Origin of the sequence: Streptomyces sp. NBC_00249, assembly GCF_026342355.1 — a bacterium.
Taxonomy (GTDB): Bacteria; Actinomycetota; Actinomycetes; order Streptomycetales; family Streptomycetaceae; genus Streptomyces.
Window position 1 is genome coordinate 111,930 of record NZ_JAPEMV010000006.1, and the last position, 109,589, is coordinate 221,518.

127 protein-coding genes and 1 pseudogene (2 of these 128 cut by a window edge) are annotated in these 109,589 nt (G+C 72.6%); 90 read left to right on the top strand and 38 right to left on the bottom strand.

Annotated elements, in window-relative coordinates; genetic code table 11:
• The 4 genes from OOK31_RS25230 to OOK31_RS25245 all read right to left on the bottom strand — a co-directional run.
• Positions 1-955, bottom strand: the 5' portion of a protein-coding gene (locus OOK31_RS25230) for an electron transfer flavoprotein subunit alpha/FixB family protein (protein WP_267089624.1). Its footprint begins 8 nt before the window's first position; only the first 955 of its 963 coding nucleotides appear in the window; the start codon lies at positions 953-955; its stop codon lies beyond the left edge, outside the window.
• A gap of 59 nt (positions 956-1,014) precedes the next feature.
• Positions 1,015-1,800 carry an electron transfer flavoprotein subunit beta/FixA family protein gene (locus OOK31_RS25235; protein ID WP_267089625.1) on the bottom strand — a complete coding sequence of 262 codons (786 nt, stop codon included), beginning with the start codon at positions 1,798-1,800 and terminating at the stop codon, positions 1,015-1,017.
• 202 nt (positions 1,801-2,002) lie between these two features.
• A complete protein-coding gene (locus OOK31_RS25240; protein ID WP_267090010.1) occupies positions 2,003-2,521 on the bottom strand; it encodes a flavin reductase family protein in 519 nt (172 codons plus the stop codon).
• A gap of 276 nt (positions 2,522-2,797) precedes the next feature.
• Positions 2,798-3,097: a thioredoxin family protein gene (locus tag OOK31_RS25245; protein WP_267090011.1), complete on the bottom strand. Its 300-nt coding sequence runs from the start codon at positions 3,095-3,097 to the stop codon at positions 2,798-2,800.
• A gap of 362 nt (positions 3,098-3,459) precedes the next feature.
• Here OOK31_RS25245 and OOK31_RS25250 point away from each other — a divergent pair, with 362 nt between their 5' ends.
• Positions 3,460-4,182 carry a 1-acyl-sn-glycerol-3-phosphate acyltransferase gene (locus OOK31_RS25250; RefSeq protein WP_267089626.1) on the top strand — a complete coding sequence of 241 codons (723 nt, stop codon included), beginning with the start codon at positions 3,460-3,462 and terminating at the stop codon, positions 4,180-4,182.
• Between the two features lie 82 nt (positions 4,183-4,264).
• Here the strand turns inward: OOK31_RS25250 and OOK31_RS25255 are convergent, their stop codons facing one another.
• Positions 4,265-5,488, bottom strand: a complete 1,224-nt coding sequence (locus OOK31_RS25255) for an alginate lyase family protein (protein WP_267089627.1) — start codon at positions 5,486-5,488, stop codon at positions 4,265-4,267.
• A 132-nt stretch (positions 5,489-5,620) separates the two neighbouring features.
• Positions 5,621-6,211 (bottom strand): CGNR zinc finger domain-containing protein, encoded by a 591-nt coding sequence (locus OOK31_RS25260; RefSeq protein WP_267089628.1) that lies wholly within the window; start codon positions 6,209-6,211, stop codon positions 5,621-5,623.
• Positions 6,212-6,295: 84 nt separating this feature from the next.
• Here OOK31_RS25260 and OOK31_RS25265 point away from each other — a divergent pair, with 84 nt between their 5' ends.
• Positions 6,296-7,576, top strand: coding sequence for an MFS transporter (locus tag OOK31_RS25265; RefSeq protein WP_267089629.1), 1,281 nt, complete (start codon positions 6,296-6,298; stop codon positions 7,574-7,576).
• On the opposite strand, the gene OOK31_RS25270 is transcribed toward OOK31_RS25265, so the two are convergent.
• From OOK31_RS25270 to OOK31_RS25295, 6 genes are all read right to left on the bottom strand, one after another.
• The gene (locus tag OOK31_RS25270) at positions 7,512-8,111 is read right to left on the bottom strand and encodes a transglutaminase family protein (RefSeq protein ID WP_267090012.1); all 600 of its coding nucleotides are present in this window, start codon (positions 8,109-8,111) and stop codon (positions 7,512-7,514) included. The two genes, OOK31_RS25265 and OOK31_RS25270, sit on opposite strands and share 65 nt — an antisense overlap.
• 98 nt (positions 8,112-8,209) lie before the next feature.
• On the bottom strand, positions 8,210-9,286 hold the full coding sequence (locus OOK31_RS25275) for a low specificity L-threonine aldolase (RefSeq protein ID WP_267089630.1): 1,077 nt from the start codon (positions 9,284-9,286) through the stop codon (positions 8,210-8,212).
• The gene (locus OOK31_RS25280) at positions 9,283-10,044 is read right to left on the bottom strand and encodes an SDR family NAD(P)-dependent oxidoreductase (protein WP_267089631.1); all 762 of its coding nucleotides are present in this window, start codon (positions 10,042-10,044) and stop codon (positions 9,283-9,285) included. The genes OOK31_RS25275 and OOK31_RS25280 overlap by 4 nt, the downstream gene beginning before the upstream one ends.
• A 26-nt stretch (positions 10,045-10,070) precedes the next feature.
• Positions 10,071-11,477 (bottom strand): DUF6421 family protein, encoded by a 1,407-nt coding sequence (locus OOK31_RS25285; protein ID WP_267089632.1) that lies wholly within the window; start codon positions 11,475-11,477, stop codon positions 10,071-10,073.
• Between the two features lie 81 nt (positions 11,478-11,558).
• Positions 11,559-12,617, bottom strand: a complete 1,059-nt coding sequence (locus tag OOK31_RS25290; protein WP_267089633.1) for an alpha/beta hydrolase — start codon at positions 12,615-12,617, stop codon at positions 11,559-11,561.
• 1 nt (position 12,618) lies between these two features.
• Complete coding sequence (locus OOK31_RS25295) at positions 12,619-13,647, bottom strand: LLM class flavin-dependent oxidoreductase (protein ID WP_267089634.1); 1,029 nt, start codon at positions 13,645-13,647, stop codon at positions 12,619-12,621.
• Between OOK31_RS25295 and OOK31_RS25300 the strand changes: the two genes are divergently transcribed.
• On the top strand, positions 13,646-15,202 hold the full coding sequence (locus OOK31_RS25300; RefSeq protein ID WP_267089635.1) for a recombinase family protein: 1,557 nt from the start codon (positions 13,646-13,648) through the stop codon (positions 15,200-15,202). The genes OOK31_RS25295 and OOK31_RS25300 overlap by 2 nt on opposite strands.
• Here the strand turns inward: OOK31_RS25300 and OOK31_RS25305 are convergent.
• Together OOK31_RS25305 and OOK31_RS25310 are read right to left on the bottom strand one after the other, a co-directional pair.
• The gene (locus tag OOK31_RS25305) at positions 15,132-15,665 is read right to left on the bottom strand and encodes a hypothetical protein (RefSeq protein WP_267089636.1); all 534 of its coding nucleotides are present in this window, start codon (positions 15,663-15,665) and stop codon (positions 15,132-15,134) included. The genes OOK31_RS25300 and OOK31_RS25305 overlap by 71 nt on opposite strands.
• Before the next feature lie 71 nt (positions 15,666-15,736).
• Positions 15,737-16,189 carry a helix-turn-helix domain-containing protein gene (locus tag OOK31_RS25310; protein ID WP_267089637.1) on the bottom strand — a complete coding sequence of 151 codons (453 nt, stop codon included), beginning with the start codon at positions 16,187-16,189 and terminating at the stop codon, positions 15,737-15,739.
• Positions 16,190-16,425: 236 nt separating this feature from the next.
• On the opposite strand from OOK31_RS25310, the gene OOK31_RS25315 reads away from it, so the two are divergent.
• The 26 genes from OOK31_RS25315 (at position 16,426) to OOK31_RS25440 (ending at position 28,973) form a co-directional block, all read left to right on the top strand.
• Positions 16,426-16,638, top strand: coding sequence for a helix-turn-helix transcriptional regulator (locus OOK31_RS25315; RefSeq protein WP_267089638.1), 213 nt, complete (start codon positions 16,426-16,428; stop codon positions 16,636-16,638).
• Entirely contained in the window at positions 16,635-16,811 is a 177-nt protein-coding gene (locus tag OOK31_RS25320) for a hypothetical protein (protein ID WP_267089639.1), read from the top strand. Before OOK31_RS25315 ends, OOK31_RS25320 begins: the two co-directional genes overlap by 4 nt.
• Before the next feature lie 79 nt (positions 16,812-16,890).
• Positions 16,891-17,142, top strand: a complete 252-nt coding sequence (locus OOK31_RS25325) for a hypothetical protein (RefSeq protein WP_267089640.1) — start codon at positions 16,891-16,893, stop codon at positions 17,140-17,142.
• A complete protein-coding gene (locus OOK31_RS25330; RefSeq protein WP_267089641.1) occupies positions 17,139-17,708 on the top strand; it encodes a hypothetical protein in 570 nt (189 codons plus the stop codon). The genes OOK31_RS25325 and OOK31_RS25330 overlap by 4 nt, the downstream gene beginning before the upstream one ends.
• The gene (locus tag OOK31_RS25335; protein ID WP_267089642.1) at positions 17,701-17,907 is read left to right on the top strand and encodes a hypothetical protein; all 207 of its coding nucleotides are present in this window, start codon (positions 17,701-17,703) and stop codon (positions 17,905-17,907) included. Before OOK31_RS25330 ends, OOK31_RS25335 begins: the two co-directional genes overlap by 8 nt.
• Positions 17,904-18,308, top strand: a complete 405-nt coding sequence (locus OOK31_RS25340; protein ID WP_267089643.1) for a hypothetical protein — start codon at positions 17,904-17,906, stop codon at positions 18,306-18,308. The genes OOK31_RS25335 and OOK31_RS25340 overlap by 4 nt, the downstream gene beginning before the upstream one ends.
• Entirely contained in the window at positions 18,305-18,871 is a 567-nt protein-coding gene (locus OOK31_RS25345; RefSeq protein WP_267089644.1) for a hypothetical protein, read from the top strand. The genes OOK31_RS25340 and OOK31_RS25345 overlap by 4 nt, the downstream gene beginning before the upstream one ends.
• Entirely contained in the window at positions 18,871-19,917 is a 1,047-nt protein-coding gene (locus OOK31_RS25350) for a YqaJ viral recombinase family protein (protein ID WP_267089645.1), read from the top strand. Before OOK31_RS25345 ends, OOK31_RS25350 begins: the two co-directional genes overlap by 1 nt.
• Positions 19,914-20,696 carry an ERF family protein gene (locus tag OOK31_RS25355; RefSeq protein ID WP_267089646.1) on the top strand — a complete coding sequence of 261 codons (783 nt, stop codon included), beginning with the start codon at positions 19,914-19,916 and terminating at the stop codon, positions 20,694-20,696. Before OOK31_RS25350 ends, OOK31_RS25355 begins: the two co-directional genes overlap by 4 nt.
• Positions 20,693-21,394, top strand: a complete 702-nt coding sequence (locus tag OOK31_RS25360) for a 3'-5' exonuclease (protein WP_267089647.1) — start codon at positions 20,693-20,695, stop codon at positions 21,392-21,394. Before OOK31_RS25355 ends, OOK31_RS25360 begins: the two co-directional genes overlap by 4 nt.
• Positions 21,394-21,693 (top strand): hypothetical protein, encoded by a 300-nt coding sequence (locus OOK31_RS25365; RefSeq protein ID WP_267089648.1) that lies wholly within the window; start codon positions 21,394-21,396, stop codon positions 21,691-21,693. Before OOK31_RS25360 ends, OOK31_RS25365 begins: the two co-directional genes overlap by 1 nt.
• Positions 21,690-22,277 carry a hypothetical protein gene (locus OOK31_RS25370; protein WP_267089649.1) on the top strand — a complete coding sequence of 196 codons (588 nt, stop codon included), beginning with the start codon at positions 21,690-21,692 and terminating at the stop codon, positions 22,275-22,277. The genes OOK31_RS25365 and OOK31_RS25370 overlap by 4 nt, the downstream gene beginning before the upstream one ends.
• Positions 22,274-22,708 (top strand): hypothetical protein, encoded by a 435-nt coding sequence (locus OOK31_RS25375; RefSeq protein ID WP_267089650.1) that lies wholly within the window; start codon positions 22,274-22,276, stop codon positions 22,706-22,708. Before OOK31_RS25370 ends, OOK31_RS25375 begins: the two co-directional genes overlap by 4 nt.
• A complete protein-coding gene (locus OOK31_RS25380) occupies positions 22,705-23,013 on the top strand; it encodes a WhiB family transcriptional regulator (protein WP_267089651.1) in 309 nt (102 codons plus the stop codon). The genes OOK31_RS25375 and OOK31_RS25380 overlap by 4 nt, the downstream gene beginning before the upstream one ends.
• A 307-nt stretch (positions 23,014-23,320) precedes the next feature.
• Positions 23,321-23,569, top strand: coding sequence for a hypothetical protein (locus OOK31_RS25385; RefSeq protein ID WP_267089652.1), 249 nt, complete (start codon positions 23,321-23,323; stop codon positions 23,567-23,569).
• A complete protein-coding gene (locus tag OOK31_RS25390; protein WP_267089653.1) occupies positions 23,566-23,883 on the top strand; it encodes a hypothetical protein in 318 nt (105 codons plus the stop codon). Before OOK31_RS25385 ends, OOK31_RS25390 begins: the two co-directional genes overlap by 4 nt.
• A 95-nt stretch (positions 23,884-23,978) precedes the next feature.
• Positions 23,979-24,176: a hypothetical protein gene (locus OOK31_RS25395; protein ID WP_267089654.1), complete on the top strand. Its 198-nt coding sequence runs from the start codon at positions 23,979-23,981 to the stop codon at positions 24,174-24,176.
• 12 nt (positions 24,177-24,188) lie between these two features.
• Complete coding sequence (locus OOK31_RS25400; protein ID WP_267089655.1) at positions 24,189-25,925, top strand: AAA family ATPase; 1,737 nt, start codon at positions 24,189-24,191, stop codon at positions 25,923-25,925.
• A 9-nt stretch (positions 25,926-25,934) separates the two neighbouring features.
• Positions 25,935-26,150 carry a hypothetical protein gene (locus OOK31_RS25405; RefSeq protein ID WP_267089656.1) on the top strand — a complete coding sequence of 72 codons (216 nt, stop codon included), beginning with the start codon at positions 25,935-25,937 and terminating at the stop codon, positions 26,148-26,150.
• A 45-nt stretch (positions 26,151-26,195) separates the two neighbouring features.
• Positions 26,196-26,507 carry a hypothetical protein gene (locus OOK31_RS25410; protein ID WP_267089657.1) on the top strand — a complete coding sequence of 104 codons (312 nt, stop codon included), beginning with the start codon at positions 26,196-26,198 and terminating at the stop codon, positions 26,505-26,507.
• Positions 26,508-26,581: 74 nt separating this feature from the next.
• On the top strand, positions 26,582-27,070 hold the full coding sequence (locus OOK31_RS25415) for a hypothetical protein (protein ID WP_267089658.1): 489 nt from the start codon (positions 26,582-26,584) through the stop codon (positions 27,068-27,070).
• Positions 27,067-27,189 (top strand): hypothetical protein, encoded by a 123-nt coding sequence (locus OOK31_RS25420; protein WP_267089659.1) that lies wholly within the window; start codon positions 27,067-27,069, stop codon positions 27,187-27,189. The genes OOK31_RS25415 and OOK31_RS25420 overlap by 4 nt, the downstream gene beginning before the upstream one ends.
• Positions 27,186-27,410, top strand: coding sequence for a hypothetical protein (locus tag OOK31_RS25425; protein WP_267089660.1), 225 nt, complete (start codon positions 27,186-27,188; stop codon positions 27,408-27,410). The genes OOK31_RS25420 and OOK31_RS25425 overlap by 4 nt, the downstream gene beginning before the upstream one ends.
• Positions 27,407-27,742: a hypothetical protein gene (locus OOK31_RS25430; RefSeq protein WP_267089661.1), complete on the top strand. Its 336-nt coding sequence runs from the start codon at positions 27,407-27,409 to the stop codon at positions 27,740-27,742. Before OOK31_RS25425 ends, OOK31_RS25430 begins: the two co-directional genes overlap by 4 nt.
• Before the next feature lie 89 nt (positions 27,743-27,831).
• A complete protein-coding gene (locus tag OOK31_RS25435) occupies positions 27,832-28,551 on the top strand; it encodes a hypothetical protein (protein WP_267089662.1) in 720 nt (239 codons plus the stop codon).
• Between the two features lie 113 nt (positions 28,552-28,664).
• Positions 28,665-28,973 (top strand): hypothetical protein, encoded by a 309-nt coding sequence (locus tag OOK31_RS25440; protein WP_267089663.1) that lies wholly within the window; start codon positions 28,665-28,667, stop codon positions 28,971-28,973.
• A 169-nt stretch (positions 28,974-29,142) separates the two neighbouring features.
• Here the strand turns inward: OOK31_RS25440 and OOK31_RS25445 are convergent, their stop codons facing one another.
• Together OOK31_RS25445 and OOK31_RS25450 are read right to left on the bottom strand one after the other, a co-directional pair.
• Positions 29,143-29,391: a hypothetical protein gene (locus tag OOK31_RS25445; RefSeq protein ID WP_267089664.1), complete on the bottom strand. Its 249-nt coding sequence runs from the start codon at positions 29,389-29,391 to the stop codon at positions 29,143-29,145.
• Between the two features lie 9 nt (positions 29,392-29,400).
• Positions 29,401-29,649, bottom strand: coding sequence for a hypothetical protein (locus tag OOK31_RS25450; protein WP_267089665.1), 249 nt, complete (start codon positions 29,647-29,649; stop codon positions 29,401-29,403).
• Between the two features lie 115 nt (positions 29,650-29,764).
• Between OOK31_RS25450 and OOK31_RS25455 the strand changes: the two genes are divergently transcribed.
• Complete coding sequence (locus OOK31_RS25455; protein WP_267089666.1) at positions 29,765-30,040, top strand: hypothetical protein; 276 nt, start codon at positions 29,765-29,767, stop codon at positions 30,038-30,040.
• 58 nt (positions 30,041-30,098) lie between these two features.
• Here the strand turns inward: OOK31_RS25455 and OOK31_RS25460 are convergent, their stop codons facing one another.
• Complete coding sequence (locus OOK31_RS25460) at positions 30,099-30,317, bottom strand: hypothetical protein (RefSeq protein ID WP_267089667.1); 219 nt, start codon at positions 30,315-30,317, stop codon at positions 30,099-30,101.
• Positions 30,318-30,484: 167 nt separating this feature from the next.
• Between OOK31_RS25460 and OOK31_RS25465 the strand changes: the two genes are divergently transcribed.
• From OOK31_RS25465 to OOK31_RS25635, 35 genes are all read left to right on the top strand, one after another.
• Entirely contained in the window at positions 30,485-30,799 is a 315-nt protein-coding gene (locus tag OOK31_RS25465; RefSeq protein ID WP_267089668.1) for a hypothetical protein, read from the top strand.
• 60 nt (positions 30,800-30,859) lie between these two features.
• On the top strand, positions 30,860-31,669 hold the full coding sequence (locus tag OOK31_RS25470; RefSeq protein ID WP_267089669.1) for an excisionase family DNA-binding protein: 810 nt from the start codon (positions 30,860-30,862) through the stop codon (positions 31,667-31,669).
• Positions 31,666-32,175, top strand: coding sequence for a hypothetical protein (locus tag OOK31_RS25475; protein ID WP_267089670.1), 510 nt, complete (start codon positions 31,666-31,668; stop codon positions 32,173-32,175). Before OOK31_RS25470 ends, OOK31_RS25475 begins: the two co-directional genes overlap by 4 nt.
• Positions 32,172-32,726, top strand: a complete 555-nt coding sequence (locus OOK31_RS25480) for a hypothetical protein (RefSeq protein WP_267089671.1) — start codon at positions 32,172-32,174, stop codon at positions 32,724-32,726. Before OOK31_RS25475 ends, OOK31_RS25480 begins: the two co-directional genes overlap by 4 nt.
• The gene (locus OOK31_RS25485; RefSeq protein ID WP_267089672.1) at positions 32,723-33,490 is read left to right on the top strand and encodes a hypothetical protein; all 768 of its coding nucleotides are present in this window, start codon (positions 32,723-32,725) and stop codon (positions 33,488-33,490) included. The genes OOK31_RS25480 and OOK31_RS25485 overlap by 4 nt, the downstream gene beginning before the upstream one ends.
• Positions 33,491-33,634: 144 nt before the next feature.
• Positions 33,635-33,826, top strand: coding sequence for a hypothetical protein (locus OOK31_RS25490; protein WP_267089673.1), 192 nt, complete (start codon positions 33,635-33,637; stop codon positions 33,824-33,826).
• A gap of 79 nt (positions 33,827-33,905) precedes the next feature.
• Positions 33,906-34,028 carry a hypothetical protein gene (locus OOK31_RS25495; protein WP_267089674.1) on the top strand — a complete coding sequence of 41 codons (123 nt, stop codon included), beginning with the start codon at positions 33,906-33,908 and terminating at the stop codon, positions 34,026-34,028.
• Positions 34,029-34,328: 300 nt separating this feature from the next.
• Entirely contained in the window at positions 34,329-34,805 is a 477-nt protein-coding gene (locus tag OOK31_RS25500; RefSeq protein WP_267089675.1) for a hypothetical protein, read from the top strand.
• Positions 34,806-34,817: 12 nt separating this feature from the next.
• Positions 34,818-35,360 carry a hypothetical protein gene (locus OOK31_RS25505; RefSeq protein ID WP_267089676.1) on the top strand — a complete coding sequence of 181 codons (543 nt, stop codon included), beginning with the start codon at positions 34,818-34,820 and terminating at the stop codon, positions 35,358-35,360.
• The gene (locus OOK31_RS25510) at positions 35,347-36,621 is read left to right on the top strand and encodes a PBSX family phage terminase large subunit (RefSeq protein WP_267089677.1); all 1,275 of its coding nucleotides are present in this window, start codon (positions 35,347-35,349) and stop codon (positions 36,619-36,621) included. Before OOK31_RS25505 ends, OOK31_RS25510 begins: the two co-directional genes overlap by 14 nt.
• Positions 36,621-36,770 carry a hypothetical protein gene (locus tag OOK31_RS25515; RefSeq protein ID WP_267089678.1) on the top strand — a complete coding sequence of 50 codons (150 nt, stop codon included), beginning with the start codon at positions 36,621-36,623 and terminating at the stop codon, positions 36,768-36,770. The genes OOK31_RS25510 and OOK31_RS25515 overlap by 1 nt, the downstream gene beginning before the upstream one ends.
• The gene (locus OOK31_RS25520) at positions 36,770-38,362 is read left to right on the top strand and encodes a phage portal protein (protein ID WP_267089679.1); all 1,593 of its coding nucleotides are present in this window, start codon (positions 36,770-36,772) and stop codon (positions 38,360-38,362) included. The genes OOK31_RS25515 and OOK31_RS25520 overlap by 1 nt, the downstream gene beginning before the upstream one ends.
• Complete coding sequence (locus tag OOK31_RS25525) at positions 38,313-39,431, top strand: phage minor capsid protein (protein WP_267089680.1); 1,119 nt, start codon at positions 38,313-38,315, stop codon at positions 39,429-39,431. Before OOK31_RS25520 ends, OOK31_RS25525 begins: the two co-directional genes overlap by 50 nt.
• Before the next feature lie 324 nt (positions 39,432-39,755).
• A complete protein-coding gene (locus tag OOK31_RS25530) occupies positions 39,756-40,448 on the top strand; it encodes a hypothetical protein (protein ID WP_267089681.1) in 693 nt (230 codons plus the stop codon).
• A 20-nt stretch (positions 40,449-40,468) separates the two neighbouring features.
• The gene (locus OOK31_RS25535) at positions 40,469-41,668 is read left to right on the top strand and encodes a DUF5309 family protein (protein WP_267089682.1); all 1,200 of its coding nucleotides are present in this window, start codon (positions 40,469-40,471) and stop codon (positions 41,666-41,668) included.
• A 2-nt stretch (positions 41,669-41,670) separates the two neighbouring features.
• Entirely contained in the window at positions 41,671-41,844 is a 174-nt protein-coding gene (locus tag OOK31_RS25540) for a hypothetical protein (RefSeq protein ID WP_267089683.1), read from the top strand.
• Positions 41,844-42,350, top strand: coding sequence for a hypothetical protein (locus tag OOK31_RS25545; RefSeq protein WP_267089684.1), 507 nt, complete (start codon positions 41,844-41,846; stop codon positions 42,348-42,350). The genes OOK31_RS25540 and OOK31_RS25545 overlap by 1 nt, the downstream gene beginning before the upstream one ends.
• A gap of 10 nt (positions 42,351-42,360) precedes the next feature.
• Positions 42,361-42,777, top strand: coding sequence for a hypothetical protein (locus tag OOK31_RS25550; RefSeq protein WP_267089685.1), 417 nt, complete (start codon positions 42,361-42,363; stop codon positions 42,775-42,777).
• Positions 42,774-43,091: a hypothetical protein gene (locus tag OOK31_RS25555; protein WP_267089686.1), complete on the top strand. Its 318-nt coding sequence runs from the start codon at positions 42,774-42,776 to the stop codon at positions 43,089-43,091. The genes OOK31_RS25550 and OOK31_RS25555 overlap by 4 nt, the downstream gene beginning before the upstream one ends.
• Positions 43,088-43,441, top strand: coding sequence for a minor capsid protein (locus tag OOK31_RS25560; RefSeq protein WP_267089687.1), 354 nt, complete (start codon positions 43,088-43,090; stop codon positions 43,439-43,441). The genes OOK31_RS25555 and OOK31_RS25560 overlap by 4 nt, the downstream gene beginning before the upstream one ends.
• Positions 43,434-43,856, top strand: coding sequence for a minor capsid protein (locus tag OOK31_RS25565; RefSeq protein WP_267089688.1), 423 nt, complete (start codon positions 43,434-43,436; stop codon positions 43,854-43,856). The genes OOK31_RS25560 and OOK31_RS25565 overlap by 8 nt, the downstream gene beginning before the upstream one ends.
• A gap of 69 nt (positions 43,857-43,925) precedes the next feature.
• Positions 43,926-44,384: a phage tail tube protein gene (locus tag OOK31_RS25570; RefSeq protein ID WP_267089689.1), complete on the top strand. Its 459-nt coding sequence runs from the start codon at positions 43,926-43,928 to the stop codon at positions 44,382-44,384.
• Positions 44,381-44,851 (top strand): hypothetical protein, encoded by a 471-nt coding sequence (locus OOK31_RS25575; protein WP_267089690.1) that lies wholly within the window; start codon positions 44,381-44,383, stop codon positions 44,849-44,851. Before OOK31_RS25570 ends, OOK31_RS25575 begins: the two co-directional genes overlap by 4 nt.
• Positions 44,852-44,991: 140 nt before the next feature.
• Positions 44,992-47,610 carry a hypothetical protein gene (locus OOK31_RS25580; RefSeq protein WP_267089691.1) on the top strand — a complete coding sequence of 873 codons (2,619 nt, stop codon included), beginning with the start codon at positions 44,992-44,994 and terminating at the stop codon, positions 47,608-47,610.
• 9 nt (positions 47,611-47,619) lie between these two features.
• Positions 47,620-50,322, top strand: coding sequence for a hypothetical protein (locus OOK31_RS25585; protein WP_267089692.1), 2,703 nt, complete (start codon positions 47,620-47,622; stop codon positions 50,320-50,322).
• Positions 50,323-50,337: 15 nt separating this feature from the next.
• A complete protein-coding gene (locus OOK31_RS25590; RefSeq protein WP_267089693.1) occupies positions 50,338-50,817 on the top strand; it encodes a hypothetical protein in 480 nt (159 codons plus the stop codon).
• Entirely contained in the window at positions 50,817-51,080 is a 264-nt protein-coding gene (locus tag OOK31_RS25595) for a hypothetical protein (RefSeq protein ID WP_267089694.1), read from the top strand. Before OOK31_RS25590 ends, OOK31_RS25595 begins: the two co-directional genes overlap by 1 nt.
• A gap of 68 nt (positions 51,081-51,148) precedes the next feature.
• A complete protein-coding gene (locus OOK31_RS25600; protein ID WP_267089695.1) occupies positions 51,149-52,042 on the top strand; it encodes a peptidoglycan-binding protein LysM in 894 nt (297 codons plus the stop codon).
• Between the two features lie 16 nt (positions 52,043-52,058).
• A complete protein-coding gene (locus tag OOK31_RS25605) occupies positions 52,059-52,289 on the top strand; it encodes a holin (RefSeq protein WP_267089696.1) in 231 nt (76 codons plus the stop codon).
• Positions 52,290-52,309: 20 nt separating this feature from the next.
• Positions 52,310-52,531, top strand: a complete 222-nt coding sequence (locus OOK31_RS25610; protein ID WP_267089697.1) for a hypothetical protein — start codon at positions 52,310-52,312, stop codon at positions 52,529-52,531.
• Between the two features lie 9 nt (positions 52,532-52,540).
• Positions 52,541-53,506 carry a hypothetical protein gene (locus tag OOK31_RS25615; protein ID WP_267089698.1) on the top strand — a complete coding sequence of 322 codons (966 nt, stop codon included), beginning with the start codon at positions 52,541-52,543 and terminating at the stop codon, positions 53,504-53,506.
• Between the two features lie 99 nt (positions 53,507-53,605).
• Positions 53,606-54,790, top strand: a complete 1,185-nt coding sequence (locus OOK31_RS25620) for a helix-turn-helix domain-containing protein (protein ID WP_267089699.1) — start codon at positions 53,606-53,608, stop codon at positions 54,788-54,790.
• 108 nt (positions 54,791-54,898) lie between these two features.
• A complete protein-coding gene (locus tag OOK31_RS25625; RefSeq protein WP_267089700.1) occupies positions 54,899-55,126 on the top strand; it encodes a hypothetical protein in 228 nt (75 codons plus the stop codon).
• Positions 55,127-55,566: 440 nt separating this feature from the next.
• Positions 55,567-56,472, top strand: coding sequence for a radical SAM protein (locus tag OOK31_RS25630; protein ID WP_267089701.1), 906 nt, complete (start codon positions 55,567-55,569; stop codon positions 56,470-56,472).
• Positions 56,473-56,492: 20 nt separating this feature from the next.
• Entirely contained in the window at positions 56,493-56,813 is a 321-nt protein-coding gene (locus tag OOK31_RS25635; protein WP_267089702.1) for a hypothetical protein, read from the top strand.
• A 158-nt stretch (positions 56,814-56,971) separates the two neighbouring features.
• On the opposite strand, the gene OOK31_RS25640 is transcribed toward OOK31_RS25635, so the two are convergent.
• Positions 56,972-57,208 (bottom strand): helix-turn-helix transcriptional regulator, encoded by a 237-nt coding sequence (locus tag OOK31_RS25640; protein ID WP_267089703.1) that lies wholly within the window; start codon positions 57,206-57,208, stop codon positions 56,972-56,974.
• Positions 57,209-57,383: 175 nt separating this feature from the next.
• Here OOK31_RS25640 and OOK31_RS25645 point away from each other — a divergent pair, with 175 nt between their 5' ends.
• Positions 57,384-57,578, top strand: coding sequence for a hypothetical protein (locus tag OOK31_RS25645; protein ID WP_267089704.1), 195 nt, complete (start codon positions 57,384-57,386; stop codon positions 57,576-57,578).
• A 356-nt stretch (positions 57,579-57,934) separates the two neighbouring features.
• Here the strand turns inward: OOK31_RS25645 and OOK31_RS25650 are convergent.
• Positions 57,935-58,117: pseudogene (locus tag OOK31_RS25650) on the bottom strand (LLM class flavin-dependent oxidoreductase); the annotation flags it as partial.
• A gap of 50 nt (positions 58,118-58,167) precedes the next feature.
• Between OOK31_RS25650 and OOK31_RS25655 the strand changes: the two are divergent.
• Both OOK31_RS25655 and OOK31_RS25660 read left to right on the top strand, forming a co-directional pair.
• Complete coding sequence (locus tag OOK31_RS25655) at positions 58,168-58,836, top strand: PadR family transcriptional regulator (protein ID WP_267089705.1); 669 nt, start codon at positions 58,168-58,170, stop codon at positions 58,834-58,836.
• 188 nt (positions 58,837-59,024) lie between these two features.
• Positions 59,025-59,708, top strand: a complete 684-nt coding sequence (locus OOK31_RS25660; RefSeq protein ID WP_267089706.1) for a glycerophosphodiester phosphodiesterase family protein — start codon at positions 59,025-59,027, stop codon at positions 59,706-59,708.
• 31 nt (positions 59,709-59,739) lie between these two features.
• Here OOK31_RS25660 and OOK31_RS25665 read toward each other — a convergent pair whose 3' ends face one another.
• Positions 59,740-60,279: a GNAT family N-acetyltransferase gene (locus OOK31_RS25665; RefSeq protein ID WP_267089707.1), complete on the bottom strand. Its 540-nt coding sequence runs from the start codon at positions 60,277-60,279 to the stop codon at positions 59,740-59,742.
• A 142-nt stretch (positions 60,280-60,421) separates the two neighbouring features.
• On the opposite strand from OOK31_RS25665, the gene OOK31_RS25670 reads away from it, so the two are divergent.
• The 4 genes from OOK31_RS25670 (at position 60,422) to OOK31_RS25685 (ending at position 63,425) form a co-directional block, all read left to right on the top strand.
• The gene (locus tag OOK31_RS25670; protein WP_267089708.1) at positions 60,422-61,009 is read left to right on the top strand and encodes a DUF5134 domain-containing protein; all 588 of its coding nucleotides are present in this window, start codon (positions 60,422-60,424) and stop codon (positions 61,007-61,009) included.
• Positions 61,010-61,100: 91 nt separating this feature from the next.
• Positions 61,101-62,039 carry a M56 family metallopeptidase gene (locus OOK31_RS25675; protein WP_267089709.1) on the top strand — a complete coding sequence of 313 codons (939 nt, stop codon included), beginning with the start codon at positions 61,101-61,103 and terminating at the stop codon, positions 62,037-62,039.
• A gap of 59 nt (positions 62,040-62,098) precedes the next feature.
• A complete protein-coding gene (locus tag OOK31_RS25680; RefSeq protein ID WP_267089710.1) occupies positions 62,099-62,764 on the top strand; it encodes a phosphatase PAP2 family protein in 666 nt (221 codons plus the stop codon).
• A gap of 37 nt (positions 62,765-62,801) precedes the next feature.
• Positions 62,802-63,425 (top strand): TetR/AcrR family transcriptional regulator, encoded by a 624-nt coding sequence (locus OOK31_RS25685; protein ID WP_267089711.1) that lies wholly within the window; start codon positions 62,802-62,804, stop codon positions 63,423-63,425.
• 3 nt (positions 63,426-63,428) lie between these two features.
• On the opposite strand, the gene OOK31_RS25690 is transcribed toward OOK31_RS25685, so the two are convergent.
• Positions 63,429-64,916, bottom strand: coding sequence for an LVIVD repeat-containing protein (locus OOK31_RS25690; protein WP_267089712.1), 1,488 nt, complete (start codon positions 64,914-64,916; stop codon positions 63,429-63,431).
• A gap of 76 nt (positions 64,917-64,992) precedes the next feature.
• Between OOK31_RS25690 and OOK31_RS25695 the strand changes: the two genes are divergently transcribed.
• A complete protein-coding gene (locus OOK31_RS25695) occupies positions 64,993-65,649 on the top strand; it encodes a DUF305 domain-containing protein (RefSeq protein WP_267089713.1) in 657 nt (218 codons plus the stop codon).
• A 51-nt stretch (positions 65,650-65,700) separates the two neighbouring features.
• Positions 65,701-67,071 carry an FAD-dependent oxidoreductase gene (locus tag OOK31_RS25700; RefSeq protein ID WP_267089714.1) on the top strand — a complete coding sequence of 457 codons (1,371 nt, stop codon included), beginning with the start codon at positions 65,701-65,703 and terminating at the stop codon, positions 67,069-67,071.
• A gap of 40 nt (positions 67,072-67,111) precedes the next feature.
• Here OOK31_RS25700 and OOK31_RS25705 read toward each other — a convergent pair whose 3' ends face one another.
• The 4 genes from OOK31_RS25705 to OOK31_RS25720 all read right to left on the bottom strand — a co-directional run bounded on the left by OOK31_RS25705 (position 67,112) and on the right by OOK31_RS25720 (position 72,598).
• Positions 67,112-67,663 carry a hypothetical protein gene (locus OOK31_RS25705; protein WP_267089715.1) on the bottom strand — a complete coding sequence of 184 codons (552 nt, stop codon included), beginning with the start codon at positions 67,661-67,663 and terminating at the stop codon, positions 67,112-67,114.
• Between the two features lie 87 nt (positions 67,664-67,750).
• Positions 67,751-70,924, bottom strand: a complete 3,174-nt coding sequence (locus tag OOK31_RS25710) for an amidohydrolase family protein (RefSeq protein WP_267089716.1) — start codon at positions 70,922-70,924, stop codon at positions 67,751-67,753.
• 87 nt (positions 70,925-71,011) lie between these two features.
• Positions 71,012-71,374: a helix-turn-helix transcriptional regulator gene (locus OOK31_RS25715; RefSeq protein ID WP_267089717.1), complete on the bottom strand. Its 363-nt coding sequence runs from the start codon at positions 71,372-71,374 to the stop codon at positions 71,012-71,014.
• Between the two features lie 123 nt (positions 71,375-71,497).
• Positions 71,498-72,598 (bottom strand): NADH:flavin oxidoreductase/NADH oxidase, encoded by a 1,101-nt coding sequence (locus tag OOK31_RS25720; RefSeq protein ID WP_267089718.1) that lies wholly within the window; start codon positions 72,596-72,598, stop codon positions 71,498-71,500.
• 217 nt (positions 72,599-72,815) lie between these two features.
• Between OOK31_RS25720 and OOK31_RS25725 the strand changes: the two genes are divergently transcribed.
• The 3 genes from OOK31_RS25725 to OOK31_RS25735 all read left to right on the top strand — a co-directional run bounded on the left by OOK31_RS25725 (position 72,816) and on the right by OOK31_RS25735 (position 75,682).
• Positions 72,816-73,904, top strand: coding sequence for a sialidase family protein (locus OOK31_RS25725; RefSeq protein WP_267089719.1), 1,089 nt, complete (start codon positions 72,816-72,818; stop codon positions 73,902-73,904).
• Between the two features lie 41 nt (positions 73,905-73,945).
• Entirely contained in the window at positions 73,946-74,632 is a 687-nt protein-coding gene (locus OOK31_RS25730; RefSeq protein WP_267089720.1) for a uracil-DNA glycosylase, read from the top strand.
• 120 nt (positions 74,633-74,752) lie between these two features.
• On the top strand, positions 74,753-75,682 hold the full coding sequence (locus OOK31_RS25735; protein WP_267089721.1) for a hypothetical protein: 930 nt from the start codon (positions 74,753-74,755) through the stop codon (positions 75,680-75,682).
• Between the two features lie 80 nt (positions 75,683-75,762).
• On the opposite strand, the gene OOK31_RS25740 is transcribed toward OOK31_RS25735, so the two are convergent.
• From OOK31_RS25740 to OOK31_RS25750, 3 genes are all read right to left on the bottom strand, one after another.
• Positions 75,763-76,830 (bottom strand): lactonase family protein, encoded by a 1,068-nt coding sequence (locus OOK31_RS25740; protein ID WP_267089722.1) that lies wholly within the window; start codon positions 76,828-76,830, stop codon positions 75,763-75,765.
• Between the two features lie 55 nt (positions 76,831-76,885).
• Entirely contained in the window at positions 76,886-78,025 is a 1,140-nt protein-coding gene (locus OOK31_RS25745) for a nitric oxide synthase oxygenase (RefSeq protein ID WP_267089723.1), read from the bottom strand.
• A 208-nt stretch (positions 78,026-78,233) separates the two neighbouring features.
• Positions 78,234-79,736: an FUSC family protein gene (locus tag OOK31_RS25750; protein WP_267090013.1), complete on the bottom strand. Its 1,503-nt coding sequence runs from the start codon at positions 79,734-79,736 to the stop codon at positions 78,234-78,236.
• 316 nt (positions 79,737-80,052) lie between these two features.
• On the opposite strand from OOK31_RS25750, the gene OOK31_RS25755 reads away from it, so the two are divergent.
• Complete coding sequence (locus OOK31_RS25755; RefSeq protein ID WP_267089724.1) at positions 80,053-80,190, top strand: aldehyde dehydrogenase family protein; 138 nt, start codon at positions 80,053-80,055, stop codon at positions 80,188-80,190.
• Between the two features lie 106 nt (positions 80,191-80,296).
• Here the strand turns inward: OOK31_RS25755 and OOK31_RS25760 are convergent, their stop codons facing one another.
• Complete coding sequence (locus OOK31_RS25760) at positions 80,297-83,776, bottom strand: M28 family peptidase (RefSeq protein WP_267090014.1); 3,480 nt, start codon at positions 83,774-83,776, stop codon at positions 80,297-80,299.
• 175 nt (positions 83,777-83,951) lie between these two features.
• Here OOK31_RS25760 and OOK31_RS25765 point away from each other — a divergent pair, with 175 nt between their 5' ends.
• The 3 genes from OOK31_RS25765 to OOK31_RS25775 all read left to right on the top strand — a co-directional run bounded on the left by OOK31_RS25765 (position 83,952) and on the right by OOK31_RS25775 (position 87,484).
• On the top strand, positions 83,952-84,911 hold the full coding sequence (locus tag OOK31_RS25765; RefSeq protein WP_267089725.1) for a LysR family transcriptional regulator: 960 nt from the start codon (positions 83,952-83,954) through the stop codon (positions 84,909-84,911).
• 64 nt (positions 84,912-84,975) lie between these two features.
• On the top strand, positions 84,976-86,625 hold the full coding sequence (locus OOK31_RS25770; protein ID WP_267089726.1) for an FAD-dependent monooxygenase: 1,650 nt from the start codon (positions 84,976-84,978) through the stop codon (positions 86,623-86,625).
• 73 nt (positions 86,626-86,698) lie between these two features.
• Positions 86,699-87,484 carry a hypothetical protein gene (locus OOK31_RS25775; RefSeq protein ID WP_267089727.1) on the top strand — a complete coding sequence of 262 codons (786 nt, stop codon included), beginning with the start codon at positions 86,699-86,701 and terminating at the stop codon, positions 87,482-87,484.
• Here OOK31_RS25775 and OOK31_RS25780 read toward each other — a convergent pair.
• The 7 genes from OOK31_RS25780 to OOK31_RS25810 form a co-directional block, all read right to left on the bottom strand.
• Positions 87,481-88,896: an MFS transporter gene (locus OOK31_RS25780; protein ID WP_267089728.1), complete on the bottom strand. Its 1,416-nt coding sequence runs from the start codon at positions 88,894-88,896 to the stop codon at positions 87,481-87,483. The two genes, OOK31_RS25775 and OOK31_RS25780, sit on opposite strands and share 4 nt — an antisense overlap.
• A 4-nt stretch (positions 88,897-88,900) precedes the next feature.
• Positions 88,901-89,323 carry a universal stress protein gene (locus OOK31_RS25785; RefSeq protein WP_267089729.1) on the bottom strand — a complete coding sequence of 141 codons (423 nt, stop codon included), beginning with the start codon at positions 89,321-89,323 and terminating at the stop codon, positions 88,901-88,903.
• Between the two features lie 10 nt (positions 89,324-89,333).
• Positions 89,334-90,872, bottom strand: coding sequence for an APC family permease (locus OOK31_RS25790; protein ID WP_267089730.1), 1,539 nt, complete (start codon positions 90,870-90,872; stop codon positions 89,334-89,336).
• A gap of 115 nt (positions 90,873-90,987) precedes the next feature.
• Positions 90,988-92,517, bottom strand: a complete 1,530-nt coding sequence (locus OOK31_RS25795) for an FAD-binding oxidoreductase (protein ID WP_267089731.1) — start codon at positions 92,515-92,517, stop codon at positions 90,988-90,990.
• 79 nt (positions 92,518-92,596) lie between these two features.
• The gene (locus OOK31_RS25800) at positions 92,597-93,811 is read right to left on the bottom strand and encodes an NAD(P)/FAD-dependent oxidoreductase (RefSeq protein WP_267089732.1); all 1,215 of its coding nucleotides are present in this window, start codon (positions 93,809-93,811) and stop codon (positions 92,597-92,599) included.
• Positions 93,812-93,816: 5 nt separating this feature from the next.
• On the bottom strand, positions 93,817-94,284 hold the full coding sequence (locus tag OOK31_RS25805; RefSeq protein ID WP_267089733.1) for a hypothetical protein: 468 nt from the start codon (positions 94,282-94,284) through the stop codon (positions 93,817-93,819).
• A gap of 100 nt (positions 94,285-94,384) precedes the next feature.
• On the bottom strand, positions 94,385-94,816 hold the full coding sequence (locus OOK31_RS25810) for a GNAT family N-acetyltransferase (protein WP_267089734.1): 432 nt from the start codon (positions 94,814-94,816) through the stop codon (positions 94,385-94,387).
• Between the two features lie 301 nt (positions 94,817-95,117).
• On the opposite strand from OOK31_RS25810, the gene OOK31_RS25815 reads away from it, so the two are divergent.
• The gene (locus OOK31_RS25815; RefSeq protein ID WP_267089735.1) at positions 95,118-96,092 is read left to right on the top strand and encodes an NADPH:quinone reductase; all 975 of its coding nucleotides are present in this window, start codon (positions 95,118-95,120) and stop codon (positions 96,090-96,092) included.
• Positions 96,093-96,212: 120 nt separating this feature from the next.
• Positions 96,213-96,752, top strand: a complete 540-nt coding sequence (locus tag OOK31_RS25820) for an SRPBCC family protein (protein WP_267089736.1) — start codon at positions 96,213-96,215, stop codon at positions 96,750-96,752.
• A gap of 44 nt (positions 96,753-96,796) precedes the next feature.
• On the opposite strand, the gene OOK31_RS25825 is transcribed toward OOK31_RS25820, so the two are convergent.
• On the bottom strand, positions 96,797-96,943 hold the full coding sequence (locus OOK31_RS25825; protein WP_267089737.1) for a hypothetical protein: 147 nt from the start codon (positions 96,941-96,943) through the stop codon (positions 96,797-96,799).
• On the opposite strand from OOK31_RS25825, the gene OOK31_RS25830 reads away from it, so the two are divergent.
• The 7 genes from OOK31_RS25830 (at position 96,929) to OOK31_RS25860 (ending at position 108,281) form a co-directional block, all read left to right on the top strand.
• On the top strand, positions 96,929-98,416 hold the full coding sequence (locus tag OOK31_RS25830) for a class I adenylate-forming enzyme family protein (RefSeq protein ID WP_267089738.1): 1,488 nt from the start codon (positions 96,929-96,931) through the stop codon (positions 98,414-98,416). The genes OOK31_RS25825 and OOK31_RS25830 overlap by 15 nt on opposite strands.
• Before the next feature lie 45 nt (positions 98,417-98,461).
• A complete protein-coding gene (locus OOK31_RS25835) occupies positions 98,462-100,453 on the top strand; it encodes an FAD/NAD(P)-binding domain-containing protein (protein ID WP_267089739.1) in 1,992 nt (663 codons plus the stop codon).
• Positions 100,453-101,973: a 3-carboxy-cis,cis-muconate cycloisomerase gene (pcaB, locus tag OOK31_RS25840; protein ID WP_267089740.1), complete on the top strand. Its 1,521-nt coding sequence runs from the start codon at positions 100,453-100,455 to the stop codon at positions 101,971-101,973. Before OOK31_RS25835 ends, pcaB begins: the two co-directional genes overlap by 1 nt.
• A 186-nt stretch (positions 101,974-102,159) precedes the next feature.
• Entirely contained in the window at positions 102,160-103,545 is a 1,386-nt protein-coding gene (locus tag OOK31_RS25845; RefSeq protein ID WP_267089741.1) for an MFS transporter, read from the top strand.
• Positions 103,535-105,643, top strand: coding sequence for a molybdopterin oxidoreductase family protein (locus tag OOK31_RS25850; protein WP_267089742.1), 2,109 nt, complete (start codon positions 103,535-103,537; stop codon positions 105,641-105,643). The genes OOK31_RS25845 and OOK31_RS25850 overlap by 11 nt, the downstream gene beginning before the upstream one ends.
• Entirely contained in the window at positions 105,640-107,079 is a 1,440-nt protein-coding gene (locus OOK31_RS25855; RefSeq protein WP_267089743.1) for an FAD-dependent oxidoreductase, read from the top strand. Before OOK31_RS25850 ends, OOK31_RS25855 begins: the two co-directional genes overlap by 4 nt.
• Positions 107,076-108,281 (top strand): NAD(P)/FAD-dependent oxidoreductase, encoded by a 1,206-nt coding sequence (locus OOK31_RS25860; RefSeq protein WP_267089744.1) that lies wholly within the window; start codon positions 107,076-107,078, stop codon positions 108,279-108,281. Before OOK31_RS25855 ends, OOK31_RS25860 begins: the two co-directional genes overlap by 4 nt.
• Positions 108,282-108,457: 176 nt before the next feature.
• Here the strand turns inward: OOK31_RS25860 and OOK31_RS25865 are convergent, their stop codons facing one another.
• Positions 108,458-109,589, bottom strand: partial view of an MFS transporter gene (locus tag OOK31_RS25865; protein ID WP_267089745.1) — the 3' portion only. The gene runs 104 nt beyond the window's last position; the window shows 1,132 of its 1,236 coding nt (coding positions 105-1,236); the start codon falls outside the window, past its right edge; it ends in the stop codon at positions 108,458-108,460.

Genomic DNA, 109,589 nt, shown 5'->3' on the forward strand with positions numbered 1-109,589 from the left:
TGCGCGCCTTGATCTCGCCGGTCAGCTGCGGGACGACCTCGAAGAGGTCGCCGACCACGCCGTAGTCGACCAGGTCGAAGATCGGGGCCTCGGCGTCCTTGTTGATGGCCACGATGGTCTTCGAGGTCTGCATGCCGGCCCGGTGCTGGATCGCGCCCGAGATGCCGGAGGCGATGTACAGCTGCGGGGAGACCGACTTGCCGGTCTGGCCGACCTGGTTGGAGTGCGGGTACCAGCCGGCGTCGACGGCGGCGCGCGAGGCACCGACCGCCGCACCGAGGGAGTCCGCGAGCTCCTCGATGATGTGGAAGTTCTCGGCACCGTTGACGCCGCGGCCGCCGGAGACCACGATCGCGGCCTCGGTCAGCTCGGGGCGGCCGGTGGACTCGCGCGGGGTGCGCGCGACGACCTTGGTGCCGGTGGCCAGGGCGCCGAAGGTGACGGCGAGCGCCTCGACGGCGCCGGCGGCCGGGGCGGCCTCGACCGGGGCCGAGTTCGGCTTCACCGTGATGACCGGGGTGCCCTTGGAGACGCGGGACTTGGTGGTGAACGACGCGGCGAAGGCGGCCTGCGTCGCGACCGGACCCTCGTCACCGGCCTCCAGGTCGACGGCGTCGGTGATGATGCCGGAGCCGATGCGGACGGCCAGGCGGGCGGCGATCTCCTTGCCCTCGGCGGAGGACGGGACCAGTACGGCGACCGGGGAGACGGCCTCGTACGCGGCCTGCAGGGCGTCCACCTTCGGCACCACGAGGTACTCGGTGAACTCCGGGGCGTCGGCGGTGAGGACCTTGACCGCACCGTGCTCGGCGAGCACGGCGGCGGTGTCGGCGGCGCCGGCGCCGAGCGCGACGGCCACGGGCTCGCCGATGCGGCGGGCCAGCGTCAGCAGCTCGAGGGTGGGCTTGCGAACGGCGCCGTCCGCGTGGTCGACGTAGACGAGAACTTCAGCCATGGGACTGCTCTCCTGCTATTGCGAAGTGTCTGGGGGCTAGTGAGTGGGGGCTGAAGCTCTTAGATGAACTTCTGGCCGGCCAGGAACTCGGCCAGCTGCTTGCCGCCCTCGCCCTCGTCCTTGACGATCGTGCCGGCGGTGCGCGCCGGGCGCTGCGCGGCGGAGTCGACGGCGGTCCAGGAACCCTCCAGGCCGACCTCTTCGGCCTCCAGGTCCAGGTCGGACAGGTCCCAGGACTCGACCGGCTTCTTCTTGGCGGCCATGATGCCCTTGAAGGACGGGTAGCGGGCCTCGCCCGACTGGTCCGTCACGGAGACGAGCGCGGGGAGGGAGGCCTCCAGCTGCTCGCTCGCGGAGTCGCCGTCACGGCGGCCGGTGACGGTGCCGTCCTCGACCTTGACCTCGGAGAGCAGGGTGACCTGCGGGACGCCCAGGCGCTCGGCCAGGATCGCCGGGAGGACGCCCATGGTGCCGTCGGTCGAAGCCATGCCGGTGATGACCAGGTCGTAGCCGGCCTTCTCGATCGCCTTGGCGAGCACCAGCGAGGTGGCCATGACGTCGGAGCCGTGCAGGTCGTCGTCCTCGACGTGGATGGCCTTGTCGGCGCCCATCGACAGCGCCTTGCGCAGCGCGTCCTTGGCGTCCTCGGGACCCACGGTCAGGACGGTGATCTCCGCGTCGTCCGCCTCGTCGGCGATCTGCAGGGCCTGCTCGACGGCGTACTCGTCGAGCTCCGACAGCAGGCCGTCGACGTCGTCGCGGTTCACGGTCAGGTCCTCGGTGAACTGCCGGTCGCCGGTGGCGTCGGGCACGTACTTCACACAGACAACGATCCTCAGGCTCACGCCGGCTCTCCTACCGCATCGTCTTTTTCTGGTACCGCCTTGTGCAGGCAGCATAGGCGCCTTGTGGGGCGGATCCCGGTCGGGGCGGCCCGCGCTCCGAAGGGAATGTTACTCGTCAGTACACAGTGGGTCTTCCCCGGTTGCAAGGCCACCGAACTGTGATCTGTCCAACGCCGCCCGAACCCTCCCCAGCAGGGACGATTCAGTCCCTCAACGCGTTGAAGCGCCCCTGGTGGTACAGCAGCGGGCGGCCCTCGCCGGCCGGGTCCCCCGCCACCGCCTCCGCGATGACCACGCGGTGCGCGCCCGCGGGCACCCGCGCGACCACCCGGCACACCAGCCACGCCAGCACCCCGTCCAGCAGCGGGACCCCGTGCGGGCCCCCGGCCCAGTCGGTGCCCGGCCCGAAGCGGTCGGCGCCGCTGCGCGCGAAGAGCCCGGCCAGCTCCCGCTGGTGCTCGCCGAGTATGTGGACGCCGAGGTACTCGCTGTCCCGTACGGCGGGCCAGCTGGAGGACCCGGTCCCGATCGTGAACGAGAGCAGTGGCGGGTCGGCGGAGACCGAGTTGAGCGAGGTCGCGGTGAAGCCGGCGGGCCGGCCGCCGCTCTCCGCCGTGATCACGGCGACGCCGGCCGCGTGCCGGCGGAAGACGGAGCGCAGCAGCTCGGGCGAGCCGGGCTCGGCGGGACGGTCCGCGTCGAACGGAGCGGGCGGGGCCATGGGAGCCGTCGGGGCGGTCATGGGAGGACTTCCTTCTGCCGCGGGAATCGCGGACGCAGTCGGGGATCGGGGGTCGGGGGCGTTCAGTGATCCCAACAGCGCGCGCTCGCGTGTCGGACGAGGTCCACATGGACCCGTCCGTAGAGCAGGAGTTCATACCGCATGCCGCCAGCCTGGCGATCTCACGTGTACACAGTCAAGCCGCAGCGGTCAGATGTCAGGCGCGTCACGCTGCGTGCGGGTGCGCGTACCGGCGTACGCACCCCGGGGCGGCCGTCACACCGCGGCGCCCAGCGCGGCGATCACGTCCGCCTTGCGCGGCATTCCGGCGGCCCGGCGGACGATCCGGCCGGCGGCGTCCAGGACCAGCACGGTCGGGGTCTTCTCGATGCCGAGGGCCCGTACCAGTTCCAGGTTCTTCTCGGCGTCGATCTCGATGTGCTCGACCCCGTCCACCATCTCGGCGACCTCGGCGAGGATCCGGCGGGTGGCCCGGCAGGGCTGGCAGAAGGCGCTGGAGAACTGGACCAGGCTGGCCCGCTCCCCCGGCTCCCGCCCCAGCAGCTCCGCGCCCAGCGGCCCGTGTCCGCCGGAGGTCTCCCGGCCCGGCCCGTGTCCGCCGGCCGTTCCCCCGCCCGCTCCGTGTCCGTCGGCCGCCTGCCCGGTCGCCCCGTGTCCTCGCACGCCCGCTCCTGTCTACCCTGCCCATATGTACGTACTCCCCCAGCCTCCGCCAGGTCGTGCCGCTGGTCCGAGCGCCCGCCGGACGCCCCGCATTCCCCGCGCCGTTGCCCGCGTGACGAGAATCTCCCCGGGGCCGGGCGTCTGGGCTGGCCAGCGGGCCGCGTTTGGGGCACGATCCCCATGGTCGCGTACCTACGCTTCCGTAACTTCCGGCCGGGAGCACCTCCCCAGGCAGAAAGCGGGGTCTCCCCACCATGGCTGAGCTCGTCTACCCCCCAGTGATCGGTGCCGCGCACACCCTCTTCCGTGCGCTGGACATCCGGATCGACATGAAGGGCACCGAGAACATCCCGCGCCAGGGCGGGGCGGTCCTGGTGTCGAACCACATCGGCTACCTCGACTTCATCTTCGCCGGCCTCACCGCGCGGCCGCAGAAGCGCCTGGTGCGCTTCATGGCGAAGGAGTCGGTGTTCCGGCACAAGGTCTCCGGCCCGCTGATGCGCGCGATGAAGCACATCCCGGTGGACCGCAAGCAGGGTGAGACGGCCTACCAGCACGCACTGGACTCGCTGCGGGCCGGCGAGATCATCGGGGTGTTCCCGGAGGCGACGATCTCCCAGTCCTTCACCCTCAAGAGCTTCAAGTCGGGTGCGGCGCGCATGGCGCAGGAGGCCGGCGTCCCGCTGATCCCGGTGGCGCTGTGGGGTACGCAGCGGCTGTGGACCAAGGGCCGGCCGAAGAACCTCAAGCGCAGCCACATCCCGGTGACCATGCGGGTCGGCGAGCCGATGGACGCGCCGAGCGACCAGTACGCGGGCGCCATCACGCGCCGGCTGCGCGAGCGCGTGCAGGAGCTGCTGGACGCCGCGCAGAGCGCGTACCCGGGCAAGCCCCAGGGCGCCGACGACTCCTGGTGGCTCCCGGCCCACCTGGGCGGCACCGCGCCGACGGCCGCTCAGGTCAAGGACCTCGGCTGACGCGGAGCCGAGCCGGCCACACCTCGGGGCGCGGCCCCCGCACGGAGCGGCGGGGGCCGCGCCCCGCGTCCTACGCGGGTGCTCAGTTGGGGTTCTCGGCGTGGGTCAGGGTCTCCCACGCCTCGAAGTGGTTCTCCGTCCCCGCCGGGCGGCGCCCCTCGGTGAGCCTGCGGGTCTTGTCCATGGTGACGCCGAGCCGGGTGTGCAGGGCGTTGTAGCCGACCTCGGTGGCGGGGCCGAGGCCCTTGGTGAGGCTGCCGCCGCACAGCCAGGAGGGCACGGCCTCGCCGAGCTCGTAGCCGGCGTGGAAGCCGAGGGCGTGCCGGAAGCGGTCCTTGAACTGCGGGTACAGGTCGCGGCCCTGGATCCGGGAGGTCTCGGCGACGTGCAGGGCGGCGGCGATCCCCATGCCGGTGTGGCCGAAGTCCCGGCAGGTCTCCTGGGCGAGGCCGTCGGTGAAGGTGCTCTGGCCGTGCCAGTAGTCGATCAGCTCGCTGCGGGTGTCGATGTTCGACCGGGGCGGGTACAGGGGCTGCGGGCCGTCGGAGGAGAGGTAGAAGTAGGCGGGGACCCGGCCCAGGTAGACGGCCATGGCCTTGTCGTAGCTCGCGCGGTCGTCGAGGTGGACCGAGATGCCGACGGCCGCGTCCATCATGATCAGTTCCCAGTTGCCGTTGCTGTTCGGCCTCCCGCCGATCACCTCGGGCAGGTACACGTCGCGCAGCATGGCGGCGAAGCGGCCCTGGTTCGGCCAGCCGCCGCCGTAGGTGTGCTTGATGATCTCGGCAGCGCGCGGCCAGGTCGAGCCCGCCCAGCCGCTCTGCAGCGGGGCGTTGCTGTTGGTGTGGTCCTTGACCGTCGCCGACCAGGCGTCCATCAGCTCGATGGACTTGCGCGCGTACCGGGCGTCGCCGGTGACGGACCAGGCGAGCGCCTGGGTGTAGGCCGCGATGGCGTCCTCGCGCTCGTCGGAGCAGCCGATGTCCGGGTTGGAGTACGAACCGCACTCGACGACCGCGCGCGGCTTGGGCGTTCGGGAGAGCGAGGCGTAGCGGCTGCCCAGCATGGCGTCGAAGGCCTGCTTCCAGGGCTGCTCCCCCGCCCGCACCTTCGTGCGTACGAAGTCCAGTTGCGCCCGGCTGTTCAGGACTCCGGGGTGGGCGAAGGCGGTGGGGGCGGCCGCCGCCGGAGCGGACTGCGCGTGCGCGGCTGGGACGGGGACGGGGGCCGGGGTGGGGGCCGGGGCGGCGGTAAGGGCCGCGCCGAGGGCGAGGGCGGCGAGCGATGCCGGGACTCCGTGACGCATGGGGGCGCCTTCCGGTCGGAGGTGGGGGTTCCTGCGGCCGAAGATACTCATGGACATGTCAGGATGACAACGTTATCCGACAGGAAAGCTTCCTGTTCCGGAATCCCGAGCGGCCGCTCCCAGGAGGGTGGTTCAGCCGGCGGCGGACTCCACCGCCCCCTCCTCCCGCCTGCGCCGCCGGTGCGCCGCGACGCGGGCGCGCGTGGCGCAGGTGGAGGAGCAGTAGCGGCGGGCGCTGCCGGGCCCGGTGCCGAGGAAGAGCCGCCCGCAGCCGGACGCCGGGCAGGCGCCCCAGACCACGCGCCCGTACTCGGTGAGCAGCTGGGCGAGGGCGAGGGCTCCGGAGGCCAGGAACCAGTCGCCCCAGTCGGCGCCGTCGCCCCGGTCCACGTGCAGGTGCCAGGGGTGGCCGTCGTGCCGGGTCAGCCGGGGCCGGGTGGCGCACTCCTCCAGCAGGGCGTTGAGGGCGGTGGCGGCGCGGTCCTCGTCGGTCTCGGCGAGCACCCCGGCCATCCGGCGGGCCGCCGCGCGCAGCCGGGCCGCGTCCTCCTCGGCGAAGGCCTCCGGGGTGAGGTCCGCCGGGTGTTCGCCGTGCCGGGCGAGCAGCTCCGCGAACGCCGCGCGCGGCAGGCCCGGGTCGGCGCGGACCGCCTCGGCGAGCTCGACCAGCCGCTCGGACACCGGGAAGCCCGTTCTGTCGTGCGCGGGGTTCCCCTTCGGCATGTCCATGGATCCTTTCGCCCTACACCCATGTGGCGTAACGTCTTCGCGTGACATCACGTTACACAACACCGGGGAGGTCCGCCGATGGGCGGGTTCGGGAGATACCTGGCGGCGGCGCTGGCCGCGCGCTTCGCCTCCGAGGGCATGGGGCTGGCCGTGGTGATGCTCGCGCTGGAGCGCACGGGCAGCGCCGCGTACGGGGCCTTCGCCCTGACCGCCTGGCTGGCCCCGCACGTGCTGGCCGCGCCCCTCGCGGGGGCCGCCGCCGCCCGGACCGGCCGGCCCCGGGTGCTGTACGCGGGCGCGCTGGCCGGGTTCACGGTGGCCGTGGCGGCGCTGGCCGTGCTGCTGGGGCGGGCGCCGACCCCGGTGGTGCTCGCGGTGGCGGTGCTGGGCGGCACCTGCGGGCCGATGGTGACGGGCGGGCTGTCCAGCCTGGTCGCGGGGCTGGTGCCGGCCGGCCCGGGCCGGGACCGGGCGTACGGCTGGGACGCCTCCACCTACAACGCGGCGGCCGTGACCGCCCCGGCGGTCGTGGGCCTGACGGCGGCGTTCGCCTCGGCCGCGCCGGCGATGGCGGTACTGGCGGCCTCCGGGGCGCTGGCGGCGGCCCTCGCCGCGACCCTCCCGTACGAGGACCCGGGCGCGGGCCCGCGCCCGGGCGGCCCCGGGGCCGGGCTCGGCGCGGGACTGGCCGCGCTGTGGCGGGTCCGGGAGCTGCGGGCGATCACCGCGGCGACGACCCTGGCGTTCGTGGGCATCGGGTCGCTGACCACCACCTCGGTGCTGCGGGCCACCGGGCTCGGCAGTCCGCAGGGCGGCGGTGTGCTGATGACCTGCTTCGCGGTGGGCGCGCTGGCCGGCTCCCTGACGCTGGGCCGGATCACCACCGTGGCCCCGGGCCGGCTGGCCGTGGCGGCGATGGCCACGACGGGGGTGGCCCTCGTGGCGGCGGCGTTCGCCCCGTCGCTCGCGCTGACGGCGGTGGCGTTCGCGGTGGCCGGGGTGTGCGACGGCCCGCTGCTGACGGCCACGCTGCGGATCCGCTCGGAGTACGCCCCCGACGGGGCGCGGGCCCAGGTGTTCACCCTCGGGGCCGGGCTGAAGCTGACGGCCGCCTCGGCGGGCGCGGCCCTCGTGGGGCTGGCTGCCGCCGCGCCGCCGTGGACGCTGCTGCTCGGGATCGCCGCCCTGCAGCTCGCGGCCGCCGCGCTGCACGTCCTGGTGGCGCCGCGCGGAAAGGGGGCGCGGGCGGGGGACGCGGCACGGAACGCGGCTCAGGGCGCCGACGGGGCGGGGGTCACAGGGCCGTCGGCAGGTTCCGCCACAGCTGCGACCGGTCCGCGGACTCCTGGAGCGCCTTGAGCGCGGCCGGGTGCGGGGCGGCGTGCAGCTCGGGGTGGTCGACCTCCCCGAGCGCGGGGCGTACGGGGAAGGCGAGCCGCTCGTGGTCGAGGTCGAACCGCGCGTCGACGCCGGGCTTGTTGCCGCGCGGGTCGACGCGGGCCCAGCGCTCGCTGCCGGGCAGCTTGAGGGCGACGAGTCCGTGCACCAGCGGGTTCGTACCGTCGTCGTCGGCGAGCACCTGGTAGCAGAGGGCCGCCGGGATGCCCTGGGCGCGCAGCAGGGCGGCGAGGGCGTGGGACTTGGCGTAGCAGATGCCGTTGCGGGTGCTCAGCACGTCGGAGGCGCGCCAGGAGACGCGCTCGTCCCCGGAATCGGCGGAGTGGGGGATGGTGTCCCGGACGAATTCGAAGGCGGCCTTGGCGTATGAATATGCATCGCCGGTGGCGAACCAGAGGGCGTCCGCGGTGTCCTGCACCAGGGGGTGCCAATGGTCTATTGCTTCATCGGAGGCCAAATAGGCGTGAATATCTGGGTTCTGCTGGATCAGCTGCATGATCCGGAGCATAGGCATGCCACCCACCGTAGATCAATAGATTTACGGTGGATGGCATAAATATTCAGGCCTACATCTTCGGACCAGCGGGCTTCGGTCTAGCGCGCCAGCTCTTCCTTCAGCGCCTGGAGGAAGCCGTCCACGTCCTCCTCCTGGGTGTCGAACCCGCACATCCAGCGCACGTCGCCGGCGGCCTCGTCCCAGAAGTAGAAGCGGTAGCGCTGCTGGAGCCTGCGCGTGACCTCGTGCGGCAGCCGCGCGAACACGGCGTTGGCCTGCACCGGGTAGAGGATCTCCACCCCGTCGGTCCCGCGCACGCCCGCTTCGAGCCGCTTCGCCATCGCGTTGGCGTGACGGGCGTTGCGCAGCCACAGGTCCTTCGTGAGGAGGGCCTCCAGCTGCACCGACACGAAGCGCATCTTCGACGCGAGCTGCATCGACATCTTGCGGACGTGCTTCATCTGCCGGACCGCGTCCGGGTTCAGCACGACCACGGCCTCGCCGAACATCATGCCGTTCTTGGTGCCGCCGTACGACAGCACGTCCACGCCGACGGTGTTGGTGAAGGTGCGCATCGGCACGTCGAGGGAGGCGGCGGCGTTGGCTATCCGGGCACCGTCCAGGTGCACCTTCATGCCGAGTCCGTGCGCGTGCTCGCAGATGGCCCTGATCTCGTCCGGCGTGTAGACCGTACCGAGCTCGGTGTTCTGGGTGATCGAGACCACCTGCGGCATCGCGCGGTGCTCGTCCTCGAAGCCCCAGGCCTCCTGGTCGATCAGCTCGGGGGTGAGCTTCCCGTCCGGGGTGGGTACGGCGAGCAGTTTGATGCCGGCCATCCGCTCGGGGGCGCCGCCCTCGTCCACGTTGATGTGGGCGGTCCTCGCGCAGATGACCGCGCCCCACCGGTCGGTCATGGCCTGGAGGGCGACGACGTTGGCGCCCGTGCCGTTGAAGACCGGGAACGCTTGCGCGTACGGCCCGAAGTGGCTGCGGAAGACCTTCTGGAGGTTCTCGGTGTACTCGTCCTCGCCGTAGGAGACCTGGTGGCCGCCGTTGGCGAGCGCGACGGCCGCGAGCACCTCCGGGTGGACCCCCGCGTAGTTGTCGCTGGCGAACCCGCGCACCGCCGGGTCGTGGTGACGGCGCGCGTCGGTCTTCCCGAAGTCGGTCCTCACGGTTGCGGAGTGAGCCACAGACGCTGTCCGTTCACATCGGAGGCGGGCCGCTCCCACACGCCGGCGATGGCCTCGGCCAGCTCCTTGACGTCGGTGAAGCCCGCGAACTTCGCATTGGGACGCTCGGCGCGCATCGCGTCGTGCACCAGTGCCTTGATGACCAGGATCGTAGCCGCGGCGGTCGGGCCGTCGTCGCCCCCCGCCTTGCGGAACGAGTCCGCCATGGCCAGGGTCCAGGCCTCGGCGGCCGCCTTGCCCGCGTTGTACGCGGCGTTGTTGGCGACCGGCTTGTGCGCGCCGGACTGGCTGACCAGGACGTAGCGGCCGCGGTCGCTGCGCAGCAGCGCGTCGTGGAAGGCCAGCGAGGTGTGCTGGACCGTGCGGATGAGGAGCTTCTCCAGGAAGGCCCAGTCCGCGAGGTCGACGTCGGTGAAGGTCTTGCTGCCGCGCCAGCCGCCGACGAGGTGGACCATCCCGTCGATCCGGCCGAACTCCTTCTCGGTCTGCTCGGCCCACGCCTTGGTGGCGTCGAGGTCGAGCAGGTCCACGGTGTCGCCGGTGATGGTGGCGCCGCCGTGGGCGTAGCGGGCGGCGTCGACGGCCTCCGCGAGGCGCGCGGGGTCGGCGTCGGACGCGACGACCACCGCTCCCGCCTCGGCGAGGCGCAGCAGCGCGGCGTGGCCGGCGGGCCCGCCCGCCCCGGCCACCGCGATCACCGCTCCGTGGAGCTTGCCGTTGCCGTTACCGGAGCCGTTCATCTGTGCAGCCTCCTGTGGGCGAGTGCTCACGCGGCGGCCCGCTCGGCCGTCCCGGCGTTCAGGGCAGTGATGCCCTTGGTCGAGGCGATCACACCCTTGAGCTTCTTGGCGAGGGCCTCATAGAACATGCTGAGCGGAAACTCGTCGGGAAGCACGTCGTCCACCAGCTTGCGCGGGGGCTGCGTCATGTCGAGGGCGTCGGGGCCCTTGGCCCACTTGGATCCCGGGTGCGGGGCGAGGTAGGTCGAGACCAGCTCGTACGCCTTGAACCAGTGCACCAGCTTCGGGCGGTCGATGCCCGCGCGGTAGAGGTCCTCGATCTCGGCGCACAGCTGGTTGGTGACCTGCGGGGCGCGCATCCAGTCGATCTTCAGCTTGTTGTCCGTCCAGCGCACGACGTCGTGCTTGTGGAGGTACGCGAAGAGGAGCTGGCCGCCGAGACCGTCGTAGTTGCGGTTGCGGTCGCCGGAGACGGGGAAGCGGAACATCCGGTCGAAGAGGACGGCGTACTGCACGTCACGGCCGTGCTCGTTGCCCTCGGACTCCAGCTTCACGGCCTCCTTGAAGGCGGTGAGGTCACAGCGCAGCTCCTCCAGGCCGTACATCCAGAACGGCTGGCGCTGCTTGATCATGAAGGGGTCGAACGGCAGGTCGCCGTGGCTGTGGGTGCGGTCGTGGACCATGTCCCACAGGACGAACGCCTTCTCGCAGCGCTCCTGGTCGGTGACCATGGCGGCGATGTCCTCGGGCAGCTCGATGCCGAGGATGTCGACGGCGGCCTCGGTGACCTTGCGGTAGCGCGCGGCCTCGCGGTCGCAGAAGATGCCGCCCCAGGTGAAGCGCTCGGGGGCCTCGCGGACGGCGATGGTCTCCGGGAAGAGCACCGCGGAGTGGGTGTCGTAGCCCGGGGTGAAGTCCTCGAAGGTGATGCCGAGGAAGAGCGGGTTGTCGTACCGGGTGCGCTCCAGCTCGGAGAGCCACTCGGGCCACACCATCTTCAGCACGACGGCCTCGAAGTTGCGGTCCGGGTTGCCGTTCTGGGTGTACATCGGGAAGACGACGAGGTGCTGGAGCCCGTCGGCGCGCTCGGCGGCCGGGTGGAAGGCCAGCAGGGAGTCGAGGAAGTCCGGCACGCCGAAGTCGCCGGCGACCCACTTGCGCAGGTCCGCGATGAGGGCCTGGTGGTAGGCCTTGGCGTGCGGCAGCAGCGGGGAGAGCGTCTCGACGGAGGCGATCACCCGCTCCACGGCGGCCTCGACGGTGGCTCGGGCGTGGGAGCCCTCGGCCTCCAGGTCGATGGAGCCGTCGGCGGCCTGCCAGGGGCGGATCTCCTCCACGGCGGCCTTGAGCTCGGGCCACGCCGGGTGGTCTACCACCCGCGCACCAGCGGCTGTCACGTCAGCGCCAGTACCCGGCACAAGAATTTCCGTCATGTCACTTCCTCCACAGGAGAACCTCGCGTCGGGCCAGGGTATGCGTGCGAGGCTCTCCTGCTCAAGTGGAATCCCAGGAAATTATCCTGCGACACCCCCGTCTCTGCCGGAAGTCTTCCCGTCACTCAGGGTGGAAGCCACGGCTCCGCCTAGCCGATCCAGGGCCTGGCGGGCCTGCGGGAGCAGGCCGGGCAGGGCGAGGAAGCCGTGGAACATCCCCTGGTGGTGGTCCCGCGCGGCCCGTACGCCGGCCGCACGCAGGGCCCGTACGTACGCGGCTCCCTCGTCCCGCAGCGGATCGCACCCGGCGGTGACCACGTGGGCGGGCGGCAGCCCGGCGAGGGCGGCGCGCAGCGGCGAGGCCAGCGGGTGGCGGCCGTCTCCCCCGGGGCCGAGGTACTGCTCCCAGAACCAGCGCAGGTGGGCGGCGGTGAGGAAGTACCCCTCGGCGTCGCTCCGGTAGGACGGGGTGTCGGCCGCGGCGTCCAGGCAGGGGTAGGCGAGCGCCTGGAGGGCGACGGGCGGTCCCCCGCGCTCGCGGGCCAGCAGCAGGGAGGCCACGGCGAGGTTGCCGCCGGCGCTGTCCCCGGCGACGACCAGGGCGCCCGGGTCGCCGCCCAGCGCGGTGACGTGCTCCCCCGCCCAGCGCAGGACCGCCCAGGCGTCGTACGCGGCGGCGGGGAAACGGGCCTCGGGGGCCCGCCGGTACCCGACGGAGACGAGCACGGCCCCGGAGGCGCGGCACAGCTCCCGGACGGTGCTGTCGTAGGAGTCGAGGTCGCACAGGACCCAGCCGCCGCCGTGGCAGAACACCACGGTCGGCCGGGGTGCGGGCCACCGGCGGGGGTCGGGCCGGTAGACCCGGACGGGCACGGGCGGCGCCCCGTCGGCGCCGGGCACCGCCAGGTCCCGGACGGAGCCCACGGCGGGCGGCGGGGCCGGCCGCGCGGGGGCCGCGGCCAGGATCCGCCGGGCCTCGGCGGCGTCGGTGACGGCCCCGCCGAGGTCGGGGAAGGTGGCGGCCAGCGCATCGGCACACCCCCGCGCGAGCGGCCCCAACCGGTCCCGCCCCCTCGGCGGGCCCGCGGCCGGGCCGGACGCGGATCCCGTGGACGCGGCCGGGCCCGTGGGCGGGCGCACCTCAGGCCTCCCGCGCCGCGCCGGGCGCACCCGCACCGCGGTCCCTGAAGTGCGGGATGACCTTCTCGCCCCACTGCCGCAGCGTCTCCAGGCAGGCTTCCTGCGGCACCGTGCCCATCTGGACCAGGCACATCACCTCGTCCGCCCCCGCCTCCCGCAGCCGCTCCACGTACGCGATGGCCTCGTCCGCGCTCCCGTAGGCGTGGCCGGCGTTGAAGGTGGCCGTGGCGGTCGGCCGTACCGGGATGTCCAGTTCGTGCAGCCTGGCCACCACCTGCTCGGCGGCCTTGCGCATCTCGGCCGCCTCGTCGGCGCCCGACACCACCGCCTCGTCGGGGATGCCCGCGCCCCCGTACCAGTGCCCGATGGACTGCGCGAAGAACCGCTGCCCCCGGATGCCGATCCGACGCGCCTCCTCGGGGTCGTCGAGCACGATGGTCGGGCAGAGCACCGAGAAGTGGTCGTTGACCACGCTCGACACGAAGCGGGCGCCGTCCCGGGCCGCGCGCGCCGCGTCGTACACGGCCCGCATCCCGGCGATCGACTGCGGCCCGGCGAAGCCCATCACGAGCGCCCCGATGCCCAGTTCGGCGGCCTGCGTGAGGGTCTCGGCCCGGCTGCACGCCAGGAAGAGCGGCGGGTGCGGCAGCTGGGCGGGGCGCGGCAGGATCGGGTGCGGGTCGATGTCGAGCAGCTCGCCGTGGTACTCCAGTTCCTCCTCCTGCCAGGCCTTCCCGATGATCCGCAGCGCCTCCTCCACCTCGGCGGTGGTGCGGTCGCGGTCCACCCCGCACAGCGAGGTCTCCTGCACGGTGCCGCCGCGTCCGGCGCCGAGGTCGAGCCGCCCGCCGGAGAGCAGGTCGAGCATGGCGGCCCGCTCGGCGACGCGGACCGGATGGTTGAAGTTGAAGGGCATGCACACGACTCCGTGCCCGATGCGTATGGTGTTCGTCCGGGCCGCGACCCAGGTCAGGAAGATCTCTGGCGCAAACATTCTTTTACGCATGGGTAGTTGGGTACGCTGAACCATGCCGATTGACCCGGAATACCTGCACGCGGTCCGCCAAGGCCCCTTCCCCGCCTACCTGTACGGACGCGCCAGCCGCGACCCGAAGAAGAAGGGCCGGTCTGTCAACGACCAGCTCAAGGAGGGCCGCACCCTCTGCGACAAGCACGGCTGGCCCATCGTCGAGGAGTTCAAGGACCTCGGCATCTCCGCCTCCCGCCACGCGCGCGAGCGCCGCGACGACTTCGAGACCATGCTCGACGGGATCCGCGCCGGGAAATGTCGAATCGTCGTCGCCTTCGAGGCGAGCAGGTACTACCGCGACCTCGACGCGTACACCCGTCTCCGGAAGGCCTGCCACGACTCGGGGACCCTGCTCTACTACAAGGGCCAGGTCTACGACCTCAGCAAAAGCGCCGACCGCAAGGCCACCGCAATGGACGCCGTCCACGCGGAGAGCGAAGCCGAGGACATCCGCGACCGGAACCTCCGCACCGCCCGGCTGACGGCCGAGGCCGGCAAGCCCTGGGGGCCTGTGCCCGACGGCTACAAGCGGGTCTACGACCCGGATTCCGGTGACCTCGTCGAGCAGGTCGAGCACCCAGACCAGGGGCCCGTGGTGCGACAGATCTGGGCTGACGCCGCAGCTGGCAAATCCCTGCGCAGCACCGCAGCCCGACTGAACGCAGAGAACCGCCGCACTCAGCGCGGGAAGCCCTGGGAGGTCTGGCATCTGCGGACGATCCTCCGGAATCCCGCCTACACCGGGCGCCGGGTCTTCCAAGGCCAGGACTACAAGAAGGGCACGTGGCCAGCACTGGTTGAGGCCGACGTGTTCGAGTCCGTGCAGTCGCTGTTGGACATGGAGGGGCGTGCGTGGGCGACAGACCTGACCCCCACGCACCTGCTGTCCGGGATCGCTCTGTGCGGTGAGCATCCTGAGCTGGCAGCCACGACCTCGGAGCCGGTGCTTCGCGGTTATGTGAACCGCGGGTATCCGTCGCTGCGGTGCACGGAGCGGGCGCACACGACGATCAACGAGGCGAAGCTCACCGCCTATGTCAAGCTGGCGCTCCTCGATTACCTGTCCACGGAGGCGGCTCGCGACGCGTTCGAGGCCATGGACTCCGACGAAGAAGGGGCTGTTGCGCGGGCCCGTCTGAAGGGTCTCGAAGGACAGTTGAGGGAGGCGGAGGAAGCCGCCACCACGTTCGACGCGACCGGAACGCCGGGGCTGAGCATCGCCATGCTGAACGCCACCGAGCTTCGGCTCAAACCGCTCATCGCGGCGGCCCAGCAGGCGGCAAAGCCTCGCGTGGTGCCGGCTGTGGTGCGGGCCCTGCTGACGTCGAAGGATCCGTACGCCCTGTGGGAGGAGTACGACCTTCAACAACAGCGCGCGGTGATCCGACTGTGCATGACGGTCCGGCTGCACAAGGCTAGTGGCCCGGGGGTGCGGTCGATTCAGCCGGGTCGGGTGACGATCGCGTACCAGGGGGAGCCGGGGTTCATGGGCGGGCTGCGCCGCGGTCGCGCGTTGCCTCCCGACCGGGAGTCGGGTCTGCCGGGTGCTCTGTAGCCCGGGCGCGGGTCGGCTGCTGCTGGGGGAAGGGGACGATCTGCGCCTCTGCCGTGTGGGTGGGGGCGCTGAGGAGGCCGGCGTGATACAGCCTGAGAGCGGTTTCCGTGGCTTCGACGATGAGCTGCTCGTGGCGTGAGGCGAAGTCGTCTTCCAGGGCTGCTTTTTCGGCTTCGAAGCGCTGCTGGAGGCAGGCGCGCTCGGCTTCGAGGTCCCGGATGCGGCGCCGGTGTTCCTCTCGCTGGGCGACGCCGAGGGCGAGGTAGCGGGTCCGCTCATCGGAGGCCTGCTGGAGGGCGTCGTCGAGGCGGCGACGTTCAGCGCTGGTGTCGACAGCCCAGGCCCTTGCCTTAGCGAGAGCCATCATGGCGGCGGCGACCACTCCGGCAAGGCCTCCGCCGACGGAAGCGGCGATGCTGCTGTCGACGATGCCGTACGCGACGATGCCTGCGGAGAACGTCATGACGGCTCCGGCTCCGGCGGCAGCGATCCTCGCGCGGGTGGTGCTCCCTGCCTGGTCCATCCGTACCCCCGTCATGCGTGCGCTGCGGCACCCCCGTCGTCGTCGGCCTCGGTGGCGCGTTCCGTGCGCTGGAGCCGTTCTACCGCTGCCGCGAAAAGCTCACGCCCTACAGGGGTGTGAATGCCGAGGGCATTTGCCGCTTCGTCGAGGGTGATTGAACGCGAGCCTACTCCCGATGCCCCAGTTTGGGAGGGGGTTGAGAGTGACTCAGGGGAAATGATCCCCGCTTCAACTAGCAGGTCTCGCACGTCAAGGTCTACGGCGTCGGCGAGGGGCTCGAAGAAGCGTGGGTCTGGGATGGACTCTCCTCTGAGGACTCGCCCCATGGTGCTCTCTGAGAGGCCGGCGGCGCGCGCGAGCGCCGCCTTGCCTCCATGGCTGTCCAGGTCGTACCTGCCCGTGGCGCGGGCGGCGCTGGCGATAAGCCGCCCAAACCGCTGCCGAACCGTCTCGTCACTCCGCATGGATGCAAGGTATCTGCCCAGGTAGAGAGATGCAGCACCCTTGCTAGCAAGCAAGGGCGCACGTTTGGCCAGGTAGAAGCGTTACGGCAGCTCGCTCCGGCGATCGAACGTCTGTTCTCCACGAAATCATTACCTTTCTTGCAGGCAACCTTGCTTGCTAGGCAGGGTGCTTCATGCGTAGAGTTCTGCCTACTGAGGCAGAATCGCCTTGGTAGGCAGAACTGAGGGGGTGACCCATGTATCGACTTCACATCGAGCGCCTCAAGGCCGCCGCCAGCGACCACGGCGACACCACCGGCTACGCCATCGCGAAGCGCACGGGCCTCGCCGAATCCCACATCTCGAAGCTGCTCAATCGCAGGTCGAAGCCGCTCGTCGAAACCCTGCTGGTCCTCAAGAGGACGTACGGCGGCACGGTCGACGACTTCATCGAGGAGACCGCCGCATGACCCGCGCCGAACTCGTCGCGTACCTCGGCCCCGCGACCGTCGCCCACATCGAACAGGGCGTAGCCGCCGCTCCCCCGCCGAGCCCCGACCTGATCGCCGCACTCCGGCCGATCCTCACCAACCCGGCCAAGCGACGCACGCCGCCCGCGGACTCCGCGCCGGCCGCCGCCTGACCCACGAAAGCGGGGCCGCCCGGACGGCCATCCGGAACGACCCCTCGGCAGTACCCCACCACCTACAGAGGAGTACACCGTGAACTCGAATGCTAGCCCGACCGGCCTCCCCGGCCAGCCCGGTATCACCCGCCACATCCCGGTCCCGCCGGTCAAGCTGTACGAGGACGCGACCGGAAAGCGCTGGCAGCTCGCCGAGGACGGCGTGGAGGGGCGGCTCTTCGTCCCCCTGGGCGTCAACCCGGCCGACTGCCTGCGGACGTTCTGGATCCGCGAAGCCGTACTCCGCTCGTTCGCCGGTGACCTGATCCCGGTGGGGCGTGCGGCATGACGCACTCGCCGACCCCGACGGAGCTGCTCGCGCTCCGCACCGCGAACGCGGCGGTGCAGTCCTCGCCCGACAGCACGTACGACATCGTCGCCACGGCCGTATTCGCCCTCGGCTCCGCGCAGCTGCTCCAGTCCCCGGAGACGGCCGCCGAGCTGTCCCGGCTGCGGGCCGGGCTGTCGCCGGAGCGCGAACAGGAGATCCGGGCCCGCCGCCTGGACGAGATCACGGCCGGACCGTGGCTCGTCGCGGACGGCGAGGACGGCCGGCCGGTCGTCTACACCGAGGGGGACGGTGCGACACGGGGGCGTCTGTTGCTGGCGGCCGTGGGTGCGTCGGAGGCTGACGTGCAGTTCGTGTGTAGTGCCCGCCGATCGGTGCCGGAGCTGCTGGATGAGGTCGTTCGGCTGCGGGCCCGTGTGGCCGAGCTGGAGGCCGAGCGCACCCGGCCCGCGCCGGTCATCGACCCGATCGCCGCGTTGGAGCGGCTCCACGTCGATCTGAACGAGGGCCCCGAGCCCCGCTACTACCGGCTCGGCCGCGACCTCCCGGAGGTGCCCCGTGGCTGACCGCGTCCGGGTGCTCTGCGCCCACGGCTACTACCTGATGCAGGACTCCTGCCCCGGCTGCGACGCCGAGCAGGAGACGCCGCACCAGGTCGACCCGGTCCGTGTCGTCCCGTCCTGGACGAGCACCCCGCACACCCGCTGCCGCCGCTGCTCGCTCCGCCCGTCCGACCGCATCCACACGAAGGGCGGCACCCGATGACCGACAACCCCAGCAGCGAACCGCAGCTGTCCATCCGGCTCGACCCGGCCTGGTTCGCGGGAATCTTCCGCGCCGACGCGATCCGCCGCGACACCCTCGTGACCCTGGTCGCCGCGTGGGGTGACGACGACGTCCGCGAGGACATCATCTGCCAGCTCGACGCACTCGCCGAGGCCGTGCAGTCCCCGCGTGAGGGGGAGCTGGACCACCTCGTCGACGCGGTCGAGGGTGCGGCCGGCATGGACGACGCGGAGATCCGCATCGACCTGGCCCGGATGCTGCGGCTGCGGTCCGAACTGGACGACGCGATCGAGCGGGCGGGCCGGTTCAACCCGAAGGCCGCGGCCCGGCCGGTACTGCTGTCGAAGGTCCCGAACCAGGGACGGGGGGCCGCCGCGTGAGCGACACCGCCCCCAGCGCCCGTGAACGTCTCGTCGCGAAGGTCACCTTCCACTCGGAGCGCTACGAGGCTGATTTCCTGGCAGAGCTCGACGCCTACCGCGCCGAGGTGCTCGCCGAGGAAGCCCGCACGCCGCTGATCGCCCGCCGGTTCGACACCTCGATCGAGCCCGACCGCGAGTCCGGCGAGACCGAGATGCTCGTGTGCGCCGTCGCCGAGGACGGCCGCCCGGTGGCGCTGCTCCTCGACAGTGAGGCGCGGGCCAAGCTCGCCGCCCTCCTCGGCCTGACGGAGGGGAAGGGCACCGGAAGCGGCGAGCCCACCCCGGCACCCTGGCGTGCGGGGCGTGAACGTCTGGACTGGCTGCTCTCGATCATCGTGCGAGAGCGCGGGCAGTGGACCGTCGGCCGCGTGAAGCGGCTGTACGCCAGGCACTGCGAGGGCCACGTACTGCGGTCGACGATCCGCCGTGAACTGGCCCTGCTGCACGCCGCAGGAGACCTGGTGATGCACGACGGGTCGGACCGCCGGTACTACACCCTCGCTCCTGGGGGCGCCCGATGATGAACGCTGCGCAGGCCGGGGTGGTACTCACCCCGGCCGCCGGCCGCCGGGTCACCCCGACCGGCCGCCTCATCCTCTCCGCCGACGCCGACCGCGCCGACTGGCTCGCTGCCCGCCGCCTCGGCCTCGGCTCCTCCGACCTCGCCGCGATCCTCGGCATCAGCCGCTACGGCAACGCCCTCTCCGTCTACCACGACAAGACCGGCGGCCTCCCACTGGAGGGAGACGACTCCGAACCGGCCCTGTGGGGGCGGCTCATGGAGGAGACCGTCGCCCGGGAGTGGGCCCGCCGGAACCGCTCCGTGGTCCGCCGGGTCGGGCTGGTCGCGAACGTCGATCGGTCGTGGCAGATGTGCACCCTGGATCGCCGTGTCATGGAGTGCCCGCTCGCCGACGGCGCCGAACGCTGCGCGGTGGAGATCAAGTGCCGCGACCGGATGAAGGCCGACCAGTGGCGACGCGGCATGCCGGACGATGTCCTCGCGCAGGTCCTGTGGCAGGCCGACACGTGCGGGTACGAGCACATGCACGTGGCGTGCCTGATCGGCGGAAACGACTACCGCCAGTTCGCGGTACGGACCGCCGATCACGCCGCGCTCGTCGCTGACCTGCGGACGGCCGGCGCTCGGGCCTGGGAGCAGATCACCACCAGGCGGCCGCCGATCCTCGGCCACGACGCCGACCCGGACGTCCTCCTCGGTCTGTACGAGCAGCTGCACCCGGACCGCGCCGGAGTGGTGGACGTGACTCGGGACGGAGATGCGCAGGACGCGCTGTCCGAGTACCTGACCGCGCACGCCGACATCACTGCGGCCGAGGGCCGGAAGAAGCGCGCGAAGGCCGCGATGGTCGGTGCGCTCGCCGGGGCCGATACGGCCACCGTGCTGGACCGGGTCGTCTACAGCCTCGACACCGGCGCGCGGCAGTACGCCGACCTGGAGCGCCTCGCCGAGCGCTGGCCGGACGCCTACGCCGACTGCGTGGAGGACCGGCCGACGGTCCGCCTGAACATCCCGAAGCCCGTCCGTGAGGAGTACAGCGCATGAGCACGCTCACCGAGCGCGCGGCGGCCGCCGCCGGCCGCGTCGAGAGCCCGCCGCAGGGCGTCCCCGCCGCAGCTCCGGCCGTCGAGGAGTACGTCCCGACGCTGGACCCGATGGCCGGGTACGAGCCGGGCGACGATGACCCCGAGATGGTCCCCGTCCACCTCGCATGGCTCCGGGTCCGCAAGGAGATCCGCGCCATCGCCAAGGGCGAGCAGTACAACGGCGGCGGCACCCGCTTCAACTTCCGGGGCGTCGACACCGTGGTGAACACCTTCGGGCCCGTCACGCTCAAGCACGGCATCAACGTCCTGCCCATCCACGTCGAGGCGTCCTACCGGGACACCACCACGTCCAAGGGCAGCAAGATGCACGAGTGCACCGCGACGGTGACCTGGCAGATCATCGGCCCGAAGGGCGACCACTTCACTCTCCAGACCCAGGGTGAAGCCCTGGATTCCGCCGACAAGGCCACCGCGAAGGCCCAGTCCGTGGCGCTGCGCGTGCTGCTCCTCACCTCCGGCTTGACGCCCACCCACGACAAGGACCCCGACGCCTCGTACGTCGAGCGTGGCAACGACGCCCCGGCCCGGTCCGCCGAGTCGTACCGGGACGAGATCCTCGACAAGAAGACGAGCCAGAGCCGGTTGCAGCAGATCGGCTACGAGCTGAGCAACCTGCGGATGCTCGGCCAGAACGTCGTCAACGAGGTCGGCGAGCAGGAGACCCTCGACGCCCTCGGCCGCCGGATCTACACCGAGCGCTCGGGCGGTGCGGCGTGACCTGGCACCTCGGCCGGATGGCTGGCTTCGACCTGGAGACCACCGGCATCGACGTCGAGCAGGACCGCATCGTCACCGCGTGCGTCGTCCAGTGCGGCGGCGGCCAGCCCACCGTCTCGGCCACGTGGCTCGCGAACCCCGGGATCGACATCCCCGAGCAGGCTGAGGCCGTCCACGGCATCAGTACCGCCCGCGCGCAGGCTGAGGGCAAGCCGGCCGCCGAGGTCGTCGCCGACGTCCTCGCCGCGCTCGGCCAGGCCATCACCGCAGGCCTGCCGGTCGTCGCGATGAACGCCCGCTACGACCTGACCCTGTTGGACCGGGAGGCCCGCCGCCACAGCCTGGCGCCGCTCCCGGACGGGTTCCCCGTCATCGACCCGTACGTCCTCGACAAGCAGGCCGACCGGTACCGCAAGGGCGGCCGCAAGCTCGTCGACCTGTGCGCCCACTACCAGGTGCCCATCGGCGACGCGCACACCGCCGACGCGGACGCGATCGCTGCATGCCGGATCGCCTGGCGGCTCGGCTCCACCTCGCCGGTCCTCTCGGGCTGCTCCCTGCCGGAGTTGCACCGCAAGCAGGTCGGGTGGGCCGCCGAGCAGGCCGCCGGCCTCCAGGAGTACTTCCGCCGCAAGGACCCCAACGCGGTTGTGCGCGGCGAGTGGCCCCTCATCCCCCACCAGCAGGGAGACGTCTGATGTTCGGATCCAAGTCCCGCGAAATCCGCGACCTCCAGCGAGCGCTCCGCATCAGCGAGCAGCGGTTCACCACCGCCCGCACCAACGGCCGCGACGCTCTGCACGCCGCTGACGGGGCCGCCAACCGCCTCACCCGGGCCCTCCGGGCCTGCGCCCGCTACCGGGCCGACCTCGCGGTCCAGCGGCGCGTGACTCGACGTCTGGCTGACCAGCTCCTCGACGCCACCGGGTCCCGCGGCCACTACCTCATCCCTGAGGAGCGCGCGGTCCTGGGCATCAAGGACGGAGACGCCGCGTGAGCCTCACCGTGACCCCCGCGACCGGGATGCCGTCCACCCTCCCGGTCGCGGGCACCACCCCCCGCCTCGTCATCGGCCTCGATCTGTCCCTCACCTCCACCGGCATCGCCGGGGACGGCTGGACCGCCAACGTTCGCACCAAGACGCGCGGCGACGTCCGGCTCCGGATCCTCCAGATCGCCGTCGCCGACTACATCAAGCTCGCGGACCTCGTCGTGATGGAGGGCCCCTCGTACGGGCACGCCGCGCTGGCCGGGCACGAAGACCTCGCCGGCCTCCGGGTCCTGGTCCGGCAGTACTGCTACCGGCACCACATCCCCTACGCCGTCATCCCGCCGTCGTCGCTGAAGGTGTACGCCACCGGCAACGGCCGCGCCTCCAAGGGCGAGATCCGCGACGCCATCGCCACCCAGTACGGGCACCACACCGAAGGCACCGCACGCTATGACGAGGCCGACGCCTACACGGCGATGGCGGCGGGCTACGACTGGCTCGGCCAGCCCCTCGCGGCCCTCCCGGAATCGCACCGGCGCGCGCTGAAGGGCTGCGCCTGGCCCGCGCTCCTGTCCGGGGGTGCCCTGTGAACGTCCGCGCCGATATCGCCGAGATGCTCCGCCAGGGCCTCGCGAACCACGTCATCGCCCGACGGCTGCACACCTCCCCCGCCAGGGTCCAGCAGGCCCGGGAAGCCCTCGGCATTCCGAACCTGCCTCTCGGCCCCCGGGCCGCCTCATCGGTCGAGGAGCTGTTCGCCGCCCGCACGGAGCCGCTCCCGGGCGGACACCTGAAGTGGACCGGCACCAGCCACAACGGCGCGTGCAAGGTCCGCTGGCAGGACCGCCACTACAGCGCCCACATGGTCGCCTTCCGCATCCGCACCGGCCGAGACCCCATCGGCCGCGCCCGAACCTCCTGCGACATGCCCGGCTGTGTAGCCCCCGCGCACGTCAGCGACCAGGCCGAACGCGTCCGCGACAAGGCCACCTACAACGCCCTGTTCGGAGGTCTCCTGTGATCCCCAAGTCCTACGGACCGCACCGCGCCCCCGACACCCTCGAACCCCAGCCGAACTGGGCCGCCTCCGCCAAGTGCGCGACCGTCGACCCCGAGGTGATGTACCCCGGGCCCAACGACGGCGCCGCCTACAAGACGGCCCGCGATCTCTGCGATGTCTGCCCCGTCCTGGCCGAGTGTTTCGCCGACGTCATGGCCTACGAGGGCAACGCGACCGCGAAGTACCGGTACGGCATCCGCGCCGGGCTCACCCCGGCCGAGCGCGCCAACCGGCACACCCGCAGCCGCAAGCAGGCCGCCGCATGAACCGGGCAACGGCGGCCTGGATCCGCAAGGCCGTCCTCGTCCAGTCGGCGCCGTCCCACGGCCCCCGGGCGGGAGGCCCTTGCCCGTGCGAGGCCCGCCACCCGTGCGGACCCTGCCAGGTCGGCACTCACGACCGGTGCACGGGCTACCTCCAGGACCGAGAGAAAGGCGTCTACGGGCCGGGACTGGCTTGGCCGCCTCGTGCAGCCGTCCGCACGGCAGGCCGAACCTGCCGCGCCCAGTGCACCTGTCGTACCTGCCGCCCGCCGGCGACCCCCGCCCGGCTCGGCCAGCTCGGGCTGTTCGAGTGACCGCCCACGTCGTCGGCGGCCTGTTCATCGACGGCGGCGAGGGCCATGAGATCAAGCACGGCGACCGCGCCGGCCAGATCCGGTGGACCAGCCAGCCCCGCGCCCGCTACGAGTGCGTCGCCTGCCGCTGGAAGTCCGAGACCGTCACCGGCCCGGCCGCCGTCAAAGCGTTCGTCGCCCACATCCGCACCACCCACCGGGCTACCTGCCCGGCCACCACCAACGAAGGAGCACGAGCCGCATGAGCACCCCGATCCGTATCGACGCCGACGTCAAGCTCGACTCGAAGATCCTCACCGACGTTGCCGAAGCCTTCGAACCCCACGCCGACCAGATGTTCAAGCAGCCCAAGGGCCACTGGGTCGCCGTCGTCGAGTTCACCCACGTCGAGCGCACCGAGCCCGGCCCCGACGAGGACAAGGACCCGTCAGTCAAGGTCCGCATCACCGACCTGGAGATCGCCGCCGACACGGCCACCGAGCACCACATCCGGCAGCTCATGGCCGACATGCACCGGCAGCGGACCAGCGACGGCACCCTCGACGCCCACGTCGCCTGATGGCCGGGCCCGGCAGCCGGCGCACCGACAACCGGTGCCCGCGCTGCCGGGCCCCCATCCTCCGACAGCTCGTCGGCCAGATCGCCGCCCTCACCGTGACCGCTGACCTCCGGCCGCTCACCCCGAGCGAGCAGGCCGCAGTACGCGAACCGAACCGGCTGATCTGGTGCCTGAGAGGCGGCGAGCACACCGCCCGCCGCCTCACCTGGACCGGCCGCGACCACCCCGCCACGTGCCCCCACCCGCACGTCACCGAACACCGCTGCACCACCGAGCCGACCACCCTGTTCTGAGGAGCACCGCCTGTGGAGAACGTCCGCCCCTTCCCGCACCAGGCGGACCGTGACGGCGACGACGACCAGCTCGACGCCGAGCGGTTCGTCCTCGGCACCGCCATGAACCAGGCGCACGACATCAAGACCATGCGGGCCGCCATCCAAGGCACCAGCTTCCAGCGCCCCGCCCACGAAGTGATCTGGACCGCCATCCTCGCCCTCGTCGACCGCGGCGACAGCACCCACTACACCGCCGTCATCGCCGAACTCGACCGCAACAAGGAACTCCGACGAGCAGGCGGCATCACCTACATCACCCGGGTCAACGACTACGTCGGCGGCGGCGACGCCGACCACTGGGCGGGCAAAGTTCGCGAAGCCGCCGACCTCCGCGAGGAGGCCAACGTCGGCCGGCTCATGGTGCAGCGCGCCACCGCCGCCGACGCCGAGCCCGGCGCAGGCATCGCCGTCTACGAGGAGTTCGCCAAGCGCCGCCGCGACCGCGAAGAACGCCAGGCCGGTCCCACGGCCAGCCCCTTCCTGGACTGGGCCAGCTTCTTCGCCACCGACTTCGGGAAGGTCGAACTCCTCCCCGGCCGCCTCCTCGCCCCCGGCCAGCAGATCGCCATCGTCGGCGAAGGCAAGGCCGGAAAGTCCCTGATCGTGCAGGAGTGGCTCTGGCGCATGGCCACCGGCCAACCCTTCCTCGGCGACCGCCCCCACGACCCCGTACCCGTCCTGTACATCGACGCCGAGAACGGCCACGCCGACATCCAAGCCCGCCTCATCTCCTACGGAGCCAGCCCCGACCGGATGGGCCAGTTCACCTACGCCAGCTTCCCGCCCATCCGCCCCCTCGACACCCCCGGCGGCGGCCAAGACCTCCTGCGCCTCGTCGAGCAGGCCGGAGCCGAAGTCGTCTGCCTCGACACCGTCAGCCGTTTCATCTCCGGCCCCGAGAACGACGCCGACACCTGGCTCGCCCTCTACCGCTGCTCCCTGCTCCCCCTCAAGCGCGCCGGGAAGTCGTCCGTACGTCTCGACCACCTCGGAAAGGATGCCGAGCGTGGCGCCCGCGGCTCGTCCGCCAAAACCCAAGACGTCGACCACGTCTGGGAACTCCGTGCGCAGGGCGGCGGCGCGCTCACCCTCAAACGGACCTACACCCGCACCGGTATCGGCCCCGACCACTTCTCGATCGTCCGCCAGTCCCGGCAGCACGGCGACACCTACGCGCCCGGTGGCACCCGCCACATCCTCATGACCTGGGACACGGGAACCCCTCCGACGCCCGGCAGCGAGGAGGACATCATCCAGCGCCTCGACGCCGCCAACGTCCCTGCCGATGCCGGCAACCGTGTCGTCCGCCAGGCCCTCCAGAAGCTCCAGATCTCGGCCGGGAACGACAAGATCGCCCGCATCGTTCGGGCCCGCCAACAGGCCCCCTCAGACGTTTCCGGAAACCGTTCCGCGGAGGCGTTCCAGCAGACGTTTCCCGGAAACGTTTCCCGGAACGCGGGCGGAACGGAAGAAACCGCAGGTCAAACGTTTCCCGGAACGGGCGCGGAAACACCTGGAACGCCCCCTGTTCCCCCCGCTTCCCCCCCGGAGGGGGGGAACGGGGAGGGGAACGACGTTCCGAGTACTTCGAAGACCCCCCTGTGCGCCGTCTGCGGGCACGAACTCCACGGCTTCCGCCTCGACCGCGGATACGACACCTGCCTCGCATGCGACCCCACCACCGGCAGCCACCCCGACGCCGCCTGAAAGGCCGACATGGACCGCATCTACACGAACCACCGCCACGGAGAACGCCGCATCCACGTCGAGATCGCCGAGAACGAGATCGCCGACCTCCTTGACGACCTCAGCCCCGACACCGCCTGGTTCGCCACCACCACACGCCTCCGCCAGATCCTCCACGACGCCCACGAGGCCTTCACCAACGACCGACGCAACGACGCCCACGAAGCCGACATCAGCCGCACCTGACCGCCCGACTCGGTTCCGTCCGCCCGCGCGCACAAGGAGACCCACATGAGCATTTGGACCACCGCCTACCTCGCCTACGGCCAGCAGATTCCCGACACCGACACCGACGTCCTCGACGCCGTGCTCGGCCGCCTGGACGGGGGCGTCGGCCACCTCTCCGCCGGCGCCTACGACCGCGAGCGCCTGTACCTAGTCACCGGCTGCCACAGTGCCGAACTCGGCACGCCGGAGACCGTCGAGGTCCCGCGCGTCGAGGACGCGTACCACGTGTGGGACGAGGAACTGCGTACCGCCCTGGCCGCGCTCGGCATCGAGGAGCAGCCGTTCGCCTGGCACCTGATCGCCGCCCAGTCCTGACCCCGCCGGCCGCCCCGCGGGCAATGCGGGGCGGCCGACCCCACCAGCATCCACCACCCCGGAAGGACCGCCCCGTGAACCGCTTCGAGTACACCGACCCCGACGGCGACACCCTCGCCGTCTACCCCGCCGAGACTGAACAGGGCCACGTAGTCGTCCACCGGATCCACGGCCACCGCAACACGGAGCCCCTCGACCTCGCCGTGTACGTCCCCCTCGCCATGCTCGAGGAAATCATCGCGGGCCAGCGCGACATGGCTCGCCAGGCCGGCGGACAGGCCGAGCCCGCGCGCTGCGACAACGCGAACTGCGCCGGGCCCTGCCCGGGCTGCTACCAGCCGCCCACCACACCGCGCCGCTTCTGCCTGCTCCGGCACACCGACATCGCCGGCGTCTCCGGGACCGGCATCGTCGCCGACGGCGTCCTGTGGCCCGACGGGACCGCGTCGCTGCGCTGGAAGGGCGAAAAGCCGTCCACCGTCCACTGGGACCGGATCGCCGACGCCGAGGCCGTACACGGGCACGGAGGCGCCACCGAGATCGTGTGGCTGGACCAACCGTGATCCGCATCGTCCTGGGCGGCCTCGTCATCTGGTGCGCCCTCGCCAGCCTCACCGCGATCGTCCTCTGCCGCATCGCACACGTCCTGAAGCGCCGCCACCGAAGGAGCGCACGCCGATGACCATCCAGCCCGGACAGATCTACCGCGCCGCCACCCCCCTCGACGGAGGTCGTCGAATCCTCATCGCGTCCCGCCCCGCAAGCCACGACTACGTCTGGGTGTGCGACGCCGTCACCCGCCTGCGGCCCCGCACCATCTCGCTCCGGAGCCTCCACGCCAGCCCGACCACCCGCGACGGCCAGCCCCGACGCACCGGCTACATCCTGGAGGCCGGGCAGTGACCGAGCAGCCCGTCCGGCACACCGCCGACACGATCAACGACAACGCCCTCGACCAGCTGTACACCGAGTTGGAGCGCTACCGACTGGCCTGGACCAGCGCCCGTGGCCGGGCCGGTGGCGCCCGCATCGCATGGCGCTGCTGGTTCCGGCTCGCGGAGAAGCGCCGCATCCGCGCCGAGCAGGCCGAGGCCGCCATCGCCCGCGTCCGCGCCGAGTGCGACGCCCTCATCCAAGACCGCGACCGCCTCAGCCTCGACCCGGACAACGAATCGTTCGGCGACGGATACGCCGACGCTGTGGCCCGCATCCGTCTCGCCCTCACCGGCGCCTGAACACGCGCGAGGGGCGCGCCGCTTGTCTCCCCAGACCGGCGCGCCCCCAGGTGCTCCCAACGTACCGCCTCGCACCCACGGAGCACACGATGACCACCAGCCCCGCCGCCCTCCACCTCACCCGCATCGCCACCCTCTGGCCCCACCTCGACGACGCCCTCGACCAGCGCGGAACCAACTGGCTCGCCAGCCGCCGCGATCTCTTCGCCGTCCTCGACCAGGTCGACCGCGAGGAAGCCGCAGCCCTCCGCGCGCTCGAACGGGACCCGCAGCAGATCGGCGAGACGCCGGCCCCAGTCAGCCTCCGGATCCTCGACACCGCCCGGCTCGTCGAAAGCACCCTCGTGCACCTCGCCGACACGCTCGCCCCGCAGATCACCCGACCTGCCCTCACCCATGCCCCGGTGGAGTGGGAAGCCCGCGGCTGGACGCCCACCGACCGGGCGATCCGCAACCAGTGCGCCGACTACGAGCAGGCCGACCCGCGCCGCTGGCGGTACGTCGGGCTCAGGACGGCCGAGTACGCCGCGGGCTGGCTCCACGCACGCGTCACTTTCGAGGATGGCTACGACGCCCCGTTCTGGCCGCTGACCGCCGCCCAGCACCTGCACGTCGAGCAGGTCACCGAAGGCTGCGCCGACCGCATCGCGGCCGCTCTCGACCTCACCACCCGCGCCGTACCCGCCATCCACCCCTGCCCGGACTGCGCAGGGCGGATCGTCGTCACCACCGGCGCCGGCCGGATCCCCTCGGCACGGTGCGAGGACTGCGCCCGCGGCTGGACGCTTCCTGAACCGGTGGCCGCGTAGGGGAGACTGCATTGGCCAATCGACCGAAGGAGGGGGCCATGGGGCCGGATGGACGCAGGCGAGCATTGGGCGCCGGCATTGGGCTGGGGGTAGGACTGCTCATAGCTCAGGGCGTGGTCATCGTTGTGCAGCAGCGCGAGATTGCTGACCTGGAGAGCCGCAACAGCACATCCGGCACTTGCAGCCAGGCCACCAAGGCAGAGGATTTGGCCTCCTCAGCCGCCAACTCGGCATCCGGCAGCGAGAAGGACCAGAAGATCACCATTGGTGCCACGATCATCGTGCAGAACCCCTCATGCTTCACGCCAGAGCTCCGGGCCCACGCCCAGAACTGGCTGACGAGGCAACAGCAGGGTTCGGTACGCGATGCGATCTGCAACGCCAGCGGTCAGCCTTGGTGGAAGTGCGAGTTCCCGCGGTGAGTCTTCGGCGGCTCTCTGGTGACACGAGGTGTAGGCCGCTCTCCGTCTGAACTGACCATGTCTCGGGTCCTGACGGCATGGTCAGTTCAGCACACTCAACGCCGTGTCCGGTCGGCAGTACGCGCAGGCCTCGGCGCCCTCCGCGAGCGCCCGGCGAGGCGGACCTGCATCAGGCCTCGGCCGGCGGCTCGGGCGGGGCTTCCGACGCCTTCGCCGCGGTCTTGACCGCCTTCTCCACCTCGTGCCGCGAGACGCCCTTCTCCTTGGCGTACTCCGTCACCGCAGCGTGGACCGCATCTACCGCGTCCAGCCAGGGCTTCCACCCCTCCGAGCTGTACTCGCGGGTGGCCGCCTCCTGCCGCGCCATGTTCGCCTCGCGCTGGAGCTGGACGAGGTGCTCGGGAAGATCGATGGCCATCGCGTGATCCTACGGTCCGGAGTCCGGCGGATCGTAGGGGCTCGCGCTCCACACCTCGGGGCCGCCTCCGCGCCACTCGATCGGCCCGGCCTCGGACAGGTCGATATCCTCCAGGCCGGCCCGGCGCAGGAACTCGACCACATCCGCCGGCATGAATGCCCGGCCGAGGTCCGCATCCACGCCGAACGCGTGCGCGGTCACCTTTCGGCCGCCACCCGGCGACACCGGGTGCACCACAATTTGCGTCTCGTCCGGCATCCCTCCAGCCTGCATCCGGACGGCTCCGGACGCATCCGGACAGGTGTGACCCACAGCACCGTCCGTGTGCACCGAGAAGGCAGACGGCTCACGCGCACACGGCCAGCATGAGCCCATGACCCGCCTCGACGACATCGCAGCCTGGTACCAGGCACACCTGGACACCCAGGGAGACACCCCGGTCACCGACGCCCATCACGTCATCCTCAGTCGGCGCAACACCTGGAATCGCCGCGCGAGCCAGCCCGACGCCACTGCGGACACGCTCCTCGCGCTCGCCCAGTGGGACGCCGCCATGCTCATCCTTGCCAAGTCCGCACGCGACGTCGCCGTACCCGGGTGGCGCGACGAGTGGACCGGCGCCTATGAGGAATACCTGCCCGAGCCGTAGCCCAGACAGCACGGAGCCCCCAATCCGCCATGGACCGGGGGCTCCGTCGTGCGCACGGCTACTCGGCGGCTGGCGGCTCAAGGTCCGTACGCCGCCCCTGCCGAATCGTTGCCTGCCTCTCCGCCCAGTAGACGTCGAACCACGCCACCGGGTACTCCGGCCGCGATGAACCGGGGCGGAACGTCGGCGCGGGCCAACGCTCGGACGGGTTGGTCGCCAGGCGGTGGATCAGAGTACGGCTCTTCCCCACCCGCGCGGCCAGCTTCGGGATCGTCATGGTCTCCCTCTCCTCGGGGGCCTCGGGCATAGGGACATCCTCCCAACGAGGTGTGGACATTGTCCACACTTCTCGCTACGGTCGAACCAGCACAACAGAACGGCCCCGGTCGGTGTGTGAGAGCCCGGCCGGGGCCAGCCATCCACCTGCACGAACAGGGGACAGCCATGACCGAGCGTACCCACCTCAGCCAGCCGGACGAAGCCCTCCACCGCGTGCGAGGCGACGCCCCCACCGAGACGTGCCGCGCCCTCCTCCTCCAGGCCGCCGAGCACCTCACCACCGACCGGCCCGACCAGCCCATGTGGGAAGCCGTCCGCATCTACCTCGCCCGCCGCTTCGCCGCCGCCCACTTCCCCGGCTACAACACCGAGCTGGCCGCAGGCGCCACCCTCCAGTTCCTCGGCCACGCCCCCGTCGTCCGCGCCGGCCAGACCCGCGGCGAGTACGCGCTCGTCCTCCGCGCCGCCGCGCAAGCCTGACCCTCGACCAGCTGGCCGGGCCCGCACCGCGCGCCCGGCCCCGCACGCCCGGAGACACCCGTGAAGCTCCCGCGCCTCACCCTGAAGCGTCCCCGTCTCACTCCGCGACGCAACCCGTCCCGCCCGTCTCAGCCCGTCCCGTGGTGGGTCCGCTGGTTCACCGATGCCGGCCGCCCCATCGTCGCCGTTGTCGTCCTCATCATGTGCGCCCCCGGCGAGCACCACCTCGCCGTCCTGGCCGGCTGGGACGCTCGTCTCGCCTGGGGTATGGCCGCCGTCCTTGCCGCCTACGCAGGCATCGCTGCGTCCGTCGCCTCCAAGCGACCCAAGGGCGCCCCGGGGCGCGGCTCCGCGATCCTCGGGGCGTTCGTCTCACTCAGTGCCGCGATGGCTGCTCAGCCCGTCTCGCACATGTTCGTCACCGGGCATCTGTCCAGCTCGCCGCGTACGCCCCTGTGGCTCGTGATCGTCGTCTCGTGCGTTCCGCCCCTGGTCTTCGGGCACCTGCTGCACCTGGCCGCGACCCCAGTCGGGACACCCACCGAGGCGTCTGAGACGCCCGCGCCGCAGCCTGCCGAGCCCGTCGCAGCGCCGTCCCGCACCAGCCCGGCCGCACCTTGGGAACTGCCTGCCGGGGCCCAGCTTCTTCCCATCGTCGCCGCGCCCACCGAGACGCCTGAGACACCCCCTGCAACGGTCGAGACGGAGCCCCGTCTCATCGCCACCCGGGAGGTCGCCGAACGCCTCAGCGTCGCCGACTCCACCGTCCGATCCTGGGTCGAGCGGGGGCGCATCCGTCCCGTTGTCCGGGACGGCCGCGGCATGCTCTTCGACGAGCGAGACGTAGCCGCAATGGCGGTCGGCTCATGACCGAGACCCCGATCAGCCCTACCCGCGTCATCCTGCCCAGCCCCGCGAACCCCCCGCGGCCGCCCGCGCCCCCCGCGTGGTGGATGGTCCCGGCGGCGCCCGCACCCTCCGCGCCGCTCGACGTCCGCGTCACCGTCGACCTCGTCATTCCCGGGCCCCCGCCGGAGCCCGAAGTCCGGTGGTGGCACCGAATCCGGTGGGGCTACAACGCGACCTGCGCCCTCTGCGCAATGCCGCTCGCAGGACTCTGGGCACCCGTCCTCGAAGCCGTCCGCGACGACGCGGGACTCGCCGCCGCGTGGACCATCGCCGCCGCCCCGCTCACTGTCCTCGGCGTCCTCGACAACACCCGCCGCGTCCAGGCCCGGTACGCCCACGAAGACCTGTGGGCACCCCGGATCCGCGCCGCCATCGCCCGCACCCTCCTCCTCGCCGCCAGCGGCGCCACCGCGATGGCGCTGCCCGTCACCACCGTCGTCTACCTCGTGACCGGAGTCCGCACGTGAACACGAGCTTCACCTCGACCGCCCTCACCGGCGCCGGCCTCGCCATTGGGCTGGCGCTCCTCGTCGTCGAGCATGCCCGCTGGTGGAAGACCGGCGGCGGAACGGCCGCAGCTGGGGGAGGCGGCAGCCGCGACCCCAAGGCGCTGGTCCCGTTCTGGTCCGGTATCGCCTTCGGCACGCTCATGGTGGCCTGCCCCGCCGGGCTCCTCGGAACGGCCGCCGGGGCTCTCCGCTGGGGCGGCAACAGCCTCGGCGACTTCGTGATGTCGACGATGACCGGTCAGCGATCGACCGTGGTCGGGTCCGCGTCCGCACCCCAACTCGACGCGAACGGAGCCCTCATCGTCACCGCGCTCGTGATCGTGCTGTTCCTGATGCGCAAGCAGTTCGCGAAGATCATCAAGCGGGGTTTCAAGTCCGGTGTCTGGACCGGCACCCTCCTTGCCATCGGTACTGGCACCTTCGCCCTCATCGGCAACCTCGTCGTGCCCAACGTGAACAGCCTCGGCGCCCAGCTCCTCGGCAAGGTCGTCCACGGGACCTTCCTGTGAACGCCCCCACGTCCCGCGAGTGGGTCCAAGCCGCCGCCCGCCGCCTCACCACCGGCTCCGAGCGGCTCGCCGCCCACCATGTCCGCCGCACCACCCTCTGGGTCCGCACCACCTGGGCCCGCACCATGGAGTGGCTGTCCGACGCCTCCGGCCTCGCCTGGGCCGTACGCCTCACCGTCCTCCTCGCCGCCGCGTGGGTCCTCCGCAAGGTCGGCGTCTACGTCGCCACAGTCGGCGCCCGCCGCCTCCACACCTCCTCCGGGCTGCTCTGGCCGGTGCTCGCCCTGTGGCTCATCGCCGCGTGGCGGGTCGGCCACCCCGACTGGCAGCCCAGGGCGGCCCCGACCGCCGAGCGGACACCGGAACCTGCGGGCAAGCCAGAGCCCGTCTCCCTGGCCAAGGAGCAGCCAGTCGGCCCCAGCCTCGACGACGTCCTCGCCGCGGCCCGAACTCTCGGCACCCCGCACGTCCACCTCGCCGCGATCGAGGAGCACCTCGGCGCCCCGGCCGGCACCGCCCGGCGGGCCCTCACCGAGGCCGGCATCCCCATCGCCGACGTCCGGATGACGGGGCGCGGCACCAGCACCGGCGTCCGGGGCACCGACATCCCGCCGCTGCCCTCCCCCTCTCCGGAAGCCGCTGTTGCCGCTGTCGGCACAGGTCAGGACGCCAACAACAGCAACAACAACGGAGTCCGCGTCAAGGAGGAGGCGGGGATGACGATTATCCACGTCCCGTCCGAGCGCCGCGCGTACAAGGTCTGATCCACCCAGTCGAAGGAGATCCGCATGTCCAGCGAGTACCAGCTCGACGCACTCTCCGAAGCCCACGCGGAAGCCGAGGAAGACGCCCAGTACGACGACGGCGAGCCGTGGACCGGACTCGCCGACGGCGAGGAGCGCTGACCGATGCCGACCCACGCGATCCCCGAGCGTGCAGTACTGCCCGTAGGGACCGACAGCACCATCGTCCCCGTCCGCGTCCTCGCCGACGACGGCGAGACCGCCCAAGTCCTCATCGAGGGCTGCGGCATTCACCTGCGGCAGGGCCAAATCCACGACGTGGCCTCGACCGACCTCCGGCGCTGGCCCGTCAGCTGAACCCCGGGGCGGCCGCCATCCGCCAAGACATCGGCCGCCCCCGGGCACCCATCCCCGCACGAGAGACAGGACCGCCATCATGGACCACCCTTTCCAGCCCACCATTTCCGAGGCCGAGCTGATTCGCCGGCACGAGGAGTCCGTCCGCGCGGCCGCCGAGCAGGCCCGGCAGGACCCGCCCCAGCCGCAGACGGACCACTGAAACCAGCCGCTCGCGAGGGGTGTTGTTCCAGCCATCCCGGGCGTAGCGTGTGCCCTCCTGGAGGGGTGCCAGCGCCTCCCACCCATCCGCGCTGGCCACCCGAGCCCCGCTGCCCGCCCCCGAGCAGCGAGGCTCTTCTCTGCACCTAGTTGCAAAACCGGCGCCCGTGCCCCATCCTGGTCGCAACTCCGGCGTGCCCGGACACAGACCCTGAAAGCCCCGCCACCGTGCGGGGCTTTCGCGCGTCACAGGCCGGTCAATGCCCCCACACCACCCGACCCGGCCCGCGATCATGGTCCGATGCGCACACACCACACAGCCATCACCCTGGCCGCCGCCGGACTCCTCGCACTCACCGCGTGCGACAGCGACACCACCGCCACCCCCGGCCCGTCCGCCTCCTGGTCCCGCGGCACCAGCACCAGCCAGCCTGACGCACCCGCCCCCTCCGGCAGTTCGCAGGTCGCTGCGGGCGCCGCCGACCTGGAGCGCGTGGTCCGCGCCTACTCCGGCGCCTACTTCGCGGGCGACGGCCCGACTGCCTACGCCTTCCTCTCGGAGCGCTGCACAGCCAAGGCAGGGGACGAAGCTGTCTTCACCACGATCGCCGAAGCCAACGCCAAGGACTACGGCCCCCAGGAGATCAAAACCCTGACCGTCGACCAGCTGGCCGGCGACATGGCCCGCGTCTCCTACACGTACGCCGTCCCCAAGCTCAACCAGAGCGGCCAGCCCTGGACACGCGAGGACCGTGCCTGGAAGTACGACGGCTGCTGAACCCTGGAGGTGGTGACCGTGACCTCAGGCGACTACAAAGGTCCGGTCACCGCCGAGGAACTCGACGAGCTTCGCCACCTCCACGCACAGGGCCTCAGCCGAAACGAGATCGCGCGCAGACTGGACCGAGGGCAGCGCACCGTCAGCGTGTACGCCGCCCGCCTCGGCCTGTCCTTCGCCTGCACCGTCACCGAGGAAGCCACTCGTGTCCGCAAGGCCCAGCTGGAGGAGAAGCGGGTCATCCTTGCCGACGCCCTCACCGACGACGCCCTCCGACTGTCCGCGCAGGTGTGGGAGCCCACGACGATCCACAGCTTCGGCGGCAAGGACCACACGTACAACTCCCAGGACATCAACGAACCGCCGGCCGCTGACAAACGTGCCCTGATGGCCGCCGCCACCGCTGCCGCCGCCCAGTCCGTACGCCTTGTCCCGCCGGCCGAGGACTCCGGGGCCGCCGACGCCCGCTCGATGCTGGGCCGCCTGTTCTCCGGTCTCGCCGAGGTGGTGAAGGAGGAGCAGGGTCACGAGGAGGCGGACGGTGAGTCTCCTTGACGCCCTGCCACTGTCCCGCAAGCAGATCCTCTCCATCGTCCAGGCCGACGCCCGCATCAACCTGTGGGAGGGCTCGGTCCGGTCCGGGAAAACGATCGCGTCCCTGCTCCGCTGGCTGATCTACGTCGCGACGGCGCCGACCGGCGGCGAACTGGTCATGGCCGGCCGGACCCGCGATTCCCTGTACCGAAACATCATCGCGCCGCTGATGAACCCCGACCTGTTCGGGGAACTCTCCCAGCAGGTCCGGTACACCAACGGCGCTCCCATCGCCTACATCCTCGGCCGGGCCGTCCACGTCATCGGCGCCAACGACGCCAAGGCCGAGCCCAAGGTGCGCGGTATGACCTGTGCGGGCGCGTACGTCGACGAGCTGACCACCCTCCCGAAGGCGTTCTTCGACCAGCTCGTGGCCCGCTGCTCGGTCCCGGGCGCGCAGATCTTCGCGACGACCAACCCGGACAACCCTGGGCACTGGGTGAAGCGCGACTACCTCAAGCGCGCCGCACAGACCCGCCTGTCCTCGTGGCATTTCGTCCTCGACGACAACCCGTTCCTCGACCCCGCGTACGTCGAAGCCCTCAAGGCCACCTACACCGGCCTGTTCTACCGGCGGAACATCCTCGGGCACTGGGTCCAGGCCGAGGGCGCCATCTACGACGCCTTCGACGAAGCCCGACACGTCGTCGCCGACGTCCCGCACATCACCCGCTGGCTGTGCGACGCCATCGACTACGGCACCACCAACCCGTACGCCGACCTCCTCATCGGGCTCGGCGCCGACCAACGTCTCTACGTGGTCTCCGAATACCGGTGGGACTCCCGCGCCGAGCGCCGCAAGAAGACCGACGCGGAGTACAGCCAGGCACGCCGAGCCTGGCTCCAGCGGGTGCCGCACCCCCAGACCAACATCTTGGGCGTCCAGCCCGAGTGGACGATCGTCGACCCCTCTGCCGCCTCGTACATCGAGCAGCTGCACCGCGACGGCGTGTCCGGCGTCATGCCGGCAGACAACACCGTCCTCGACGGGATCCGGACGGTCGGATCGCTCCTCGCCGGGGACCGGCTGCGGATCCACGCGTCCGCGCGCGGGCTGATCGAGGAGATCCCGGGTTACTCCTGGGACGACGACAAGGCGGAGAAGGGCGAGGACGCCCCGATCAAGCTCGAAGACCACTCCTGTGACGCGCTCCGGTACGGCGTCCGTACGACCGAGGCCCTATGGCGGCCGCACATCCCGACCCTGCTGGAGGTGGCCTGATGACCGCGGACAAGGCGATCGAGAACGCGACCCGGCTCCTCCAGGCCGCCGAGACCGAGACGAACCTCGCCCTCATGGAGCGCCTCGATCAACTGGCCTGCTCGTGGCTGGCGATCGCCAACCTGCTGATGGAACGGGAGCGTGCCTGATGCCCCTGCCCACGGCAGACCAGACCTGGCCGCCCACCGACGCCCGTGTCCAAACCGCGATGGCCGACTGGGACGCGTGGTTCTCCGCTGACCCCGATCGGCTGGAGCAGCGCTACGAAGGCCGCGGCTACCGAGGCATCGACCGGCCCGCCCAGTACGCCACCGGCGTCCGGGGGCGGCTCGCCAGGTGGTTCTGGGGCGCCCCGACCACGGCTGGCCAGAAGCGCACGAAGCTGCACGTCCCCCTCGCTGGGGACATTGCGCGCACCTCGTCCGAGCTGCTGTTCTCCGAACCTCCCAAGCTGTCCAGCGAGTCTCAGACCACGCAGGACCGTCTGGACGAGATCGTGGAGAAGGGGCTCCACCCCACCCTGCTGGAGGCCGGCGAGCTGGGCGCGGCGCTCGGCGGCGTTTACCTGCGGATCGTGTGGGACGAGACCGTCGCCGACCGGCCGTGGATCGCTCCGGTGGCCGCCGACTGCGCGGTGCCGGAGTTCCGGTACGGGCGGCTGGCTGCCGTCACCTTTTGGACCCTGCTCGACTCCGGGGATCCCTCCGACCGGCGCGTCTGGCGGCATCTGGAGAAGCACGAGCGTGGCGTGATCTACCACGGCCTCTACGAAGGCGGCACCGGCAGCCTCGGCCGCGCGGTCCCCCTCGAAGACCATCCCGCGACGGCCCCGCTCGCCGCGATGGTCGACGCCGAGGGCGGCATCGAAACCGGCGCGCCGGACCACCTCACCGCCGCCTACATCCCCAACGTCCGCCCGGCCCGCGCCTGGCGGCACATCCCCTCCGCCTCCTACTGGGGCCAGTCCGACTACCAGGGCATCGAGGGCATCCTCGACGCCCTCGACGAGACGTACTCCTCGTGGATGCGGGACGTCCGGCAGGGCAAGGGCCGCATCCTCGTCGCCAACGCCCTCCTCGACGCCGCCGGCCCGGGCCAGGGCGCGACCTGGGACGAGGACCGCGAGGTCTACGCCGGGCTGAACATGCTGCCCAGGGCCGGCGACCCGAACCCGATCAGCGCCGTACAGTTCGAGATCCGGGTCCAGGAGCACCGCGACACCTGCGCCGAGCTGGTCGAGCAGGCCGTCCGACAGGCCGGCTACTCCGCCTCAACCTTCGGGGAGTCCGGCGACGGAGCCGCGGTCACCGCGACCGAGATCCGCGCGCGCGAGCGCCGCAGCATGGCCACCCGCGCCCGCAAAGCCCTGTACTGGCGACCCGCGGTTGCCGACATCGTGGCCGCGCTCCTCGCCGTCGAGGCCGGGCCCCTGTTCGGCGTCGCCGGGCTCGACCCGACCCCACCCGACGTCGAGTTCCAGGACTCCATCTCCGAGGGCCCGGTCGAGCTGGCCACCACCGCCGAGCTGATGCGCCGGGCCGAAGCCGCCTCCACCGAGACCCTCGTGCGGATGCTGCATCCGGACTGGGACGACGACCAGGTCGACGCCGAGGTCGAGGAGATCCAGGGCGAATCCGGCCGCGGCGTGGCCGACCCGTTCGCCACCGGCGCCGAGGGCGAGGGGGTTCCGCATGCCGGTCTCCCCAGCGCTGGCGGAGGACCTCGCGCAGAGGGTCCGTGAGCTGTACGACAGCGCCGAAGGCGTTCTCCTGGAGAAACTCGCGGCAGCACTGGAAGCAGACATCGACTCGCCCCGGTGGGCCGAGCTCAAGCTCGCCTCCATCGGCAACCTGCGTCAGGCGGTCGAGGAGATCTCAGCCGCCCTCCAGGACGACACCACCGGCGCAGTCGCCACGGCTCTGGCCACCGCCTACAACCGGGGCCGACAGGCCGCCGTCGCCGAGCTTGGCGCGCTGGACATCGGCCGGGAACTGGTCGCCCGCGAGACGCTCCCGCAGGCCGCATCCGTCGACCGGCTCGCCGCCTCGTACGCCCGCGACACCCGCCCGCTCTACCAGCGGATCACCCGGGCCGTCGTCGACACCTACCGGTCGATCGTCGCCCGCGTGTCCGGCGCCCAGCTCCTCACCGGCACCACCCGCCGCGAAGCCTCACAGCGGGCCCTGGACGCCTTCGCCCAGCGTGGGATCACGGGCTTCGTGGACTCATCCGGCCGCCGCTGGGACATGGCCTCGTACGCGGAGATGGCCGTCCGCTCTGTGACCGCGCGCGCCGCGATCGAGGGCCACATCGACGCCCTCGCCGAGATCCAGATCGGCTGGGTCATCGTCTCGGACGCCCCACTGGAGTGCCCGCTCTGCCGGCCGTGGGAGGGCGAGATCCTCACCCTGGGCCCGGAGACCGGCCCGCACACGGTGCGCGCCCAGCACGAGCTGGAGGACCGGACGGTCGCCGTGCACTTGGCTGGGAGTCTGGCTGAGGCTCGGGCGGCAGGGCTCTTCCATCCGAACTGCCGCCACAGCTTGGCTGCCTACCTGCCCGGGGTGACCACCCGGCCGCCGCACCACGCGACGCCGGGCACCACCTACGAGGACACGCAGCGGCAACGCGCCATCGAGCGGAACATCCGCAAGTGGAAGCGCGTCAAGGCCGCAGCGATGGACGACGACGCCCGCCGCAAAGCTGGCGCGAAGGTCCGCGCGTGGCAGAAGGCCGCGCGGGAGCACGTGGCCGCGCACGAGCACATCGTCCGCCAACCCGCGCGCGAGCAGATCGGCTCTGCGCGCTAGTTCGCCTCGTTCCACCGCTGAAGCTCGTCGGCCGTCGGCAGCGTGTGGCCTGCCGGGCAACGAAGCGTGCCATCGTGCAGGTGGATGGGGTCCTTGCGCCCCCTCACCTCCTGGCGCGCTGCATAGCTTTCCAACGGCGTCTGACACGACGGACAACGCCAGCCACTCAACTCCGTCACCCACTCCATCTTCGGCCTCATCGCCTCCACCTTCCAAGGTCCCTGACCAGCATGTGGAGGCGACCGTACCCCTGGACTTTCGTCCGTGGGGCCGAACAGCAGGGATTGCCCGCACGGGGAATTCCGGACCCGAAACGGGAGCATCATGATCACCCCTTTCCGACACCCCCTCGCCACGTACCCCGCTGGGACCGTGCTCGGCTACCGCCGCAACGGCAAGCCGATCTACGCCATCGCGGGTGGCAGCGACGAGGGCGACGGCGCCTCCGGATCGTCCGGACAGCCCGCCGCCGCTACTCCCCCGCCCGCCGGGCCCCCGGCCGGTGACCAGGGCGGAGGCCCGTCCGGAGCCTCCGGAGACACCACGGACTGGAAGGCCGAGGCCCGCAAGTGGGAGGCCCGCGCCAAGGAGAACAAGGGCGCCACCGACGAGCTGACGAAGCTCCGCGAGCAGGCGATGACCGACCAGGAGAAGGCCGTCGCGGCCGCGGAGAAGAGTGGCCGCACGGCCGCCGCCGCCGAGTACGCCGTCCGCCTGGCCGCCGCCTCCTTCGAGGCCGCCGTGGCCCGCGCCGGGCTCGACCTTGGCGACGCCTCCGACCTCATCGACACCAGCCGCTTCGTCGCGGACGGCGAGGTCGACACCGACGCCATCAAGACCGCAGTGAAGAAGCTCGCCAAGCTCGCCCCCGCGCGCGGCCCCGGCCGCTCCGGAGCCGACCACGGCGCCGGCGGCGAGACCCCCGCCACGCTCGACAAGCAGATCGCCGAGGCGTCCGCCCGGCGGGACTTCGCGACCGTCATCCGACTCAAGCGGCAGCGCGCCGCACAGACGTAAACCCCTGACTGGAGGACCCCATGGCCGGAATCACCGGGCTGGCGACCACGTTCGATCTCCCCAACTACGCCGGCGAACTCTTCGCCCTGACCCCGTCGGACACGCCGTTCCTGTCGGCGATCGGCGGCCTGACCGGCGGCCGGATGACGACCGGTACCGAGTTCGAGTGGCAGACCTACGACCTGCGCGATCCGTCGCAGCGCACCCGCCTGGAAGGTGCGACCGCGCCGACCGCGGAGGAGCGCGTCCGTGCGAACGCCCGGAACGTCGTCCAGGTCCACCAGGAGAAGGTGTCGGTCAGCTACACCAAGCAGGCCACCATGGGGATGCTCGCCACCCCGGGCGCGGCGCCGTTCCGGAGCGTGGACGGGTCCAACCCGGTCAGCAACGAACTGGACTGGCAGGTCGCCCAGGCCCTGAAGAGCATCGCGCTGGACGTGAACTACTCGTTCATCAACGGCACGTTCTCCAACCCGACGACGAACGCCACCGCGCGCCGCACCCGCGGGCTCCTCGCTGCGATCTCCACCAACCGCATCGCGAAGGCGACCACCGTCACCGGCGCGACCGCGGCCACCGACACGGTCACCTCGACCGCGCACGGCCTGGTCGACGGCGACAAGATCGTGTTCACGAACACCAGCACCGCGACCGGCATCACTGCCGGACGGATCTACTTCGTCGACCAGATCGACGCGAACACGTTCAAGGTGTCGACGTCCAGCGGCGGCGCCGCGATCACCCTCGGTACCGTCACGGGTATCGCCTACGTCAAGCCGTGGGCGACCGCGCTGACGCCGGACCATGTCTCGGACTTGCTCCAGCTCGCCTACGACAACGGCGGCATCAGCGAGCAGGAGACCGCGACGCTGCTGGTCAACAGCGCTCAGCGCCGCGCGCTGACCAAGGCGTTCGCCTCCGCGTACGGCCAGTTCCAGGAGACCTCTCGCACCGTTGGCGGTGTCGCCGTCGACACGATCATCACGGACTTCGGCACGCTCAACGTGATGATGGACCGCCACGCCCCGCAGGACACCCTCACGGTCGTCTCGCTGGAGCAGTGCTCCCCGGTCTTCCTGAACGTGCCGGGCAAGGGCGTGATGTTCGAGGAGCCCCTCGCCAAGACGGGCGCCTCCGACGAGGTCCAGCTGTACGGCGAAATCGGCCTGGAGTACGGCAACGAGCGCGCCCACGCGGCCATGACCGGGCTCAAGGTCTGACCGTGGCCATCTACGAGAGGACCGTCGGCCAGCACGTGGCCGAGCGCGTCCAGCTGCTCCCCGGGTCCGCGGAGGAGGCCGTCTACGCGGCGCTCGCCGACGACCCGGCGTCCGGCTGGCGGCTCATCGAGGAGCCCAAGCCGAAGCGCACGACCAAGGCCAAGGAGGGCCCCTGATGCCCGTGACCAGTGACTTCAGCCTGACGGCCTCGGTCCTCCAGACCAAGGCCAACGACCTGACGACGACGTCCGACCAACTGTCCAAGGTGTGGTCCACGCACCTGGACACGGGCACGGCCGCCGGGCAGGCCGACAAGGTCTTCCACGACACGCGGACCATCACGGCGTCCTCGTCGGAGGATCTCGACCTCGCCGCCGTCCTGCTCGATGTCTTCGGGGCCGCGATTACCTTCGCCCGGGTGAAGGCCGTGTTCATCGCGGCCGCCGCGGCCAACGCGAACAACGTGATCGTGGGGGCGGGCACCAACCCGTGGGCCACCTTCCTCAACGCCACCGGAACGATCACGCTCCGGCCGGGCGAGAGCTTCGGGTTCTTCGCGAACGTCGCCGACTCCACCGGCCACACCGTGACCGCGGCGACCGGCGACATCCTCAAGGTGGCCAACTCCGGCGCGGGCACGTCCGTCACCTACGACGTGATCATCGTCGGCTGCTCCGCGTAGGAGGTACTCCGTGGCCCGGATCTACGCCACCGCCGAGCAGTACGAGGCCTACACCTACGCCCCCGCCCCGACCGACATCGAGTACCGGCTTGCCCGCGCCAGCGAGTTCCTGGACTCGCAGGTGCTCCGGCTCTGCCGGTACGAGGTCACCGACGCCGGCCTCCCCTCCGACACCGTCGTCGCGGCGGCCGTCGCCCGCGCAGTGTGCGCCCAGGTGCAGTGGGGGGTGGAGGTCGGCGACGTCACCGGGGCGGCCGGGGTCGGCTACGGGTCGGTCGAGATCGGCTCGGTCAAGCTGAGCCGCTCCGTGACCGCCGTGTCCGGAGACGACTCCCCTGGCCGGCAGATCGCCCCGGCAGTGTGGGACGCGCTCCGCAGCCCGGACCTGACTCCGGACCGCTGGCAGCTCGGGGCGGTGTCCTGGTGAGCGTGATCCCCGGCTGGCTGCTCCGGCACACGGTGACGATCGAGCCCTACCTCGGCGACACCGCGTACGGGCCCAAGTACGGGCCGCCAACGTCCGCGCGGGCGTTCGTGGAGGAGAAGATCCGCACCGTCCGTGACAAGGACGGCGAGGAGGTCACCGCCTCCACCACTGTCTACCTCCTGCCCACTCAGGGCTGCCCGCCCGAGTCCCGGCTCACCACCCCGTCCGGCCGGGTCGCCTCGGTCATCACCTCTGCGCTCCACGACGGCGGGGGCCTGCCCACGCCGGACCACCGGGAGGTGACCCTCACGTGAGCCAGTACGTACGCATGCGCTGGCAGGGCGGCCGCCTCGGAGCGTCCACGCGCGGCCGGCGGGCGGCGGAGGAGGGCCTCCAGAAGGCCCTGGAACACCTGCTCGCCGAGTCCCGGAAGCTCGTGCCGCTCCGCGAGGGCACCCTCGAACGCTCGGGCCGAGTGGTCCGCGCGGGCATGAACGGGCTCGTCACCTACGACACCGTGTACGCCCGTCGGCAGCACGAAGAGCTGACGTGGAAGCACCTTCCCGGCCGGTCGGCGAAGTACCTGGAGATTCCGATGAACCGGGACCGCGAGATCATGATCCAGCTGATGGCCGTCCCCCTGCGGAGGTGGCTCCGTGGCTGACCTCCTCGACGGCCTCGCCCGCTACCTCGCCGCGCGCGGGCACGGCACCTACGACCCCACCGGCGCGAGCGGAAGCATCTTCATCGAGGCCCTGCCCAGCAGCCCCGACACCTGCGTCGTCCTGACCGTCTACGACGACGGCGGCGAGGCGGACACCCGACTCGGCTACGACGACGTCCCCCTCCAGGTCCGCGTGCGCGGCACGACCGACCCACGGGTCTCCCGGCAGCTCGCGCAGGCGATCCGCTCGGAACTGCACGGCCTCGGCGAGACCGTGCTCCCCGACGGCACCGGGCTGATCCTGGCCCGCGCCAACCACGCTGTCGCCGCGCTCGGTACGGACGAGAACCGGCGCCACGAGCACGTCGTGAACCTCAAGCTGCACGTCCGCTCGGTCACGACGCACCGCGTCTGACCCACCCCCCTTTCTCCAGCCCGTACGGCACTGCCGGCGGGCTCCTCGCCATGCCCGGAGGAGATCACCATGGCAGTGCAGAAGTACAACGCCAGGGACGTCATTTTCCAGATCGAGAACTATGGCTCGCCCGGCACGTGGGTGAGCATCGCGCCCGGCGCCATCACGACCTTCACCAAGTCGGAGGAGGAAGAGACCACCGACATCACCACCTTCGGCAGTGCCGGTCAGGCCGAGTCGCTGAAGATGCAGATCGGCAAGACGCTCCAGCTGGAGGGATTCCGCCTGAGGGACCCGGCGACGGGCGCCCTCGACCCGGGGCAGGCCCTCGTGGAAGGGCTGAACGAGCGCCTCGGCGTCAACAGCCTCTCCGGCTTCCGCCACGCCCACACCACCGACACTCAGTGGACGGTGTGGGCGACGACCCGTGTCACGCTCGGCGACCAGGGTGGCGGCAACAACGACGAAGTCTCGTGGTCGGCGACCTTCACGAGGTCGGGCGCGACGACCTACGTGGCCAAGCCGTGACGCCGGCCCGCCGGGCACCGGACTCCTTCGACGCCTACTGGGCCGAGGTCAGCAGCACCGCCACGGAGACCATCCGCGGCGTCACCGTGCGCGTCCCGTTCGACATCCCCATGGCGATGGAGCAGCGCCTCGCCGACCTCCAGGAGTCCGCGCGCGAGGAGGACCTCGCCGAGCTGGTCTCTCTGCTCTTCGACATCGGCCCCGACGCCTTCGCCACCTGGAAGCAGGCCGGCATGGGCGCCACCGAATTCCAGGTGGTGCTGGCCTGGGGAATGGCTCACGCCGACGGCCAGGCGATGACCTGGGCCGAGGCACACGCCCTCGTCCTCAGGGCGACCTCCGAGGGAAAAGCGCAGGCCGCCCCGAACCGAGCCGCGAGGCGCGCCTCGTCCGCCAGTACTGGTGGGCGGTCGAAGGCGACTTCCGCGCGCGGTACGGGATCGGCCCGCAAGACCTTGCGCGCCTGAACCGCCGCACATTCCGCAACTACCTGTACTCCCTGCCGGCCGAGTCCGCGTTCATGCGGCTGGCGGGCGAGGAGCTGGCTGTCATCGACGACCCCGACGAGATTCGCGCCGCCCTTCGCGGCTGACCACGAGGGGGCGGCATGAGCGCGACGACGATCGGCGAGCTGGTCGGCTACATCCGGGCCGAGACCAGCGATTTCGAGCGCGGGCTTGCCACGTCACAGCTCCGGATGGAGGGCTTCCGCCTCGACACGGCCGGGCGCCTGCGGGACCTGCGCGGGCGTTTCGTAACATCGTCTGCCGTCATGGAGCGGGCCCTGACCGGGGTCGGCGACGAGATGGGCGAGGTCGCCACCCAGACGGTCATCTACTCCTCCGTCGTCGACCGGGAGTCGCGGACCATGGAAGCCCGGCTGCGGGCCGTGGAGCACCAGGCCCGCCGGATGGGCTCCGCGCTTGCCTCCCGCTTCGCCGCAGTGTCGGCGCGGCTGCGGGGAATGTCCGTGGACACGGACCGGCTGAAGACCGTCGGCGCCCACTTCGGGCGGATCGCCATGTCGGTCGGCGGGGTGGCCGCCAAGCTGGGCACGGCGGTCCCGCTGGCGGCCGGGCTGGTCTCCACGCTCGGCCAGGTCGCTCCGGCGGCCGGGGTCGCGGTGACGGGGATGTTCGCGATGGTCTTGGCCACGCAGACTCTGAAGCTGGGCATGAAGGGCGTCGGCGACGCCGTCAAGGCCGCGATGGACCCGTCCGACCCAGCCGCCTTCGAAGAGGCCATCAAGAATCTCGCGCCCTCCGCCCGCAGCTTCGCGCGCGAGGTGAAGACTCTCCAACCGCAGCTGAAGGCACTGCAACAGGGCGTCCAGGAACGCCTGTTCAAGGGCTTCGACGGCATCCTCCGCGAGATGGGCAAGAGCACCCTGCCGGTGCTGAGAAACGGCCTTTTCAACACCGCTGGGGCCTTGAATCTCATGGGCCGCAACATCGGCAACACCGCGATCGGCATGTCGAAGTCGGGTGTCCTCGGCCGGGCCATCTCCGGAGCCAACACGGGCCTCTACAACATGTCTCGGCTCCCCTCGCAGATCATGCTCGGCCTGACCCAGGTCGGCGCGGCGGCCGCCCCTGCTTTCGGCCGGCTGACGGCGGCGGCGGGCGCGGGCGCGGACAAGCTGTCGGACCGGATCTCGAAGGCCTTCGAGAACGGCGCGATGGAGAAGGCCATCGATCGGGCGATCAGCCTGATCGGGCAGCTCGGGAGCGTCGTCGGCAACGTCTTTTCGATCATCGGCTCGATCCTGTCCGCCGCCGAGGTGTCCGGTGGCGGCTTCATCGGTGCCCTCAAGGAGATCACGGGCGAGCTGAAGAAGGCTTTTGCGTCCCCGGCCGTGCAGTCCGGGCTGAAGGCGATCTTCCAGACGATGGCCACGCTGGCTCAAACCGTCGGCCCGCTCCTCGTGATGGCGCTCCAGGCCATCGCGCCCGTCTTCACCGCGCTCGGGCCACCCGTACAGCGCCTGATCCAGATGCTCGGCAAGGCCCTGGAGCCCGTCATCAAGGCCCTGGGCCCGGTGCTGGAAGCGATGGCCGTGGCGATCGGCGCCGTCATCGACGCCTTCTCGCCGCTGCTGCCGGTGATCGGGCAGCTGATCGCCGCGCTGCTGCCCGCGCTGACGCCGCTGCTGTCGCTGGTGACGGACATCTTCAAGCAGCTCGCGCCGGTCGTGCTTCAGCTGGCGCAGGTCCTCCTGTCCGCGCTCCAGCCCATCCTGGCGGCGCTCGCGCCCGCGCTGAAGCCGATCGTCGAAGCGCTCGGGAAGTTGGCGGAGGCGATTCTCCCGGTTGTCACCGCGCTGATGGAGGCACTCGCCCCGGTCATCGGCGACCTCGCGAAAATCCTCGCGGAGCTGCTGGTGGCGCTGGCGCCGGTGGTGACTCAGCTGATCATCATGATCGCCGACACCCTGACGAAGGCGCTGCCGGTGATCCTTCCGGTGATCGAGGTCATCGGAAAGCTGGCGAAGATCTTCACCGAAGAACTGGCTGTTGCTATCCGCGACGTGGTCGTGCCCGCGCTCCAGGCCCTTGTCAGCTTCCTCGAAGGCGACTTCAAGGGTGCCTGGGACCACTCGAAAATCTTCATCGCGAACGCCCTCACCCAGTGGATCCGGCTCCTGACCACACTCCCCGGGCGTGCCTGGCAGGCCCTGAGCCCCCTCGCCAACTCCCTGGCCATGCGCGCGGTCGAGGCTGGCGCCCGCCTGCACGAGGGCATCCGCACTCAGCTCGTCTTGGTGGTGCAGCGTGTGCAGGCCCTGCCCGGGCAGGCGCGCGCCGCACTCAGCGGCATCGGCAGCGCTCTGTGGGAGGCAGGATCCCGGCTGATCGGCGGCTTCATCGATGGCATCCGGTCCCGCTTTCAGCAGGTCAGGTCCACTCTCAGCCATCTGACCGGGATGCTGCCGGACTGGAAGGGCCCGGCCGCAGTCGACGCGAAGATCCTCACCCCCGCCGGACAGTCCCTCATCGAGGGCTTCCAGCGGGGCATCACCTCTGCCACCCCCGGGCTTCAGGCCCAGCTTGGAGGCCTCACCGGTGCCCTGCCGGGGATGGTCGGCGGCGCTGCGGGCGGCGGGATGGCCACCGGCGGGCCGGGGCGGCTCATCGTCGAGCTGGCCGGTCCGCAGGAGATGAAGTCCCTGATCCGCCGCATCGTCCAGGTCGACGGCCGCGGCTCCGTGCAGACCGCATTCGGATAGGAGAACCCCATGGTGGTGGTGCCCGATGCCCGTGTCGAGCTCAAGGCGGGCGGTACGTGGGTGGATGCCACCGACGACATGGTCGAGGCTGACGGGATCCGGTACAGCTGGGGCCGGCGGGCGGAGGGGTCTAGGACGGACCCCTCCGCCGCATCGCTGACGCTGCGGAACCCGGACGGCAAATACTCCAGCCGGAATCCCCTGTCGCCGTACTACGGGCAGCTCGGGCGCAACACCCCGATCCGGCTCACCCACGACGGCGCCGACGTGGCCCTGTACCTGCCCACCGGTACCGCCGGCCGGGCCGCGACCCCCGACCATGCGTCGCTGGACGTCACGGGTGACCTCGATCTGCGGGTCGAGGTGACCCCCAGCGCCTGGGGCGGGGTCACGACCTCGGGCGCGTGGGAGCTGGCCGGGAAGTACGGCCTGGCAGGCCAGCGGTCGTGGCTGTGGGACTTCACCGACCTCGGAAAGGTCCAATTTTTCTGGTCGGTGGACGGCACCGCCCTGGTGAACGACATCACCCCGAGCATCAGCCTGCCCGTCGGGTCCCGGGCGGCCCTGAGGGTCACCCTGGACGTCAACAACGGGGCGGGCGGGTACACGGTGACCCACTACACGGCCGCGTCGATCGCCGGGCCGTGGACGCAGTTTTCCCAGACCGTTACCACCAGCGGCACCACCAGTATTTTCAACTCAACGGCCTCCGTGGAGGTCGGCGACGTTGCCTGGGTGGGCTTCGCCGACAGGTCCCGGCGCTTCCACGCCTTCGAGATGCGCAACGGGATCGGCGGCTCTGTCGTCGCCAACCCGGTCTTCACCGCGCAGGCCAGCGGTACCACGAGCTTTACGGATGCCGCCGGCCGGACCTGGACGACCGCAGACGGCGGGGAGATCACCTCCCGCCGGATCCGGGCCGTCCTAGAGGCGTCCTCCTGGACGCCTGAGTGGGGGGCGAGCGGGCACGATGTCACCACGCCGGTGGAGGCGGCCGGGGTCCTACGGCGTCTCGGCCAGGGCGACAAGCCGCTGGCGTCCACGCTGCGGCGCAGGATCCCGGCCTACTCGCCCGTGGCCTACTGGCCGATGGAGGAGGGCCGGGACGCCACGCAGGCAGCTTCGCCCATTCCGGGCGTGCTGCCGCTGACGGTGTCGGGCTTCGAGTTCGCCGCGGATGACACCTGTCCCGGCTCGGTAGCCCTTCCGAAGATCAACGCGGCGGCGTCGGCGATGGCGCCCGTACCGGCGTACACGGCCACCGGCCAGTACCTGGTGTCCTACGTCTACCTTCAGCCGACCCTGCCGTCCGGCGACAACGTGATCCTGGACATGACGACCACCGGCAGCTCCGCCCGAATCACCATCTCCGTCGGCCCCGGCCTGATCAAACTGCGCGGCTACAGCAGCGCGGGCACCCTGGTCCTGTCCCACGACGGTTCCAGCACGGGCTGGGACGGACCCGTCTGGCACCGCTTCGACTTCAGCGCGACCGACGTCGGCGGCGGCAACGTCGAGTACCACATGGCGTGGATCATCGCGGGCTCCGGCGGTTTCCAGAGCAACACGACCGTGGCCGCGACGGTCGGCACTGTCACCGGGATCAGCACCGCCTTTGGAGCCGAACTTGCCGACATGCGCATCGGGCACCTGGTCGTGTTTCCCACCAGCACGACGACTGTCTTCAGCAGCGCTGACGGCGGGTACGCCGGGGAGCGGGCGGCGGCCCGCGTAGTGCGCCTTGCGGGCGAGGAGGGCGTCCGTGTGTCGGCCCTCACTGCGGGCGCCGACACCACCCTGATGGGGCCCCAGCGCCCTGACACCCTCCTCGATCTCCTCGACGAGTGCGAGGCCGCCGACGGCGGGATCCTCTACGAGGATCGGGAGGTAGCCGGGATCGCCTTCCGGGGCCGGACCTCCCTCTACAACCAGACCCCCAAGCTCACGATCCCGTACGGCCAGCTGGCACCGCCGCTGGCTCCGACGGACGACGACCGGCACATCCGCAACGACCGCACCATCACCCGCGCCGGCGGCTCGTCGGCGCGCGCGGTCCTCACCTCCGGGACCCTGTCCACGGCGGCCCCACCGAACGGGGTCGGCGTGTACGACGACTCCCAGACCCTCAACCTGAACACCGATGACCAGTGCGCCGACATCGCCGGGTGGCTGCTGCACCGCGGCACCTGGGATGAGGCCCGCTACCCGCAGGTGACGATCTACCTGCACAAGTACCCGGCCCTGATCCCGGCCGTCTCGGCGCTCCAGCCGGGCGATGTCGTCCGGATCACGGGCCTGCCGGTGTGGTTGCCGCCCGGCCCGCTCGACCTGATGGTTGAGGGCGCCACCGAAGTATTCAAACCGTTCGAGTGGGTAATCACACTCGCCTGCTCCCCGGCCGGCCTGTGGACTGTGGCGGTGGCCGACAGCGCAACCCTCGGCAGGGCGGACACGACCGGGTCGCAGCTCGCCTCAGGGGTTACGTCGACAGCCACGTCCCTCTCCGTGGCCACGGCGTCGGGTCCGCTGTGGAGCACGACCAGCCCGCCGTACGACGTCCAGGTCGGCGGCGAGGTGATGACGGTGACCGCGGTGTCCGGGGCCTCGTCGCCGCAGACGTTCACCGTGGTGCGCTCCGTCAACGGGATCGTGAAGGCCCAGAGTTCCGGAGCCGCCGTCGGCCTCGTCCAGCCCGCACGCGCCGCCCTGTAGGAAGGAGCATTGCCCATGCCCATTGCCGCTGGCCAGATCATCACGGCCGCGTATCTCGACCGGCTGGAGAACCCGCCGGTGGCAATCCTCCAACAGACCGTGGTGCAGTCCATTGCGAACGGCGTCTGGGGGGTGATCACGTTCGATACCGAGATTAAGGACACGTACGGCGGTCATTCGACGGTGACCAACACGAGCCGGTACACGGTCCAGCTTGCCGGGACGTACCGGGTGACCGGCCGGGCGGCTTTTGCCAACAACGCTACCGGCAGCCGCGGCGCCCGCATCCACAAGAACGGCGTCTTCATCCAGGGAGCGGCGAACCTCGCGGGCGCGGGCACCCTCGCCGGGATCTCCGAGGCCAGCCACCTGCTCGACCTGGCGGTCGGCGATTACGTCGAGGTCGCGGGTGGCCAGAACTCGGGCGGCAGCCTCTCCACCTCGTTCTCGGGCGAGGCCGCGTCGATGATGTATATCGAATGGATCCACTCATGATGACCTGCACCACGTGCGGGGCGGCGGCCGTGGTGCAGTGGCGCCGCCGCCTTCCCGGCAAGCCCGGCGCGGACGGCAACACAGAGCCGGTCGGCGCCTGCGCCTCCCACTCGCTCAATCCGGCGGCCGCGAGCCTCGTGCACGCAGCCACGTGCACCGGCACGAACAAGGGCGGCGCCTGCGACTGCACCCCCGAACCTGCCCCCGGCGACTCTTTCCCGGGCCCGGCCGAGCCGGAGCGACGTCTCCCGCCCGGCTGGTAGCCCGCCACCCACCTCGTACGCCCCGCGCCGCCGGCCGGGGCCATTTTCATGTTCTGGAGGTATCGCCCATGGGTGAAATCTGGATCCCCGAGGCCGTACGCCTCGGCGACGGCGAGATCGGTGGGCCGATGGACAGCCCCGATGCCGAGGCCCGCACCGTCTGGCACACCACCGAGACCGGCAACGGTGCGACCGCGTTCCGGGTCGTGGCCGAGGGCCTCATCGAGGACTCCAACGAGCCGCACATCCTCTACTGCCCCGTGACGGATGCCCTTGGGCAGTTCGGGCCCCTCAACGAGAGCGCCCGCGCTCTGCGCAACTCGGGCTCCCTGCGCACCAACCGGACCGGCGAGGTCTGCATCCAGGTTGAGATTCTTGCCCGCGCGGGCACCCCCTTCACTGGCTACTGGCGGCCGGGCCCGAACTTTCGGGCTCTGCTTCGCGCGATCCGGTCCTGGGGCGTGCCCGATGTCTGGCCCGCTGGCCGCCTCGCGCGCGCGGGCAACGACGACGTGTCGCGGAGCACCTCTACGTGGACGTCCGCCGGCGGGCACTACGGGCACTGCCAGATTCCTGGCAACGACCACTGGGACCCGGGCGCGATCGACACCGTGGCGCTGCTGGCGGCGGGCAGCGGCCAGCCGCCGACGCCCGGCCCCCTGAGCGTCTCCTTGTCCCGGCTGATCGCCGCGGCGAAGGCCGACCCGCCGAAGTCGGGCACGCCGGTGTCGTACGCAGGGACGAAGACGGTCGAGGCCGCGCTCGTCGCCGAGGGCCTCCTCGCGGCGTCCCTGGCAGACGGCCACTTCGGCACCGCCACCGTCAGCGCCTTCGCAAAGTGGCAGCGCCGCTACTCCGAGCGCCGCCACCTCGGCTGGACCTCCGCCGACTGCGACGGCATCCCCGGCAAGACCTCGCTCACGGCTCTGGGCGCCGCCCACAACTTCACCGTCACTGCCTGACCCCTGAGGAGACCTGATGATCACCGCTGCCTTCTGGAAGTCCACCGCCGAGCGCGCCGTGCGCACCTTCGCTCAGGCCGTCCTCGGCGCGGTCGGCGCCGACCAGCTCGGCATCCTCGACGTCGACTGGGGCCAGGCCGCATCCGTCGGTGGCCTCGCCTCCGTCCTCGCGGTGCTCACCGCGATCGCCACCTCCGGCGGAGCGGAGGGACCGGGCATCACCGAGACCGTGCGGGAGCCCAGGTGACCCCGGCTGAGTCACAGCACGTGGCCACCGAGATCGCCGAGCTGCGTCGTGCCGTTGACGTCGGCTTCGCCCGGGTCGACGGCTCCCTCGCCCTCCTGGTGCAGCGCGGCGACCAGACAGATAAGAAACTTGAGGACCACGAGGCCCGTCTCGACGCCGTGGAGCGGGCCCGCTGGCCGCTGCCGAGCCTCGCCGCGGTGACCGCCGTGGGCTCCCTCGTCTACACCCTCGTGGCCCGGTAGGGAGGCACCATGGCTCGGCGTACCGTCACCGGCAGGGTGGACGACCTTTTCACGGATGCGGCGGCGGCTGGCGTCGCCGTCACTCTGTCCGCGATGCCCCGCCGCTGGACCGACGAGGCAGGCGGCCGGGTGCTGGCCGCTCCGGATCATCCGGTGGTCGTGACCGCTGGCGCCTGGTCGGCGTCGCTGCTGCCGACCGACGAGCCCGGCATCGAACCTGCGACGGGCCGCTACTACCGGGTGACCGAGTCGGTCGCCGGTGTGCCGGTGCGGGTGCGGGTCTTCGAAGTCCCGACCGGCGTCGGGTCCGTCGGTATCGACACGCTCGTCGTGGCCGATCCGGGCTTGCCGGGATACGTGCGGGGGACGGCGGGCCCAAAGGGCGACACCGGGGACACCGGCCCCCAAGGCCCACAGCCGCCGCTCGGCGCAGCCGGGGCCGGGGCCGGGATCGCGCTGCGCTCGACGGACCCGACAACAACCGACGCCAGGACGCCGACCGCGCACGCAGCCTCGCACGCCGCCGCCGGGGCTGACGCGCTCACGCTCACCCAGGCGCAGGTCACCGGCCTGGCTGCTGCGCTGGCCGGTCTGCTGCCGCTCACCGGCGGCACCATGACCGGCACCGTCACCAACAACGCCGCCTCGGCCGCCACGACCGCGTACGGCGGCGGCGTCGTCGGCGACACCTTCGACCGATGGCGCATCCTCGCAAGTGGGGCCATTGAGTTGGGCCCCGGCAACGCGGCACGCGACACCAACCTGCGGCGCTCCGCGGCGAACGAGCTCACCACGGACGACGCGCTCATCGTCGCCCTGATGTTCCGCCACATGGGCAGCACGCTGGGCTTCTACGGGGCTGCCGCCGTGGCTAGGCCGAGCATCACCGGCAGCCGAGGCGGCAACTCGGCGCTCGGTTCGCTGATCAGTGCGCTGGCCGCCATCGGCCTCGTCACCGACACCACCACTGCCTGAAGATCCGATCTACCTTGCCCCCTCTCGCCTACGGGCGGGAGGGGGCGATTTTGTCGTGTACCGGTACCGTTCAGGTGTCGAGTCTGAACGGGAGCCAGTATGCACTCTCAACCGCACGACCACACCGGCGCACGCATGAAGCGCCTGCGCCTGGAACGCCACCTCACCCAGAAGGCTGTGTGCGACCTCGCCCAGGTCCCCTACAGCACGTACACCAAGACAGAGCAGGGCGTCATCCCCGCTTCACCGCACCTGATTGCCGCTGTCGCCCGCGCGCTCCGTGTCGACGTTGCCACGGTCACCGGCCAGCCCTACGCCACCGAACTCCGCGCGGATGAGCTCGACATCCTGATCCGGCCGATCCGCGAGGCCCTCGATGTCTACGACCTCGGCGCCGACCCGGATATCGTCCCCCGCGCGCACCAGCTTCTCACCGACGACGCGGAGGCTCTCCTCGTGGCGGTTCGGGCCGGGGAGATCAAGCAGACCGCCGGTCAGCTTCCCGGACTCATGCAGGAGGCCACCACAGCCGCGCACGCGGCGCCCAGCCGGGAAGGGTGGCTGCTGCTGGCCAGCCTGTACCGCACCTCGTACGACGTCGCCTCGAAGCTGGGCTACTACGACCTGGCGGCGCTGGCTCTGGCCCGCATGAACTGGGCGGCTGAGCGCGGCTCCGATGCCGTCTTCGGCGGCATGTACCGGTACATGAGGGCGCTCACGTACCTCCGGGACGGCGAGTACCGCACCGGGGAGCGCCTCGTCGGCCTCGGGCTGCGGACTCTCGCGCAGGCGGAGCCGTCCCGGGAGCGGGAGGTCGTAACTGGGCAGCTGCACCTCGGTGCTGCGGTGATGGCCGGCCGGTCAAAGAACGCCGACCGCGCCGAGGGGCACCTCAGCGAGGCGGAGCGGATCGCGGGCGACACCGGCGAGGCTGTCGAAACGCACTGGCTGGCGTTCGGCCCGACGAATGTGGCTGTGCACCGGGTGTCGGTGCTGGCGGAGCTGGACGAGTACGGGCAGGCCGCCCAGACGGGCCGCGGGGTGACGATCCCGGCGGACTGGCCGAAGTCCCGTAAGAGCCACCACTACGCGGAGCTGGCCCGCGCGCAGATGTGGACGGGCGACCTGGACGCCAGCTTCCAGAACCTGCTGAAGGCGCGCAAGGCGGCGCCGCAGCAGGCCCGGTATCACCAGACCGTCAGAGAGACGTACGCCGGGCTGGAGGCGGCCCGCCGTCAGCTACCGGACAGCTTCCTGTCGTACGGCTCCTGGCTGGGAGTCTGACACCACGTAAGGCCTTGGCCCCGACTATCAACAAGCCGTGATAGTTGGGGCCTTGTCGCGCTCCCACACTCGTCTCACCACCCGCTGACGACGGTAGGGAGCACCGCCATGGAAGTCCGCGAACACATGGGCGAGGCGTTCGACCACGAGGACCATCCCCTCCTGCACCAGCAGGTCCGCGACCCGCAGACGGGTCGCGTGGGTGAGCTGATGGCCGTGGTTCAAGAGACCCTCGGGTACACCAACGGCCAGAAGCGGCACTCGCTCACCGCGTACATCAAGGGCGCCGACAGCCGCGAGTTCACGGCGGCGGCGACGCTCCTGGAGCTGGCGTGACCACTGATCGGATCTGCTGCCGTTGTCAGCGGGCTCTCGGCAGCGAGTACGAAACGATCATCGTTCACTCGGCTTCCGGTGCCCGTCCGAATCAGTACAGGCACTGGAACAGCGGCGCCTGTCGGCCCATTCGGGCGGACGAGCGGTGAGCGAGCCCGCCCGGCAGGTGCTGTACGTCGCGATCGTGCTCGGCATGCTCGCCGTCATCGTCGTCGGCACCGCCCGCTGAACTTCCCCATCGCGCACATCCTGACGAAGAACGGAGGCCTGCCATGGGTCCCGAATGTCCCCGGTGCGGCGGCACCGACCCGTACTGCACCGCGTGCGGCGGGGCACAGCCCAGCCACCAGCCCGCCTGACCTCCCGCCCCGGCCGCGTATCTGCCAGGACCCACGACCGGAGCGGGTCACACCTCCCCACCTGAACGAGGAGGCACCACCATGAGTACCACCAACGCCGTCCAGACGCTGAAGTTCGCGTGGCTGGAGGTGACTGGCTTCTGTAACGAGCGCTGTGACCACTGCTACGCCGACTCCGGACCCGACCAAGGCCACGGCAGTATGACGGTCGCCAACTGGGTGTCCGTCATCGACCAGCTCGCCGACATGGGCGCCATGGACGTCCAGTACATCGGCGGGGAGCCCACCCTGTACCCGCACCTGCCCGAGCTGATCGCCCACGCGGCCGGCCGCGGGCTCGGTGTCGAGATCTTCTCGAACATGACCTACATCCGCCCCGAGGTCTGGGAAGCCATCACCGCGCACGGCGCCAAGCTCGCCACCTCGTACTACAGCGACGACGCCGCCGAGCACGACTCGATCACCCAGCTCCGGGGCGCCCACCGCAAAACCCGCGCCAACGTGCAGAAAGCTGTCGACCTCGGCATCCCGATCCGTGGCGGGGTCGTCTCGCTCCGGGAGGGTCAGCGGGCGATGGAGGCCATGACGGACCTCCAGTCGATCGGCGTGCAGCAGGTCGGCGGCGACCGCATCCGTGCCTTCGGCCGGGCCAGTGCGGGTGCCAGCCCGCAGATCAAGGACCTGTGTGGACACTGCGCTCACGAGAAGTGCGCGGTGGGCCCGGACGGCGCGGTGTGGCCGTGCGTCCTCGGCCGGTTCATCGATGTCGGCAACGTGCGGGAGGAGGCCCTCGCCGACATCTGGACCGGCGCCCGGCTCGCGCAGGCCCGCACCGACATCGCCGCCGTCCACGGCCCCGGCGCCGCCGCGTGCACACCGCCGCAGTTCCTGCCGATGTGCGGTCCCTGCGGGCCGTGCGTGCCTTCGGTGGGGCACTGCGACCCGCAGGAGGCCCCGCTCGGCACCGCTACGATCGCGACCACCTGACCCCACCTGGAGGACACTTCATGGACCCGCACGGCGAAACCCTGCTCAGCTGGCCGGCCCCGCCCGGGAGCGAGCGGACCGAGGAACAGTGGGCGGTCATCGCCGGGCAGGTCCGGCACGCCGCGAACAAGCTCGGCGCTCCCTTGCCCGCCTGCCTGCCGGGCGAACCCCGCGAGTGCGGGCGATCGGCGCAGCAGCACGCGTTGGCGTGGGCGGCCGAGGTGAAGGCCCGGTCGCACCACCTCATCGAGGTGTACGCGCCGTCGGCGGAGGCCGCCAGCTACGCCGCCGGGTCCCTGTACAAGGAGCGCCTGGCCGCCCTGCGGGTGCCCACCGCGTGAAAGCTAGCCCCGGCCGGCACACCCCCTCCGGCCGGGGCTACTCACGGACGGATTGACCCATGATTTTGGTGTCAGGTTGACCCCTGCGCCGGGCCGCCTTGATCCGTACGGTGTGTGCATGCCGAAGACGAAGGCCTTACGCGTCGCTTAGCGCGCCCTTAGTCGCGTACGAGGTGCGCGAGCGGTACGCCGAGGACGCGGGCGAGTCGCAGCCACACACCCAGTCGAGCGTCGCTCGTGGCGCCCTCGAGGCGAACCACTGTCTTCCGGTCGATCCCCGCCCGCTCGGCCAGCTCTTCTTGCGAGAGGCGAGCCGCTTCGCGGGCGTCGCGGAGGCGCGCTCCGATGATCCGGCGGCGGGTGAGTACCCAGGTGGGCGGCGGATCGGTAGACACCCGCTCCACGCTGTAGTGATCTTGTGGATTTGTCTGTACCTGGCCAGGTACACCTAACGATTCGATGTAGCGGCCAATCGCTTGACCGAAACTCATTGCGTCAGTGGCTCAAACCAGCCACGCTCCTGACAGAGCGCATCGACCGACGACCCCAGGGTGATACACAGTGCACGAATTGCCGGACTCTGAACAAACACCCCTCGCAGCCCAGCGGGTCCGGCGCGACACAGCCTCGCGCACCCTCGCAGCCTCCCGGATCGCCGACCTGGCGGCCCTCGACCCCGCCGCCGCCATCCTCATGATCGAGAGCCTGCGCAGCTCCCTCGACGACACCCTCCAGCTCCTGGGAGAACACATCGACCCCTGCTGACACAACGAGAAGGCCCCGGGGATTCCGCACCCCGGGGCCTTCGCCCGTTTCCAGCCACAATCACTAGGCGGCGCTGGACAGGCCGCCCCCACCCACTCCATCATCTTCATCCCGTAAGGGGCCTGCCGGCCGAACGAGGATGGCCCACAGAGCAGCCGCCAGGACTGCATCCGGCGGCGCCGCAGCAGCCTCACGATGGATTCGATCGATCACGTCATCCCCGAGGAGCGCGCGGCGTTCCTCCCGCGTCACACTCGGCCCCACGCTCGAACTGCCGGGCCCCGACTGTTCGGTCGGCGAGTAGACTTCCCCGACCAACCGCCGGGACCATCCCGGGATGCACCCATGCGCATTGAAAACACCTCGGGGGCGCTCATGTGCGCGTACCACTTCAGGGAGTGGTGCTCGACGGCCCAGATCCGGTCGAATCCCATGCGTTCGGCGAGGACCGCCTGCTCGACGCAGTCGCGGATGACCTGGTGTTCCCGTTCCGCGGTCGGATCTGCCAGCTGAGCTTCGAAGATGACGGAGAACTGCACTTATGCCTCCAGGGATGCGTCCCGTGCCCGGTCTCACTTCAATTCGAAATATGACTAGTAGTCAGACGGCGAAGAAGCAAGACCTCCCGCCGACCGCGTGGGCCGTGCTCGGCCTGCTGTCGTTCCCCGGCGAGCGCACCGGGTACGAACTGAAGAAGTGGGCGGACTCCTCCCTGCGCTTCTTCTACTGGTCGCCGGCGATCAGCCAGATCTACGCCGAACTGCGCAGGCTGGAGGAGCTCGGCTACGCCTCCTCCGCCCGCTCGGGGCCCGAGGAGGCCCGCGCCAAGCGCCGCTACGCCATCACCGACGCGGGCCGCGCGGCCCTCGCCTGCTGGGCCCGCGACACCGCCGAGGCCGGGCCGCCGGTGCTCAAGCACGGACTGCTGCTGCGGATCTGGCTCGGGCACCTCTCGGAGCCGGAGCGGCTGCGGGCGATGGTGGGCGACCACGTCGAGCGGACCCGGGGCGAGCTGGCCGCCGTACGGGAGGCCATGGAGCACGCGGCGGGGGTGCCGGAGTGGACCTTCCCCGCGCTGGCGCTGCGCTGGAGCGAGCGCCAGCACCTGGCGGAACTGGAGCTGGCCGGCGCCCTGCTGGCCGACCTCGCCGACGCCGAAGCCCAGAACGAGACCCCGGACGGAGCCCCGCGCGCGACCCCCGACGCGGCGCGGGCCGGCGGGCGTCAAGGCCCGGGGGACGCGCCCACGCCCGGGTGACGTGACAGGGCGGCCGCGGGCCGCCGGGGGACGTACATCCCTGGCGGGAAGCGGCCGGGCGGCCGTCGCGGGCCGCTGCACGACAGGTCCCCCCGCATCCCCGGCGCACTAGCATGCGACCTCACCGCGCGCGGCCGGTCGGGACACCGCGACCGCGCGGAGCCGCCGTCGACGGAAGCGAGAGAACCTTGACTTTCCTCACCATCGGTCACCGCGGGGTCATGGGTGTCGAACCTGAGAACACCCTGCGGTCGTTCGTCCGCGCGGAACGCGCCGGGATGGACGTCGTCGCACTGGACGTCCGCCTCAGCAAGGACGGCGCCCTCGCCGTCCTGCACGACGCCGAGGTGGACCGCACCACCGACGGCGCGGGCGCCGTCGCCGACCTGACCCTCGCCGAGCTGCGCCAACTGGACGCCGGCCAGGGCGAACGCGTGCCGGTCCTGGAGGAGGTGCTGGAGGCGGTCCGCACCCCGCTCCAGGTGTCCGTCCAGGAACGGCCCGCCGCCGAGGCCCTCGCGGAACTGATCGCACGCCTCGACCTGCTCTCCCGGGTGGAGGTGGCTTCCCGCGACGGCGCCGTCCTCACCGCGGCGGCCCGGCGCGCGCCCGGGGTGCGGACCTCCCTGCGGGTGCCCCGGCACGGCGAGGACATCGTCGAACGGGGACTGGCCGCCGGGGCCCGGACCCTCGCCCTGGACCTGCGGCGGATCACCCTGGAGACGGTGGAGTCGGCGCACGCGGCCGGGCTGCGCGTGACGGGCTGGACGGTCAGCACCCTGGACCAGCTGCGCCTGGCGCGGGCCCTGCAACTGGACGGCGCGGCCACGGGTTTCCCCGAGATCCGCAGCACGGGCCGCTTCACGGCCTGAACCGCGCGGCCCGCCCTGGCGGCCGCCCGCGTCAGAGCGCCTTGACGAGCAGCTCGAAGGCCAGGTCCTCGCGCAGCGGCACGCCGAAGCGCTCGTCCCCGTACGGGAAGGGGCTCAGCTCGCCGGTGCGCCGGTAGCCGCGGCGCACGTAGTAGGCGATGAGCTCCTCCCGTACGTTCACCACCGTCATCCGCATCTCCGTGGCGCCCCAGGTCTCGCGGGCGCGGCGCTCGGCCTCGGCCAGGATCTCCTTGCCGAGGCCGCCGCCCTGGAGCCCGGGGCGGACCGCGAACATCCCGAAGTAGGCGTGGTCGCCGCGGTGTTCGAGCTGGCAGCAGGCGACGAGCTCACCGGCGCGCTCGACCACCAGGAGGGTGCTGTCCGGGGCCTTGATGATCGCGGCGACGCCCGCGGGGTCGGTGCGCTGCCCGTCCAGGAAGTCGGCCTCGGTGGTCCAGCCGGCCCGGCTGGCGTCGCCCCGGTAGGCGGACTCGACGAGCACCACCAGCTCCGGTACGTCGGCCTCCACTGCGCTGCGGAAACTCAGGGCGGCGGGCTGGGCGGTCGACATCGGGGCGCTCCGTTCGGTGTGGCGGCATATGACATGCCAGGTCTGGCAGGCAGAGCCTAACGGGGAGCGGCGTCGGGGCGGCGTGAAGAGGGCCGGAAGGGGCATCTCTTCCGGTGACGCCGACGAACCGGGAGGTTCCGCCGTGCACGGTCCCGCGACGCCCCTCTTCTCCGCCTCCGCCGTCAGCGCCTGGCTGATCGTGCTCCTCTGCGCCGTGAGCGGTACGTACTGCCTGCTGCGGGCGCGCAGAGCCGACCGGTCGGCACGCGGCCCGGCCGTGGGCGAGGCGGTGATGGGGCTGGGGACGGCGGCGATGGCCGTGCCGTCCGGGACGGGGGCCTGGGGTCCTCCGGTCCTGCTGGCCGTCTTCTGCGGGGCCGCGGTGCACGCGCTGTGGCTGCTGCGCGGTGGGGCCCACCACGCGCACCACCTGGTGGGCTCGCTGGCGATGGCGTACATGGCCTACCTGGCGCTCGCGGTGGCGGGCGGGCACGGGCACGGCGGGGCGGGGCCGTCGGCGGTGACGGGCGCGCTGCTCGTCTACTACGCGGGGTACGTGCTGCTCGGCGGGGCCCGGCTGGTCACGGCGGGCGGCGCCGTCTTGGCACCGGCCGGAACGGGTACCGCCCTCGACGGGACGGGGTCCGGGCCGTCCGGTGCCGGGGAGCTGACCCGGGCCTGCCGACTGGCCATGGGGACGGGGATGTTGGCGATGCTGCTGAGCATGTGACGGGACGGCGAAACTCCCGCCGGACGTGTCCTGCGTCACCAATGTCCCGGGACCGTACCCGTAGCCGGTGCCCGCTCATAGGCTGGCGGACATGATGGTCCCCGCCGTTCTCCTGTTGCTCGGCGCACTGACCGCAGTGCTCGCCCCCCGCCTGCTGGCCCGGGCCCAGTGGCCCGAGCGTGAGCCCGTCGTCGCGTTGTGGGTGTGGCAGTGCGTGGTGGCGGCGACGCTGCTGTGCCTGGGGCTGTCGATGCTGCTGAGCGCGGCCGCGGCCTGGCAGGCGGTGCGGGGGCGGCTGTTCGCCGTGGCCCCGCACGGGGTGGTCGACGCGTACGCGCTGGGCGCGGCGGGCGGCCGGTGGGCCACCGCCACGGCCGTCGCGCTGGCCTTCGGCGGGCTGTGGACGGGCGCGATGCTGACCCGGGAGGTGCTGCGCGCGCGGGCCCGGCGGCGGGCCCGGGGCGCCGAACTGCTGCTCCGCGCCCCGCTGTTGCCCGGCGAGGAGCCGGGGGCCTCGCGGCTGGTGGTACTGGAGGGTCCGCGCCCGGAGGCCTGGTGGCAGCCGGGCGCCGCCCCGCAGCTGGTGGTGACGACGGCGGCGCTGGGCCGCCTCAAGGGCAGTCAGCTGGACGCGGTGCTGGCGCACGAGCAGGGGCACGTGGCGGCCCGGCACGACTGGCTGCTGCACTGCTCGCGGGCGCTGTCGCGGGGCTTCCCGCAGGTCCCGGTGTTCGCGGCGTTCGAGGCGGAGATGCACCGCCTGGTCGAGCTGGCCGCCGACGACGTGGCCTCGCGCCGGTACGGCCGGCTGACGATCGCGCTGGCCCTGGTCGGCCTGAACGAGGACCGGGGCGCCTTCGGCCCGTGCCCCGCCCCGCAGACGCACGTCTCCCTGCGGGTGCGGCGGCTGCTGTCGGCCGCGCCCCGGCTGTCCGCCGGCCGCCGGCTGCGGCTGACGGCGCTGGCCACCCTGGTCCCGGCCGTTCCGCTGCTGGTCACTTTCGTCCCGGGGCTGAGCGCGTTGGCGTAGACCGCCTGGACGGCCCGGCGGGTGCGGGGCGCGCCGCGCGGGCTGCGAGGATCAAGGGCATGCGGAGCACGATGCTGTCCAGGGCCGGGCTGGGCTGCGCCCTGCTCGCCGCCGTCCTCACCGCTCTGGTGGTGGCCCGGTGGCGGCCCCTGGCCGATTACGACGAGGACCTCGCGCGGGCGCTGCACGCGCACGCCGTCTCCCACCCCGGGGTCACCCAACTGGCGCGGGTGTTCACGGACTGGGTCTGGGACCCGTGGACGATGCGTGCCCTGGCGGCCGCCGCCTGCCTGTGGCTCTGGTGGCGGGGGGACCGCCGGCGGGCGCTGTGCGTGGGGGTGGCGGTGCTGGTGACCTCGGGCGTGCAGCAGGGGGTGAAGGCCGCGGTCGGGCGGGAGCGTCCGCGGTGGCCGGATCCGGTGGACTCGGCGAACTGGGCGGCGTACCCGTCGGGGCACGCGATGACGGCGGCGGTGGTGTGCGGGCTGCTGCTGTGGCTGCTGCCGGCGGGGGCCCCGCGGGGTGCGGTGGCCGCGGCGTGGGCGGTGGCCGCCGTCTCGGTGGCCGGGGTCGGCCTCACCCGGCTCTACCTGGGCGTCCACTGGTTCTCGGACGTACTGGCGGGCTGGCTCCTGGGCGTGGCCCTCGTGGCGTCGACGGTGTCCGCGTGTGCCTGCTCTGGGCGATCCCCCGCGTCGCCCAGAGCAGACGATCCCGTGCGCTGAGTATATTGGCTCCGAGCCAGTCAACGCAGGAGTAAGCATGGTCCCGCGCAGCGCATCGGTCAATGAAGAATTGCGCAGACGTTCCAGGGAGCGGCTGCTGCAGGCGACGGTCGAGCTGGTGTCCGAGCGCGGGTACGAAGCCACGAAGCTCGGCGACATCGCCGACCGGGCGGGCGCGGCCCGCGGCCTGGTCTCGTACTACTTCCCGGGCAAGCGCCAGCTCCTCCAGTCGGCCGTCCACCGGCTGATGCACCTGACCCTGGAAGCGGCGCTGGAGCGGGAGCCCCGCAGCGAGGACGGCCGCGAGCGGCTGGCCCGGGCGATCGACGCGATCCTCGGGCTGGCCCGGGACCGCCCCCGGCTGATGCGCACGCACATGGCGGGGATCCTCCAGGCGGAGGGCTTCATCCAGTGCCCGGAGCAGCAGCGGCTCGCGTACCTGCTGCGGGACACCGTGACCCGGTACGGGTCGGCGGACGTGGACACGGACTACCCGCTGCTGCGGGCCCTGCTGATGGGGGCGGTGGTGGCGGTGCTGCTGCCGGGGGCGCCGATGCCGGCGTCGCGGCTGCGGGCCGAGTTGTTCCAGCGGTACGGGCTGGACTGGGAGCTGGGCTGCCCGCCGGACGGGGGTCCGCCCGGCGGGAGCTTCCCTGCCTGAGGGTCAGTGGTACTCGGGCTGGCTCTGTACGTTGAGACGGTCCATCCACACCCACTTGGCGCTCTCGGTGCGCCAGTCGTCGAGGCGCAGCACGTCGAGGCCCTTGACGATGTCGTTCGAGTAGATGTGCCCGTTGTAGTAGTAGGCCGACCAGGAGCCGCCGAGGCCGGGCTTGTCGGTGGTCAGCGGGCCGCGCTCGAAGTAGCCGATCTCCTTGGGGCTGCTGGAGTCGGTGAACTCCCAGACCGAGACGCCGCCCTGGTACCAGGCCTGGACCATGATGTCGCGGCCGCCGCCGACGGGGATCAGCGAGCCGTTGTGGGCCACGCAGTTCTCGGTGTCGGCCTGGTGGCGGGGGATCTTGAAGTAGCTCTTGAAGACGAGCTTGCGCGCGTCGCCGCGGCCGGTGATCTCGTAGACCCCGTCGGCGCCCCGGTTCGGTCCGGTGGCGGCGTTGCAGGTGGCGCCGCCTCCGCCGCCCAGTTCGTCGGTGAACACCACCTTGTCGGCGCGCTCGTTGAAAGTGGCCGAGTGCCAGAAGGCGAAGTTGACGTTGTCCTGGACGCGGTCGATGACGCGGGGCTGCTCGGGTTCGCTGATGTCGAAGAGGATGCCGTCGCCCATGCAGGCGCCGGCGGCCAGGTCCTTCGAGGGCAGCACGGTGATGTCGTGGCAGCCGGTGGTCTTGGACACGCCGGGGTTGGCGGGCGCGCCCGGGTTGCCGCCGTCGGGGAAGAGGACCGGGAGGCCGACGACGGCGGCTTCGGTCGGGGCCTTCTTCGGGACCTTGACGACGGAGATGCCGTCGTGCGGCGGCTTGCAGTCCGGGAAGGCCTCGTTCGGGGAGTACGAGGCCACGTAGAGGTAGATGTCCCGGCCGCCCGGCACCAGCGTGTGGGTGTGGGAGCCGCAGGCGGTCTCGACGGACTTGATGTACCTGGGGTTCTTCTTGTCCTTGATGTCGAAGATCTTGATGCCCTCCCACGAGGACTTCTCCGTGGCGGGCTGCGAGACGCTGTTGCAGGAGTCGTCGCTGCGGGAGCTGTCGGTGGAGAGGAAGAGCAGGTCGCCGGAGACGGAGATGTCGTTCTGCCCGCCGGGGCAGAGGACCCGGGTGACGACCTTGGGGGTCTTCGGGTTGCCGATGTCGTAGATCGTGAAGCCGTTGTAGTTGCCCGCGTAGGCGTACTTGCCCTGGAACGCGAGGTCGGAGTTGATGACGCCCGGGTCGGCGCTGGGGATGTTGGCCAGGGGCTTGATGTTGCGGCTGTGGACGATCTCGTCCTGGCCGGGGATCTCGCCCGGCGCGAGGTCACGGCCCTGGGGGGTTCCGGCGCTCTGCCCGGAGGCCGCTCCGGGCGAGAGGTCGCCCGGGTCGGGGGTGGCGGCCGCCGGTCCGGCGGTCGCCAGGAGCGTGGTGAGGAGCCCGGCGGCGGCCAGGGCCACCCCCAGGCCGCGGTGGCGCACTCTGACGGCGTGCAACGAGGTCACTGTGCCTCCCGTGGGGTCCCGTACGTTTCGCTCCTCGTGGGAACGGAACCTGGACCACGGCAGTATGTTCGTTTTCATGGACATGGCAAATGCCTTACTCGGCCGATTCCTGGGGGCGGCGCTGACCGCCGGACTCCTCCTCACCCTCACCGGCTGCCAGGACGGCGGGGGCGCGGACACGAAGGCGGGCGAGGGCCCGCCCGTGGTCGTCGCCCCGGGAAAACCCGGGGAGAAGGCCCGCACCCTCTCCCCCGAACAGGCCGCGAAGGAGGCGCCCGACGACAGCCCGAACGCCGCCGACCGGGCGTACGTGCGCCATATGACCGAACACCACCGCCAGGCCCTCACGATGAGCGCGCTCGCCCCCGACCGGGCCGCGGCGGACCCCGTCAGACGGCTCGCCGAACGGATCGCGGCCGCGCAGGGACCCGAGATCGGGGCCATGGAGAAATGGCTCGCCCGCCACCCGGCCACCGCCCCCGGCCCGGACGCCCACGAGCACGCCGCGATGCCCGGCATGGCGACGGAGCAGCAGCTCAAGGAGCTGACGGACGCCAGGGGAGCCGATTTCGACCGGCTCTTCCTGCGGCTGATGACCGCCCACCACGAGGGCGCCCTGAAGATGGCGGGCGAGGTCCTCGCGGCGGGGAACAACGTCGCCGTCGAGGAGATGGCGACCGAGGTGGTGGCCACGCAGAGCGCCGAGATCCACCGGATGCGCGCGATGGGCTGACGGGCACGGAGGCCGGTGGCATGCTGGGAGCACCTGCGGGAGGAGCTCCGCGTGCTTCGTGTCGCCGTCGTCGGTTCGGGCCCCAGCGGGGTCTACGCCGCTCAGACACTGGTCCAGCAGCGTGAGGTGCCGGGCGTCGTGGTCGACGTACTGGACCGGCTGCCGGCCCCGTACGGCCTCGTGCGGTACGGGGTCGCCCCCGACCACGAGAAGATCAAATCGCTGACCGGAAGCCTTCGCTCGGTGCTCGAGGACGAGCGGATCCGCTTCCTCGGGAACGTGGAGGTCGGCGGCGAGGCCCTGTCCACCGCCCGGCTGCTGGAGCTGTACCACGCGGTCGTGTACTGCGTGGGGGCGGCGCGGGACCGGCCGCTCGGCATCCCCGGCGAGGAACTGGCCGGGGTGCACTCGGCGACGGCCTTCGTGTCCTGGTACAGCGGACATCCCGACGCCGGCTCCTTCGACCTGGCCGCGGTGCGCTCGGCGGTGGTCGTCGGGGCCGGCAACGTGGCGGTGGACGTCACCCGGATCCTGGCCCGCGGCGTGCCCGAGCTGGAGCCCACCGACATGCCGCAGCCGGCGCTGGGCGCGCTCGCCGCGAGCGGGCTGCGGACGGTGTCGATGGTGGCGCGGCGCGGGCCCTCCCAGGCCCGGTTCACCACCAAGGAGCTGCGCGAACTGGGCACCCTGACCGGGGTGGACGCCCGCGTCGACCCCGCCGAGCTGGCCCTCGACCCGGCCTACGCCGACCCGGCGGCGGCCGGGCTGCCCGCCGTCGCCCGGCGCAATCTGGAGGTACTGCGCGGCTGGGCCGGGGCCGCGCCGGAGCCCGGCGCCCCGCGCGAGGTCACGCTGCGGTTCTACCTGCGGCCGGTGGAGGTGCTGGGCGGGCCCGACGGCCGGGTCCGGGCGCTGCGCTGCGAGCGGACCGCCCCGGACGGCCGGGGCGGGGTCAGCGGCACCGGCACGTACGAGGACCTCGAGGCCCAGCTGGTGCTGCGTTCGGTGGGGTACCTGGGCGTACCGCTGGCCGGGCTGCCCTTCGACGCCGCCAGGGGCACCGTGCCGCACGCGGCGGGCCGGGTGGTCCGCGCGGGGCGGGCCTCGCCGGGCGAGTACGTGGCGGGCTGGATCAAGCGCGGCCCGACCGGGGTGATCGGCACCAACCGGCCCTGCGCCAAGGAGACGGTGTCCTCACTGCTCCAGGACGCGGGGGCACTGGCCCGGCGCACACCGGCCGGAGACCCGCTGGACGCGATGCGGGCGGCGGGGCTGCGGCCGGTGGAATGGCCGGGCTGGCTGGCGATCGAGGCGGCCGAGGCGGAGCTGGGGCGCTCGCTGGGACGCCGCTCGGTGAAGATCCCGGACTGGGCGGGCCTGCGCGGCGCGGCCGGTCTCGCGCAGGGGTTGCAGGAGCTGTAGGGGTTTCAGGAGCTGTAGAGGCTGTAGGGGCTCTGGGCGCTCAGCAGCCGCCGCAGTTGTAGTAGACGACGTCCCAGTGGTTGCCCTCGTCGGCGTAGATGTTGCCGGAGCCCGACTTCCACTGCGGGGCGCCGTCGCCGCGCGGGCCGATGGCCGTGAAGGTGTTCTTGACGTACGAGGTCAGGCAGGTGCCCTTCGCGAAGTCCAGCTTGTAGCCGTTCCAGTGGGAGTAGGTGCCGCCCGCGTGCCCGGTCTCGGTGCCGCCGGTGATGTTCAGGGCGCAGCCGCTGGCGCTCTTCAGGGTCTGCGCGGCCTGTGCGGTGGCGAGGTTGAGCTGCTCGAAGGAGGTACAGCTGGCGTTGTTGCGGTCGGAGCAGTTGCCCGAGGACGACCAGGTGATCCCGGACTGGCGGAACATCGAGGTCGCGGTGGCGTGGCTGATCTTCGAGACGGCCTGTACGCCGGTCGCGGCCCGGGCTTCGGCGGGACCCGCAAGGACGCCGAAGCCGGGCGCGAGGAGCGCGGCGGCGATCAGGGCGAGCGCGGTGAGCAGGGAGCGGACGATCGGACGGGTGCGCGGTGCTGCGGGCACGGGCGGTTCCTTCGGCTCGGCGACCGTACGGACACGGCGATGGTCCCGTACCCGTACGGGCCGCCAAAAGGGCGGGTCTCGGCCACCTCAGGGCGCGTACGGGGAGCCGCAGCAGCTGTCCCGGGCCAGCTGGCGGGCCACGGCACGCCACTCGTCACCCGGGTCCGTGGCCGGGGCCCGGCCGCTGAACTCGGCGACCAGTGCGGCCCGTTCGTGGACCGTGCCGGCGCGGACGGCCGCCCGGGTGCGGATCAGGTCCGCGAACTCCGTGAACGGATCCCCGTCGACGACGGTGAGGTCGGCCAGCTTCCCGGGCTCGACGGTGCCGAGGTGGTCCGCGACGCCGAAGACCCGGGCCGGGGTGCGCGTCGCGGTGGTCAGGGCCTCGGCGGGGCTCATGCCGTACCGGTGCAGGGCACGCAGGGCCAGGTGGAGGTGGAGTCCGGCGGGGGTGAGCGGCGCGTCGGTGCCCAGGGCCAGCAGCGCCCCGCCGCGCAGAGCCCGGCGGTAGACGCCGATCTCCCGTTCCAGCGCGGTGAGTTGCTCCGCGGTGGGCGGCTGCGCGGCGGCGGCCGCGACCGCGGCGACGTCCCAGGGCGGCATCAGGGCGGTCACCCGGGGGTCGGTGGCCGCTCCCGGGTCCTGCCCGAGCAGCGGCAGCGCCGTGAACGGGGTGGCGATCAGGTGGAAGCCGCCGCGGGTGTAGAGCTCCAGGGTGTCCTGGTAGGTGTGTCCCTGCGGGGTGGCGCCGTGTCCGGTCTCGGCGCGTTCGGTGGCCACCAGGTGCGTGGTGAGGTCCTGCCCCGCGTGGATGCCGGCCGCGCACAGGTGGGAGCCCGCCGGGACGCCGAGGCGTTCGTGGGCGAACCGGGCGGCCTCGGCCATCTGCGGGAACGGGGCGCGGACGTAGGTCTTGACGAAGTCCCAGTCGAGGGCGGCGGCGCGGGTCAGGGAGCGGGTGAAGCCCTCCGGGGTGCGGTGGGCGCGGCCCATGCTGTAGGCGACGCGGGAGCCGTCGAGGAGTTCGCCGCCGGCCAGCAGCCGGGGTGCGGCGAGCCGGCCCGCGAGGACGTCCTCGCGCATCCTGGCCTGCTCGTACGCCGAGCCGCCGAGGGAGACCGCCGTGGTGATCCCGTAGGCGAGGAAGGTGGCGCCCTCGCGGGCGCCGTAGGTGTTCAGGTACGGGTGGATGTGGGCGTCCCACAGGCCCGGCAGGACGGTCGCGTCGGAGGCGTCGACGGTACGGGCGGCCCGGCGGCGCACCCCGGGGCGGCGGGGTTCGACGGCGGTGATCCGGCCGCCGCTGATCAGGACGTCGACGTCGGCGCGGGGCGCGGATCCGGTGGCGTCCCAGAGCAGTCCGGCCCGGACGAGGGTGTCGACGGGGGCCGGCCTGCGGTAGTCGATGCGGACCGGGACCGTCCGGGCGGGGCCGGTGGGCGTGGCGGCGGCGTCGAGGGTGAGCAGGCGCAGCCGGGCGCCGGACTGGTAGAGCAGGGTGCGGGAGTCGGCGGACCACGAGGGGTGGTCGGCGCTCTCGTCGGTGAGGCGGCGGGCCGGGCCGTCGGGGGTGCCGTCGGCGGTGACCGGCAGCAGCCACAGCGCGGATTCGGCGACGCAGGCGAGGTGGCGGCCGTCCGGCGACCAGACGGGTCCCGAGGCGTAGCGGTCGGACAGGGAGGTGTGCGGAGCAAGGGGGTACAGGCGTGCGGCGCCGGTGGTGGTGTCGAGGATCCGGATCAGGTTGTAGCCCTCGCGGAAGCGCCGGCTGAGCCGGTTGCGGTCGCAGAGGGCGAGGTGGCGGCCGTCCGGGGACCAGCTGGGCGGGCCGGGCAGTCCGCCGCCGCCGAGGGCCGTCGCGAGGGGGGTTTCGGTGCCGGTGGCCAGGTCGCGGACGAGGACGCGGCCGGACAGGTCGAGGCAGGCCAGCCGGGTGCCGTCGGGCGAGAGGCTGCCGTAGACGCGGCCGCCGGGGGCCAGGACGCGTTCGGCGCCGCCGGTGAGCTCGCGGCGGCGGACGGTGTTCAGGCCGTCGCGGTCGTCGGTGTAGAGCAGGCCCGCGCCGTCGGGGGTCCACACGGGGCCCTGGATGTAAGTGGTGGTGGCGGCCTTGACGATGCGGTGCGGTGCGCCGCCGGTCACGGGCGCCACCCACAGCGAGTTCAGGGCGGCGAAGGCCACGCGGCGGCCGTCCGGCGAGAGGGTGGGCAGGTGGATGCCGCGGACGGGGCGGGGCCGTTCGGCGTCGAGGGCGTACTCCTTGGCCCGGTAGCGGGGCCGGCGGACGGCGAGGGTGGCGTCGAGGGGGAGTTCGCGTCCGGTGTGGTCCCGGTGGGGGCGGACGAGGCGGAACCGGCCGTCGAGGGTGATCAGCAGCTGTTCGTCGCCGGCCCAGCGCGGCGGGGCGGGCGCGAGGTCGCCGTCGAGGGCGACGGGCCTGCCGTCCACGACGAGGGTGAGGAATTCTGCCTTGCGGGGGCCGGGCAGGGCGTGGAGCCAGGCGGTGCGGCCTGCCGGGGAGAGCGCGGGGGCGAGCAGCCGGCCGTCGGGGACGGTGTGTTCGACGCGTACGGGTCCGGGGGTCTCCCCCGCCACCGAGGCGAGCGTGCGGGCGGTGAGGGTGTCGCCGGTGGCGGCGGCGCGTACGAAGAGCACCCGGGAGCCGTCGGCGGACCAGGCGGGGTCGAAGTCCTCCCATTCGCCGTCCTGTCCGGGCCCGGTCTGACCGGTGGCTCCGGTGAGGCGGCGGAGCAGGCCGTCGCGCACCCGCAGGGTCCAGATCCGGTACGGGCTGCCCGCCACCGGGTCGCCGTCGCGTTCGGAGCAGAAGGCGAGCGTGGCGCCGTCGGGCGACCAGGCGGGCGCGCGGTGGTCGAAGGGGCCGTCCGTGAGGCGGCGCAGGCCCGAACCGTCGGCGTTCATCAGCCAGATGTGGAACACGCCGTCGCGGTAGGCGCTCATGGTCACCTGGCGGCCGTCGGGCGAGAGGACCGGGCGGGTCGGTTCCAGGTCGGGCGGGGTCAGGGCGCGGGCGGCGGAGCCGTCCGGGGGCAGCTCCCAGAGGATGCCCTGCACCTCGGCGACGACCCGGTCCCCGGTGGGGGTGGTGGTGGCGGCGCCGTTGGTGGCGGCGGTGAAGCGCAGCCTGACGTGGTCGTCGGCGGGGGCCGCCGGGGCCGCCGTCGCGCGCGGGGCTCCGAGCAGCGCCCCTGCCGTACCGGCCGAAGCCGCCTGCAGTACCGTCCTGCGTGCTACCGCCATCCCGGTCCCTCGCTCCCGCGCCGTCGGGCTCACTCGCGTCACGCGAGTCAACGACGGGTTCGCGGGCCGGGCAACGGCCGGAACCGGTCAGCCGGCGGCCGGTACCTTCGCGAGGCGGGCCTCCTCGGCGGCCGCCGCGGTGAGTACGCCGTCCAGCAGGCCGGGGTAGAGGGCCTGGAGGTCGGCGCTGCGCAGGCCGCTCATCTTGGCGGTGCCCCGGTAGCACTGGCGGATGACCCCGCTCTCGCGCAGGACGCGGAAGTGGTGGGTCGTGGTCGACTTGGTGACCGGCAGGACGAAGTACGAGCAGGCCAGCTCGGTCTCCGAGGCGGCGAGCTCGCGGACGATGCTCAGCCGGATCGGGTCGGAGAGGGCGTGCAGCACGCCCTCCAGCCGGATCTCGTCGAGCTCGGGGTGGGCGAGCGTACGGGCCGTGTCACGTTCCGTCATGGTCAGCTCCGCTCGGTCGGGTTGCCCGGTCCGGCCCGCCCCGGGGCTTCCATCGTACGAGAAACGTCGTAGGACCGGGCGGGGCGGCCCCGGGGCACGGTCGCACCCGGGGCCGCTCCGCGCTCACCAGGAGCGGTGGTACTGGTCCGGCACCGGGATCTCGGCGCCCAGCTCGCGGGCGGCACGGCGGGCCCAGTAGGGGTCGCGCAGCAGTTCGCGGCCGAGGAGGACGGCGTCGGCCTCTCCGTTGGCGAGGATCTTCTCGGCCTGTTCCGGTTCGGTGATCAGTCCGACGGCGGCGACGGGCAGCGCGGTCTCGGACTTGACCCGGGCGGCGAAGGGCACCTGGTAGCCGGGGGCGAGGGGGATCCTGGCGTGCGGGGCGAGGCCGCCGGTGGAGACGTCGAGCAGGTCCACCCCGTGCTCCAGCAGCAGGGCGGCCAGGCGCACGGTCTCGTCGGCGGTCCAGCCCTCCTCGTCCAGCCAGTCGCTGGCGGAGATCCGGAAGAGCAGCGGGAGTTCCTCGGGCCACACCTCCCGTACGGCGTCGACGACCTCGACGGCGAAGCGGGTGCGGTTCTCGAAGGAGCCGCCGTAGGCGTCGGTGCGCTTGTTGCTGTACGGGGAGAGGAACTGGCCGATGAGGTAGCCGTGGGCGCCGTGGATCTCGACGACCTCGTAGCCGGCGGCGAGCGCGCGCCCGGCGGCGGCCGCGAACTGGCCGGTGATCTCGCGGATCTCCTCGGTGGTGAGCTCGTGCGGCACCGTGTGGGCCTCGGAGAACGGCAGCGGGCTGGCGGAGCTGGGCTGCCAGCCGTGGGCCTCGGGGCCGACGGGGCCGCCGCCCTTCCAGGTCTTGTCGGTGGATCCCTTTCGGCCGGCGTGGGCGATCTGGATGCCCGGGACGGCGCCCTGGGACTTGACGAAGGCGGTGATCCGGCGCAGGGCCTCGACCTGGGTGTCGTTCCAGATGCCGAGGTCGTAGGGGGTGATGCGGCCCTCCGGGGAGACGGCGGTGGCCTCCTGGATGATCAGGCCGGTGCCGCCGGTGGCGCGGGCCGCGTAGTGCGTGAAGTGCCAGTCGTGGGCGACGCCGGCGTTCGGGCCGAAGGCCTCGGCGCTGTACTGGCACATCGGCGCCATCCAGATCCGGTTCGGGATGGTCACCGAGCGGAGGGTGTAGGGCTGGAACAGGGCGGCGAACGCGGCGGGCGCAGCACTCATGAGGGTCTCCAGATGTCACCGGAACACGCACCGGGCAGGTGCTAAGTACGAGAAGAACCGTACTACGAAAACTCTCGTAGTACGAGAGTCTCCGTACAAGAGTGCGTCAGGGCGGCGCGGTCCGTGCGCGCGCGGCGTCGGCCCGCGTTGTCGGTGGGCGGGTGCACACTGGCCCAAAAGGTGATGTGAAGGACAAGGACGTCCGGAGGTGTCGGCCATGACCGACGTGCTGCTGCTCGTGGGAACGCGCAAGGGACTGTTCATCGGCAGGCGCCGGGGCGCCGGGCCCTGGGAGTTCGACGGCCCGCACTTCAACGCCCAGGCCGTCTCGGCGGTGGCCGTCGACGGACGGGGGCCGGCGCCCCGGCTGCTGGTCGGCGGGGACAGTGCGCACTGGGGGCCGTCCGTCTTCAGCTCGGACGACCTCGGGGCGACCTGGCGCGAGCCCGCCGCGCCCGCCGTGAAGTTCCCGCAGGACACCGGCGCCTCCCTGGAGCGGGTCTGGCAGCTGCACCCGGCGGGCCCCGAGGCCCCGGACGTGGTCTACGCCGGGACGGAGCCCGCCGCGCTGTTCCGATCGGCCGACCGGGGCGAGTCCTTCGAGTTGGTCCGGCCCCTGTGGGAGCACCCGACCCGCTCCGCCTGGGTGCCGGGCGGCGGTGGCGAGGGCCTGCACACGGTGATCACCGACCCGGCCGACCCGGACGCGGTGACGGTGGCCGTCTCCACCGCCGGGGTGTTCCGCACCAAGGACGGCGGGGCGAGCTGGGCCCCGTCCAACCACGGGGTCTCGGCGGTGTTCCTGCCGGACCCGGACCCCGAGTTCGGCCAGTGCGTCCACAAGATCGCCCAGGACGCCGGGAACCCGGACCGGCTGTACCTCCAGAACCACTGGGGCGTCTACCGCAGCGACGACGCCGGCGAGCGCTGGACGGACATCGGCGGCGGACTCCCCTCCGACTTCGGCTTCGCCGTGGCCGCGCACCCGCACCGGCCGGACACCGCCTACGTCTTCCCGCTCAACGCCGACTCCGACCGGGTCCCGGCGCAGCACCGCTGCCGGGTCTTCCGCACCCGGGACGCGGGCGCCGTCTGGGAGCCGCTCTCGAAGGGCCTCCCGGAAGGCGACCACTACGGCACGGTGCTGCGCGACGCCCTGTGCACGGACGACGCGGACCCGGCGGGCATCTACTTCGGCAACCGCAACGGCGAGCTGTACGCCAGCCACGACGACGGCGACAGCTGGCAGCTGCTGGCGGAGCACCTGCCGGACGTGCTGTGCGTACGGGCGGCCGTACTGCGCTGAGCGGGACCGGCTGTCGGTGTGGGCCAGTAGAGTGATCACCCATGGCAGCACGACCGTTGAACGAGATCGTCGAGCCGGGCTGGGCCCGCGCTCTGGAGCCGGTGGCGGCGCAGATCGCCGCCATGGGCGACTTCCTGCGCACCGAGATCGCGGCGGGCAGGACCTACGTCCCCGCCGGGGCGAACGTGCTGCGCGCGTTCCAGCAGCCCTTCGACGAGGTGAAGGTACTGATCGTCGGACAGGACCCGTACCCCACCCCGGGGCACGCGGTGGGCCTGTCCTTCTCCGTCGCGCCCGACGTCCAGCCGGTGCCGCCGAGCCTGGACAACATCTTCCTGGAGATGCACCGGGACATCGGCACGGGCCGGCCCGCGAACGGCGACCTCACCCCGTGGACCCGGCAGGGCGTCCTGCTGCTCAACCGCTCGCTCACGACCGCGCCCCGCCGGTCGAACGCGCACCAGGGCAAGGGCTGGGAGGCCGTCACCGACCAGGCGATCCGGGCGCTCGCCGCACGCGGCAAGCCGCTGGTCTCCATCCTCTGGGGCCGGGCCGCCCGCAACCTGCGTCCACTGCTCGGCGAACTGCCCGTGGTGGAGTCCTCCCACCCCTCCCCCAAGTCCGCCGACTACGGGTTCTTCGGCTCCCGGCCGTTCAGCCGGACCAACGACCTGCTGGCCGGACAGGGCGCACAGCCCGTCGACTGGCGCTTGCCCTCAGTCAGTTGAACCGTATATGACATTCAACGAGGGTTAACGAGGGTATTCAACGGATAAATGCGGACAGATGCCGCCCGACGAGGCCCTGCCCGAACACCCCGTTCCGATAAGCCAGTAGCATGCGGCGCCATGAGCTCCCCCACTGGGCCCGCAAATGGCCTGCCCGTACGAATGCCGCGACCCCGCCAGACCGGACGGCACCGCCGGCCCGAGCCCGCGGTGGCGCCCGAGGGCGCGCCCGCGCTGGTGCTCGCCGTGCCCGGTGCCCCCTCGGCCGCCTCGCGGGGGCTCGCGGAAGAGATCATCAGCATCGGCCGCTCCGAGCTGCCCGGCCTGGACGCCCGGATCGGTTACCTCGAAGGCACCGACGGCGAGGACGCGGCGCGCGCCGAGTTCCCCTCGCTCTCCGGCGTGCTGACCGCCGTCGCGGACGAGCGGAACGCGCGCGCGGAGTTCGCCCGCGCCGCCGGGCACGAGGTGCCCGCGCCGCAGGGTCCGGACGCCGTGGTCGTGCCCCTGCTGGCCGGCCCCGACGCCGATCTGCTGCGCCGGATGCGGCAGGCGCTGATGGACTCCTCCGCCGCCGCCGAGCTGGCCGACGTACTCGGTCCGCACCCGCTGCTGGCCGAGGGCCTGCACGTACGGCTCTCCGAGGCCGGGCTCGCCCGCGCCGACCGGGCCCGGCTGTTCACCGTGGCCACCGCCGCCGACGGCATCATCCTGGCCACCACCGGCGGGGAGGAGGCCGTCCAGGCCGCCGGGATCACCGGCATGCTGCTGGCCGCCCGGCTCGCCGTCCCGGTGATCGCCGCCGCGCTGGACCAGGAGGGGTCGGTGGCCGCCGTCGCCGCCGAGCTGCGCGGTTCCGGTTCGGCCCAGCTGGCGCTGGCGCCCTACCTGATCGGCCCCGAGGCGGCCGAGGGCCTGCTCGACACCGCCTGCAAGGAGGCCGAGTGCGCCGCCGCCGAGGTGCTCGGTGCCTACTCGGCGCTCGGCAAGCTGGCCGTCGCCCAGTACAGCGCCGCCCTCGGGATCACGCTGGGCGCCGCCGCGCACTGACGCCCGTACGCGACACGCGTCAGGGCCCGCCCCGGGAATCCGGGGGCGGGCCCTGACGCGTTTCGGCCGCGGGGCGGGTGTCAGTCGAGGACCACGCAGGTGGCGGCGGGTACGGCGACCGAGCCGGCCCGGCGGGGGTGCCCGGTCAGGGGGTCCACCTCGAACCAGGTGACGTCCCCGGACCGCTCGTTGGCCGCGTACAGCCGGCGCCCGGAGGGGTCGGCGGCGAGGTCGCGCGGCCACCGGCCTCCGCACTCCACCGTGTCCGTGAGCTGCGGCTCCTCGGGGCCGGCGGTGAGCGAGAAGGTGACCAGGGTGTCGGTCCCGCGCACGGCGGCCCACAGGAAGCGGCCGTCCGGGGAGGCCACGATCGCCGAGGGGTAGGCCCGTACGCCCCCTGGAAGGCCCCCTGGGGCGACCGGAACCTCGACGACCGGTTCCAGTTGCCCGGAGGCAGCCGTCCAGCGACAGACGGTCAGCTGCGGCTCCAACTCGTGCAGGACGTAGAGCACCTCGCCCGACGGGTGGAAGGCGAGGTGGCGCGGCCCGGTCCCGGCGCGCAGGCCGGCCTCGGCGTGCACCCGCAGGGCGCCGGTCGCCGGGTCGGGCGCGCAGACCCGTACCGAGTCGGTGCCCAGGTCCACGCTGAGCACCCAGCGGCCGGTGGGGTCGGGCAGCACCTGGTGGGCGTGCGGGGCCTCCTGCCGTTCGGCGTCGGGGCCCGCGCCGCTGTGCGCGAGGACCGAGGCGGGCCCCGCGGGGCTGCCGTCGGCGGCGAGCGGCAGGCTGCTGACACTGCCCGAGGTGTAGTTGGCGGTGAGCAGCCGGCCCCCGGCCAGGCTGAGGTGGGTGGGGCCCGCGCCGCCGACGCGGACGGCGGCGCCGAGCGGGGCGAGCCCCTCGGCGGTGGGGCGGAAGGCGCCGACCGCCCCCTGGCCGGTCTCGCTGACCGCGTAGAGCACGCCGGTGTCGCGGGCGAGGGCCAGGTACGAGGGGTCCGGCAGGGCGGCCGTCGCCGTGAGCGGGGTCAGTGCCCCGGTGGACGGATCCACGGCCGCGGTCGTGACTCCGCGGCCGCCCCCCGAGGTGAACGAGCCGATGTAGGCCCGGTGTCCGCCGCTCCGGTCCGTCGTGTCCGCGCCGCCCACAGGTACCTCTTCTCCGCCGTTGCCGGATCCGTCCGCAGCGACGGTAACAGAAGGTCTAGACCAAGTCCCGCCCCCTGGCGCGTTCCTGTGCCCCGGAGTGGTGGACGTACGCCGTGGCGCTCGGCCGGTCCTCGAAGGTCCGGTGGAAGACCGGGGTCGCCGATCCGGAGATGGGCGGCACGATCCAGGACCAGTCGGCCCCCACCTCGCGCCCCTTGCGCTCCTCCCGCTCCAGGTGGGAGAGGAAGCGGCGGGACTCGGTGTGGTGGTCGGCGATGGTGACCCCGGCCCGGTCGAAGGAGTCCAGCACCGCCCGGTTCAGCTCGACGAGCGCCCGGTCCTTCCAGAGCGAACGGTCGTTGGAGGTGTCCAGGCCCAGGCGGCGGGCGACGGCCGGCAGCAGGTTGTACCGGTCGGTGTCGGCGAGGTTGCGGGCGCCGATCTCGGTGCCCATGTACCAGCCGTTGAAGGGCGCGGCCGGGTAGTGGACTCCGCCGATCTCCAGGCACATGTTGGAGATGGCCGGGACCGCGTGCCAGCGCAGCCCCCACTCGCTCCAGTCGTCGCCCTCGTCGGGGTGCCGGATGGGCACCTCCAGTACGGCGTCCGCCGGGGTGTCGAACCAGCGGGGCTTGTCGTCGACGCCCTGGACCACCAGCGGGAGGAGGTCGAAGGGGGTGCCGGGGCCGCCGGGCCAGCCGAGCCGCAGCAGGGCGTCGGTGAGCTCGGCGTTGCGGGCGTCGCCGACGGTGACGGAGTGGTGGTCGCCGTAACCGGCGTAGCGCACCAGCTGCTCGCTCCAGATCAGCGGGCCGGGGCGGTCGGGGGCGTCGGGGGCGAAGACCGTGATGGTGGGGCGGACACGGCCGCCGTTGGTCGCCTCGCGCAGGTGCTCGAAGCACTCGCCGGCTATGTCCTCGGCCTCGGTCAGGCCGCGGCGGTCGCGCACGCGCAGCGAGTTCCAGTAGAGCCGGCCTATGCAGCGGTTGCTGTTGCGCCAGGCCACCCGGGCCCCGTGGACCAGTTCCCGCGGGGTGTGCCGGTAGGTGCCGGTGTCCGCGAGCTCGGCCCGTACGGCCGCGAGCCGGGCGCGCGGATCGCCGGCGTCCGGATTCTCCCGGTGGAAGAGCCGGATGAACTCCTCGGCTTCCTCCCACACCTGAGCGGTGTCGGAGTGCTGTTGAAGTATTTCCATTCCGGGCGGTTACCCCCTGTCCGACCAGATCCACCCTGTACGTGCCGGATGAATGTGCAATGAACAATCACCCGTTGTACATGCCGCTGGTCAGCGCCGTGCGTGGGGCGCCCACGGAACACCCCTCCGAGTGGTCTTCGTCCATCGGCCTGCGGTGAGGGTCCCGGGAGACGTACCATCCCCGGAATCCGGGGAGTTGGGGGGCGCGTCAGGCGGCGAGCAGGATGCCCCGGGGAGCCGTGAGGGGATCGACGAGTTCGGCCAGCAGCCGTTCGAGGCCGTTCACGTGGGACAGCGCCGGGGCGTTCGCGGGCACCGCTTCGCAGCGGGACACGGCCAGCTTCTCCGTGCGGACCGCCCGGTCCGCGTGCGGGACGGTCAGGGCTTCCACCGCCGCCTCCACGCGCCAGCAGGCCGCGGCCAGGCGGGCGTCGTGGCTCGCGTCCTGGTCCGCCGCCACGGCGGCCAGCCCCCGGACCTCGACCGCGCACTCGTCGAGCAGCGCGATCACCCGCTGGGCACGCGCCTTGCGGCCCCGGTACGGGCTGAGGGGATGCACCAGCGGCGCGAGGGACAGCCGTACGCGCCCCAGCAACAGCTCCAGCTCCGCCGCGTGCGGGGCCGGATCCGCGTCGGGATCCCCCGCCAGCCGCTTGAACGAGGCAGCCGTGGCGAGGCGGACACAGTGCAGGGTGCGCTGGATCCAGGCGTCGTTCGTGGCGTGGGTGGTGACCGGCAGGACGAGGACCACGGCGAGGGCGGCGCCGATCGCGCCGACGGCCGTCTCCTCGAAGCGCAGGAGCAGCAGCCCCGGGTGCAGCACGCCGAGGAGGCCGTAGAGCAGTCCGGCCATGACGGTGACGAAGAACATCATCCAGGAGTAGGAAGGCGCGGCGGTGTAGAAGATGCCGAAGACGCAGACGGCCACGAGGGCGGCGGTGGGCGCGGGCGCGCCGTGCAGCGGTACGGCGATCAGCAGGCCGGCGGCGATGCCGATGACGGTGCCGAGGACCCGGCGGAAGCCGCGGACCAGGGTCTCGCCCCGCGAGGCGGTGTTGACGAAGATCCACCAGGCGGTGCCGACGGCCCAGTACCAGCGGTCCTCGGAGAGGAACTGGCCGAGGGCCAGGGCGAACCCGCAGGCGGCGGTGGCCTGGAAGGCCTGCCGGGTGGTGGTCCGGGCGAGGCCGGTCCCGGGCAGGCCGGACGGGGCGGCGGGCGGCGGGGTGCGGCGCTCGATCGGCCAGAGCAGGAAGCGGGCGGCTCCGGCGGAGAGCAGGGCCAGTCCGACGGCGGCGTACAGCTCGGGCAGCTGGGCGGGTACGGCGTGCAGGAACTGGGTGACGAAGAACATCATGAACCCGAAGATCCCCAGCGCGTGGCCGCGCGGCCCCCAGCGGCGGGCGTAGACCCCGGCGAAGACGACGGCGAGGAAGGCGGCGTCGCGGGCGGCGGGCGTGCCGTGCAGGGTGGTGGCCAAGGCCAGGACGGGGAAGCCGGCGGCGGGCAGCAGGGCCGTGGTCACCCGCTGGGCGCGGACGGTCGGGTCCAGGACGGTGAAGAGGGCGAGCAACGCCGCCAGGCCCCCGGTGATGGAGGCGGTCAGGGACAGACCCGCCAGTTCCGCGACGGCGACGGCGAGGCCGACGCCCATCACGGCGCGCAGGGAGTTCCTGAGTCTTTGACGCCCCGGATCCGGGGCCACGAACATCCTCTTCACGGCGGTGGGCCGCCCCCCTTGTCGTGCTCTGCGCCGCGCGTCGGGCTGCCCGGGGGTGGTGGGCGCCGTAGGCACGACGAAGGCGCCGCGGTCCGGATCCGGCCTCGTTGCCGTCCGGCGCTGCGCGGCGCCGATGATGCATGGATACAGCACACATAAGCATGTAGGGGGCAACGGCTCAACCGAGGAGCGAATGGCTGGGCCATTGGTCCAGCGATGGGCTCGTCTCACGGGCCACGTGGAGCCAACGGCGCAGGGTGCGAGAGGTGCGGACTCCGAACAGGCCATTTGTCGCGGGCCGCAGCGGGTGAGCCTGGAGCTGGGCGGCAACGCGGCGGCCGTGGTGCTGCCGGACGCGCCCCCGTACACGTACGAGCGGCTGGTCGCCGCCTCGACGTACAACGCCGGTCAGAGCTGCGCCGCCCCGGCGTGTCGCTGTCCGTGACCCCAGCTTGGTGTCTCCCCCCACGGGAGACTCGACTGCCAGTGTCCCGCGGGACGCGGCCGGCCCGGCCCCCGGGTGTGGGGGCCGGGCCTGTGGTGGGCGGGTGTCAGCTCGTCTGGAGGGTGACGTCGTCCACGACGAAGGAGGTCTGGAGGGACTGGTCCTCCACCCCGTTGAACTTCAAGGACACGCTCTGGCCCGCGAAGGGCGCCAGGTCGAAGGTCTTCTTGGTGTAGCCGGGGCTCGCGTCGACGTTGGAGAGCGTGGCCAGGGTCTGGCCGCCGACCGAGACGGTGAACCGGTCGTAGACCACGTTCTCGGTCTCGTCCGTGTCGATGTGCAGGTAGAAGGACAGCTGGTACGAGGAGCAGCCGGCCGGGATCGTCAGCGTCTGGGCGGCGCTGTCGGTGCGGCTGGTGCCCCAGCCGTTGAGCCAGGCCATCCAGCTGCCGCCGTGCGGGGCCTGCCCGGCCTGGTTGGTGATCACGCCGGAGGTGGTGCTCCAGGGGGTGGTGCCGTTCTCGAAGTCGCCGTTGACGACGAGCTGGCGCGGGGTGCAGGTGCCGCCACCGCCGCTGACGGTCAGCGTGTAGGTGGTGGTGTGGCTGACGGTGCCCGTGCCGGTGACGGTGAGGGTGTAGGTGCCGGGCGTGGTGCTCGCGCCGACCTGCACGGAGAGGGTGGAGGAGCTGCCGGACTGGACGGAGGCGGGGCTGAGCGTGGCGCTCACGCCGGCCGGGGCTCCGGAGACGGTCAGGGCGACGGTCTGGGCGGCGCCGCTGACGGTGGAGGTGTTCACGGTGGCGGAGGTGCTGCCGCCGGGGGCCGCGGTGCCGGCCGAGGGGCTGGTGGACAGGGCGAAGTCCTGCGCGGGGGTGTCACCCCCGACGGCCTGCTTCCAGACGGCGTAGGCGACGCCGTCGGCGCTGCGGTCGAGGACGGTGGCGTTGATGTTGTTCGTGGTGTCGCAGGAGCTGTGGTAGCAGGAGTCGTAGGCGGCGTTCGCGGTGCCGCCCCACTTCTGTGCCTGGGCCGTCGTCTTGCGGGCGCTGGCGCCGGCCGCGTAGCCGGAGGTGGGGATGCCGGCCTGCTGGAAGGAGTAGTCGTCGCTGCGGCCCTGGCCCTCGACGTTCTCCTCGGGGGCGAGGTTGAGGGAGGTCCAGTACGCCTTCAGCGGGGCGGCGGTCGTGGAGTTGACGTTGTTGATGAAGTAGCCGGCGTTGGTGGAGCCGACCATGTCGAAGTTGTAGTAGCCCTTGATCGCGGCGCGCTGGGCGCTGCTCAGCTGGTTGACGTAGAACTTGGACCCGTTGAGGCCCTGCTCCTCGTCGGTCCACCAGGCGAAGCGGACGTGCTTGGTCATGGTGGGGTTCTGCTGGGCGAGGACGAGGGCGTTCTCCAGCAGGGTCGCGGAGCCCGAGCCGTTGTCGTTGATGCCGGGGCCGGCGGAGACGCCGTCGAGGTGGGCGCCGAACATGACGGTCTGGTCGGCGGGGCCGCCGGGCCAGTCGGCGATCAGGTTGTTCGACGGGTAGGTGCAGGAGGTGCAGTTCTGCTCGGTGACGGTGAAGCCGGCGGCCTGGAGCTTGCCCTTCACGTAGGCCAGGGACTGGGTGTAGCCGGCGCTGCCCGCGCGGCGGTTGCCGCCGTTCTGGGAGGCGATGGTGTTGAGCTGGGTCAGGTGCGCCTGCACCTTGGCCACGTCGATGTTGGGCGGGTCGGTGCCGGGGACGGTGCCGCCGACGTTGAGGACATAGTCGACGGTGTGCGACAGGGTGGTGCCCTGCCCCTTGACGACGACGGTGGACGCGCCGGGCGCGGCGTTGGCGGTGGCGGTCAGGGTCAGCACGGAGGACTGGCCGGACTGCACGGTCGCCGGGTTGAAGGAGGCGCTCACTCCGGCGGGGAGGCCGGTGGCGGTGAGGGTCACCGGCTGGGCGGCGCCGGTGGTGACGCTGGTGCCGACGGTGGTGGTGACCGAGGCGCCCTGCTGGACGGTGCCCGACGAGGGGGTCAGCGCCATCGAGAAGTCGGGGTTCTGACCGCTCGGGGTGCAGGTCGGGTCGGCGCTCTGGGCGGGGACGCTGATGGCGTCCCAGGCGCCCTTGGCCTTGTTGAAGAGGCCGCAGGTGGGGTCGAGCGACTTGGCGGAGCTGAGGGTGGCCGTCCGGTACTTCTTGTAGGACATGCTGCTGGTCTTCAGGAGCATGCCGCCGTAGAAGATCTTGCCGGCGTTCTGGATGCCGACGCCGGTCAGGGTGCTCTGGTTGCAGGTGCTGCTGCTGGGCTTGCCCCCGCCGGGGTTGGTGCCCTCGGCGAGCAGGTAGAACCAGTGGTTGAGCGGGCCGGCGGCGGCGTGCACCTCGGTGCCGGGGATGGCGGAGCTGTAGCAGGCCGGGTCGTTGTTGACGGCCGGCGGGTTGTACATGTTGCGGATGGGGCCGCGGCCCTGGAGGTTGATGACCTCGCCGACCGTGTAGTCCGGGGTGTCGTACGGGGAGGGCTCGTTGATGTACGCCTCGGTGAGCGCGCCGAAGATGTCGCCGGTGGCCTCGCCGAGCCCGGCCTCCTGGCCGCTGGTGCCGCCGGGGGTGTTGGAGTCGATGGCGTGCCCGTACTCGTGGGCCACGACGTCGACGCCGGCGATCCACTCGTTGGCACTGTTGTGGCCGATGGTGACCGAGCTGCCGTCCCAGTAGGCGTTGAGGTCGTTCAGGCCGACCTTGCCCGGGAAGCTGCGGCCGTTGCCGCTGACGCCGTTGCGGCCCAGCCACTGGGAGAGCATGTCCCACTGCTTCTGGGCGGCGAACATCAGGTCGACGCAGCCGGTCTCCTTGCTGGTCGGGTTGCCCGTGCCCCAGCTGTCGGAGGACTTGGAGAAGACGCTGCCGTTGCTGTAGTCGGCGCAGCTCAGGCCGGTGCGGTTCGGGTCGCGCAGGGTGTACGTACCGCCGGAGTTGGTGGTGTCGATGGTGATCGGGCCGGGGCCGTTCCACTTGCTGTTGCCGCTGCCGGCGACGACGTCGTCGTAGGTGTCGACGACGGAGCCGGTGCGGGCGTCGACGAAGACGTGCAGTTTGCTGGGCGCGGTCTTCGTCCGGCCGGAGAGGACGGTCTCCCAGGCCAGTACGGGCTTGTCGTCCTTGAGGCGGACCACGAGGCGGCTGCTGTCGACCTTGTCGACGGCGGCCAGCTTGGTCCGCGCCGTGGCCTCGGCGTCCTTGGCGCCGACCGTCGGGCGGGTCGCCACGTCGATCCGTACGGAGGACGCGGACTGCAGGGCGCGTACCTTTCCGGCCCCGTCGGCGAGGACGACGGCGTCGCCGCCGACGACGGGCAGGCCGCGGTAGCTGCGCTCGTAGGCGACCGAGAAGAGGTCCTTCAGCCAGGGGGTGACCAGGCGGCGTTCGTAGTGTTCCTGGGAGGAGTTGACCAGGGTGTCCAGGCCGCTGCCGACGGCCTGGTCGGCGGCGGCGACCGCGCGTGCGGCGGGGGTGTCCTGCCGGGCCGGCTGGGGCTGTGCCGGCTGGGCGGCCGAAGCGGTTCCGGCCGCCAGGGCGCCGGCGAGGCTCGCGGTCAGCGCCATCGCCGCCACGCTCGCCGTCCATCTGCTGGGGTGCAACGTCCACTCCGATCGTGGGGGGTGAGTGCTCGTTCGTCCGCCGCCGAGTATGAGCGTGTACATGGCGAGATTGGGACATCCCGGCAGGCATAAGGCCGGAGTTATGGTGCGGTGCGCCGCCACTGCGTAACCTGCCGGGATGCGGCTGGAGTTGAGGCATCTGCAAGCCGTCTGCCGGATCGCGGAGGCGGGCAGTCTGGGGGGCGCGGCGCGGCGGCTCGGTGTCTCCCAGCCCGCGCTGTCGGCCCAGCTGCGGCGCATCGAGAGCGTCACCGGCGGCGAGCTGTTCGTACGCGGCAGGAACGGCGTGGAACCCACGGCGCTCGGGCAGTTCGTCCTGGCCAAGGCCCGGCGCGTGCTCCAGGAGATGGACGCGCTCGGCGCGGAGGCCCGGGCCGTCGCCACCGGCACCCCGCTGCGCCTCGGCTGCATCCTGCTCGTCCTGCTCGACGGGCTCCTCGCGCAGACGGACCTGTGCATGTCCGGCCAGGAGATCACCGTCGACCTGGAGGACTCCGTCACCGCGCTGACCCGGATGCTGGGCGCCGGACGGTACGACGCCATCGTCTACGGCGAGGTCAACGACCACGAGGTCCCCCTCCCCGAGGGCACCCTCGCCAGGACCCTGATCCGCAAGGAGCCCTTCTGCATCCGGCTGTCCTCGAGCCATCCGCTGGCGGCCCTGGACCGCATCGAGCTGACCGACCTGGCGGACGAGCCGTGGATGACCCTCGTGGAGGACGACGACGGCGGCCCCGAGGCCCTCGCCGCCGCCTGCGCGAAGGCCGGCTTCAGCCCGCTGCTGCGCTACCGCATCACCGACCGCAAGATGCACTACGACCTCATCGCGGCGGGCCGCGCCGTCTCCCTGAGCCAGCCGACGGCCCCCGGGGCCCCCGGGACGGTGATGCGCCCCCTGGCCGGCTCCCCCGTCACCGGCCGCATCCGCCTCGCCTGGAACCGCGCGGCGCTCTCGGCCGGGCAGGCGGAGCTCCTCTACCGCGCCGCCGCCCGCGCCTACCTCCTCAACGTGGGCAACAACGCCTTCCACCAGGCCTGGTGGGACGCCCACCCCGAGGTCCACCCCGCGCTGGACTGACCGGGACACCCCACCGGGGTAGCGCGCGGTGGCCGGTCCCGGCGCGGGCGCACAGCATGGAAGCATGCACGGCGACAGAGCGGACGTACTGGTCGTGGGCGCGGGCCCGGTGGGGCTGACCGCGGCGGCCGAACTGCGCAGGCGCGGGGTCTCCTGCCGGCTCGTGGACAAACTGCCGGCCCGGCAGCCGTACGCGAAGGCCGTCGGCGTCCAGCCGCGCACGCTGGAGCTCTGGGACCGGTCGGGGATGGTGCAGGACGCGCTCGACGCGGCGGTCCTGATGCGCGGGCAGCTGGTGTACGCCAACGGCGCCGAGCAGGCCCGCTTCGACATGGCGCTGCCGCCCGAGGTGCCCTACCGGTTCGCCGCGCTGCCGCAGTACGAGACGGAGCGGATCCTCGAGGCCTTCCTCGGCCGCTTCGGGACCTCGATCGAGCGGAGCACCGAACTCACCGGCTTCACCCAGGACGCGGACGGGGTGACCAGTGTGCTCGTCGGCGCCGACGGGACCGAGGAAGAGGTGCGGACCCGGTTCCTGGTGGGCTGCGACGGGGCGCACAGCGCGGTCCGCAAGGGGCTCGGGCTGACCTTCGAGGGCGGGGCCTTCCCCGAGGAGTACATGCTGGCGGACGTGGAGGTCGACTGGAGCCTCCCGCCCGGGTACGGCGTGCGTTCCATGCACTACGACGCCGAGGGCAAGGTCGACGACGCGCTGGTGTGCATCCCGCTGCCCGGCACGGGCCGGTACCGCGTGTCGATGATGGTGCCGCCCGAGCTGTCCGCGGCGGGCGGCGCGGCGGCGGACGGCGTGGCGCACGGCCTGGAGGGCGGCCGGGCCCCGGCGCTCTCCCACATCCAGGCCGTCCTGGACCGGCTCTCCCCCGAGCCGGTGACCGCCTCCGCCATGCGCTGGTCCTCGGTGTTCCGCATCAGCCACCGCATCGTGGACCGGTACGGGAAGGGGCGGGTCTTCGTCGCCGGGGACGCCGCGCACATCCATCCCCCGACGGGCGCGCAGGGCATGAACACCGGAGTCCAGGACGCCTGGAACCTGGCCTGGAAGCTCGCCCTGGCCGCCCGGGGCTCCGCGCACCCCGGGCTGACGGCGAGCTACGACGCCGAGCGTCGGCCGGTCGGCGAGGAGGTGGTCGGGCGGACCGTCCGGCACGCCACCGAAGGCGGCGTCCAGGCCGACCCGGAGGACCCGCGGACCCTGATGCTGCGCGAGGCGCAGCTGCTCGTGGGCTACCCCGACAGCCCGGTCGTCCTGCGGAACGGGACGGCGGCCGGGGCAGCGGCCGGGACGGCGGGCGGCCCCCGGCCCGGCGACCGGGCCCCGGACTGCGGGGGGCTGCTCGGCGACATCCCGGCGCATCCGCTGCGCCTGTACGACCTGCTGCGGGACCGCGAGCACGTGCTGCTGGTGTACACCGACGGCGCGCGGGCCTCGTACGTCCCCGAACTCGCCGCACTGACGGGCGGGTTGCCGGCGGGACGGCTCACGGCGTACGCGGTCCTCACCGAGGGCGGGACCGCGCCCGCCGGGGCTGCGCCCCCGGTGTACCGGGACGGGCGGGGCGAGTTCGCCCGCCTCTACGGGGTCGGCGAGCCGACGGCCTTCGTGGTGCGCCCTGACGGCTACGTCGGCGCCCGGCTCTGCCCGCCGACCGCCGAGGGCGTGGCCGCGTACCTCGCGGGGGTGTTCCGGGACTGACCGCCCGCCGGTGGCGCCGCCCGGGGTGTGCTGCACAATCAGGTCCTCGACACGATCAAGGGGACGGGCGTACATGCACGGGGTGGGGAACGACAAGAGGTACCGGCAGGTCATGGCTCTGGCCGTCGGCGCGGCACTGCTGGCCGGTACGGCGGGCTGCGCGGGCGGGAGCACGGACGCGGACGGGAAGGGGGAGGCGGCCTCGGCGGCCCCCGGCCCGTCGGGAACCTCGAGCGCGGCTCCGAGCGCGGCTCCGAGCGCGGTCGGCACTCCGGGACCCGGCGCGGACCGGCTGAAGGCGCTCCTGCTGGCGCCCGGCAGCAAGGCCGGACGGTACGAGGTCTCCGAGCCGATCCTCGACGAGCCGATGAACGAGCTCTACGACGCGGCCCCGGTGGTCTGCCAGCCGCTGACCAGCCTGGGCAAGGCGGGCCACACCGCGCAGGCCTACGGGACCGTCCGGGTGCCCGGCAGCCCGCTGGACATCGGCACCGACATCCTGCTGCGCTCCTACCCGGGCGCCTCGGCCGCCCAGGCGGCCCTGAAGTCCCTCGGCGAAGCGGGCAAGCAGTGCGCGGGCGGGTACACCGAGGACCGTGCGCTGGCGGAGGCCAAGGTCCTGCGGGTGGAGGAGGTCAAGGCGCCGTCGGTAGGTGACGAGGCGCGGGCCTACCGGATCGTCGTGCAGGACGTGAAGGACGAGAAGATCTCCCTGTACCGCTACCTGACCCTGGTGCGGTCCGGTTCGGTCACCCTCTCCTTCCGCTCCGACGTCTTCGACGTGAAGGACTTCGGCGGGGTGCCGCAGGAGATCGTCACGGCGCAGTGGGAGAAGTTCTCCAAGGGCCCCGCCTCCTAGTTATGGGCCGTCCGGGCCGGGTTGCGCCGTACGACCGCCGTCATCGCGGCGGCTCCCAGCAGGGACAGCAGGGCGGCGGCGCGCAGGACGGATTCGATGGCGGGGCCGTCGGCGGCGGCCGCGGCGGCGGAGCCGCTGATCACCTCCAGCACCGTGGAGGCGACGGCCACCGCGACGGCCCCGAGCAGCACCAGGGAGGTCAGGACCAGGCCGGAGGCGGCGCCGAGGCGGCCGGCGGCCACGTAGGACTGGGTGGCGACGTTCGTCAGGGCCCAGCTGAGGCCCACGCCGGCCCCCACCACCGCGAAGACGGCGGTGTAGACGGCGAGCGAGGTCACCCAGGTCAGGGCGAGCAGGCCGATGCCGCTGACCAGCATGCCGGCGGCCATGAGGGCGTCGGGGCGCAGCCGCAGGGCGAGGTGGCCCGACCAGTAGCTGGCCGCTCCGGCGCCCACGGACAGGGCCAGGAAGATCAGCCCGGAGTCCAGGGGCGACAGCCCGCGCGCCTGCTGGAGGTAGAGCGCGGAGAAGACCGCGACCAGGCAGTAGACGATGTTGGACAGGGATCCGGCGAGGGTGACGGCGACGAACGGGCCGTTGCGCAGGAGGGCCAGGTCGAGGAGGGGTTCGGGGGTGTGCCGCTCGATCCGGAGGAAGCCGGCCAGCAGGGCCGCGCCGGCCGCGGCGCAGCCCAGGGTCGCCGGGGAGGTCCAGCCCCAGTGCCCGCCCTGGTCGACGGCGATCATGAGCGTGCTCAGGCCTCCGGCAAGGGTGAGCACGCCGGGCAGGTCGAGGCCGCGGCCGGCCTGCTCGTCGCGGGTCTCGGGTACGTGGCGCAGCAGGAGCAGGGCGGCGGTGAGGCAGAAGGGCACGTTCAGCAGGAACACCGCGCGCCAGCTGGCGTGCTCGGCGAAGGCTCCGCCGACGAAGGGGCCGAGGGCGGTGCCGACGGCGCTGAAGGCGAGGACGGTGCCGACGGCGCGGCCCTGGCGTTCGTCGCGGAAGTAGGCGGTGACCACGGCGACGGAGACGGGGAGGATCAGGGCCGCGGTGCATCCCTGCACCACCCGGCCGGCGGTCAGCCAGGCGGTGTTCCGCGCGGCGGCGCAGACGACGGAGATCACGGCGAACCCGGTGAGGCCGGTGACCAGGACCCGTCTGCGGCCCAGCAGGTCGGCGGCCCGCCCGCCGCTGATCATCAGGGCGCCCAGGGCCAGCATGTAGCCGCTGACCAGCCACTGGAGGTCGGTGGAGGGGGTGTGGAAGTCCCGGCCGATGGCGGGGAGCATCAGGTTGAGGGCGAACCAGTCCATCTGCACGAGCAGCATGGAGATGGCGGCGGCCGCGATCACCGCCCGGTCGCGGCGGTCGAACAGGACGCGGCGCGCCCGCGCGCCGCGGGCCCTGGTCACGCGTCTACGGGGTGTGCTCGGTCGGGACGCACAGGACGGGGACCGGCGAGAGGTGCAGGAGCTTGTGCGGGGTGGAGCCGAGCAGGGCGCCGCGGATCGGGCTGTCGCCCCAGCTGCCGACGATGATGACCCGGGCCTGGTGGCGTTCGGCGGCTTCGAGCAGGGCCTGGGCCGGTTTCTCGTCGACGACCTCGACCGTCGAGGGGACTCCCGCCTCGTCGGCGGCCTCGACGGCCCGGGCGAGGGCGCTGCGGCCGGCCTGGCGGACGGCTTCCTGGTGGGCGCGGTACTCCTCGCCGGTGGCGCCGGGCGCGGCGGCCCCGTAGACGAGGACGAGGGGTTCCCCGAAGGCGGTGGCCACTTCCAGGGCCACCCGCAGGGCGCGTTCGGCGCCGGGTGACTCGTCGTACCCCAGGACCACGGACATCCGTCACTCCTCAGTTCTTCCTGGTGTGCACGAGCGCGGGGTCGACGACGCCGCGCCGCTCCTGCCAGAAGCGGCCGTCGCGGACCCGCCAGAAGCACATCAGGAGCAAGCCGGTGACGGCGATGCCGATCCCGATGACGAGCGGCGGGCCGAGGCCGAACCAGGAGACGCCGCTGGCGGAGTTCTGCGGGTTCGACATGTCGTTGATCGACTCCACCAGCAGCCAGGCCAGCAGACCGGCGCCGACGAGCGGGCCGATGCCGATGAGCAGCAGGTTGTGCGCGTTCTCCAGCAGGTGGCGGCGGTAGTAGACGGCGCAGGCCACGCCGGTGAGGGCGTAGTAGAAGGCGATGAGCAGGGACAGCGCCGTCAGGGAGTCGAGGAGGGCGTTCTCGCTGATCCGGTTGACGACGAGGTACCAGGCGATGGCGATGCCGGCGACCCACCAGGTGCTGACGTCGGGGGTGCGGAAACGCGGGTGGATGTGGGCCAGGTGCGGGGGCAGGGCGTGCCGGCGGGACATGGACAGGGCGGTGCGGGAGGCGGGGATGATCGTCGTCTGGGTGGAGGCGAGGGCGGAGGTGCACACCGCCAGGAGCACCACCCAGTCCCAGCCGCCCATCACCTCGTGCGCGAGGACGGCGAAGACGTCCTCGGCCTCCTCGGCGTTCTCGGTGAGGAACTTCGTCCCCGCGTAGGCGACGACGGCGTAGCCGACGGAGAGGTACGTCACGAGCAGTACGACCGTCGACCAGATGCCGGCCTTGCCGGGGGCGGTCGCGGAGTCCTCGACCTCTTCCGTCAGGTTGACCGCCGACTCCCAGCCCCAGTAGATGAACACGCCGAGCAGCAGTCCGCCGGTGAGGGCGGTGCCGCCCGCGCCGAAGGGGTTGAGCCAGGAGAGGGAGGGGGTGGTGCCGTCGAGGGTGCTGGTGCCGGCGTAGACGCGGTAGAGGGCGACCACGGCGAAGACCAGCAGGAAGAACACCTGGGCGAGGATGAGGACGTCCTGGAGCCGGGCGGACATCTCGGTGCCGATCACGCAGATCGCGGTCATCACGAGGATCACCACGACGGTGAGGGACTGCCGGATCAGCTCGTTGGAGGCCCAGCTGTCGAGGCCGGCGGCGAGCAGCCCGAAGTGGACGGCGACGTCGGCGAGGGAGCCGATGACCAGCACACCGGTCATGGTGATGGCCCAGCCGCCCAGCCAGCCCGCCCAGGGGCCCATGGCGCGGGTCACCCAGGAGAAGGTGGTGCCGCAGTCCTGGTCGACCTTGTTCAGGTAGTAGAAGGCCGCGGCGATCAGCAGCATCGGCACGAAGGAGGCCAGCATCACGCCGGGTGCGTAGAAGCCGACGAGGGCCACGATCGGGCCGATGACGGCCGCCAGGGAGTAGGCGGGCGAGGTGGAGTTCAGGCCGATGACCAGCGCGTCGAGGAAGCCGATCGCGCCGGCCTTCAGGCCCGGCTCGGCAGGGGGGTCCGGGGCGGCCGGAACCCCCTCGCCGGGTCTCCTGCCGCCGGGGCCGCCGTCCTCGTCGTCCATGTACGCATCGTCACGCACCGGGCCCCGCCGCGCGAGGCGGGGCCGCCCGCCCGGGTCGCGGGGCGGGCGGGCCGGGGCGCCGGGCCGGGCCGGTGCGGTCGGTCGACCGGTGCGGTCAGTCGATGGACTGGGCGAAGCGGAAGAAGCGGTGCGGGTCGTAGGAGCGCTTCACGCTCTGCAGGCGGGAGTAGTTGCGGCCGTAGTAGGCCTCGCGCCAGTTGGTCAGCGCCGGGTCCATGTAGTTCTGGTAGGAGCGCCGGGCGGAGCGCGGGTACAGGGTGGCGTAGCCGGCGTCCACCCAGGCCTGGGCGCGTTCGCGCTGCTCGCGGGCGGGGTCCGGGGCGGTGAGACCGACCTGGAAGCCCGCCTCGAAGAGCACGTCGCGGTGGACGAAGGCGGTGGCGCCGGGGGCGACCTCGTTGATCCGGCCGCCGTACGAGAAGAGCCCCAGGAAGCGGAACTGGCCGGGCTGGGGGTCGCCCTGCAGGGCGGTGAGCGCGGCCTGGGCGGTGGCGCGGGTCCAGCGCTGGTCGAAGTAGACGTTGCGGTAGGTCGCGTAGTTCTCGCGGGGCAGCCGGGCCCGGGGCGAGTAGCCGATGCGGTGGCACTCCTCGACCGTGCCGTCCGCGCAGCCGTACACCTTCATCATCGCCTGCTGGTACGGCAGCTCGGCGACCTCGCGGCTGGCGCTGGGCCGGCCCGCCGCCGTGACGAGGCGGTCGAGGTGGCGGTCGGCGGTGGAGCGGGCGCCCAGGTAGGCGCCGGAGACCACGACGGTGGGGGCCGTGCCCTCGGGAGAGTCCTCGGGGAGCAGGACGAGCAGCTCGGAGGCGAGTTCGCGCGGACCCGAGGTGATCCAGTCCTGCCAGGCCAGGATCACGTCGACGGCGTGGGTGCCGTCGAAGGTGAGCGTGTACACGGACATGGTGGGGACGTTGACGGGCCGCAGCTCCACGTCGGTGACCACGCCGAAGTTGCCCCCGCCGCCGCCGCGCAGCGCCCAGAACAGGTCGGGGTGCTCGGTGGCGGAGGCGTCCACGACGGAGCCGTCGGCGAGGACGACCCGGGCGGAGACCAGCCGGTCGCTGCCCATGCCGAAGGCGCGGGCGGTCAGACCGAGGCCGCCGCCCTGCACCCAGCCGCCGACGGCGACGGTGGGGCAGGTGCCGGAGCCGAGCTGGATGCCGAGGGGCGCCAGGGTGTTGAGGATGTCGACGCCCTGGCTGCCGGGGCCGAGGCGGACCGTGGAGCGGCCCGGGCGGATGCTGTTGATCCGGGAGACGTCGATGACCAGGCCGGTGGTGGTCGAGTAGCCGGCCTGGCTGTGGCCGCCGCTGCGGACGGCGGTGGGCAGGCCGTGGTCCTGCGCGAAGCGGACGCAGTGCACGACGTCGGCGCTGCTCGCGCAGTACGCGACCGCCTGCGGGCGGATCACGTCGTAGCGGGCCATCTGGAGCTGCTTGGCCAGGTCGTAGCCCGGGTCGGCGGGGAGCACCAGATCGCCGGTGAGACGGGCGCGCAGCGCGGCGAAGGGGACGCCCCCGGCGGCGAGGGCGGCGGGTACGAAGGCCGTGCCGGAGGCCGCGAGGGCGGTGACGGCGCCGGTCGCGGCGCCGGCTCTGATGAGGGTACGTCTGCTGATCACGGGGGCTCTCCCTCCGGCCGGGCGCGCGGGGCGGCCGGCCCGGGTGCGGGGTGGACGGGGGGTGGTTCATGGGGGTGGTTCAGGGGGCCGGGGTGCGGCGGGTGCGGAAGGCGGGGTCGGCCTGGCGCAGCAGCTCCGCCGCGTCGTCCAGCGGCGGGCGGATCCACTGACCGGTCAGGGTCCGCTTGAGGGTCTTGGCCTCCGCGCCGGTGAGCCGTACGGTCCGCTCCCAGCCGGTGGTGGAGACCGCGCCCGCGTCGCCCAGGTCGAGGGTGGTGACGTAGGGGGCGGGCCGGAACGGCAGCGGCGCCCCGCCGGTGAGGCTCGCGGCGGCGTTGTGCCCGGCGTGTTTGCCGAGCGGGATCGCGTACTGGCAGCTCGGCAGGACCAGGTGCGTGGCGTCGGCCCGCGCGGCGGCGGTGTCGCCCGCCGCGTAGACCCCCGGCACCCCCGTGACCTGGAGGAACTCGTCGACCTCCAGGCGTCCCAGCGGATCCCGGGCGGCCGGGAGCAGGGTGGTGAGGGCGCTGGCGCGGACGCCGCCGGTCCACACGACGGTACGGGCGGGCAGCAGGGTGCCGTCGGAGAGGTGGGCGGCCTCCGGCTCGACCCGCTCCAGGGAGGTGGCGAGCCGGGTCTCGACGCCCAGGGCGGTCAGGGCCCCGGCGATCACCGGGCGGGGGCCCGGGCCGAGGCCGGGGCCGAGGGCGTCGGCCCGTTCGAGGAGGACCACGCGGACCTCGGCGGCGGCCCCGTGGGGCGCGGCGAGGGCGCGGAGCCGGCCGACGAGCTCGGTGGCCGTCTCCAGGCCGGTGAAGCCGGAACCGACGACGACGGCGGTGTACCGGCCCGGCCCCGGGGCGCGCCGGGGCAGCCCGTGCAGGTGGGTGTCCAGGGCGGTGGCGGCGTCCATGTCGTCGACGTCGAACATCAGGCCGGCGCCGGGCAGGGCGGGCCGGACCAGGCGGCTGCCGCTGGCCAGGACGAGGCGGTCGTAGCGCAGGGTGAGGGGGCGTCCGGCGCCGTCCGTGGCGGTGACGCGGCGCGCGGCGGTGTCGATCGCCGTGACGGTGGCGGCGGTGCGGTGGACGCCGACGGGGTCGAGGACGCGGCTCAGCGGGACCCGCATGGTGTGCGGGTCTGCCTCGTAGAGGCGCGGCCGGAGCACGAGGTCGTCGCCCGGGCTGACCAGCGCGACGGAGCGGCTCGCGCCCGCCTCCTGGAGTCCGCGCACGGCCGCCGCGGCCGCCCACACTCCGGCGAAGCCCCCGCCGATGACGAGGATGTCGGGCATCGGCCCTAGCCTTCGGCGCGTCTGCCGGCGCCTGCGCCTGCGGCGGGCCGGGCGAGGAGGGTGATCCGGTCGAGCAGGGTGTACGCCGCGTCGACGACCGCTGCGCGGGCGGGGCTGGTGCCGGGTTCCGCCAGGAGGGGCAGGAGGGAGGCCAGCAGGGCGGCGACCCTGCCGCCGTTCTCGGTGATGAAACTCATCGCCCCTTCGGCCAGGGCGGCCCGGATGCGGGGTGCGGTGAGGGTGCCGTCTCCTGCGGAGGCGGTCAACAGGAGCTCACAGAGCCGGAGTTCGAGGGCGGTGGGCGCCCAGCGGTCCGCGTCGGCGTCCTGCCGCAGGGCCGCGATCAGGTCGGCCGGCTCCGGGGACGCGGGGTCGTACGTGTCCGACCGCGCGGGCGTCTGAGGACGGACACGGGTCGCGGCGGCCGGCTCCGCGGCGGCGGAACGGGCCGGGGTGGGGGCGTGCTTGGTCATGCGGCCAGCGTGCGGGGCCTCGCGCAGGGCGCGACCAAGGACCGGCAAGGCCACCCGGGCCCGGGGCCGATGGCTCTGGGTGCCGGCGGACGTGGGGGGACTACCTGCCTGTGTCCACGGCGAAGTGGAGGGCGCTGATCGTCAGTCCGTGCCGGTGGTAGAAGCGGTGGGCCCGCTGGTTGGTGACGCCCGAGTCCAGCTCGATGCGCACGCAGCCCCGCGCGCGGGCCAGGGACTTCAGCCCGTCCAGCAGGCGTTCGCCGATGCCGCCCGAGCGTCGGCCGGCGTCGGTGACGAGGTCGTCGACGAAGAGCACCCGGCCCCGGCTGGTGGCCAGGACGCGGTGGCCCGCCGCTCCCAGACAGCGGCCGGCCGCGTCGTAGGCGGCGGTGAACTCCAGCCCCTGCGCCTGCGCTTCGGCGGCGAACCGGGCGAAGCCCTCCGCGTCGAGCGCGGGCCGCAGCACCCTGATCAGCGGGCCCACATCGGCGAGCACCCGGGCATCACCGGCGGCCAGCCGGACCAGCGTCACGCCTGCGGACCCGACCGGGGGCACGGTCGCGGGCGAGGTGACGGGCCCTGGTGAGGTGCCAGGGGTGGGCGGGGGTGTGGGGGCTGCCGGGGGCGGGGGCATGGGGGGAGGTTACGGGTGGGCGGCGGAGTGGGGGTCGAGGCGGCGGCTCGTGCGACTTGACGTGTCCGGCGGGGACTTGACGGGCCCGGGCCGTCGCGGGCCGGGGAGGTGACACACCAGCGCCGGGGAGGTGACAGACCTCGGGCGGTGATCGCCTCCGGCGGCCCGGGGCCCCTTCCCCCGCACCAGAATCCGGGGCATGCGAGCTGCCTACATCCAAGAACTCGGCCCTCCGGACGCCATCCGCTACGGCGAGCTGCCCCCGCCCGTGCCGCGCGGCGACGAGGTGCTGGTCGACGTCGAGGTCACCGCGGTCAACCATGTGGACACCTTCGTGCGTTCGGGCGCCTGGCGCACCCCGGTGCCGTTCCCGTTCGTCATCGGGCGGGACGTCGTCGGCACCGTCGTCGCGGCCGGTCCGGGCGCCCCCGGTTTCGCGCCCGGCGACCGGGTCTGGTGCAACAGCCTGGGCCACGCGGGACGCCAGGGCGCGGCGGCCGAGCAGGTGGCCGTACCGGCGGACCGGCTCTACCACCTGCCGCCGGGGGTGGACGCGGTCGACGCGGTGGCCCTCGCGCACCCGGCGGCGACCGCGCACCTGGCCCTGTTCACGCACGGCCGGGTCCGGGCCGGCGAGACGGTCCTCGTCCTGGGCGCCGCCGGCAACGTGGGCAGCGCGGCGGTGGTGATGGCCGCGCGGGCGGGCGCCCGGGTGATAGCCGTCGCGGCCGGGCGGGACGCGGCGTACGTCCGTTCCCTCGGCGCCGGTCACGTCGTCGACTACCGGGAGGAGGACCTGCCCTCCCTGGTCCGGGAGGCCGCGCCGGACGGCGTGGACCTCCACATCGACACCTCGGGCCGCAACGACCTGGAGACGGCGGTCGAGCTGCTGGCCTCCCGCGGCCGGATCGTGATCCTCGCGGGGCTGCGCACCCGCCCGGTGCTGCCGGCCGGGGCCCTGTACCTCCAGGACCGCTCGGTGCACGGGTTCGCCATCTCCCACGCCCGCACCCACGAACTGGCGGACGCCGCCGCGAACATCAACCGCCTGCTGGCGGACGGGGTGCTGAAACCGCACGCCACCGAGGTGCTGCCGCTGAGCGAGGCGGGCACGGCGCACCGCCGCCTCGACGAGGGCGCCGTGCGCGGAAAGCTCGTCCTGCGCGTCCGCTGATACCAGACGACTCGCATCACATGATTCATTCGCTTTTGGAATTCAGGTCCGGACAACCGACCTGACGGATCTCCTTTTCGGCCGTTGACCGGCCGGATCGCCGAAGACAGGATTTCAGCCATGACGAACATCATCGAAACCTCCCCGCTTTTCGAACTCTCCGCCGACATCCGCGTGAAGGCCACCCCGGAGCAGGTCTACGCGGTCGTCAGCGACCTGCCGCGCAGCGCCGAGTGGAGCCCGGAGTGCATGGGCGGCGAATGGATCTCCGGGGAGCCCTCGCAGGTCGGTTCGGTCTTCCGCGGCGAGAACCTGCGCAGCGAGCAGGTCGTCTCCTGGGCCCCGCTGGTCCGCGGCACCTGGTACACCGAGGCCCGGGTCACGGCGGCCGAGCCCGGCCGGACCTTCCGCTGGATGATGCTGACGCACGCGCAGGAGGACCAGGAGAGCATCTGGGGCTTCGACGTCGCGGCGGACGGCGAGGGCACGGTCCTCACCCACCACTTCCGCATGGGCAAGGCGACCGCCGGCATCCACAAGATCGTCGCCGATCTGGACGAGGACGGCCGCAAGCGCTTCGTGGAGGACTGGACGGCGAAGCTGGAGCAGGATCTCGACGCGACTCTCCTCCGTATCCGGGACGTCATCGAGAAGAGCTGACATCGGATATCGAAAACCCTCCCAGAAGAGCCCTTTCAGAGAATTCACGACCGGAAATCCAGGACCGGGAATTCAAGACGAGAGAGTGACGGATGTTTCTCCAGCGCATAGGTAACAAGGGAATCCGCCTCGGCACGCTGTTCGATCGCGCGGCCGCCCGGCATCCCGGTAATTTCGTGATCCTCGATCACGACCTCGACATCGCCCCGCAGTTCGGGCGCCGCGCCACGCTGACCGAGGTGGCCGAGCTGGTGGCCGAGCTGGCCTCCCGGCTGTGGTCGGTCCAGGTCCGCCCCGGCGACCACGTCGTGGTGCACAAGGGCGACGGCTTCGACATCACCCTGCTGGCCTGCGCGATCGCCCGGATCGGGGCGGTTCCGGTGCTGCTCTCCCCCAAGCTCGACGGGGCGACGGTCGCCGAACTGCTGCGGCGCGTGGGGCGGCCCTTCCTGGTGACCGACCAGGACAAGCTGGAGAACTCGCTGCCGGCGGAGGTCATGGACCTGTCCCGGCAGGTGCTGCTCGCCTCCGGCACCTTCGAGGGCGCGACCGCGTTCGCGGCGCTGGCCGGGGCTCCCCGGGTGCCGGCCGTGAGCATGCCCGCCGACCACCCCACCCTGATCACCCACACCTCCGGCACCACCGGCACCCCGAAGCTCGCCGTGCACACCGGCACCAGCTTCCAGGCGCGCTACCGCCCGCAGGCCACCGTGGTGTCCACGGCGGTCCGGCGCAGCGAACCGATCGCCGTGCACGTGTCGTTCGTCCACTCGCGGATGTTCACGGCCATGCCCATCGCGGTGCTCCAGGGCCACCCCCTGATCGTGCTGCGCGACGACGACCCGAAGACGGTCGGCGACCTGTTCAGCCAGGTGCCGCCCGGGTTCATCGAGGCGCACCCCAACACCTTCCTGCGCTGGGAGGTGCTCGCCGAGGACCCGCGCCGGCCGCTGGCCAACGTCAAGTACTTCTCCAGCACCTTCGACGCGATCCACCCCCGGACCGTGAACCGGCTGCTCCAGGCCTCCGCCCGGAAGAACCGCCGCTTCGCGCAGGCCTACGGGCAGAGCGAGGTCGGGCCGATCGCGGCCCGTACGTACTCCCTCAAGGACGGCGCCGACTTCAACGGGCGCTGCGTGGGCGTGCCGTTCCCCGGGATGACCGGGGTGCGCGTCGTCAGCCGCGACGGCAACCCGCCGGACAAGGACAACCCGGGCTGGATCGAGGTCCGCAGCGACGGCCGCATCATCAGCTACCTCGGCGAGCACCAGCGCTGGGAGAAGCAGGTCAACGACGGCTGGTGGCGGATGGGCGACGTCGGCTTCCGCACCAAGTGGGGCTGCCTGCACCTGCTGGACCGCGAGGTCGACGAGATCCCGGGCGTCAAGAGCACGCTGGAGATCGAGGACAAGCTCTTCACCCGCGTGCCCGAGCTCGTCGAGGTCATCATCATCCCCGGCCCCGACGGCACCGCCGTGCCCGTGGTGAGCACCCGGGACGACGAGCCGCTGGACCTGGCCGCCTGGCGGTCGGCCGTGGCCGGGCTGCCGCCGCTCGCCGACCCCGTGCAGTGGCGGCTGGAGGACCTCCCGCAGACCGCGACCACGAAGATCAAGCGCCTTGAGCTGGCCCGTCTGCTCGGCGCGCAGGAATCCGCCCACTAGCCCCTCGCGCACCGTCGCGGGAACGCAGGAAGGGGAGACCCCCCAATGACTTCGCATGCGAAGAAGAGCCGGATCGAGCTGGCCGTCGTCGGCGCCGGACCGCGCGGGCTGTCGGTCCTGGAGCGGCTGATCGCCGCCGAGCGGACCGCGCCCTCGCGCGAGGCCGTCGTCGTGCACGTCGTGGACCCGTCGGCGCCGGGCGCGGGCACCGTGTGGCGCACCGCCCAGTCCCGGCAGCTGCTGATGAACACCGTCGCCTCGCAGATCACCGTGTTCACGGACGAGAGCGTGCGCATCGACGGCCCCATCGAGCCCGGGCCGAGCCTGTACGAGTGGGCGCAGGGCCTGGCGCTGCTCGGTGACCGCGAGACCCACGACGAGGCCACCCTCGCCGAGGCCCGCCGGATGGGCCCCAACACCTATCCGACGCGCGCCTTCTACGGCACCTACCTGGGCGACTGCTTCCGCCGGGTCGTCGAGAGCGCCCCGGGCCACGTCACGGTGCACGTGCACCGCACCCGGGCCGTGGCGATGGCCGACACCCACGGGGTGCCGGGCGGCCCGCAGGGCGTCCGCCTGGAGAACGGGGTCCGCCTCAACTCCCTCGACGCCATCGTGATGGCGCAGGGACACGTACCGGCCCGGCTGACCAGCCGCGAGGCCCGTACGGCCAGCCTGGCCCGCATCCACCACCTGACGTACCTCACCCCGGCCAACCCGGCGGACCTGGACCTGAGCGGCATCGAGGCGGGTCAGAACGTCCTGCTGCGGGGGCTCGGCCTCAACTTCTTCGACCACATGGCCCTGCTCACCGCGGGCCGCGGCGGCACCTTCGTCCGCGAGGGCGAGCAGCTGGTCTACCGGCCGTCCGGGCGGGAGCCCCGGCTGTACGCGTTCTCCCGGCGCGGGATCCCGTACCACGCCCGCGGGGAGAACGAGAAGGGCGCGCACGGCCGTTACTACCCGCGGCTGCTGACCGCCGAGTTCATCTCCGCGCTCAAGCGGGACGCGCGGGGCGGCCGGCCCGTCACCTTCGGCGCCGACCTGTGGCCGCTGATCTCCCGCGAGGTCGAGGGCGTCTACTACGCCACCCTCCTCGCGCAGCGCGGACAGACGGCCGTACGCGAGGAGTTCACCGCGCGGTACCTGGCCCTGGAGCCGGACGCCGACCCGGCCCCGCTGCTCGCGGAGCACGGCATCGGTGCGGCGGACCACTGGGACTGGGAGGGGCTCTCCCGCCCGTACGGGGACCGGGAGTTCACCGGCCGCGAGGACTTCACGGCCTGGCTGCTGGAGTACCTGGCGCGGGACGTCGTCGCGGCGAAGGAGGGCAACGTCAGCGGTCCCGTGAAGGCGGCCCTGGACGTCCTGCGCGACCTGCGCAACGAGATCCGCCTCGCCGTCGACCACGGCGGCCTGGAGGGCACCTCGCACCGGGACGACCTGGAGGGCTGGTACACCCCGCTCAACGCCTTCCTGTCGATCGGCCCGCCGGCCTCGCGCATCGAGGAGATGGGCGCGCTGATCGAGGCGGGCGTGCTGACCGTCCTCGGCCCGGGTGTCCAGGTGCGCATCGACACCACCGCGCAGCTGTACGTCGCCGAGTCCGGCGTGGTCCCGGGGCCGGCGATCCGCGCGACCGCGCTGATCGAGGCGCGGCTGCCCGAGCCGGACCTGCGGCGCACCGCCGACCCGCTGCTGCGGCACCTGCTCGACACCGACCAGGCGGCCCCGTACCGCATCGAGGCCGAGCAGGGCGGCAGCTACGAGACCGGCGGACTCGCCGTGACCGAGCGGCCGTTCCACATGCTCGACGCGCGCGGCCGGGCGCACCCGAGGCGGTTCGCCTACGGGGTGCCCACCGAGTCGGTGCACTGGGTGACGGCGGCCGGCATCCGGCCGGGGGTGGACTCCGTGACGCTCGGCGACTCCGACGCCATCGCCCGAGCGGTGCTGGACCTGCCCGCGGTGGCCCACGTGCCCGCCGGGCTGGCCCCGGTGGACGCCGGGACCGACCTCACCGGAGTGATCGTCTGATGCCGGGCGGCCAGGGCGGCACGGGCGGTCTGCGCCTCGTGGGCCCCGCCGGGTCCCGGCCCGGGCCCGCCTCCGGCGCCGGGCCGGCACCGGGCCCGGCGGCCGGCGGTGAGTCCGGGCCCGGGGTGGCGCCCGACTCCGGGCTCCTCTCACCGGTCCGGGCCGGCACCCCCGTGGAGGCGGCCACCGGGGACCCGGCGTGGCTCCAGGCCATGCTGGACGCCGAGGCCGCCCTCGCCCGGGCCCAGGCCCGCCTCGGCACCCTGCCCTGGCCCGCCGCCGACGCCATCACGCAGGCGGCCCGCGCCGAACGCCTGGACCTGCGCCAACTGGCCCTGGCGGCCCGGGAGACGGCCAACCCCGTCGTCGGGCTGGTCCGGGCGCTGACGGCGGTGGTCGCCGCGGACGCCCCGGAGGCCGCCGAGTACGTGCACCGGGGCTCCACCAGCCAGGACATCTTCGACACCGGGGCCATGCTGGTCGCGTTCCGCGCGCTGGCCCTCGTACGGGACGACCTGGAGCGCACCGGGAAGGCGCTGGCCGCCCTCGCCGGGGAGCACCGGGACACGCTGATCGCCGGGCGCACCATGGCGCTCCAGGCCGTGCCGACGACCTTCGGGCTGAAGGCGGCGGGCTGGCTGCGCCTGGTGCGGGAGGCCGAGGAGCGGCTGACCCGGGTCCAGGAGCACGGGCTGCCCGTCGCCCTGGGCGGGGCGGCCGGCACCCTCGCCGGGTACCTCCAGTACGCGGTGCTCGACGCCGCCGACGGGCCCGGCGGGCTCCAAGACCCCGGTTCCTACTACGACCGGCTGACCGCCGCCTACGCCGCGGAGACGGGCCTGGCCCGTCCGGCGCTGCCCTGGCACAGCCTGCGCACCCCGCTCGCGGACCTGGCGGCCGCGCTCGCCTTCACGGCGGGCGCGCTCGGCAAGATCGCGGTGGACGTGCAGGGCATGGCCCGTACCGAGGTCGGCGAGGTCGCCGAGCCGGGCGGGGCCGGGCGGGGCAGTTCCTCCGCCATGCCGCACAAGCGCAACCCGGTGCTGTCCACCCTGATCCGCAGCGCCGCACTGCAGGTGCCCGCGCTGGCCGGGGCCCTGACGGCCTCGCTGGTGTCGGAGGACGAACGGTCGGCGGGGGCCTGGCACGCCGAGTGGCTGCTGCTGCGGGAGTGCCTGCGCCTGGTGGGCGGGGCCTCGTACACGGCGGCCGAGCTCGCCGAGGGCCTGGAGGTCAGGCCGGATCGGATGCGGGCCAATCTGGAGCTGACCGGCGGCCAGGTGGCCTCCGAGCGGGTGGCGGCCGTCCTGGCCCCCCGGCTCGGCAAGGCCGTCGCCCGCCGGCTGATGGACGGGGCCGCCGCGGCGGCCGCCGCCGAGGGGCGCCCGCTGGCCGAGGTGCTGGCCTCCGCGCCCGAACTGGCGGGGGTGCTCAGCCCGGCCGCGGTGGCGGCCCTGTGCGACCCCGCCGGGTACACCGGCGCGGCGGGCGCCCTGGTGGACCGGGCGCTCAAGCCCTGACCGCCCGGGACCCCGGACGCCTCCGCGCCCGGGGTCCCGTCGCCACGGCGGCGCCCGTCCCGCGGGCGTGCCGTGCGGATCCCGTCCGGTCCGCGCGGCACGCCCGTCCGTACGTCCGGCGCCGCGCGCGTCGCCGGGTACGCCCCCGCAATCCCCTTTCCGTCAGCTGAGGAGACCGAGGAGACCATGAAGACCCGACGACCCGTGTCCGGGCGGTGGATCGAAGGCTGGGACCCGGAGAACGAGGAGTACTGGGAGCGCACCGGCAAGCGGATCGCGCGCCGCAACCTGGTGCTGTCCGTGCTCTCCGAGCACATCGGTTTCTCGGTGTGGAGCATGTGGTCGGTCCTGGTGCTGTTCATGTCGCCGGAGATCGGCCTCGGTTTCACCCCCGGGGAGAAGTTCCTGCTGGTGGTCGTGCCCACCCTGGTGGGCGCGGTGCTGCGGCTGCCCTACAGCTGGGCCGTGACCCGCTTCGGCGGCCGCAACTGGACGGTCTTCGCGTCCGGCGTGCTGCTGGTGCCGGCCGTGCTCGCCCTCGTCTTCGTCCAGCGTCCCGGCACCCCGCTGTGGGTGTTCCTGCTGATCGGTGCCTCGGCCGGGGCGGGCGGCGCCAACTTCGCCTCGTCGATGACCAACATCACCACCTTCTTCCCGCAGAACCGGCAGGGCTGGGCGCTCGGCGTGAACGCGGGCGGCGGCAACCTCGGCGTGGCCGTGGTGCAGCTGCTGGGCCTGCTGGTGATCTCCACCGTCGGGGACACCCACCCCGCGTACGTGGCCGCCGTCTACCTCCCGCTGATCGCCCTGTCCGCGCTGCTCGCCGCCCTGCTGATGGACAACGTCGACGCGGTGCGGGCGGAGCCCGGGGCGCTGCGCGAGGCCGCCGCGAACCGGCACACGTGGTGGATCTCCTTCCTCTACGTCGGCACCTTCGGCTCCTTCATCGGCTACGGCTTCGCCTTCGGCCTGGTGCTGCGCTACGAGTTCGGCTCGACCCCGCTGGAGGCGGCCTCGTACACCTTCATCGGCCCGCTGCTGGGCTCGCTGTCGCGTCCGCTGGGCGGCAAGCTCGCCGACCGGTGGGGCGGCGCCCGGGTGACCCTGTGGGCGTTCGTCGCCCTCGCGGCCGGTACGGGCGGGCTGCTGCTGGCCTCGCGGGCCGGGTCGTTCGGGGCGTTCGTGGCCGCCTTCACGGTCGTGTTCGTGCTCAGCGGCCTGGGCAACGGCTCCACCTACAAGCTGATCCCGGCCGCCGCGGCGGCCGAGGCCGAGGCCACCATCACCTCCGGGGGCGAGGCCGCCCGGGCCTTCGCCCGCGCCCGCCGGATCTCCGGCGCGGCCATCGGCATCGCCGGTGCGGTCGGCGCGCTCGGCGGGGTCGCCATCAACCTGGCCTTCCGCTCCGCGTACGAGGGCGAACACGGCAGCGGGACGGTCGCGTTCGCCTCCTTCCTCGGCTACTACGCCCTGTGCATGGCGGTCACCTGGTTCGTGTACCTGCGCCCCGCGCGGCGTACGGCCAACACCCCCGCGCCCTCCCGCGAGCGGAGGCCGGCCCATGTCCGCTGAACACTCCCCCGCCGCCCGGACCGCCGCCACGCACTGCGCGTACTGCGCGCTCCAGTGCGCGACCGTACTGCGCCACGAGGGCCGCGAGGGCGGGGAGGTCACGGTGCGGCCCGCCGACCCCGTCGACGGCGGGCTGTGCCGCAAGGGCTGGACGGCCCCCGAGGTGCTGCGCGCCCCGGACCGGCTGCGCACCCCGCTGCTGCGCGGCGCCGACGGCGAACTGGCCCCCGCCGACTGGGACACGGCGCTCGACTTCGTCGCGGGCCGGCTGCGGGAGCTGCGCGCCGCGCACGGCGCGGACGCCGTCGGGGTGTTCGGCAGCGGCGGACTGACCAACGAGAAGGCCTACCAGCTGGGGAAGTTCGCCCGTGTGGCACTGGGCACCAGCCGGATCGACTACAACGGGCGCTTCTGCATGTCCTCGGCGGCGGCCGCCGGGAACGCCGCCTTCGGCCTCGACCGGGGGCTGCCCTTCCCCACCGCGGACCTCGGCCACGCCGACGTGATCATGCTGGCGGGCGCCAACCCGGCGGAGACCATGCCCCCGCTGATGCGCCACCTCACCCGCGCCGAGCTGATCGTGATCGACCCGCGCCGCACCCGCACCGCCGAGCTGGCCGCCCTGCACCTCCAGCCGGTGCCCGGCACCGACCTGGCCCTGGCACTGGGCCTGTTCCACCTCGCCGTCACCGAGGGCCACCTGGACAAGCGCTACCTCGACGAGCGCACCACCGGCTTCGACGAGGCCTGGCAGCGTGCCCTGCCCTGGTGGCCGGAGCGGGTCGAGTCGGTGACCGGGGTGCCCGTCGCCGAACAGCGGCAGGCCGTACGGATGCTGGCGGAGGCCGGGCGCCGCTACGTGCTCACCGGGCGCGGCGCCGAGCAGCACAGCAAGGGCACCGACACCGTCGCCGCCTTCGTGAACCTGTCGCTGGCGCTGGGCCTGCCGGGCCGCGAGGGCAGCGGCTACGGCTGCCTGACCGGGCAGGGCAACGGCCAGGGCGGCCGTGAGCACGGCCAGAAGGCCGACCAGCTGCCCGGCTACCGGATGATCACCGATCCGGCGGCCCGCGCGCACGTCGCGGGCGTGTGGGGCGTGGACCCGGACTCGCTGCCGGGTCCCGGGGTCGGCGCCTACCAGCTGCTGGACTCCCTCGGCACGCCCGAAGGCCCCAGGGCGCTGCTGGTGTTCGGCTCCAACCCGGTGGTGTCCGCGCCCCGGGCGGGGCACGTCACCGACCGGCTGAACGCGCTGGACCTGCTCGTCGTCGCCGACTTCGTGCCCTCCGAGACCGCCGCGCTGGCCGACGTGGTGCTGCCCGTCACCCAGTGGGCCGAGGAGGAGGGCACCCTGACCAGCCTGGAGGGTCGGGTGCTGCGCCGCCGGCCGGTCCTCGACCCGCCGCCGGGCGTGCGCACCGACCTGGAGGTGCTGCACGGCCTGGCGGTCCGCCTCGGCCAGCGCCCCGACCGCTTCCCCACCGCGCCGCGCGCCGTCTTCGACGAGCTGCGCCGGGCCTCCGCCGGGGGCCGCGCCGACTACGCGGGGATCAGCTACGAACGGCTCGACACGGGCGAGGAGTTGTACTGGCCCTGCCCGGCCGCCGACGCGGACCCCACTGCCCCGCACCCGGGCACGCCCCGGATGTTCCTGGACCGCTTCGCCCACCCCGACGGGCGGGCCCGGTTCGCCGCCGTGGAGCACCGGGACTCCGCCGAGGCCCCCGACGCGCGGCTGCCGCTGTACGCGACCACGGGCCGGGTGCTGGCCCACTACCAGTCCGGGGCGCAGACCCGCCGGGTGCCCGAACTGGCGGCCGCCGCACCGGAGGCCTTCGTCGAGGTGCATCCGGACACGGCCGCGCGCTGCGGGCTGGCCGAGGGCGCGCTCGCCCGGGTCGTCTCGGCGCACGGGGCCGTGGTGGCCCGGGTCCGGCACGCGCCGGCCCTGCGCACCGACACCGTCTTCGTCCCGTTCCACTTCCCCGGCGCCGGCCGGGCCAACCTGATGACGGGGGCCGCGCTGGACCCGGTGAGCGGGATGCCGGAGTTCAAACTGGCCGCCGTACGTCTCGAAGCGTGGCAGGAGGCCTCGTGAGCGGGATCGACAGCCCGGTGACCGACCGCCCCGTCGTGGTCGTCGGCAACGGGACCGCCGCGCACCGCCTGGTGGAGTCCCTGGTCCGGCTCGGCCACCGGGGTCCGGTGACCGTGCTCGGGGCCGAGCCCGTGGCCGCGTACCACCGGGCCGGGCTGCTGTCCGTGCTCGACGGCACCCTGCCGCCGGGCGCGTTGTCCCTGGCCCCGGCGCCGCCCGGCGTACGGGTGCTCACCTCGGCCCCCGTGACCGGCATCGACCGGGCCCGCCGGCGGGTGCGCACCGCCGACGGGAGCGTCCACCCGTACGGGGTGCTGGTGCTGGCCACCGGCGCCCGGCCGCGCCCGCCCGGCTTCGACGCCCCCGGGGTGCGGACCCTGCGCTCCCTCGCCGACGCCGCGCCACCGCCCGAGGGGCCCGTGGTGGTCGCCGGGGGCGGTCTGCGCGGGGTGGCCGCCGCGGCCGCCCTACGGCGCTGTGGGCACGAGGTGACGCTGGTGCACCCCGGGCCCCGGCTCGCCCACCGCGACCTCGAAGGCCCGGCCGCCGCCGTACTGGCGCACGCCCTGGAGGAGTCCGGGGTGCTGCTCGAGACCGGGCGCCGGGTCGTCGGCCGGGAGGAGGGCAAGGCCCTGCTGGACGACGGCCGGGTGCTGGCGGCGGCGACGCTGCTGGTGTGCGCGGGCGAGGTCCCCGAGACGGGACCGGCGCGCACGGCGGGCCTGCGGGTGCGGCGCGGGATCGTCGTGGACGACCGGCTGCGGACCTCCGACCCGCTGGTCCACGCCATCGGGGACTGCGCCGAAGCGGCCGGGGCGCCGGGGAGTTCCCTGGCCTCCGCGTGGGAGCAGGCGGACGCCCTGGCCGCCCTGCTCACCGGTACGGACACCCCGTACCGGCCCGCCCGGCGGGTGCTGCGGCCTGGCGTAGCGGGCCTGGACCTGACGGTGGTCGGCCCGCGCGGGGCCTTCGGGGCGGAGCCCGTGGAGGGCGAGGAGACCGTCACGCTCTCGGATCCCGCGCGCGGCCGGTACGCCCGGCTGCGGCTGCGCGGCGACCGGATCCACTCCGGGACCGTCGTCGGGTTCCCGCGCGCCGTGGCCGCCGTCGGGCGGCTGTACGCCGGGGACCGGCCGGTGCAGAGCGACCGGCTGGCCCTGCTGCTCGGCTCGGCCGGGGGCTACGCCGCCTCCGGGGAGCTGCCGGAGACGGCCGTGATCTGCCAGTGCAACGGAGTGACCCGCAAGGCCTTGACACAGGCATGGCACCAGGGGGCGCGCGAGCTGCCCGCGCTGGCCGCCGCGACCCGCGCCACGACGGGCTGCGGCACCTGCCTGCCGGCGGTACGCCGACTGTGCGGACAGCTCGCCGAAGCCCCGGACCCGGACCCGGACCCGGAAGTACCGCAACCCATGGAAGGAACGGCAAACGGATGAAACGCACCCTGGTCGTCGTCGGATACGGGATGACGGCGCACCGGCTCATCGAACACCTGCGGGCGGACGACCAGTCCGCCCGTTGGCGTGTGGTGGTCGCCTCCGAGGAACCGCGCCCCGCGTACGACCGCGTGGCGCTCTCGTCGTACCTGGCCGGCCGGACCGCCGAGGAACTGACCCTCGCGGGGCCCGAGTTGCTGGACGATCCCCGGATCGACCTGCGGCTGTCCTCGCCGGTGGTCTCCCTCGACCGCGGGGCCCGCACGGTGGGCTTCGCCGACGGCTCCGCCGTCCGCTACGACGCGCTCGTCCTGGCCACCGGTTCGCGGCCGTTCGTGCCGCCGGTGCCCGGACACGAGCTGCCGGGCGCCTTCACCTACCGCACCATCGCCGATCTCGACGCCCTGCGGGAGGCCTCCGTACCGGGGGCCGCGGGGGTGGTGATCGGCGGCGGGCTGCTCGGCCTGGAGGCCGCGCAGGCACTGCGCTCGCTGGGTATGACCCCTCATGTGGTGGAGCTCTCCCCGCACTTGATGCCCCTCCAGATCGACGAGGGCGGCGGCGCGGTGCTGGCGCGCCTCGTCGGCGGCCTCGGCATGCGCGTGCACTGCGGGGTGAGCGTCGCCTCCGTGGACGCGGGCCCGGACGGCCGGGTGTGCGGGGTGGCCCTGTCCGACGGGAGCTTCCTGGAGGCCCGCAGCGTGGTGTTCTCGGCGGGGGTGCGCCCGCGCGACGAACTGGCCGGCCCGGCCGGGCTCGAACGCGGCGAGCGGGGCGGGTTCCTGGTGGACGCGTACTGCCGTACCGGGGACGAGCGGATCTGGGCGATCGGTGAGTGCGCGGCCGTCGAGGGCCGCTGCCACGGCCTGGTGGCCCCCGGGTACCTGATGGCCGAGAGCGTGGCCCGTCAGCTCCTCGCCGACCGCCCGGCCGCGCCGTTCCCGGGCGCGGACGCCTCGGCGAAGCTGAAGGTGTTCGGGGTGGAGGTGGCCGGCTTCGGCGACGTCCACGCCCGGACGGAGGGCGCGCTGTCCTTCGTACGGGAGGACCTGGCGGCCGCCACGTACGCGAAGCTGGTCCTCTCCTCCGACGGCCGCACCCTGCTGGGCGGGGTCCTGGCCGGCGACGCCCACGCGTACGGGGAACTGCGCGCGATGCTGGGCCACGAACTGACCGGCCCGCCGGAACTCCTGCTGGCCTGACCGCTCTCCTCTCCCCCTCCGCCCCGGCCCGTACCACGGACCGGGGCGGAGCCGTTCCGGGGCGGGTCTCGGCCCACGGCCCTGAACGACGAAAAGGCCGGACGCGGCTCCGGTTTCGGAGCCGCGTCCGGCTGTCCACCCCGCCCGCGGGGGACGGTGATGTACGGGGCGGACGATCAGTGGGCCGTCACGGTGGCGGGCTCGGCGGCCTGCTCGGTGGCGGCGGGGGCGCTGCTGCGGCGGCCGACCACCAGCAGCGTCACCAGGGCCAGTCCGGCGCCGATGTACAGGACGCTGACGGTGGCCAGGTTGTCGACCGCGAAGCCGCCGAAGAGGGCGCCGAGGGCGATCGACAGGTTGAAGGTGGAGACGTAGAGGGAGGAGGCGGCCTCGGTCGCGTCGGGGGCGGCGTCGAGGATCCAGGTCTGGAAGGTGACCGGGACGGCTCCGTAGCCCAGGCCCCACAGGACCAGGATGACCGCGGCCGTCAGGGTGGTGTTGCCCACGAAGGCGAGCAGCAGCATCGCCGCGGTGAGGACCACCGCGATGCCGACGACGGTCTGCCGCAGCCGCTTGGCGATCAGGGCGCCGGCGATGAAGTTGCCGGTGATGCCGGCGACTCCGAAGACCAGCAGGAGGACACCGATCATGCTGTCGCTGACGCCGTCGTCCTGGAGCAGCGGGCGGACGAAGGTGTAGGCGAGGAAGTGGCCGGTGATGACGAGGAAGGTGATGGCGATGCCGATGCGGACGCCGGCGTTGCTCTTCCACACCTTGGGGAGGTCACCGAAGGTGATGGTGCGCTCGGCGGGGACCTTGGGCATCAGGAACAGCATGGCCGCGAGGGCCACCAGGCCGAGTCCGCCGACCGCGGCGAAGGCGGTGCGCCAGCCGGAGAGGTCGCCGAGGAAGGTGCCGGTGGGCACGCCGAGGACGGAGGCGGTCTCGACGCCGCCGAAGATGACGGCGGTGGCGCGGGCCACGTGCCGCTCGGGGACCAGGCGCAGGGCGATGCCGCCCGCGATGGACCAGAAGCCGCCGACGCTGATGCCGATCAGGAAACGGGCGACGAGGACGACCGCGAAGCTGGTGGCGAAGGCCGAGGCCAGGTTGGCGAGGCCCACGATGGCGATCAGGATGACCAGCACGAGGCGGCGGTCGAACTTCCCGGTGGCGACGGTGACCAGCGGGGCGGAGATCGCGGCGACCAGCCCGGGGACGGTGACCATGAGGGCCGCGGTGCCCTCGGAGACGTCAAGGGCGGAGCCGACCGGGGTCAGCAGGCCCACGGGGAGCAGCTCGGAGGTC

Bases quoted from the DNA above. Each gene is read 5' to 3' on its own strand.
- OOK31_RS25240 (WP_267090010.1), bottom strand. From the start codon at position 2,521: ATGGCCCCGCCCGCTCCGTTCGACGCGGACCGTCCCGCCGAGCCCGGC.
- OOK31_RS25250 (WP_267089626.1), top strand. From the start codon at position 3,460: ATGGCTGAGCTCGTCTACCCCCCAGTGATCGGTGCCGCGCACACCCTC.
- OOK31_RS25255 (WP_267089627.1), bottom strand. From the start codon at position 5,488: ATGCGTCACGGAGTCCCGGCATCGCTCGCCGCCCTCGCCCTCGGCGCG.
- OOK31_RS25260 (WP_267089628.1), bottom strand. From the start codon at position 6,211: ATGCCGAAGGGGAACCCCGCGCACGACAGAACGGGCTTCCCGGTGTCC.
- OOK31_RS25265 (WP_267089629.1), top strand. From the start codon at position 6,296: ATGGGCGGGTTCGGGAGATACCTGGCGGCGGCGCTGGCCGCGCGCTTC.
- OOK31_RS25270 (WP_267090012.1), bottom strand. From the start codon at position 8,111: ATGCAGCTGATCCAGCAGAACCCAGATATTCACGCCTATTTGGCCTCC.
- OOK31_RS25280 (WP_267089631.1), bottom strand. From the start codon at position 10,044: ATGAACGGCTCCGGTAACGGCAACGGCAAGCTCCACGGAGCGGTGATC.
- OOK31_RS25285 (WP_267089632.1), bottom strand. From the start codon at position 11,477: ATGACGGAAATTCTTGTGCCGGGTACTGGCGCTGACGTGACAGCCGCT.
- OOK31_RS25300 (WP_267089635.1), top strand. From the start codon at position 13,646: ATGCCGATTGACCCGGAATACCTGCACGCGGTCCGCCAAGGCCCCTTC.
- OOK31_RS25295 (WP_267089634.1), bottom strand. From the start codon at position 13,647: ATGGTTCAGCGTACCCAACTACCCATGCGTAAAAGAATGTTTGCGCCA.
- OOK31_RS25305 (WP_267089636.1), bottom strand. From the start codon at position 15,665: ATGACGTTCTCCGCAGGCATCGTCGCGTACGGCATCGTCGACAGCAGC.
- OOK31_RS25310 (WP_267089637.1), bottom strand. From the start codon at position 16,189: ATGCGGAGTGACGAGACGGTTCGGCAGCGGTTTGGGCGGCTTATCGCC.
- OOK31_RS25315 (WP_267089638.1), top strand. From the start codon at position 16,426: ATGTATCGACTTCACATCGAGCGCCTCAAGGCCGCCGCCAGCGACCAC.
- OOK31_RS25320 (WP_267089639.1), top strand. From the start codon at position 16,635: ATGACCCGCGCCGAACTCGTCGCGTACCTCGGCCCCGCGACCGTCGCC.
- OOK31_RS25330 (WP_267089641.1), top strand. From the start codon at position 17,139: ATGACGCACTCGCCGACCCCGACGGAGCTGCTCGCGCTCCGCACCGCG.
- OOK31_RS25340 (WP_267089643.1), top strand. From the start codon at position 17,904: ATGACCGACAACCCCAGCAGCGAACCGCAGCTGTCCATCCGGCTCGAC.
- OOK31_RS25350 (WP_267089645.1), top strand. From the start codon at position 18,871: ATGAACGCTGCGCAGGCCGGGGTGGTACTCACCCCGGCCGCCGGCCGC.
- OOK31_RS25355 (WP_267089646.1), top strand. From the start codon at position 19,914: ATGAGCACGCTCACCGAGCGCGCGGCGGCCGCCGCCGGCCGCGTCGAG.
- OOK31_RS25365 (WP_267089648.1), top strand. From the start codon at position 21,394: ATGTTCGGATCCAAGTCCCGCGAAATCCGCGACCTCCAGCGAGCGCTC.
- OOK31_RS25390 (WP_267089653.1), top strand. From the start codon at position 23,566: ATGAGCACCCCGATCCGTATCGACGCCGACGTCAAGCTCGACTCGAAG.
- OOK31_RS25405 (WP_267089656.1), top strand. From the start codon at position 25,935: ATGGACCGCATCTACACGAACCACCGCCACGGAGAACGCCGCATCCAC.
- OOK31_RS25410 (WP_267089657.1), top strand. From the start codon at position 26,196: ATGAGCATTTGGACCACCGCCTACCTCGCCTACGGCCAGCAGATTCCC.
- OOK31_RS25425 (WP_267089660.1), top strand. From the start codon at position 27,186: ATGACCATCCAGCCCGGACAGATCTACCGCGCCGCCACCCCCCTCGAC.
- OOK31_RS25435 (WP_267089662.1), top strand. From the start codon at position 27,832: ATGACCACCAGCCCCGCCGCCCTCCACCTCACCCGCATCGCCACCCTC.
- OOK31_RS25445 (WP_267089664.1), bottom strand. From the start codon at position 29,391: ATGGCCATCGATCTTCCCGAGCACCTCGTCCAGCTCCAGCGCGAGGCG.
- OOK31_RS25450 (WP_267089665.1), bottom strand. From the start codon at position 29,649: ATGCCGGACGAGACGCAAATTGTGGTGCACCCGGTGTCGCCGGGTGGC.
- OOK31_RS25455 (WP_267089666.1), top strand. From the start codon at position 29,765: ATGACCCGCCTCGACGACATCGCAGCCTGGTACCAGGCACACCTGGAC.
- OOK31_RS25460 (WP_267089667.1), bottom strand. From the start codon at position 30,317: ATGACGATCCCGAAGCTGGCCGCGCGGGTGGGGAAGAGCCGTACTCTG.
- OOK31_RS25465 (WP_267089668.1), top strand. From the start codon at position 30,485: ATGACCGAGCGTACCCACCTCAGCCAGCCGGACGAAGCCCTCCACCGC.
- OOK31_RS25475 (WP_267089670.1), top strand. From the start codon at position 31,666: ATGACCGAGACCCCGATCAGCCCTACCCGCGTCATCCTGCCCAGCCCC.
- OOK31_RS25490 (WP_267089673.1), top strand. From the start codon at position 33,635: ATGCCGACCCACGCGATCCCCGAGCGTGCAGTACTGCCCGTAGGGACC.
- OOK31_RS25495 (WP_267089674.1), top strand. From the start codon at position 33,906: ATGGACCACCCTTTCCAGCCCACCATTTCCGAGGCCGAGCTGATTCGC.
- OOK31_RS25500 (WP_267089675.1), top strand. From the start codon at position 34,329: ATGCGCACACACCACACAGCCATCACCCTGGCCGCCGCCGGACTCCTC.
- OOK31_RS25515 (WP_267089678.1), top strand. From the start codon at position 36,621: ATGACCGCGGACAAGGCGATCGAGAACGCGACCCGGCTCCTCCAGGCC.
- OOK31_RS25520 (WP_267089679.1), top strand. From the start codon at position 36,770: ATGCCCCTGCCCACGGCAGACCAGACCTGGCCGCCCACCGACGCCCGT.
- OOK31_RS25525 (WP_267089680.1), top strand. From the start codon at position 38,313: ATGCCGGTCTCCCCAGCGCTGGCGGAGGACCTCGCGCAGAGGGTCCGT.
- OOK31_RS25530 (WP_267089681.1), top strand. From the start codon at position 39,756: ATGATCACCCCTTTCCGACACCCCCTCGCCACGTACCCCGCTGGGACC.
- OOK31_RS25535 (WP_267089682.1), top strand. From the start codon at position 40,469: ATGGCCGGAATCACCGGGCTGGCGACCACGTTCGATCTCCCCAACTAC.
- OOK31_RS25545 (WP_267089684.1), top strand. From the start codon at position 41,844: ATGCCCGTGACCAGTGACTTCAGCCTGACGGCCTCGGTCCTCCAGACC.
- OOK31_RS25570 (WP_267089689.1), top strand. From the start codon at position 43,926: ATGGCAGTGCAGAAGTACAACGCCAGGGACGTCATTTTCCAGATCGAG.
- OOK31_RS25580 (WP_267089691.1), top strand. From the start codon at position 44,992: ATGAGCGCGACGACGATCGGCGAGCTGGTCGGCTACATCCGGGCCGAG.
- OOK31_RS25585 (WP_267089692.1), top strand. From the start codon at position 47,620: ATGGTGGTGGTGCCCGATGCCCGTGTCGAGCTCAAGGCGGGCGGTACG.
- OOK31_RS25590 (WP_267089693.1), top strand. From the start codon at position 50,338: ATGCCCATTGCCGCTGGCCAGATCATCACGGCCGCGTATCTCGACCGG.
- OOK31_RS25595 (WP_267089694.1), top strand. From the start codon at position 50,817: ATGACCTGCACCACGTGCGGGGCGGCGGCCGTGGTGCAGTGGCGCCGC.
- OOK31_RS25600 (WP_267089695.1), top strand. From the start codon at position 51,149: ATGGGTGAAATCTGGATCCCCGAGGCCGTACGCCTCGGCGACGGCGAG.
- OOK31_RS25605 (WP_267089696.1), top strand. From the start codon at position 52,059: ATGATCACCGCTGCCTTCTGGAAGTCCACCGCCGAGCGCGCCGTGCGC.
- OOK31_RS25615 (WP_267089698.1), top strand. From the start codon at position 52,541: ATGGCTCGGCGTACCGTCACCGGCAGGGTGGACGACCTTTTCACGGAT.
- OOK31_RS25620 (WP_267089699.1), top strand. From the start codon at position 53,606: ATGCACTCTCAACCGCACGACCACACCGGCGCACGCATGAAGCGCCTG.
- OOK31_RS25625 (WP_267089700.1), top strand. From the start codon at position 54,899: ATGGAAGTCCGCGAACACATGGGCGAGGCGTTCGACCACGAGGACCAT.
- OOK31_RS25630 (WP_267089701.1), top strand. From the start codon at position 55,567: ATGAGTACCACCAACGCCGTCCAGACGCTGAAGTTCGCGTGGCTGGAG.
- OOK31_RS25635 (WP_267089702.1), top strand. From the start codon at position 56,493: ATGGACCCGCACGGCGAAACCCTGCTCAGCTGGCCGGCCCCGCCCGGG.
- OOK31_RS25655 (WP_267089705.1), top strand. From the start codon at position 58,168: ATGACTAGTAGTCAGACGGCGAAGAAGCAAGACCTCCCGCCGACCGCG.
- OOK31_RS25665 (WP_267089707.1), bottom strand. From the start codon at position 60,279: ATGTCGACCGCCCAGCCCGCCGCCCTGAGTTTCCGCAGCGCAGTGGAG.
- OOK31_RS25675 (WP_267089709.1), top strand. From the start codon at position 61,101: ATGATGGTCCCCGCCGTTCTCCTGTTGCTCGGCGCACTGACCGCAGTG.
- OOK31_RS25680 (WP_267089710.1), top strand. From the start codon at position 62,099: ATGCGGAGCACGATGCTGTCCAGGGCCGGGCTGGGCTGCGCCCTGCTC.
- OOK31_RS25685 (WP_267089711.1), top strand. From the start codon at position 62,802: ATGGTCCCGCGCAGCGCATCGGTCAATGAAGAATTGCGCAGACGTTCC.
- OOK31_RS25695 (WP_267089713.1), top strand. From the start codon at position 64,993: ATGGACATGGCAAATGCCTTACTCGGCCGATTCCTGGGGGCGGCGCTG.
- OOK31_RS25710 (WP_267089716.1), bottom strand. From the start codon at position 70,924: ATGGCGGTAGCACGCAGGACGGTACTGCAGGCGGCTTCGGCCGGTACG.
- OOK31_RS25715 (WP_267089717.1), bottom strand. From the start codon at position 71,374: ATGACGGAACGTGACACGGCCCGTACGCTCGCCCACCCCGAGCTCGAC.
- OOK31_RS25720 (WP_267089718.1), bottom strand. From the start codon at position 72,598: ATGAGTGCTGCGCCCGCCGCGTTCGCCGCCCTGTTCCAGCCCTACACC.
- OOK31_RS25725 (WP_267089719.1), top strand. From the start codon at position 72,816: ATGACCGACGTGCTGCTGCTCGTGGGAACGCGCAAGGGACTGTTCATC.
- OOK31_RS25730 (WP_267089720.1), top strand. From the start codon at position 73,946: ATGGCAGCACGACCGTTGAACGAGATCGTCGAGCCGGGCTGGGCCCGC.
- OOK31_RS25735 (WP_267089721.1), top strand. From the start codon at position 74,753: ATGAGCTCCCCCACTGGGCCCGCAAATGGCCTGCCCGTACGAATGCCG.
- OOK31_RS25745 (WP_267089723.1), bottom strand. From the start codon at position 78,025: ATGGAAATACTTCAACAGCACTCCGACACCGCTCAGGTGTGGGAGGAA.
- OOK31_RS25750 (WP_267090013.1), bottom strand. From the start codon at position 79,736: ATGTTCGTGGCCCCGGATCCGGGGCGTCAAAGACTCAGGAACTCCCTG.
- OOK31_RS25760 (WP_267090014.1), bottom strand. From the start codon at position 83,776: ATGGCGCTGACCGCGAGCCTCGCCGGCGCCCTGGCGGCCGGAACCGCT.
- OOK31_RS25765 (WP_267089725.1), top strand. From the start codon at position 83,952: ATGCGGCTGGAGTTGAGGCATCTGCAAGCCGTCTGCCGGATCGCGGAG.
- OOK31_RS25770 (WP_267089726.1), top strand. From the start codon at position 84,976: ATGCACGGCGACAGAGCGGACGTACTGGTCGTGGGCGCGGGCCCGGTG.
- OOK31_RS25775 (WP_267089727.1), top strand. From the start codon at position 86,699: ATGCACGGGGTGGGGAACGACAAGAGGTACCGGCAGGTCATGGCTCTG.
- OOK31_RS25785 (WP_267089729.1), bottom strand. From the start codon at position 89,323: ATGTCCGTGGTCCTGGGGTACGACGAGTCACCCGGCGCCGAACGCGCC.
- OOK31_RS25790 (WP_267089730.1), bottom strand. From the start codon at position 90,872: ATGGACGACGAGGACGGCGGCCCCGGCGGCAGGAGACCCGGCGAGGGG.
- OOK31_RS25800 (WP_267089732.1), bottom strand. From the start codon at position 93,811: ATGCCCGACATCCTCGTCATCGGCGGGGGCTTCGCCGGAGTGTGGGCG.
- OOK31_RS25805 (WP_267089733.1), bottom strand. From the start codon at position 94,284: ATGACCAAGCACGCCCCCACCCCGGCCCGTTCCGCCGCCGCGGAGCCG.
- OOK31_RS25815 (WP_267089735.1), top strand. From the start codon at position 95,118: ATGCGAGCTGCCTACATCCAAGAACTCGGCCCTCCGGACGCCATCCGC.
- OOK31_RS25820 (WP_267089736.1), top strand. From the start codon at position 96,213: ATGACGAACATCATCGAAACCTCCCCGCTTTTCGAACTCTCCGCCGAC.
- OOK31_RS25835 (WP_267089739.1), top strand. From the start codon at position 98,462: ATGACTTCGCATGCGAAGAAGAGCCGGATCGAGCTGGCCGTCGTCGGC.
- pcaB (WP_267089740.1), top strand. From the start codon at position 100,453: ATGCCGGGCGGCCAGGGCGGCACGGGCGGTCTGCGCCTCGTGGGCCCC.
- OOK31_RS25845 (WP_267089741.1), top strand. From the start codon at position 102,160: ATGAAGACCCGACGACCCGTGTCCGGGCGGTGGATCGAAGGCTGGGAC.
- OOK31_RS25850 (WP_267089742.1), top strand. From the start codon at position 103,535: ATGTCCGCTGAACACTCCCCCGCCGCCCGGACCGCCGCCACGCACTGC.
- OOK31_RS25860 (WP_267089744.1), top strand. From the start codon at position 107,076: ATGAAACGCACCCTGGTCGTCGTCGGATACGGGATGACGGCGCACCGG.